The organism is Streptomyces sp. DF42 (genome assembly GCF_058267695.1).
In genome coordinates this window covers 1,423,482-1,538,824 of sequence record NZ_CM177859.1, presented here as the reverse complement: position 1 = coordinate 1,538,824, position 115,343 = coordinate 1,423,482, and the positions used below count along the sequence as shown (strand labels likewise).

The window sequence follows — 115,343 nt, the reverse complement described above, 5'->3', positions numbered from 1 at the left end:
CCAAGGCGACGGGTTCCGGGACGGGGAACCGGGACACCCGTACCAGCTCCGCGCTCGCCTGGGCTTCCTGTTCCAGAACTGCCAGCGCCTCGGCGGCATCGGCCAGACGCAGTGGGAAACGCGCTGAGAGGTCGTTCCCGATACGGAAGATGGCGTTGATCGTCCCGGTCGACGACAGGAGTTGGACCGCCTTGCCGCTCCACTGGGGGAACTGTTCTTGGATCAAGGCCGCAACGATTTCGGTGGTCACGTCCACTTGGTCATCGTGCATGGTCATCTCTCGCAGGCTCTTCCACTAGTCGCGGCCGCGGACGAACGCGACTGGCAGGTGCTCGTGGCCAGCACCGAGAACGACCGGTCCCGGGAGCTGGCCCTGGTCCGCTCACTCGGCCAACAGGTTGACGCTCTTGTCGGCTACATCAGTCATCCCGATGCGCGGCTCGAGCCGTACGTGGGCACCGTGCCGCTGGTTCTGGTCGATCGCGGGCTGGACTCGTCGATCCACGCGTTGGTCCACATCGACACCGCCGCCGGAATCCGGGCCGGGATGCAGCACCTCATCGACCGGGGTCACCGCCGGATCGGCATGATCGACTGCGAGTGCGTGAGCGCCCCGATGGTCCGGCGCCGCACCTTCCTCGAAGTCGTCGGCGACCATGCGCTGCCCGTCGACGAGGGCTGGGTTGTCATGGGTGAGCAGTCCCCGGCCGGGGGTGCCGCCGCGTTGAGACGCTGTACGCCGCGCGCCCGGACCTCACCGCCGTGGTCGCCTTCAACGACCCGGTTGCGATCGGCGCGCTCCGGGCCGCCCGCCGGCTCGGCGTCCAAGTACCGGACGACTGCGCACTGGTCGGCTATGACGGGCTGAGCGTCGTCGATCTGGTCGACCCGCCACTGACCACCCTCCACCTCGACAAGCGACGGCTGGGCGAACTGGCCATTCACCAAGTCGACCAACTCCTCGCAGGCGAACTGCCGCCCCCTATCGTCCTGACGCCAAGCTTGAATGTCCGCGGAACGACGTAACCCACCTTTCCGGGCCGCGGCGGGGTCGTGCAGACGCCGTGGGTGCCGTTAGCGCGACAGCCACCGGACATTGGCCGGCAGTACCGCGTCCGGTGTCCCCTGCCGGTCGAAACTCCACCCGGCCTGGGCGACAGAGCAGGCGTGTCATCTCGAATGCTTCGGTGTCCTTCGGCTCGATCCGCTCGTCCGCACGGACATCGACGACCACCGCAGAGCCGTCCGCGCGGCGCACGAAGTAGTCCGGAGCGTGGCGACGCTCCCGCTCGCCGTCAGGCCAGTGCAGCCAGAACGGCTGCGAGCCGATCCCCACCACGTGCGGATCGAAGTCCATCAGCGGCAGTCGGTCCCGCTCCAGCCACGACTCGAAGCCGACGTGCCGCCCGGCCGTCGCCGCCCAGTACGAGCCCGGGAAGTGACGCTCACCGCGCGACCAGCGGAACGTCCGTACCGGATCGACATCCTCGAACCGGCTCGTCACACAGTCCCGCAGCGGACCGACAAGGCCCGCCTACCGCGTCGACGTACGACAACTCGACGCACGGCCCCGCCTGATCCACTCCAGCCGGTAGAGCCGTCCAGCACCCCCAGCGCCCTCAACCGCGCGACCGGGTTCGCTGAGGCAGAAGCCCGAACGACTCGGTTCGTCGAGAAAACGACTCGATGGGATGAGACAGGACATGACGACTTCCGGTCGAGCCTTGCCATGCGAACTATTCCGATATATCGTTGACGCATCGCGACTGATCAACGATGGAATGGAGTGATTGCGATGCGTCCCCAAGGATTCGAACGTGGACACGGTGGACCCGGCTCTCGTGGCCGGGGTGGTTTCGAGGGTCGGCGTGGCGCCTTCGGCCCCTTCGGGCCGGGTGGCCCGGGCGGCGGTCACGGCCCCGGTTTCGGTTTCGGCGGACCCGGCTTCGGTCCGGGCCCCTGGGGCCCTCGAGGGCGTGGCGGACCACGCGGCAGGGCACGGAGGGGCGACGTACGGGCGTCGATCCTGGCCCTGCTGAAGGACCGGCCCATGCACGGTTACGAGATGATCCAGGAGATCGCCGAGCGCAGCGGCGGGGCGTGGAAGCCCAGCCCGGGTTCGGTGTACCCCACCCTCCAACTGCTGGAGGACGAGGGCCTGATCGCCAGCGCGAGCGAGGGCGGCAAGAAGCTGTTCTCACTCACCGAGTCCGGCCGTGTGGCGGCCGACGAGGGCCCGGACGCGCCCTGGGAGGAAGCCTCCCGCGGTATCGACTTCGAGGCGCTCGGTGAGATCCGGCAGGCCGGCTTCGGTCTGATGGAGGCCTTCGGCCAGGTCTGGAAGACCGGCAGCAAGGAGCAGCGAGACAAGGCGCTGACCGTCATCAACGAAGCCCGCAAGAAGCTGTATCTGATCCTCGCCGACGAGGACTGACGGCCTCCCCGCCGTGAGGAAGGCGCCCCGTGGAGTGATCCACGGGGCGCCTTCGTGTCTGCTGCCATGTCTGCGGTGTCCGCAGCGTCTGCGGGGTTCGCTCGGCCTCAGGCCACCAGCCCGGCCAGTTTCCGCAGCGACTCGTTCAGCGCGGCCGTCGCCGAGTCCTTGAGCTTTCCTGCCATGAGCGAGACGGCGGCGCCCGTGAACTCGCTGTCGATACGGACCGTCGTAGCGTCGCCATCGGGCGTCAGCGTGTAACGGTTGGCGACGCTCACGGCCATCGGACCCTTGCCCCGGGTACCGAACACCCGCCCCGGTTCCAGCTCCTCGATGGTCCACTCGACCTCGGCCGGGAAGCCCATGAGCTTCATGTTCTCCTGGAAGGTCCCGCCCACTTCGAGGCTGACGGGGCCGCCCTTGGGGAAGCTGGTGTGGGTCGCGTTCCACTCGCCGTACGCGGAGCAGTCCGTGAGCTGTGCCCACACCTTCTCGGCGGGGGCCCCGATGCGGGCCTCCGCGCTGACTTCGGCCATGCGACCACCCCTTCGTGTCGGGCTTCGGTGTCGCGGAAAGTAGCCGCAGCGGCCGCAACATTCAATACTGATGAACCGTCAGGAATTGTGGAGGGCGGTTCGGCCGGAAGGAATGCCGCGTTGCCGGAAGGAATCGGTGGAGACGCTTCAGCCGATCCGGCGTATCACCGCAGCGTCGAAGAGATCCCACGCGCGCGGGAAGGCGCTCTCGTCGTGGCAGTGCCAGGCGTCCCAGAACAGGTCGGCGGGCAGTGCGTCCTCCGGGGCGTACACCCGGTACACGTACTGCTTGCCGTCGACGGCCGGCAGGGACACCAGCCAGGACCTGCTCTCCATGCGCCTGGGGGGACGTGCGACGGGGGCGCCGTGGTTGCGCGTGAGGCGCGCGGCAAGGCGGCGCACGCCCCTGCGGGTAAAACGGCCTGATCTCATCCGTGAGGAGGAGATTCCAGCTCGCCGAGTCCACTCTGTGTGGGACGCCGAAATGCTCCCCCTCGGGGATGACCGGAGGCGAGGGGACTGATGGGGTTGGGGTTGTGCAACCCCGTATCCCTCCGCAGTCGTTCGGCGAGCAGGCCGTCGGTCCCCGCGCGGACAACGATGCCAGGCTCAGCGCCGAGCTGGCAGCGGTGGTGTCCGGTGCCCGCCGCCGGGCTGTGCGCGGCGGGGACCGCCAGATCGACACGGCCCATCTGCTGCACTCGCTCGTGGAGAACGACCCCGAGGTGCGGGGCGTCTTCGACGACGGGCCCGAGATCGCCCGGCTGCTCGGCTACCTGGTGCAGCGCAGCATCGGCTACGGCCTGCGCTGGCAGGGTTCCGTCGAGGACTCGGGCGCCGTACCCGTGGCGACGGAGTCCGAGACCTTCTCGCCGCTGGCCGCAGGTGCGATGGACCACGCCTGCGACCGCGCCGCCGCCCGTGGCCCCGAACCGGCCGGCGGAATCGACCTCCTCGCCGCGATCGTCGTCGATCCACAGGCGCGGGCCGTCGAGGTCCTCGACCGGGCCGGCATCGAGACGAGCGCCGTGCTGGCCCGCATCGAGGAACGACACCCGCAGTGGGGGCGGCCGAGCTGCTGAGCTGTGCGGCCGTCGGGTCATCGGGCCATCCGGCCATGGCCGAGCGCTCGAACCGCGGGCCGGCTGCTGGGCCGTCGCGGACCGCTGGGGCAGGGATGCTGCCGGGCTGCGGGGCTCGTCCAGTCAGTGAGACAGGTGTCATTGGGGGTGACGCTCCTGTCGTGGACTGTCATCATGTGCCGGTGCATACGTCTGAGAGTCGGCGGGGCGGCCGGAACGGCAGTGGCAGTGGCAGTGGCAGTGGCAGTGGCAGTGGCAAGGGCGTCGGGCTCGGCCTCGCCCTCGTGTCCGCGCTCGCCTTCGGCGGATCCGGTGTCGCCGCGAAGCCGCTGATCGAGGCGGGCCTCGACCCGCTCCACGTGGTGTGGCTGCGCGTGGCCGGTGCGGCCCTGGTGATGCTGCCGGTCGCGGTGCGCCATCGCGCCCTGCTGCGTCGCCGCCCGGCCCTGCTCGCCGGGTTCGGCCTGCTCGCCGTGGCCGGTGTGCAGGCCTGCTACTTCGCGGCGATCTCCCGGATACCCGTCGGGGTCGCGCTGCTCGTCGAGTACCTCGCGCCCGCCCTCGTCCTCGGCTGGGTCCGGTTCGTGCAGCGGCGTCCGGTGACGCGTGCCGCCGCGCTCGGCGTGCTCCTCGCGGTGGGCGGCCTCGCCTGCGTCGTCCAGGTCTGGTCGGGACTGAGCTTCGACGCCGTCGGACTGCTGCTCGCGCTCGGCGCCGCGGGCTGCCAGGTCGGCTACTTCGTCCTGTCCGACCAGGGCAGCGGCGCCGGCGACGACGCGCCCGACCCGCTCGGCGTCATCGCGTACGGCCTGCTGATCGGCGCCCTCGTCCTGACCGCCGTGGCCCGCCCCTGGACCATGGACTGGTCCGTGCTGACGGGCACCGCGCGGATGGACGGCACCCCGGTCGCCGCCCTCGTCCTGCTGGCCTGGATCGTCCTGGTCGCCACAGTCCTCGCGTACGTCACCGGTGTGCTGTCGGTGCGCAGGCTCTCGCCGCAGGTCGCGGGCGTCGTGGCCTGCCTCGAAGCGGTCGTCGCCACCGTCCTGGCCTGGGTGCTGCTCGGCGAGCACCTCTCGGCGCCGCAGATCGCCGGCGGCGCGGTCGTCCTGGTGGGCGCGTTCATCGCCCAGTCGTCGGCCCCCGCCAAGGCGTCTTCGGAGCCGGTGGCAAGCGGTGGCCCGGAAAGGCAGTTGTCCTCCCGCGAAACCGCCGCATAGGCTGCGCGATCATGCATGCCAACGCACTCGTTCTTCCGCCTCCGGCCGCCTGAGGCGGGCCCTCCGGAATCCACGCCCGACCTGGTCGGGTGGACGGTGCTGCCCGCAGAAGAAGTCCACGGCCCCGCTGACGCCGGGCCCTTCCGAACTTCTGCACTCTGCGGAGACCCTTCGTGTCGCATGCTGCTTCTGGCCTGCCCGTCGGGCGAGGCCTGCTCTTCCTGATCGTCGCCGGTGTCGCCTGGGGCACCGCGGGCGCGGCCGCCTCCCTGGTCTACCGGGCCGGTGACATGGGCTGTGCCGCCCTCTCCTTCTGGCGCTGCGCGGGCGGCCTCGTTCTGCTGCTCGCCGTCCGCCTCCTGCGCCCGCGCGTCCGCACCGTCGTACGCGAGCCGCTCGGCCGCAGGGCGCTGCGGGTCGGTGTCACCGGTGTCGGGCTCGCCGTGTTCCAGATGGCCTACTTCGCGGCCGTGTCCGCCACCGGGCTCGCCGTCGCCACCGTCGTCACGCTGGGCGCCGGCCCCGTGCTCATCGCGGTCGGTGCCCGTCTCACCATGGGCGAGCGGCTCGGCCGTGGCGGCGTGGCGGCCGTCGTCGGGGCGCCGGCCGGGCTCGGGGTGCTCGTGCTCGGCGGCGGGGGCGCGACCGTACGCCCGGCGGGTGTGCTGCTCGCCCTGCTGTCCGCGGCCGGGTACAGCGTGATGACCCTGCTCACGCGCTGGTGGCGCCGGTACGGCGCAGTGGACGCGTCCGACACCTCGGTGGGGGCGTTCGCGGTGACCAGCCTGTGCCTGTTGCCCTTCGCCCTGGCCGAGGGGCTCTTCCCGCATGCGGCCCACCCGGCCCGGGCCCTGTTGCTGCTCGCCTACATCGCCACCGTCCCCACAGCCCTCGCCTACGGCCTGTACTTCGCGGGCGCGGCCGTCGTCCGGTCGGCCACCGTGTCCGTGATCATGCTGCTGGAGCCGGTCGGTGCGGCGATCCTGGCGGTCGCCCTGCTCGGCGAACGGCTCACCGCCGCCACCGTGGCGGGCACAGTGCTGATGCTCGCCTCGGTCGCCGGGCCGGCCCTGGCGGAGGCGCGGGGCGCGGCGACGAAGGACCCGGTGCTCGTCTGAGGCCGGTGTGCGGGGTCCTTCGCCGGACCCCGCTCTCCGGTCCCACCGGGCCGTCGGCTACCGGGCTCGCCGCCGCAGGAGGTGTTCCCGGGCCACCGCGTCCCCGGCGCCGTCGCGCGCCTCGAGTCCGGCCACGACCCGGTCCTGCACGTCCCGCGGCCGGTGGTTGGCGTACTTGAACTTCGCCCGTACGTCGACCACTTCGAGCCGCAGGCCACGCAGGCCCGGTACGAGCCTGCCGAACGGCGCCTCGCCCACCGCGACCGTCGCCGATCCGCCGTCCGGCTGGAAATGGCCGACCTGACGGTTGAGCAGCTCCGCCTTCCTGGCCGGGTCGTCCACCACATGGGCCCGGCAACGGAGTTGGACCGCCGCGTAGAAACTCGTCGGCGTGCCGTGCTCGGGCGGGGCGTCCGGCGGGGCCTGCCAGGGGCCGGGGACGTACACGTAGTCGTCGACCACGCTCAGCACGACGTCCGGGTTCGCCTCCAGCGCGGGCCACAGGGGGTTGGGACGGGCGAGGTGGGTGAGGACTTCGCCGCGCTCGGCGTCGTACAGGAAGTGGAGGGGTTGGACGTACGGTGGCTCGCCCGGGAGGCCGTTGACGGCGAGCTGCCCGAAGTCGTGGACGGAGAGCCACTGTTGCCACTCGGCGTCGTCGCGAGCGGCGTCCCAGGGATGGATCAGCATCACCGCACCGCCAGATAGTCGGGCAGCTCGGTGCCGGGTGCCAGGTCGGCGTCGGGCACCGGGAGTTCGTAGCCCTTCCTCAGCGGGACGACGCCGGCCCAGTGCGGCAGGTCGAGGTCCTCGGGCTCGTCGTTCACACCGCCGGTGCGGAGCTTGGCGGAGATCTCGTTCAGGTCGAGCCGGATCACGGCGGTGGCGGCCAGCTCCTTCTTGTTCGCGGGCCGGGAGTCGGCCGCCCGGCCCGGCACGACATGGTCCACCAGCGAGTCCAGGGCCGCCCGCTTCTCCTCGGGGTCCGTCACGTCGTGTGCGATGCCGTGCACCACCACGGACCGGTAGTTGATCGAATGGTGGAAGGCCGACCGGGCGAGGATCAGTGCGTCGACGTGGGTGACCGTCAGGCACACCGGGAGCCCGGGGTCGGCCTGGCCGGTCATCCGCAGTGGCCGCGAGCCCGTCGAGCCGTGCACGTACAGCCGGTCGCCGACCCGCCCGTACAGCGTCGGCAGCACCACCGGCGCCCCGTCGCGGACGAAGCCCAGATGGCAGACGTAGCCCTCGTCGAGTATCGCGTGAACGAGGTCCTTGTCGTACGACGCCCGCTCCGCGGACCGGGTGGGGACGGTGCGCTCGGTCGGCGTGTAGGCGGTGGGCTGCGACGTCGGCTGTTGCTGGGGCCCCTGCATGGCGATCTCCCTTGCTCTGCGCGTTGCTGCTGTCCGCGTTGCGGTGCGTATTGCACTAGTGCATAATCTTCTTTGTGCTAGAAGGATATCGGATCGAAGGGCGACGCGCGGCGGAGATTGCGGCGAGCGTCGAGCGTGCGGTGGGGTCCGGCGAGCTGGAACCGGGACAACTGCTGCCGCCGATGCGGGAGTTGGCGGTCGAGCTGGCCGTGAACGCCAATACGGTCGCGTCCGCGTACCGGATCCTGCGGGAGCGCGGGGTCATCGAGACGGCCGGGCGCAGGGGTAGCCGGGTGCGGTCCAAGCCGGCCACCACGGGGCGTGACCACATCCGGATGGACGTGCTGGAAGGGGTACGGGACGTGGCGAACGGCAACCCCGATCCGGCGCTGCTGCCGTCGCTGGCGAAGGCCTTCGCGGCGGCGGGTGAGCAGGGTGACCTGGAGCCCGTGCTGTACGGAGACGCCCTCGTGGAGCCGGAGCTGGCGCGGATCGCGCGCGCGGCGCTGGACGCCGACGGGGTGCCGGAGGGTTCGCTGACCGTCGCTTCCGGCTCACTGGACGCCATCGAGCGTGTGCTCGCGGCGCATCTCAAGCCGGGGGACACCGTCGCCGTGGAGGACCCGGGGTGGGGCAGCCTGCTGGACCTCGTCCCGGCGGTCGGGCTGCGCACGGCGCCGGTGGGGGTGGACGACGAGGGGCCGCTCCCCTCCGACGTGCGGCGGGCCCTGGAGGCCGGTGCACGCGCCCTGATCGTCACGGACCGCGCGCAGAACCCGACCGGCGCCGCGGTGACCGCCACGCGTGCGCGTGCCCTGCGCGCCGTACTCCGTGAGCACCCGGAGACCCTCCTCGTCGAGGACGACCACGGCCACGGCATCGTCGACCTGCCCCTGCACCCCCTCGCCGGCGTCACCCGTCACTGGGCGTTCGTGCGCTCGGTCGCCAAGGCCTATGGCCCCGACCTGCGCCTCGCGGTCCTCACCGGCGACCCTGTCACCGTCGACCGGGTGGCCGGCCGGCACCGCCTCGGCCCCGGCTGGGTCAGCCGTATCACCCAGCGGGCCGTCGTACGGCTGTGGGCCGACGGCGTACTCGACACGTACACGGTGGCGGCGGCCTACCGCAGCCGCCGGGACCTGCTGATCGACGCGCTCGCGCAGCACGGCGTCGAGGCCCACGGCCGCAGCGGCCTGAACGTCTGGATCCCGGTGCCCGACGAAACCGGCGCCGTCGCCCGCCTGCTGCACGGAGGTTGGGCGGTGGCCCCGGGCGCCCGCTTCAGAATGAGTGCCCGGCCGGGCATCCGCATCACGGTCGCGACCCTCGCGCCGGAGGAGGCCGGCCCCTTGGCGGACGCGATCGCCGAGGCCTTGGTCCCACCGGCGACCCGGACTTACGTGTAGGCGGCAGCAGCGGCAGCGGATGGAGCAGCCGCCCAAGGGGTGCGGGGCTGAATCGAAGTGCGGCTTCGCGGCGTGGGGGTGCGACGGGCCGCCTCACATTCGGCAGGTGCGTACGGCCCTGGTGCCGGCCCGTGCTAAGGCCCCGTCGCCCGCCCTGTCAGGCGCCCCGCCGAGCCTGGGTGAGTGCCGCCCCGGCCAGCACCACCATCGCCCCGACCGGAGTCGACCACCGCAGCGACTCCCCGAGGATCGCCACCCCCGCCGCCGTGGCGATGACGGGAATGAAGTAGGTGACCATCTGCGCCGTCGTCGGCCCGACTTCGGCGACCAACCCGTACTGGATGAGGACGGCCAAGCCCGTCCCGAGCGCCCCCAGCGCCGCTGTCGCAAGCAGCGGCACCGGAGCGAAACGCACCGGGAACGACGTGAACAACGGCGTGACGAAAGCCAGTTGCGCCGTCGCCAGCAACAACTGCGCACCGGCCATGGACAGATGGGAGTGGGTACTTCCGGCCAGGGTCCGGCGGACGTAGATCCAGCCGATCGGATAGCTCAGCGACGCCAGCAGAGCCATCGCCGTGCCCCTGGCGTCCAGACCGCTGAATCCCTGCCACGCGCCGAGGACCGTCAGAACGCCGAGGAACCCGAGACCGAGACCCGCGACACGGACCCGCGTGGGCCGGTCCTCGGAGAGGGCGACCAGGGACAGGGCCATGCCCCACAGAGGCGAGGTCGCGTTGCAGATACCCGCCAGCGTGGAGGGAATGGTCAGCTCGGAGTAGGCGAACAGCGAGAAGGGCAGCGCGTTCAGCAGGAAGGCGGCGACCGCCAGGTGCCCCCACGTCCGTGCCCCGCGCGGCAGCCGCTCCCGCTTCACCGCCATCGCCGCCGCGAGCACCGCCGTACCGAACAGCAGCCGCCCCAGGGTGACCTGGAACGGTGCGTACCCCTCCGTGCCGACCTTGATCAGCAGGAAGCTGAAGCCCCAGATCGCGGAGAGGGCTCCGAAGCGCAGGCGCCAGTCGAGAGCGGGGCGGCGGGCAGGGGCGCGGACAGGAGTCCGGGGCGCGGTCGCGGTGGTCATGGCGATAACGATGCTCCACGCCACGTCGTAGCACAATCGAGTTTTCTCATCGACCATGTCGTAGCATTGCTTACATGTTGAACCTGGAGCGCCTGCGCACCCTCGACGCCCTCGCCCGGCACGGCTCCGTCAGCGGTGCCGCCGAGGGGCTGCACGTCACGACGTCGGCGGTCTCCCAGCAGATGTCCAAGCTGGAGCGCGAGGTCGGTCAGCAACTCCTTGCGAAGAACGGACGCGGGGTGCGGCTCACGGACGCGGGGAAGCTGCTCGCCGAGCACGCGGCGCGCATCCTGTCGCAGGTCGAGCTCGCCCAGTCCGACCTGGAGGCGCACCGCGGTGAAGTGGTGGGGGAGTTGCGGCTGGCCGCGTTCCCGACCGCGGCGCGCGGTCTGTTCCCGGCCGCGCTGTCCGGGCTGCGCTCGCTGCATCCGGGTCTGCGCGTCACCTCGCGGGAGATGGAGCCCGAGCCCGCCGTACTCGCCGTCATGCGCGGTGATCTGGACCTGGCCGTCGTCCTCGACTGGTACAACCGGCCGCTACCGGTGCCCGACGGGCTCGCCAAGGCCGTCATCCTCGACGACACCGCCGACGTGGCGATGTCCTCGGAGCACCCGTACGCGGACCGGGCCGAGGTGGACCTGGAGGACTTCGCCGAGGACGACTGGATCACCTGGGGCGAGAGCGAGTTCTGCCACGAGTGGCTGATCCACACGCTGCGCTCCAAGGGCATCGAGCCGCGCGTCGCCCACCGGGCCGAGGAGCACCCCACTCAGCTCGCCCTGGTCGGCGCGGGCCTCGGGGTGTGTGTGGCGCCGAGGCTGGGGCGCGGTCCGCTCCCGGAGGGCGTGCGGGCCGTGCCCGTGCGTCAGTCGGTGCGCCGGCAGATCTACGCCGTCTGGCGCGCGGACGCCGACCGCCGCCCGTCGATCCGGGCGGCGGCGGAGGCGTTGCAGGAAGCGGCGCGGCAGGTCGGCTGACCGGGCGGGCCTACGCCGGACCCAGCTTGCTGAAGTCCCAGGACACGATCTTCTCCGGGGTCAGCCGCACCCAGGCGTGCCGGCCGTCGTGCGGCATCTCCTCCAGGTTGAAGTTCTTCCGGGCGAACAGCGTCTCCGGGACGTCGAGTTCGGCACACAGCTCCCCGGTGCGGGGGAACTCGCCGACGAACTCCACCGATCCGGACAGCTCCACGCCGCGCAGCTCGTCGTACTCCTCGCCGGTGTCGACCACGACCGCGACCCGGGGATCGCGTCGCAGGTCGGTCCAGCGCCTGCTGCGCACGACGGAGTACAGCCACATCGATGTGCCGTCCCAGGCGAACCACAGGGTGCTCACGTGCGGAGCACCGCCCGCCGAGACGGTGGCGACCCGGCAGGTGCGCTGGGTGGCGAGGAACTCGTCCAGCTCGCCCGGCGTCATCATGATCTTCCGGCCCCGGCGCTGAGTGACGGTCATGCGGCCCCCTCTTCTCCCACGTCGTGTCAGAGGAACTCCAGTGATCCTCTGACATCACGTCAGAAAAGGATGGGACGTCTTCCGTCCGTACGCAATGGCCGTTACGCTCGCGCGCTCCGGACCGCCGCCCACGAGGGGGAACCGTGCCGTCGTACGAACAGCTCAGCGAACTCCTCGACCCGGCGGCCACCGTGCTGCTGACGGTCGAGTGCCAGCAGGGGGTGGTCGGCCCTAACAGCGCGTTGCCCGAACTGGCCCGGGAGGCACGCTCGTCGGGAGCCCTCCTCAACGTCGCCCGGCTGGTGGCGGCCGCGCACGAGAGCGGCATCCAGGTCGTCCACGCGATCGCCGAGCGCCGCCCGGACGGCCGCGGCGCGAACCGCAACGCCCGCCTCTTCCACGCCGCCGGACGGCTGCCCGTCCAGCAGCTGTCCGGCACCACGGCGGTGCGCGTCGCCGCCCCCATCGAGGTCACCGAAGAGGACTTCGTCGTACGACGACTGCACGGACTGTCCCCGATCCAGGGCACCGACGTCGACGCCCTGCTGCGCAACCTGGGCTGCCGCACGCTGGTCGTGACCGGTGTCTCGGCCAACGTCGCCATCCCGAACGCCGTCTTCGACGCCGTGAACCGCGGCTACACCGCCGTCGTGCCGTCCGACGCCGTCGCGGGAGTGCCGTCCGACTACACCTCCGCGATGATCCGCCACACCCTCGCACTGGTCGCCACGGTCGCGACCACGGACGAGGTGCTGGCCTGCCTCACCCGGCAGCGCCGGGTCAGGCGAGCGTGATCGAGTCCCCGGCCACGGTGATCTTCTTGGCCCCCAGCGGTTCGAGGGCGGGGCCGTGCTTCACACTGCCGTCGGTGACGGAGAAGCGGCTGCCGTGACAGGCACAGACCAGGATGTCGTCCTGGAGGTCCGTCATCGGGCACTGCCGGTGGGTGCAGACCGTCGTGAAGGCCTTGAACTCGCCCGCCTTCGGCTGCGAGACCACCACCTGATGGTCACTGAAGACCTTGCCGCCGCCCTCCGGTATGTCGGAGGTCTTGGCGAGGGCGGTGCCGCCGGAGCCGGACGAGGCATTGCCGCCCGCGTCGCCGCCGCTCGCGTTCGCGCCGGACTGCGTGTTCGAGGAGTCGGAGGAGCCGTCGTCCGATCCGCATGCGGTCAGCGCGACGGCGAGTCCCGCCGCGCCCACTGCCGCGATGACGGTACGGCGGGCAGGGCCCGCAACGGGGGGAAGTGATTCGCGGCTCATGCTGACGTTCCCTTCCAATCAAGATTCACAGATCTGTCAGGGGGTACGGGCTGCGTGCACCGGTTGTTCAGACGCAGTCGAGAGCTTGACCCCATCGCGCTCGGAGGTGGGTAAAACCGCGCTGTCGCTTTGCTGTCGATGTCGGCGCACCGCGCGCCCGGGGCCCGCCGCCGCCCCAGTAGCCTGGGGCGATGCTCAAGGAAGTGATCGCGACCCGCTACATCACGCCCCTGCGGGAGGGCGGATCGCTGCCGGGACTCGTCGAGGCCGACGACTTCGGGACGTACGTCATGAAGTTCACCGGCGCCGGACAGGGCCGCAAGACACTGGTCGCCGAGGTCGTCTGCGGTGAACTCGCCCGCCGGCTCGGCCTCCGGGTGCCGCGGCTCGTGACGATCCGCCTCGACGCCGTGCTGGGGCTCGGCGAGCCCGACCAGCAGGTGCAGGAGCTGCTGAGATCCAGCGGCGGCACCAATCTCGGCATGGACTTCCTCTCCGGTGCCCTCGGCTTCGACCCGCTCGCCTTCCGCGTGAGCCCCGAGGAGGCCGGGCGGATCGTCTGGTTCGACGCGCTGGTGAACAACGTCGACCGCTCCTGGCGCAACCCCAACCTGCTGATGCACCACGGCGAGGTGTGGCTCATCGACCACGGCGCCACGATGATCTGGCACCACAACTGGCCCGGCGCGGGGGCCTCCGCGGTCCGCCCCTACGACGCCTCCGACCACACCCTCGCCCGCTTCGCCCCCGATCTCGCGGGCGCCGCCGCCGACCTTGCACCCCGCGTCACCGAGGACCTGCTGGCCGAGGTCACCGCCGAGATCCCGGACGTCTGGCTGGCCGGCGAACCCGGCTTCGACTCACCGGACGACCTCAGACGGGCGTATGCGCGCCCCCTGCTCGCCAGGGCCGCCGCCGTCCACGAGCGAGTCACGGGAATCGAGGAGAGCAAGTGAGCGAGCGCCACATCCACATGGCCGGACATGTGGTCGAGCGCCACATCATCAGGGGCAGCGAGGCCAACGACCGGGATGTCTTCGAGTACGCCCTGCTGCGGGTCGTGCCTCGCGTCGAGCGCGGCGAGTGCATCAACGCCGGGGTGCTCCTGTACTGCCGCGCCCAGGCCTACGTCGGCGCCCGTACCCACCTGGACGAGGCGCGGCTGCTGGCCCTCGACCCGGGTGCGGACGTGGCCGGCATCCGGGCCGCCCTCGACGCCGTGGAGGGCGTGTGCGGCGGCGGGGACGCGGCGGGACAGGCCGCGGGCGACGACGCCGGACGGCGCTTCCGCTGGCTGATCGCGCCGCGCTCCACGGTCGTCCAGCCCGGTCCGGTGCACACTGGGCTCACGGCCGATCCGGCGGCCGAAACGGAGCGCCTGCTCGACCTGCTGGTGAGGTAATGGATCACACCGGCGCCGCGTGCCGTTGACACCGAGTGCCAGGCCTTCTAGCGTCACGTCTGCCGAAGGTACTAAGCGGTCGCTCACCCAGCGGGCGTAGAGTCGGGTCGACGTACTTTCCAGCCGCCGTACTTTCGAGCGGGCCTACTTTCTCGAGGGCGAGGAGAAGCAGACATGTCCACCACTGAGCAGCGGGTCGCCGTGGTCACCGGAGGGGCGCGCGGCATCGGTGCCGCCACCGCCGTACGACTGGCCGCGGAGGGCCACGCGGTCGCCGTGATCGACCTCGACGAGGCCGCCTGCAAGGACACCGTGGAGAAGATCACAGCGGCCGGCGGCAAGGCCCTCGCGGTCGGTGCCGACGTCTCCGACGAGGCACAGGTCGAGGCCGCCGTCGCGCGCGTCGCCGAGGAACTGGGCGCGCCGACCATCCTCGTCAACAACGCGGGCGTGCTGCGCGACAACCTGCTGTTCAAGATGAACGTCTCCGACTGGGACACGGTCATGAACGTGCACCTGCGCGGCGCCTTCCTGATGTGCAAGGCCGTTCAGAAGCACATGGTCGACGCCGGCTTCGGCCGTATCGTCAACCTGTCCTCGTCCTCGGCGCTCGGCAACCGCGGCCAGGTCAACTACTCGGCCGCCAAGGCCGGTCTGCAGGGCTTCACCAAGACCCTCGCCAAGGAGCTCGGCAAGTTCGGCATCACCGCCAACGCCGTCGCCCCGGGGTTCATCGCCACCGAGATGACCAAGGCCACCGCCGACCGCGTCGGCATGGGCTTCGAGGACTTCAAGGCCGCGGCCGCCACCCAGATCCCCGTGGCGCGGGTCGGCGAGCCGGACGACATCGCCAACGCGATCGCCTTCTTCGCGGGCGAGGCGGCCGGATTCGTCTCCGGCCAGGTCCTGTACGTCGCCGGCGGACCGCTCGACTAGGAGAACACGACCCCATGACTGAACTGCCCGAACTCTCCGGCAAGGTCGCCATCGTCACGGGCGCCAGCCGCGGCATCGGCTACGGCGTCGCCGAGGCGCTGATCGCCCGCGGCGACCGTGTGACCATCACCGGCCGCAACGAGGACGCCCTCAAGGAGGCCGTCGAGAAGCTCGGCGCCGAGCGCGTCATCGGCGTGGCCGGCAAGGCGCACGACCTGGGCCACCAGAGCGAGGTCGTCGAGCGCACGATGGAGGCCTTCGGCCGCGTCGACCACCTGGTCAACAACGCCGGTACGAACCCGGTGTTCGGCCCGATCGCCGACCTCGACCTGGACGTCGCGCGCAAGGTCTTCGAGACCAACGTGATCTCCGCGCTCGGCTTCGCGCAGAAGACCTGGCACGCCTGGCAGAAGGACAACGGCGGGACGATCGTGAACATCGCGTCCGTCGCGGGTCTCGCGCCCTCGCCCTTCATCGCCGCGTACGGCGTCAGCAAGGCCGCGCTGATCAACCTGACCCAGCAGCTCGCGCACGAGTTCGCGCCCAAGGTGCGGGTCAACGCGATCGCCCCGGCCGTGGTGAAGACCCAGTTCGCCAAGGCTCTCTACGAGGGCCGGGAGGAGGAGGCGGCCGCCGCCTACCCGCTGGCCCGGCTCGGCGTGCCCTCCGACATCGGCGGCGCCGCCGCGTTCCTCACCTCCGAGCAGTCCGCCTGGGTCACCGGCCAGACGATCGTCGTCGACGGCGGCATCTTCCTGAACGCCGGCGTCTCCTGACGCACCCGTTGCGAACGTAACGATCGGGCACCCAAGGGCGCCGTTTCCTTGACGGAAACGGCGCCCTCGTCGTCGTACGGGAAGGCCACGGCCCCATGACAACGTCGTCATAAACAAGCTGATCAAAGGCCCTGTACGAAGCGGGTTGAACCCTCGCGGCACTGCGGTATGGTCTGCCGACCCTTGGTGCGGCAGAGCGAGGAGCGAGCGCGTGTTCAACCGGAACCGAGGCCTGCGGCAATTGGCGGCCATCGCGTCCATATCGTCGCTGGTGGCCGGGTGCGGCATCCTGTCGTCGGACTCCTCCGACGACAAGGGGCCCATCGTCGTCGGCACGACCAGTGCGCCCAGCACGCTGGATCCCGCCGCGTCCTGGGACCAGTCCTGGGAGCTGTTCCGCAACATTTACCAGACGTTGCTCAGTTACCCCTCCGGAGCGACCACCCCGCAGCCGGACGCGGCGGACAACTGCCGCTTCTCGGGCAATTCGAACACGGTGTACACCTGTGAGCTGCGCTCGGGGCTGAAGTTCTCCGACGGGCACGCGCTCGACGCCAAGGCGGTCAAGCACTCCATCGACCGGATCCGCCGGATCAACGTCAACGGCGGGCCCGCCGGCCTGCTCGGCAGCCTCGACCGGGTGCAGGCGCTGGGAGAGAGGAAGGTCGTCTTCCATCTCAACAAGCCCGACGCGACCTTCCCGTTCGTGCTCGCGACGCCGGCCATGTCGATCGTCGACCCCGAGGAGTACCCGGCCGGCTCCCTGCGCAAGGACGACAAGGTCTACGGCTCCGGGCCGTACACACTCCATGCGTACGAGGACGGCAAGAAGGCCGAACTCGTCAAGAACGACAGCTACAAGGGATACGCCGAGCGCAAGAACGACGCGGTGACCATCCGCTACTTCCAGGACTCCGCCACCTTGGTCACCGCGCTGAAGGACAAGAAGCTCGACGTCGCCTTCCGCGGTATCAATGCGGACGACATCGTCGACCTCCAGAAGCACGACGCCGGCGGGAACCTCCAACTCATCGAAGGTGCCGGCACCGAGATCAACTACCTGGTGTTCAACCCCAAGGACTCCTGGGCCGCCAAGGCCGCGGTCCGCAGGGCCGTCGCCCAGGTCGTCGACCGCGGCGCGATCGCGCACAAGGTCTACCGGGACACGGTCGAGCCGCTGTACTCCATGGTCCCGAAGGGCCTGACCGGCCACACCACCGACTTCTTCGACGACTTCGGAAGCCCCAGCACCACCAAGGCCCGCAAGATCCTCACCGACGCCGGCATCACCCAGCGCGTCCCGCTCACCCTCTGGTACACCAGCGACCGCTACGGCTCCTCCACCAAGCTGGAGTTCGCGGAGATCAAGCGTCAGCTGGAAGACTCCGGGCTCTTCACGGTCACCCTCAAGAGCCGTCCCTGGAAGACGTATGTGACGGGTTACCAGAAGGGCGAGTACCCGGTGTTCGGGCGCGGCTGGTCCCCCGACTTCCCGGACCCCGACAACTTCATCGCGCCGTTCGTCGGCAACCAGAACGCGCTGGGCACGCCGTATCCGGCGCCCGAGATCACCGGGGTGCTGCTGCCCCGCTCCCGCGGCGAGAGCGACCGGGCCGACGTGGTCTCGGACTTCGAGCAGGCCCAGCAGATCCTCGTGAACGACGCACGGCTGCTGCCGCTGTGGCAGGGCAAGCAGTTCGTGGCCGCGAGCGACGAGATCTCCGGGACGGAGCGGGCACTGGACCCGTCGACGATCATGCTGATGTGGGAGCTGTACCGCAAGACCAGCTGGTAGCGCCGGGTTTGTGCGGTGGCCGGGCCGATTGTCAGTGCCCGCCTGTAGGTTCTGAGGCCTGGACGTGAGCACACCTCATCCAGCGCCACCGTTCACCGCACACCGTAAGGAAGTTGACGTGACCGACACCGCCATGCTGCCCGAGTCCTGGCGCGGGGTCCTGGGCGACGAGCTGCAGCAGCCCTACTTCAAGGAGCTGACGGAGTTCGTCGAGGAGGAGCGGGCCAAGGGTCCCGTGCATCCTCCGCGCGAGGAGGTCTTCGCCGCCCTGGACGCGACGCCCTTCGACCAGGTGAAGGTCCTGATCCTCGGCCAGGACCCGTACCACGGCGAGGGCCAGGGCCACGGACTGTGCTTCTCGGTGCGTCCCGGAGTGAAGACCCCGCCCTCCCTGCGCAACATCTACAAGGAGATGAACCAGGAACTGGGCACCCCGATCCCGGACAACGGCTATCTGATGCCGTGGGCCCAGCAGGGCGTCCTGCTGCTCAACGCGGTGCTCACGGTGCGCGGCGGCGACGCCAACTCGCACAAGGGCCGCGGCTGGGAGAAGTTCACCGACGCGGTGATCCGCGCGGTGGCCGGCCGGCCCGACCCGGCGGTCTTCGTGCTGTGGGGCAACTACGCGCAGAAGAAGCTCCCGCTGATCGACGAGAACCGCCACGCGGTGGTCAAGGGCGCGCACCCCTCGCCGCTGTCCGCGAAGAAGTTCTTCGGCTCCCGCCCGTTCACGCAGATCAACGAGGCGGTCGCGGCCCAGGGCCACCAGCCGATCGACTGGACGATCCCGAACCTGGGCTGATGTCCGTGGCTGCCGGCGCGGCAGTTCCCCAGGGCGCGGGGCTGTGTCGACATGCGGCTCCGCCGCGTCGGCGCGACCAGCCCCCACCGGCGCAGCCGATGACCGGCCCTCGGTACGACGGCGCAGCCTGACCAGGATTCAAGCCTCAGCCAATTAGCGTCGGGAACGGACAAACCGACGACGCCCCGGAGGGCAGCGTGGCCAAGGGACAGGAGCAGGCGGCACCGGATGCCGTGATGACGCGGATCGGGCAGGTCGTCATGCTGCACCACGCGGGCGACCGGGAGGAGGCCCGGCACCGTTACCTGGAGCTGTGGGCCGAGATCGGCGAGGACGGCGACCCGCTGCACCGCTGCACCCTGGCCCACTACATGGCCGATGCCCAGGACGACCCCGCCGACGAACTGGCCTGGGACCTCAGGGCGTTGACGGCCGCCGAGGAACTCACGGACGACCGGCTCGCCGGACACGGGAGCGTGCTCGCGGTGCGTGCCCTGTGTCCGTCCCTGCATCTGAACCTGGCGGCCGACTACGTGAAGCTCGGCCGCAGGGGAGCCGCCCGCACCCATCTGCGTCGTGCCCGCGACGCGGCAGGGGCGCTGGGCGACGACAGCTACGGGGACGGGGTGCGGGCGGCCATCGAGCGCCTGGAACTGCGGCTGGGGGAGAGCGGGCAGGACGGGGACGGATGGTGGGGGCCGCCGCGACAGCGGCTCTAGCCGCCCGCCTCGCCCCCGCCTCGCCCCGCCTCAACTCCCGTACGTCTGCTCGCAGATGACTGCCTCCGGACTGCCCGCCCGCCAGCCCCCGTACTGCCTGCCGAGGGCGCACACGTCCGTGCCCTTCGTGACCGACCCGCCCGCGTCCGGGGCCTCGACGCGCGGCTGCCGCTGGTGCCCGGACTCCGGATGTGCTGCCCGGGGACGGGAGTGCCGAGGCGGGCGAGGTGCCGGCGGCCGCAGGGCCGGCGCCGTGGCCGACGGGACGTGCCGTTCGGGTGCCTTGGGCTCGGCCCGCCGGGACGGGCCGATCATCTCCAGTGCCTCACGGGCCGGCGCCTGCACGATCTGTGGCTCCGCCGCATCGGCCGGGTGTGGAGCAGACGGCAGGGACGGCGTCGTCGGCGGGCCGGGCGCGGGTGGGCGCTGGACCGTCACACAGCCGGTGAGGGCCGAGACAGCCACAGTGACCAGGAGCGTTGCGGTGGTCGTCGTTCGATGCACCCGGCAACAATGTCGGTTCTGGCGGCCCGGCGGACAGCGGACGGGTGGAGGATGCCCCGCACGGGTGATCTCCCGCCCCGTACGGGGGCCGCGCACCCGGGCCGGGTGACGTCAGTCGCCCGTGGCACCGTCGATGCGCTCACGGATCAGGTCGGCGTGGCCGTTGTGCCGCGCGTACTCCTCGATCATGTGGGTGTGGATCCAGCGCAGGTTGAAGCGCTCGCCGGTGCGCCGGTGCTTGCCTTTGGACACGTCGTCCAGGGTGAGGCCGGCCGCGTTGCTCCGGGCGATCGCGATCTCGGCCTGCCAGGCGGCGTACGTCTGCTCCCAGGTGTCCGCCTCGGTGAGGTGGAACTCGCCGTCGGGGTCGTCCTCGTAGCTGAAGTAGAGCGGTGGCGCGTCCTCGTCCGCGAGGACCCTGCGGTACCAGGATCGCTCCACTTCCGTCATGTGCCTCACCAGCCCCATGAGCGACAGGTTGGAGGGCTCCACCGAAGGGGTCCGGAGCTGCTCGTCGGTCAGGCCTTCGCACTTCCAGGCCAGGGTCTGCCGGTGGTAGTCGAGCCAGCCGTCCAGCATGGTGCGTTCGTCGGCGGTGGTCGCGGGTTCGTTCCGTTCGGTCGTCATGACCGCATCCTTTCCCAGCCGCTCTGATCCGACCACGAGTTTTCAGCCTCCGAGCACGCCGCCCAGCAGTTCCCGCAGCCCCGACCGCACCTCCTCCAGGGTCGGCGTCCCGGCGCCGTCAGGGTCGCTCGCCTGAACATGACGGGCAACCGGGCGCTCATGGCCGTACGCGACACGGCGATCGCCCTTCTGCCCAAGCCGCACCCGCGCTGCCGCTCCGCTGCTTCGGCTCCAAAGCCGACCGGGGCCGCAGCGGCAGCCGTATGCTTCCGGCAGAACCCCGGCAGGCAAGCGCTAGGAGATCGCCCCGTGAAGGTCGGCTGCATCGGACTCGGCGACATCGCGCAGAAGGCCTACCTTCCGGTGGTCGGCGCTCTGGCCGGGGTCGAGCTGCATCTTCAGACCCGGACGCCCGCGACGCTCGACCGCGTCGGCGACGGCCTCCACCTCCCGGCCGACCACCGGCACACCACCCTGGACGCACTGCTCGCCGAGGGTCTGGACGCCGCCTTCGTGCACGCCCCCACCGCCGTGCACCCGGAGATCGTGACCCGCCTCCTGGAAGCGGGCGTGCCGACCTACGTCGACAAGCCGCTCGCCTACGAACTCGCCGACTCCGAGCGGCTGGTGACGCTCGCCGAGGAGCGCGAGGTCTCCCTTGCCGTCGGCTTCAACCGGCGCCACGCCCCCGGGTACGCGCAGTGCGCCGAGCACCCGCGCGAGCTGATCCTCCTGCAGAAGAACCGCATCGGGCTGCCGGAGGAACCGCGCTCGATGATCCTCGACGACTTCATCCACGTCGTGGACACACTGCGCTTCCTGGCGCCCGGCCCTGTCGACGACGTGACCGTGCACGCCCGCGTCGTGGACGGACTCCTGCACCACGTCGTGCTGACGCTGGCCGGCGACGGGTTCACCGCGCTGGGCGTGATGAACCGGCTCAGCGGTTCGGCGGAGGAGATCCTGGAGGTGTCCGGACAGGACACCAAGCGTCAGGTGGTCAACCTCGCCGAGGTGATCGACCACAAGGGCCAGCCGACCGTGCGGCGGCGCGGTGACTGGGTGCCCGTGGCACGGCAACGCGGCATCGAGCAGGCGGTGCTCGCCTTCCTCGACGCCGTACGCGCGGGCAAGGTGCTCAGCGCCCGGGACGCACTGGCGACTCACGAACTGTGCGAGCGGGTGGTACGTGCGGTTCAGGACCGGGCCGCCTGAGCCGGAAGGCTCGTACGCCTTCGCTCGCACACGACACGGCGAGGATCAGGAGGGCGCCGTGCACCGGCCAGTCGCCGTAGCGGACGTACGCGGTGGTGCCGTGCGCCAGCGGAATGTCGAACACCTCCGCGCTGCTGGAGCCCGTGCCGAGCCACGAGCCCAGGCGCTGTCCGCTCGCCCCGTACACGGCCGAGACCCCCGTCAGTGTTGCGTGCACCATGGGGCGGCCGGTCTCGGCGGCGCGCAGCGCGGCGAGCGAGGCGTGCTGCTCCGGGGCCCAGCTGTGCTGGAAACTGGAGGTCGACGACTGGGCTATGAGCACGTCGGCGCCGTCGTTTGCGAGATGGCGGCTCATGTCGGGGAACGCCGACTCGAAGCAGACCATCGGGCCGACGCGCAGCCCGTGCCCGACGTGCATCACGACCTGCTCCGTGCCGCGCTGGCGGTCCTCATCGGCCGCCTTGCCGACGGAGGTCGCCCAGCCGAGCGCCGAGCGGAAGGGCACGTACTCGCCGAACGGCACGAGCCGCATCTTGTCGTAGCGGTCGCCGGTCAGGCCGTCCGGGCCGACGAGCACCGAACTCTTGTATATGCCGGGCCTGTCGGAACGCCGGGCGTCCACGTTGACCAGGATGTCTGCCCCCGTCCCGCGTGACAGCGCCGCGATCCGCTTCGCGAGGTCGGGTCGGTCGCCGAGGTCGAAGCCGACGCTGCTCTCGCCCCAGACGACCAGGTCGACGTTCTGTCCGGCGAGTTGCCGGGTGAGCTGCTCCTCGCGGTCGAAGCGCTGGTCGGCGCTGTCCGTGCCGTCGACGACGCCGGGCTGTACGACGGCGATCCGCACCCGGCCGTCGACATCGGGGCGTGGGGACCACACCCAGGCCGCCGAGGTCGCGGCGGCGGTCGCGACGAGGCCCGCCACTGCCGGAACCCGCGACTCGCGGACGGACACCAGCACGGCGAAGGACACGTTGACGGCCACGACCAGGAAGCTGAGCAGCCACACCCCGCCGACCGACGCGAGCCGCAGTGCGGGCTGCACCTGCCACTGACTGGAGCCGAGGACGCCCCAGGGGCCGCCCAGCCCCTGCCAGGAGCGGACGAGCTCGACCGCCAGCCATGCCGACGGCAGCACGACGAGGGCGGCGACGACCCGCCCGGGCCCGGGTACCCCGCTCAGGAGGCGCCGCACGAGCCAGCCCCACGGGGCCCACAGTGCGCCCAGCAGCGCGGCGATGAGGAAGATGAACACATGGAGGCTCGGCAGCAGCCAGTGGTGCACGGCCACCAGGTAGCCGAACCCGCCGCACCAGCCGTCGTAGGCCGCCCGTTTCCCGGTGGGCGCGGCGCGGACCAGCACGATCCAGGGGATCAGGGCGACATAGGCGAACCACCACAGCGCCGGGGCGGGGAACGCGAACACGGGCAGGGCGCCCGCCAGTACGGCGATCACCGAGCGCCGCCACGGGGAGGCGAGCCACGGACCGAAGGTCTTCATACGGCACCTCCCTACCCAGTGGTGGCTCCAGTGTGCGTGCTTTCGATGACCGTGGACAGAGGGCCCCCGGTCAGTCGGCCGCGGAGGCGGCGTGCGGCTGGGGGAGGCGGCGCCATTTCTCCTGTACGACGACCTCGCTCAGCCGCCAGCCGTCGTGGGTCCGCAGCAGCGCGAAGGCGTAGCGGCCGCCGCACACGAAGTCGGGAGCGGCCGACTCCCCTCCGTCCGCCGCGAACCGCATCGGATTGATGTAATCCGCCCGCACGCGCGCGGTGTCGCCTGCGTCCTGATCCAGGATCCCGAACCGCACCCGGCGGTTGACGATCAGATGCTGTCGCATCGGGAACAGCAGCATGCTCTCGGCGAGCCAGGCGGCGACCTTGCCGGAGCTTCCCTCGATGCCACCGGCCGAGCGGTAGTCCACCCTCCCTCCGGGCGTGAACAGCCCTCGGTACGCCTCCCAGTCGCCGTCGTCCACGGCCGCCGCGTAGTCGGTGACCACCTCGTCGACAGCCAGCCGGTCCATCACGGTCGCGAGCTCCACACGCTGCGTCATCGGATCAGTGTTGGGCATGGCGAGTGCCGGGCCAAGGGGGTGCGCGGCATCAACCCGACTTCGCGTCAGCCCGACCTCGCCTCAACCCAACTTCCTTGCCCGCGCCCGCCGTTCGAAGCCCCCGCGCACGGACGCCGGGGCTGAGTCACGAACGGCTGAGGCGCGGACGGCTGAGTCACGAATGGTGAGTCACGAACGGTGGCGAGCGCTCAGCCGGCCGCACCCTGGAAGATCCGGTCCAGATGGTGGTGCAGCACCTCGGCGGCCGCCTCCGGGCTGCGCTGGCCGACGAGGACGCTCGTGCCGAGCCCCGCGGACATGGCGAGCAGGCTGACCGCCTCCAGCCGCGCGTCCGCACCGGGGTACAGGAGCCCCGCTTCGCCGGCCTGCCGCAGGAGCGAGGTCAGGGTCTGCTCGGCGGCATCGGGGTTTCTGATGAAGGGCTGGGCGGCAAGCGCCTCGTCCGTCACGGCCAGCACGGTGTACGAGGTGTAGAGGAAATGGAAGGTGCGGCTCTCCTCGTCGGCAGGCAACGCCGCCATCAGCAGCGCCTCCGCGACCGCGCGTGGGCCCGGCCTGTCCGCCGCCGCCGCGACCCGGGCCGCGACCCGCTCCCCGAACCTCTCCGCCAGCAGCTGAAGACCGAAGAGCAGCAGCTTCTCCTTGGTCTCGAAGTAGTACTGCACCAGCCGTAGCGACACATCCGCCTCGGCCGCCACGTCGCGCATCCCCGCGGCGTGCAGCCCGCGCCGCCCGGCGACCCGGATGAGCGCGTCCGCGATCTCGGTCCGTCGTTGTGCGTGATCCACACGCTTCGGCATGGTCCCTGCCTCGCCCTCGGTGCAACTGAGCAGCCCTGCAGCCGGGCCGCCTACGTCGACTGTCATGGTACATCCGTACCAAATAAATGGTACGGTCGTATCACGAACAGGTGATCGCTTCTGGAGGTGGCCATCCGTGCCCGAGACCACGACCCGAGACCGAGAGCGTGCCCGTCCCGATGTCGGGCGGTACGTGGACGACGAGCGGCGCGACCGCTACTTCGCCGCATGTGACGCCGTGTACGCCATGGGTGCGCAGGCGGTGGCCGAGACGGACGTGGAGACCGGCTTCGGCACCACACACGTCTACCGCTACGGCCCCACCGACCCGGCGGGCGAGTCCCGTACCCCGGTCGTCCTGCTGCACGGCGCCGGCAGCTGCTCAGCGATGTGGTACCCGAACACCGCCGCGCTCAGCGCCGAACGCCCCGTCTACGCGATCGACACCCCCGGCGACCCGGGCCGCAGCGTGCAGCGCGAGGCCATTCACCAGCCGGAACTTGCCGCGCAGTGGCTCGACGAGACGCTCGCCGGCCTCGGCCTCGACCGTGTCCACCTCGTCGGTTCCTCGTACGGCGGCTGGCTCGCCCTGAACCAGGCCCACCGCAGGCCCGAACGGCTCGCCTCGGTCACTCTGCTCGACCCCGGCGGCCTGGAGAAGGTCGGTCTGCGCTTCTTCGTCTGGATCTTCGTCAGCCTGTTCGCGACGTTCGCTCCGAAGGCGCTGCGCCCCCGACTGGCCCGTCTGCTGGAACAACCGGTCCTGATCGTGCCGGAGTTGCGGACGATGATCCGCCTGAGCGTCCGCGCCTACCGCATACGACGCCCGGCCCCACTCCCGCTCTCCGACGCCGAACTCTCCACCGTCCGCACCCCGCTCCACCTGATCCTCGGCAAACGAAGCCTTCTGGTGCACCCGCGGCGCCAGGTGGAGCGCGTACCGCGCCTCGTGCCCGGCGCCGGGGCCGAGATCATCTCGAACACGGGCCACGGACCGCAGATCGATCATGCGGACGAGGTCAATCGGCGGATGGTGGCCTTCATGGAGGGGATTGCCTGATGCCTGATGCCTGATGCCTGATGGCGGCCGGGCCTGGGGCTGGGGGCGTGGATTCCTTCATACGCGGGACGCATGCGAGGTGCCCCACGGCGAGCGTCGCGGGACCCTCGTCTTCAAGCCGTCTTCAAGCCGCCGTCAGGCCGCCTCGATGACGTCGTCCCGGATCGCGGCCGCCCACTCGACCACCAGGAGCTCGTACTCCGCGCGCTCCTGGGCCGACAGGGAGCCGCCAGCGCGCATCCACAGTGCACGGATCTGCTCGTTGACCTCGGCGGCAGAGCGCACGGAACCAGGCGATAAGGAATCCGGGGACATGCGCACAAGCCTAGGGGCAGGCACTGACACTGCGCTGCCGGACGGCTACCCAGGACCTATGTGATTGGTCACGGATTTTCGTGGCAACGCGCGTGCCCACAGCCGCTGTTCGGCCTGCGGCTGGGACCGGTCCGGGATCGGTCCCGTCGCCGCGGCCAGGTCGCTGCCCAGCGGCGTGAGCTGTCAGGTCGTCACGGAGGGCGGGCGGGTGGCGGTGGGTCAGCCCGCCGACTCCGCCGCGTGCGGGCTCAGCGCGCCCGCCGCGACCAGGACGATGATGACGATGCCGAGCGCGATGCGGTGCCAGACGAACGGCATACATCCAACGCCTCAACCAGGCCTTGTCCTCCGCGTTCGGCGGCGTGCCGGTGCGGCTGCTCATCGCCGGCACCGTGGAGGGGGCCAGCGGCTACCGCATGGCCGGCCCAGCGAAGCCGCTCTGACCCCAATGCCCTGAACCTGCTGCGCACGACCGCATCCCTGATAGGGGCGGCGCTGGGCAGTTGGCTGCCCAGGCCGGTAGCGGACAAGTTGGCGACGGGCGCTTTGCCGCGTCAGCATCCCCCCCGTCACGGGCTGGGGAGGAGCCCTCCGGGCCCCGGTGCGGGTCCATCGCTCATGTCCCCGGGGTGTACCAGCTGCCACCGACAACGCTTCTGAAGAGGCTCGACGATCCGCGATCACGGCTGAACTGGGCAGCGCCTCTGCCGGAACGGCGCTACGTCTGACTGGTGGTGAGACGTAGCAATCCGCCTCGGTTAGTTCTGGCCGACGACGTGTGATGAGTCGTTGGTGTGCTCGTGCAGCTCATCCAGCTCATCACGTTGATCATTGCGGGGAGACCATCGGTCACCGAGCCACCTGATGGTGCGTCAGCACTGCCAGGGCTCGCACCAACGCGGTCGCGTACCACGGATGGATTCGCCCCTCGGTCAGGAGAGAACTGGTTGCAGGGCGGTAGCCCCCGGAGCCGCTCTCCGATAACGTACCGACTAGACGGTACGAATGGGTATGCCTCACACACCGTCACGTGCTCGATGAACAGAAACGCTTCATCCGCCACAGGACGGCCACCCCCTCATGACGCAGAACACGGACCGCGACAGCCTGGCCCTCGCACGCCAGACCTGGAGAACCCTTGAGCCCTACCACGGGGCCGTCTACTTCTCGCCCGAATCCACAGGCCAGTACGCCGAGTTGGGCGTGGACGCCAGGACGGGGTACTTCGCGTCCCGCTCCGCCGCACTCGGCGACGCTCCGGCGGATCTGGTCATCGCCACGTTCTACAACTTCAATCCCCAACTGGTGCGCCGAGCCATCCCCGCGGCATGGGAGGCCGCCACGCCGCAGCAGTTCGCCGCCGCCCGGCTCGCCGGGATCGACGCCACGCTCCGCCGCGTCCTCGGCGCGGACATCTCCTCACCGGCGCTGGCCCGCGCAGCGGAACTGGCCCGTACCGCTGCTGAAGTAGCCGTGCGCCATCCGCAAGGCCGCCCCCTCTTCGCCGCGCACGCCGCACTGCCGTGGCCGAGCGCACCCCACCTCGTGCTCTGGCACGCGCAGACTCTGCTGCGGGAGTTCCGTGGCGACGGCCACGTGGCGGCACTACTGGCTGCCGGACTGAGCGGGCTCGAGGCTCTCGTCACGCACGCCGCCACAGGCGACATCGGCGCAGAGGTGCTGCGCGACTCGCGGGCATGGACGCCGGAGCAGTGGGGGCAGGCCGTACAGAACCTGCGTGAGCGCGGATGGCTCGACGATGGACCCCACCTGACCTTGACCGAGGACGGTACGCGGCGCAGGGCGGAGATCGAGCACACCACCGACAGACTGGCGGCCCTCCCTTACATCACGCTCGGCCCTTCCGCCTGCGCCGAACTTCGTTCACTAGTGAGGCCGTTCAGCCTTGCGGTGGCCAAGGAGCTCCTGCCCTGGGCAGTCGACCGCCTCAGCGAAGAGAGCGCATGAGAGAAGAGAGCGCATGAGAGAAGAGAGCGCATGAGAGAAGAGAGCGAGGTCGGGAATTCTCGGCAGCGGCCCATCTCGACGACCCTCGAACCAGCCGAGGTGCTTGCCCGGCAGCCAGTAGATGTCACAGCCTGGCACTCGAACATCCTGGCGTTCAACTCGGCCGCACCGGCGTGTGATTGTGTCGCCCACCGGTTCGGAGTCGCGGCCGATCGCCCGGCACGTGTTCGGCTGTATCCGTCGGACATGACGGACGCGGAGTGAGCCGTGGTGCGGCCGCTGTTGCCGGTGCCGGCCTGGATGCGGGGCCGGGGCGGGCAGCCCGAGGCGTATTGCTCCTCATCGCTGAGCTGAGCGAGCAGCACCGAGGCCGTCTCGCGGTCGTCGTCCGATTCCGGCCCGGCCCGGTCGCGATGACCTGGCCCGGCCAGAGGCGAGCACCTCGCGCAGCGACAACCGGAACCTGCGGCTCGGCCCGTCACGAACCAGCCCCGCCCCAGTTACCGGAAGACGGACAGGCGATGTTATTGTTGCCCCGCCAGTCGGTGGCCCGCTCGGCGTACGTGAACTGGTCAACGAAGTGGCCGCCGGTCGCGGCGGCGAGGGCGGCGGCGGCCTCGCGGACCGACGCCGGGTCGTCGACCAGGTGGCATCTGCCACCATGGAACTCGATCAGCCGCCGTTTCTCCCTGCTGGTCGTCGTCGGGATCACCGCGACGAACGGGACGCCGATCAGCGCGGCGAAGTACGCTTCGGACACGGCGGTCGAGCCGCTGGACGCCTCGATCACCGGGCGGTCGGGCCGCATGAGGCCGTTGCACAGCCCGTACAGGAAGAGGGAACGCGCCAGCCGGTGTTTGAGGCTGCCGGTGGGATGGGTTGACTCGTCCTTCAGGTAGAGGTCGACGTCCCAGGTCTCCGGCAATGGGAAGCGCAGCGGATGGGTGTCGGCGGACCGATTGGCGTCGGCCCGGACCTTGGACACCGCCTCGTGGAGCCAGTGGCGGTACGCCGGGTCCGACCGGTCCACGTCGATCGTCGGCGCCATGAGCGCGAGCGCGGAAGTCTCAGGCACAGTGCACCACCGTGGCCAGATCGCCGCGGCGGACCTCCAGCACGTGGCCCTCCGGGATGACGGACCAGATCGGCGGGTTCTGCGACCAGCCGGTGGAGGCGATGACCACCGCGTCGGCATCGGTGCGGTAGCTCAACGCGAAGTAGCCCTTCCCACGCCTTTGAATGACGTCGGAGCGCGGGTCGTGCGAGGTGTAGGCGTAGAGCGCGTCCGGCGTGAGCAGCAGGCAGTTGAGGCTGGCGAAACTCGTGGCCAGGGCCCGTACGTCCGCGGCGGCTGCCGCCATCGCCTTCGGGGGCTCCATGCCGTCGTTGATGTGCAGCCGGATCCCGAGGTAGAAGCGCTCGCTGTCGGTGTTGCCCTCGGCGGTGGTCAGCAGTTCGTCGCCGATCAACGGATCGAGGCAGTGGGCCGGGCTGAAGTCCCCGTTGTGCGCGAAGGCGATCCGGTGATCGCCGAAAGGGTGGGTGTTCTCCTGGACGACCGCGAACTGCGGGCTCGCCATCCGCAGGTGCAACAGAGCGGCGTCGGTGGTCAGTTCGCGGACCATACCCTCGAAGCGGTCACTCGTGTCGGCCCGCACGGGTTCCTTGACGGTCGCGATGGTGGCGTCCGGTGTGACGGACGCGATGCCCCAGCCGTCGCAGTGCTCGCCGGCCATGGCGAGGAACGGGAGGATGTCATCGGCGAGGGACTCTTTCAGCGGAACGGGCTCGCGGGCGACAACGCCCAGCAGTCGGCACATGGTGGGGCTCGTTTCTGTGTGGAGGGCTGGGAGAGCAGGCAGGCGGGGACCCAGGTGGAAGGCGCAGGCTGGGCTCGGCGGCATGACCGCTCGGGTACTCGGTGGCGCGGGCCGCGGTGGCGGCCACCGCGGGGACGCGTGGGTGCCCACTGGCACGGGTGGTGCCCCGGGGCTCCGGCCACGGCGCGTTCGGACGACGCCGCACGGCCTCGGCACACCGGCGACCGGCCGCCCGATCGGGTCCGCCCGCGCCGCGCGCCCCGCCCAGGTGCGCCTGCCGGTGGCCGGCCGAGGGGCTCCGGCGACCATTGGTGCGGGTCGCGCCGGCCCAGCGGGCCGGGGCCGGTGTGAGCCGCCGCCCCGGGACGCCGGTCGTCCGCGGGGCCGGTGGGCCGGGCTTTCAGGGCCCCGCCCGCTCAGCTTGGCTCGGTGCGGCGTCGCCCCGGTGCTCGCCCGACGCGCCGCTCCACCTGCCAGGCGGCACCTGCCAGGGCGCTGTTGAGTAGGACGTACACCAGCGCCACGACCAGATAGCCCTGGAGGACGGTGTGGTTGTACTCGCCCAGCACCTTCGCGGAGTTGAGCAGTTCGAGGAAGCTCACGACGTACCCGAGCGTGCTGTCCTTCAGCAGCCGCACCAACTGGCCGACCAGCGAGGGGGCCGTCTGGCGGACGGCCTGGGGCAGTACGACCAGACGCATGGCCTGCCAGTACCGCAGCCCGAGAGCGTACGCCGCCTCGGTCTGGCCACGGGGCAGCGCTCGTACTCCGGCGCGGGAGATCTCTGCAAAGACAGCCGCGTTGGTGAGGACGATCGGGCACACCAGCTGCCAGAACAGCGGCATCCGGACCCCGGTGCTCGGCAGGCCGAGCAGGAAGGCGTAGATCAGCAGCAGCAGCGGCACGGCCCGCATGACCTCGACGTACGCTGCGGCCGGCCATCGTACGAGACGGTTGAGGGACAGGCGGCCGAGCGCGAGCAGAGAGCCGAGCGGCAGCGCCAGGGCGGCGCTGACAAGGGTGACGCGGACGGTGGCCCACAGGCCGGTGAGGAGATAGCGGAGGACGGCGGGCTCGGCGAACAGCCGCCACTTCGCGGCGTCGAGCTGGCCGTGTGCGGCGAACTGGCGCCCGGCGGCCCACAGCAGGAGGACGAGAACGAGCAGGGACAGGGCGGTGGCGGCCCTGATCCGGGCCCGGCCCCGGGGACCGGGCGGGTCGAAGAGCGAGCCGCCGGCATCCGCGCGGGCGACCAGCCGGGCTGCCCACGAGCGGAGAGCCGGCCGGGCCGGTGGCCCGGGCGGGGCGCTGTTCCCCGTGGTCGCCTTCTCCGCGGCCGTGCCCCCCGTGGGGACGCTCTCCGTCCGGTCCATCGCGTCCGGCCCAGTGCCGTCCGCGCCGGGCTCCTGGCCGACCACGGCGGTACGGGCTTCGGCGGTGCGCCTCGTCGTACTCATCGCAGCACCACCAGCCGACGCTCTAGCCCGCCCGCCAGGCGGCCGATGACGAGGGTCAGGGTCACATAGCACAGCGCGGCGGCGCCGAAGGTGACCAGCGGCTGGGCATACTGCTGGTCGAGCAGTTGGGTCTGCCCGGTCAGCTCCTGGGTGACGCCGACGGCCGCCGCCAGCGAGGAGTTGAGGGTCACCGCGATCAGCAGCGACGCCAGCGGCTGGATCACGGACCGGGCCGCCTGCGGGAGTACGACCAGCCGCAGGGTCTGCCCGAAGGTGAGGCCGAGGGCACGGCCCGCCTCGATCTGGCCGACCGGCACCGCCCGTACACCCGACCTGATGACCTCGCAGAAGAACGCGGCCCAGTACAGGCTCATCGCCGTCACCGCGGTCCAGAACAGCGAGTAGACCAGGCCGATCTCCGGCAGCCCGAACACGAACAGCGTCAGCAGGACCAGTAGCGGGACGCTACGCAGCGTGGAGACGTACGCCCAGCCGAACACCCGCAGCGGGACCACCGGGCCGATCCGGCAGCAGGCCAGCAGCAGGCCGAGCACACCCGCGATGGCGAAGGTGCTGCAGCTCAGTTCGACCGAGGCCAGCAGCCCGTCGCCGAACACGCCGAGGTGGGAGGTGATGACGCCCATGGCGACTCAGCCGACGGCCGGCGGCGTCGGGGCGGGGCCCGGCACCTCGGTACCCACGGTGGCCTGCCACACCTTGGTCCAGGTGCCGTCGGCCTCGATCTTCTTCAGCCAGTTGTTGACGAAGACCTTGAAGTCGGGCTTGTCCAGCGGCAGTCCGATGCCGTATGGCTCCTTGCTGAAAGTGCCGGCCAGTACCTTGACGTCCGGGTTCGTCGAGGCGTTGCCGGCCAGCAGGCCCTGGTCGAGGACGTACGCGTCGGCGCGACCCTGCTGGAGGGCCTGCAGGCACTCGGTGTTGGTGTCGAACAACTGGACCTTGGCAGAGGGCGCGGCGTTCTTGATGACCGTGGCAGCGGTGGAGCCGGACTCGGTGACCACGGTCTTGCCCGCGAGGTCCTTCAGGGAGCTGATTCCGGTCTCGGTCTTCTTGACCTGGATGGCGAGGCCGTCCTCGTAGTACGGGCCTGCGAAGGCGACGACCTTCTCGCGCTCGGGAGTGATGGTGTAGGTGGCGAAGACGGCGTCCACGGAGTGGTTCTTGAGCAGCGCCTCGCGGGTGGCGGCGGTAACGTTGACCAGCTTCGTCGAGTCCTTGCCGACGATGTACTTGGCGAGCAGCCGGGACATGGCCGAGTCGAAACCGTCGACCTTGCCGGTGGTGGGGTTGAGCAGGGAGAACAGAGCGGCGGTCTGAGTGCCGCCTACGGTGAGGACGCCCGCGGCCTTGATCTTGGCAGCGGTGGAGCCGTTCGGCCGCAGCGAGACGGCGGCGGGCTGTTCGGCGGCCACCAACTGGTCGATGGGCGTGGTGCCGGAAGCAGCCGCGCCGGAGGTCTGGGCGGCGGGGGCGCCGGGCACGGCGGCGGAGCCGGACGAGCCGCCGGAGCAGCCGGCCAGGGCGAGGGACGTGACGGTGGCGAGGCATGCGAGGGTGGCGGCCCGGCCGCGCGGGCCGTTGGAGCCGGTTCTGGTACGGGGCATGGCTTCTCCTGGGCAAGAAGGATGACGCTCGGGCATAGAAATCGGAGAATTGCAGGGTGATATCAGTGACGACCAAGTGATGGCCAGTGACGGTCAGTGATGCAGGATCTTCGACAGGAAGTCGGCAGCACGCTCGGTCTGCGGGGACGCGAAGAAGTCGGCCGGGGTGGCGATTTCCACAATCCGGCCGCTGTCCATGAAGACCACGCGATCGGCGGCCTGCCGGGCGAAGGCCATCTCGTGGGTGACGACGACCATGGTCATGCCCTCGGCCGCCAACTCGACCAGAACGTCCAGCACTTCCTGGATCATCTCCGGATCGAGCGCCGAAGTGGGCTCGTCGAAGAGCAGCACCTTCGGGTCCATGGCCAGCGCCCGGGCGATCGCCACGCGCTGCTGCTGGCCGCCGGACAGCTGCGCCGGATAGGCGTCTGCCTTGTCGGCGAGCCCCACTCGGGCCAGCAGTCGGCGTCCGCGGTCCTCGGCCTCCGCACGGGACAGGCCGCGCACCCTGACTGGTCCCAGGACGATGTTCCGCAGGACGGTCAGGTGCGCGAAGAGGTTGAAGGACTGGAAGACCATGCCCGCGTCGGCGCGCAGCCGGGCGAGTGCGCGGCCCTCGGTCGGCAGCGGCACGCCGTCGATCGTGATCGTACCCGAACTGATGGTCTCGAGCCGGTTAATGCACCGGCACAGCGTTGACTTACCGGAACCTGACGGGCCGATGACCACGACGACCTCTCCGGCCGCGATGTCCATACTGACATCGTGGAGTACCGGGGTGTCGCCGAAATGCTTGTTGACGCCGGCTATGCGCACCAGCGGCGGCCGAGATTCACCGGAATGGGGACGCGAGCCCAAGCCGGGCTCGGCGAATGTACGCACGTCGACTCCTGTGAAGTGGGAGATCCGAGGTAATCCGTGGTGCGCTTCCCATTGGATCCAACGCCGGAGTGTGATGTCCAACGAAGATACTTTCGCCGACCCATTAAGATCCTTTATACTCCGAGGATGTTGGACATACGCCAGCTGGAGGTTTTGGCGGAGATGGCCCGCACCGGTTCCTACACAGCCGCCGCGGCGTCGCTCGGCTACACCCAGCCCGCAGTCAGCTACCAGATGCGACGGCTGCAGCAGTCGGTGGGCGCCCCGCTGGTGACCCGGGCCGGCCGAGGTCTGCGGCTGACCCAGACCGGGGAGGCCCTGGTACGGCACGCGGACACCATCTTCTCGGTACTCCGGGCCGCCGACCAGGACATCGCCGCCCTGGTCGCCCGCGGCGGGGGCCTGGTCCGTCTGGTGTCCTTCCAAAGCGGCTGCGTCGCCCTCCTGCCCGAGGTCGTCAGGAGGCTGCGGCAGCACCAGCCTGACGTACACATCACCGTCATCCAGGCCGAGCCGGTCGAGGCGCGCAGCCTGATCAGGTCAGGTGAGGCCGACCTCGGTCTGCTGTGCAACTGGGCCAACGAGGAAGTTCCCGAGGGCGAGTCGGTGATGCTGCGGGTGCCGCTGATGACCGACCGCCGCTGCGTCGTCATGCGCCACGACCACCCTCTGGCCGACCGACCCGCCATCGGCCTGGCGGAACTCGCCGATCACGACTGGGTGATGGAGTCCTTCCGGGACCGTTTCGAGGCGGCCTGCACGAATTTGGGCTTCCAGCCACGGATCAGCGCCACCATCGACGACACGCACACCATCCAGGCTCTCGTCGCCGCCGGCCTCGGCATCAGCATGATGAGCGAGGTGGCGCTCCGCGGCCACCTCCATCCGCAACTGGTCCACCGCCCCCTGAGCGACTGGCCACTGCGCCATACGTACGCCCTGCTCTGGCCCGACATGGCGGGCGTCCCGGCGGTCGCCGGCGTCCTGCGAGAGATCCGCCGCGCGGCCCGGCTCGCCCAGAACGACCTCTCGGACGCGTGGCTGCAGAAGGGCTGAAGCTCGTCGCCGATCAGACAAGAAGGCGGACGAAGCAACCGCGAGGAACAGGATGTGCGACGTCGCTCCGGCCAGACCGGCCGGGTCACGGGGCTCGGCCGGTTTCCTCCCGGCGTTTCGCCGTCAAGTAGATGGCTTTCCTCTGGGCCGTGACCCGTGGATGTACTGGTCGGCCCAGGCGCTGATGATGTGGGCGGCTCGCTGCGCTTGTCCTCGTGCGGTCAGGAGATGGTCTGCTCCTTCGAGCGCGACGAAGCTTTTCGGGTGTCGTGCCGGGCGCCATCGAGCAGGGCTCCCTCGCATGGATCGTCGCAGTCGGGCTCGCCCCGTCCCCGAAACAGCGCCAGGACCTGGCCGACACCAACGCGGCGGTCTTCTGCGGCTACATCCTCCCCAACGGCCTGCCCGAACGCCTTCAGTGGTTCGCCAACTGGTTCTACTGGTTCTGGGCGGTTGATGCCCACTCCGACGAAGGCCCAGCCAGCAGGCGCACCGCGGACTACGTCCGCCTGGCCGCCCCCCTCGCCCGCCTGATCGCCAGACCCCACCAGGCTCCCCAGCCGACCCCTCTGCTGGAGGCCGCCCGCCAGTGCGCCCTCGCCTTCGCCGAATACGGCACGCCGACCCAGTTCCGGCGCTGGTACGAGGAACAGCACAGCTGGCTGCTCGAAGTGATGCACCAGGTGGCCCTCTCCGAACAAGGCCGCATGCCGGACATCGACGAGTACCTCATGCACCGGCTGCCGGGCAGCGCCGCAGCCGTCGGCCTGGCCGCGGTGGAAATGGTCACCGGGCATTCGCTACCCGCCGGCCTGATCGACACACCACGGATCCGCGCGATGAGCGAGATGGCGGGATTCATCGTCTCCATCGACAACGACCTGCTCTCCTACCCACTGGAACAGCGCACCCCGGGCAACGACCAGAACATCATCAACGTGCTCACCCACCACGGTGATGCGGTGGGTCACCAGCAGCATCGCCCGGTCACGGGCGAGATCCCGTAGCCGCTGGAAGATCCGGGACTCGGCTCGGGGATCGAGGTTCGCGGTCGGCTCGTCGAGTACCAGGAGTCCGGCAGGACGGAAGAACGCCCTGGCCAGAGCGATTCGCTGCCATTGACCACCGCTGAGCTCTTCGCCGTTGAGCCACTCGCGGGCCAGGAGCGTGTCCAGGCCGGTGCCGAGTTCGTCGACGACCTCGTCGGCTCCGGCGGCCTCGCACGCCTCCCGTACCGCCGCGTCGCCGCGGGCCGTGGGCTGCCCCAGGTCCACGTTCTCGCGCACCGTCAACGGCCAGTGCGCGTAGTCCTATGGCACCAGGGCCACGTGCTGCCACAGGGCCTGCGGATCGGCCTCGCTGATAGGCACCCCGTCCCACAGCACCTGCCCGATCGGCGTGGGCAGAAGCAGCCCGCAGATCAGCTTGGACAAGGTCGACTTCCCCGAGCCGTTGAAACCGACGAGGGCGGTGACCTCGCCGCGGCGTACGGTGAGCGAGACATCGGACAGGGCGTCGTGGTCCTTGCCCGCGTAGCGGTGGGTGACCGACGGGCGGCGAGCGCCTGGTCCAGGTGCTCGGCGGTTCGCAGGTAACGGGAGACGTATTCGGAGTGGGGCGAGTAGAGGTGTAGGCCGAAGTCGTTGGTCACGCCGGCCGCCTTGGGCGTCGGCGGGAGCGAGCGCAGCAGGATGTCGAGTGCATCAGGACCGGTGACCGGAAGGTGGGCATGCAGGCCTTCGCTGGTGCGGGCGATCCGGGCGCTCAGTTCCAGCCGGGGAAGGTCGGCCATCACCGACGTCACGAAGCTGTCGGCGTCGAACTCGGGGCAGACCGCGTGGACTTCGCGGCCGATGCGGGCGATGCGCTCGGCGTTGAGGGCGGTCTCTTTCAGGGGAACCTTCACGGTCATGGGCAAACCCTAGGGCCGGCTACGGGGGGCATCCCTCGTTCTCGCCGTGGGCCAGTCAGCGGAGAGAACGCGAGGTCTTCGGCTATCGGATCGCGGCGCGGTACAGCAGCCGGTGGTGGTGGGAGCTGTCGCACGGCGAAGCGGTGTGCAAGGTGGCCTGGTTGTCCCAGATGACGAGGTCGTCCTGCTGCCACTGGTGAGCGTGGAGGTACGGGGGACTGGTCGTGTGCTCAAGGAGCTCGGCGATCAGGCGGGTGCTGTCGCCCGGGTCCATGCCGACGATGCCGCTGATGACCATGCTGCCGAGCAGCAGCGAGCGGGCCCCGGTGGCCGGATGCGTCAGGACGAGCGGGTGCTCGACGTCGGGCATGGCCGTGAGGCTGCCGGCCGCGATGGACGACTGCCCGCCGCTGGCCTGATTCTGCAGGTCACCGAGATGCCGGATCGAGTGCACGGCGCGTAGCCCCTCGATCCGCTGCTTGAGCTCGGCGTGCAGGTCCGCGTACGCACGGGTGCCGTCGGCGAACCGGGTCTGGCCGCCGGCCTGGGGGGTGATGACGGAGTACAGGAGGGTCGCCCGGGTCAGGTTCGGCTTGAAGCTGCCGTCGGCGTGCCACTCCTCTTCGTCGTCCCCGTCGTAGATGCCCACATGGGTGCCGTCCTCGACGATGTTGCTGATCGTGGTGATCCCGGGGAAGCCCGGGACGGCGTAGGTGCGGTCGACGTCGGTGTCCACCGTGCCGAACAGCGCGGCGGCCGCGAGAAGGTCGGCGTGGTTGAGGTGCTGGCCCGGGAAGATCAGCAGCCGGTGCCGGTGCAGGGCATCCGTCAGCTCCGCCGAGGAGACCCGGGCGGCAGTGGAGGCGAGGTCGACGCCGATCTCGGCGCCGAATCCATGGGCGAGCGGGCGGAGTGGAAGAGGCATCCGGGGTCCCTTCGGACGGTCACGATGGTGAGGGTCGGAACAGGGGGGACTGCTGGAAGCGGCTGATGTCCTTCACCCCGGACGCGGCCATGCACAGCCGCTCGATGCCGATGCCCAGTCCGACGCTGGCGGCCGGCACCCGGCCCGCGTCGACGGCCTCGCGGGCAAGGCGCTGCTCGTCGTCGTAGAGGTCAACTTCCTTGGCGCGCCGAGTGAACGCGGCTCCGTCGGGCTCGTCCTCGTAGCCGTGGACGACCTCGATGCCGTCGACGATGAGCTCGAACCGGTTGAGCTGGGCAACCGTGCCGGGCGTGAGGCGGGCGCACGGCTCGTCGCCGCCGAGCGGGTAGTCGACGAGGAACACGGTCGCGCCCGCGCCCTGCGTCTCCAGCTCGCGCTCGATGAACGTGCCGAGGGCGACCTTGAACGGCGTGTCGGCGCTCAGCCCGAGGCGGGAGGCCATCTTCAGCGGCAGATCCCCGGTCGGCTCGCGCCGCAGGTCGATGGCGAAGACGTCGCGGATGTAGTCGGCGAGGGAGATCTTCACCGGCTCGAACGGAAGGTGCGGCGCGACCAACTGCTCGGCCAGGTCCAGCAGGAAGGCGAAGTCCTCGTCCGAGGCGTACAGGTCGAGCATGGAGAACTCGCACCCGTGCAGGTCGTCCGGCCTCTCGGGCCTGAAGCAGGGGCCGATCTCGAAGATCCTCGGATGGAACTCCAGGTTCATCCTCAGCGCAGGCCCGATCATCGCCCGCAGGTAGCGGCCGCCGTCCAGGTCGACCGGTGCACGCCGCCCCGGCCCCAGATCGGCCCGGCGGGCGACCGGGGTGTGCAGCTCCAGAAACCCCTCGGCGCGCAGGGTGTCGCGCAGGCCGAAGAGCAGTTGCGACTTGAGGGCGATCGGGTCGTCAGGCACGCGGCACTCCGTGAGTAGGAGGAATACGAGGAGCAGGGGGCGCGATGACGCGAGTCAGGGCCGGTCGCTCGGCGACGCCGGCAGCGGCACGCTAGTCGGCCGCCGGACCGAGCAGAACCCCACCGGAGCACGGCCAACAGGCCCAAGACCAGTCCAGGTTGAGCGTCCGGTGCCTGGCGGGTGTTGCATGGCCAGGTCACCGCCGTCGGGCGTGCCACACCTGTGCGACACCCTCCTGCGCGCGGTGCAACGGGCACGCGACCGGTGCAACGTCTCAACTCGTTGCCGAGGCCGCGCACCGCTCCTAGCTTGATGTCCCGGCGCCCGGTCAACACCGCGGTCACCTTGGCCGTTTCTGGCGAAGGACGCGGTCCGTACCCGCGGGCCGGCCAGCTCCGCCAGCTCTCATGTGTGGGCGCAACCACGACCGAACGCCGTGCGTGCGGGATGCCCCGGGAACCTCCCGCGGCCCTCCGCGCGCTTGATTCCCTCCCGATCGTCTCGAATCCAGGGCGAGCTGTGCCCGAAGGAGGAGCCATGAACACTGGTCTGAAGGTCGGTGTCCGTCCCGACGCGAGCGTCCTCAAGGCCGGTGTCCGTCCCGACGCGCTCTCCCTGAAGTCCGGCCAGCGCCCGGACGCGGCGGTCTGACCGGCCCCATTACCGGCCGCCTCTTGGTGATCAATGGCCCGCGCGGGCGCTCCTGACGGTGCATCCGCCCGGCGCACGGCACCAGTAGGAGCCGGCGGGGAGGTCGACGTCGCCCCGTGGCGGCGCCGACCTCCCCGCACCACGACACCCACCCAACTTTCGGAGCAGCCAGGAGGTATCGGATGAGTAGCCGAGCGGTGCGCACGCCGGAGCTGTCGGCCTCACCGGGCCGTACGCGGCACTCGGGTGCCCGACCCCTGCGGACCGCAATCCCGGCAAGCCCTGGCGGCCCGGCACCTCTACGGTGATCTCCCGGATGGCCTCCACCGCATCGATGCGGGAGTCATCGCGGCCCGCTGCGCGGCCTTGACCTCCTCGGCCGAGACCTCCGAGGGGTGCATGACCCACTTCGCCGCGATACTCGCGGCCCGCGCCACCAGCCGCTCCTCCGGCGGAAGCGCCCAGCCGGGCCCTTCCAGAAGAGGCGCAGCAAAGTATGAACGGCGTCCCTGTGGTGTCCCGGTCGTGTCTCCTGGGAGGCGCCACCTGTCAGATCGCCGGTGCCTGCGACGGTGTTGTAGATGGTCCAGCTGGTGCCGATTTTGATCGGGGCGCCGAGGCTGGCGGTGGTGCCGGTGCCGGGCGGTTCAGTACGAACAGGCAATGGGGAAGTCCCCTAAGTGCACTTAAGTGCAGCATCGCATGCGTGTACCCGGTGGCCCTCGTACCATGAGGCGTCCAGAGATGGCATCGGTGTGACCAATGCAGGGTGCCGTCACGTTGGTTGGCAGGGTGAGATGATCTTCAGGTTGAGGGCATGGTGAGGGGGATCCTCAGTGGAGGGCACGTCGCTGTCGTACAAGGAGACCGGTACCCGGTCGAGGTGATCTCGCCTGTTTGCGGCGGTACTTCCGCTTCCCCGCTGTCCTGCCACGAGGTCGAGGAGCTGATGCTCCAGTGGGGCGTCATCATTTCCTGCGAGACCGTCCTGCGGTGATGCCGCAAGTTGGGTCAGGGCTATGCCGACGGGCTGCGCCGCAGGCGTCCTGGCTTGGTGACAAGTGGGATTCGGACGAGGTGTTCATCAGGATCAACAGGAAGCTGAAATACCTGTGGCGGGCCGTCGACCAGGAGGACAACGTCCTGGACATCCTCGTGCAGGCCCGCCGGGACAAGGCCGCGGCCAGACGGTTCTTCCCCAGGCTCGTGGAAAAGACACGTGCGGTGCCGCCCATCCCGAAGGCGTGCCCTCGGTGGAGCACCGATCCCACAAGGGGCCGAACAACCGGGCGGCGAACTCCCACCAGCCCACGAGGCGGCGCGAATGCGCGATGAAGGGCTTGCGAGCGTCTGCGGAGCGCAACGTTTCCTGTCCGCGCTCAGCGGCAACCCACCCCACTTCGGGGCCCGTCGGCACCTGATGACCACACTCGACCACCGTGCCGAGAGGACCCGTTCGCTTCGCCATCTGGGACCAGGCCGCAGATGCTGTCAGCCGACACACCACGGCTTGAACACAGGCTCGGAACCGGGCCGCCATACCCGATTACCCGACACACCTCAGACCGCCACGTACCCGACTACGTGACAGTGCCCGTCACCGCATTGCCCTTCAGACCGCCGGCCGGGCACAGCAAGGGCAGGAACCGAGAACGGCAATCGCTCTCCCCGAACGGGTGGAGAGCCAGTCAGGAGGGAGCAACGTGAGTTGCCCGCACGCCGAAGAATGCCCCCTTTTCCCGCTGCTTAGGGCGAGCTTGCGAGGTTGGCGTGAATACTACTGCGACAGCGCAGATCGATGGCTCGGCTGTGCGCGCTACAGGATGTCACTCACCGGCGAGCGCGTGCCGATCAGCCTGCTGCCCAACGGAGCCCGCGCGAGACACCTCGAAAGCCCGGCCAAGACGGACCGATCCGGCGCCCGGCAGCCCCCGCCGACACGGCCCGCTCCGGGGGCACCGCAGACCGCGTCGTGGCCCCAGCCGGCCCCGGCCCGGACACATGAGCAGTCACAGCCAGCGCCTGGAATCGCGACACCACGGGCCACGGCCCAGTTCGAGGAGCCGGCAGATGTCTGGCATCACCAGCCGTCACCGCCCCCGCAGGCTGCCCGCCCCTCGGACGGCCTCGCTCGACACACACGGAAAGCGCCCAGCTCGAAGCGCGGCTGGTGGACTCGCTTCGCCGACTGGATGAGAGGACCCGCATGAGTACCTACTGGCCTTGGTGGGCGGGCGCTGTCGGGCTCGCTCTGGTCACCATCAACCACACGCTCGTCGGTGACCGGTCTCTCGGGGTGTCGGGAGCGTGGGATCGCGTGCTGCACTGGCGTCGCGAACGCCGGCTGGAGCGGATGGACGAGGAGTTCACCGACGATGGGGCTCTCGCCGAGGCGCTTGCCGCGGCCACAGCGGAGCACTTCGGCACCGGCACCGGCGCGTCCACCGTGCCGCAGCAGATTCCGTACGGGAACTCGCAGCCACTCGAAGCAGAGGCCGAATCGGCAGTGAGTGAGCGCCCGGCAGCCACGAGCCTGCGCCCGGCCCCGCTGGTCACTGAGGCCGCCCTGCTGATGTCGATCTTCCTCGGGGGGCTCATCGCCGCGGTCACCTCCGGGCGGTTCCACCTCCGCTACGATATGGGCCCGGCTTTTCGGAACCTGGTCACCGCGGACTCGACCACCATGATCGTTGTGCTGTTCGTGGGAGGTGTGCTGGTCGGCTTCGGCACTCGGCTGGCCGGTGGGTGCAGCTCCGGCCACGGACTCAGCGGCTGCGGCCGGCTGCGCCCGGTCAGCATCGTCGCGACCGCCGTGTTCTTCGGCACCGCCGTCGCGGTGTCGTTCCTCCTGTGGAAGGTGATCTGATGCGCACCCGGGGCGCGATTCTGCTGGCCAACATCATCACCGGACTGGCCTTGGGTTACACCGTCACCAACATCGGCTTCGGAGACTACGCCGAGTTGAACCGCATGTTCACGTTCCAGGACCTGCGCATGTTCCTCTCCTTCGCGGGTGCTGTGGTGATCATCGTGTGCGCGTTCGCTCTGCTGCGGGTCCGCCGCACCCCGGGGCGCATCCACGCCGGCGTGATCCCCGGCGCTGTGTTGTTCGGTACGGGCTGGGCGATCTCAGGCGGGTGCCCGGCCATCCCGATCATCCAGGTCGCCAGCGGATACCTGCCCGCCCTGATCACCATCGTCGGCGTCATCGTCGGTATCCGGTTGTGCCGCTGGGCCAACGCCCGGTACTTCCACCTCGACCGCGGCTCCTGCGGGCTGTGACCGAGCACCCCTACGAACACGAGCCATGGAGCACTGCTCAAGACCTGTGGCGGCCGGCGAGCGGTGGTTCCCAACGGCTACCACCGGACCGGCCGCCGGGGTCACGGCGGCCGATCCGGTGGAGACTGTGCAAATTCTCAAGTTAGTTGGGCAAGGGCGTTAATCTCGCGATATCAAACGAAGAACCAGGGGAGATAATCGTGTGCCAACGTGCTGTCTGCCGGTCATGCCGAAAGTTGACCTACGAGGGTTGCGGGAGGCATGTGGAACAGGTGCTCATGGATGTGCCGACCGCTCAGCGGTGCATGTGTGAGCCTGCGGGAGGCGAGCGCGTGCGCACAGCGGAGGCGACGACTCGATCGGAATCGGCGCCAGCCCAATACGGCGGGTCGTCGTCGCGACGGTGGGTCCGGCTCATCGAGTGGATGAAAAGCCCGGCATGAGGTGATCGTCCGAGCACGCTGGCATTAGTCCCGTGAGTCCAAGGTGTTGGTTGTCGGGCCACGAGAACCCGGACTTCAGTACACCGGGGTGCCGAGCGACACCGAGCGTAGAGTCAGAACCGACACTCACGTCTCGCGACGAACGTCATCGGCGCTCTGCATGACAGCATCCGCGCAGTACCGGCACAACATCCTCAGTGGATTCCGCGCCGGGACGGGTCGTGTGGTCGGCAGGCCGGACTGGCGCTGAAAACGCCGACGCCGGTGCTGATCGGGGAGCCCCCTCGCTACCTTGTGTATGAGCTCGATGCGCCAACGCACCCGGAGCGCGGAGAGCTCGTGAAATGGCATCCTGTTCCGGTGTGATCGGTAGGGAGCCGGCCACGATGAACAACCACATAGCTCTGATGAATCTCAGGAGCGGGTCGTTTGGGCCGGACCGGGGCAGCTGAGCAGGCCAGTGCCCGGCATGATGGTGCTGTCAGGGCACTCGGGGGCTCGTGGCTTTACGAGGCCACACGAAGGAGGAAAGCGCGTGTCACGCCAGATACTTACGGTCAGCCCGGAGCGGCCGGACGGCTTTCGGACGATCAGTGAGGCTCTGGCCAGGGCGCGCAGCGGCGCTGTCGTCAGTGTGGCGCCCGGCACGTACGCGGAGAGCCTGACCATCAGCTTCCCGGTCACCATAGTGGCGGAACAGTCACGCGGCAGCGTGCAGATAGCACCGCGGCGCGGCAGCGCGCTGGTACTCAAGGCCGAAGCGGTCATGCTCACCGACCTGGTGTTCCGCGGGCGCGACGAGGAAGCGCCGGTGATCGACGTGCCGCGCGGACAGTTGGCCATGCACGGCTGCGAGATCACCGGCTCAGCCTGGACGGCGCTGCTGGCTCGGGTCGGCGGCTCGCTGGCCCTGCGGGACTGCCGGATCAGTAATCAGGGCGGCGCCGGAGTCGTGGTCACCTCCGCGGTGGAGAGTTCCGTCGAGTCTTGCACCATCGAACACCTCGGCACCACCGGAGTGGTCATAGGCGAACGCGGCCGGATAGCACTGAGAGGCTGCACGGTCCGCGACGCCCGCGGCAACGGCGTACTGGCCAATGGGGAGGCTCAGGGGTCGGTAGAGGAGTGCGACATCTCCTCGACCGACAAGCCCGCCGTCGCCCTGGAAGGCCACAGCACCATCCAGGTGCTGCGCACCGTGGTGCACGACACCAGTACGGGAGTTCAACTCGCCAGCCAGGCCAGGACAACACTCGAGGACGTGCGCGTCACCGGTACCACCGGCGTCGGCATCGTGGTCAGCGGGGGAAGTGACCCAGTGGTCCGCCGTTGCCGTACGGCACGCACCAAGAGTCACGGACTCCTGGTCACCGACCGCTCCCGGGGCACCTACGAAGACTGCTGGCTGGACACGGCGGAGGCTCCCGCTGTCCGGGTGAGCGGACACGCCTCCCCCGTCCTGGTCGGCCTGACCGTCAGGGACTGCGCGACGATCGCCGTGCTACTGGAGGAGGAGTCGGCCGCCGAACTGGACCGGCTCGATGTCACCGACGCCCTGGGAACCGGCGTTTCCATCCGCACGGGCGCCAACCCGCTCGTCAGGCGTGCGCGCATCAACGCGCCGCGCGGCCACGGCGTGGAGATCGTGAAGGACGGCCGGGGCCGGTTGGAGGACTGCACCGTCGAGCGGGCCGGCCGCTGCGGCATCAGGGTCGAGAACGACGGCAACGTCTACATCGGGGGCGGAGCGGTCCTCGCGCCCTCCGAGAACGGCTTGTCGATCGGCGCCGACGGCATCATGACGGTGCGGGATCTGGAGATCAGGGGGGCTGAGGAGTCTGGTGTCACCATCGAGGGTGGCGGCGAGATGACCGCCACCCGGTTGCGGGTGGCCGACAGCAGCGGGCAGGGCGTCCTGCTCGCCGACGGCGGACGCGGCTCGTTCAACTCCTGCGAGATCAGCGGCAGCACGGGCGACGGTCTTCGCATCGAGTCCACCGATCCGGTCTCCGTGGTGAACTGTACCGTCCGGGACAACGGCGGCAGAGGGCTCGTCCAGGCCCGGCCCGGTGAGCGGCTCGCCGTGGAGGGACTGACCAGCACCGCCAACGGAAAGCCGGACGCCTGGGGCTCCGGCGGTCCCGCCGGGAACGGCGCGGCCGACGAGAACGCACAGCTCACTCGGACGGATGGACCGCTGGCCGCCCTCGACGCCCTGATCGGCCTCGACAACGTCAAGGAGCAGGTGCGTACGCTGGTCAACCTCACCCGTCTGGCCCAGCACCGCGCCAAGCTCGGCATGCCCGCCCCGCCGATGGGCCGCCATCTGGTGTTCGCGGGTCCTCCCGGTACCGGCAAGACCACCGTGGCCCGGCTCTACGGGGCGATCCTGGCCGAACTCGGCGCACTGCGTTCGGGGCACCTGGTCGAGGTCTCGCGGGCCGATCTGGTGGCGCAGGTCATCGGCGGCACCGCCATCAAGGCCACCGAGGCCTTCAACCGGGCTCTCGGGGGTGTGCTGTTCATCGATGAGGCGTACACCCTGCTCTCCGACGGCCGTGGTTCCGGAGCCGACTTCGGCAGGGAAGCCGTCGACACACTCCTCAAGCTCATGGAGGACCACCGCGACGACGTCGTCGTCGTTGCCGCGGGCTACTCCGCCGAGATGGAGGCGTTCCTGGCGTCCAACCCCGGTCTGGCATCGCGTTTCTCCCGGACTGTGGAATTTGAGAACTACGCGGTACCCGAACTGGTGGCGATCGTCGAGACCATGTGCCTTGGGCACCAGTACGAGCTCAACGACATCACCAGGAAGGCACTCGCCGCACACTTCGAGCGCGTACCGAAGGACGCGACTTTCGGCAACGGCCGCGCCGCTCGCCAGGTGTTCGAGCAGATGGTGGACCGCCAGGCGTCCCGGCTGGCCATTCTCACGGAAATAACCGACCAGCACCTTCAGCTGCTGCTTCCCGAGGATATCGGAGAGGCCGCGGTTGGCGCGGTCGCCGACGAGGCCAATGGGCACGTCGAGGGTGACCCGTTGGCTCGCTTGGGCGACCTGGTGGGCCTGGCGGCCGTCAAGCGCGACGTCACCGACCTCGTCAACCTGCTGTCCGTCACCCGCCAGCGGGAGGCGGTGGGACTGCCCGCGCCGCGCATCAGCCACCACCTGGTCTTCACCGGCCCGCCCGGCACCGGAAAGACCACGGTGGCGCGGCTCTACGGCGAGCTGCTGGTCTCGCTGGGCGTGCTGCCGCGGGGGCAGTTGGTCGAGGTGTCCCGTGCCGACATGGTTGGCCGGTACGTAGGTCACACGGCGCAGCTCACCCGCGAAGTCTTCGAACGGGCCCTGGGCGGCGTGCTGTTCATCGACGAGGCCTACACCCTCACCCCCACCGGGTCGGGTTCCGGGGCGGACTTCGGGCAGGAGGCGGTGGACACCCTGCTGAAGCTCATGGAGGACCACCGGGACGAGGTGGTCGTCATCGTTGCCGGCTACACGGAGGAGATGGAGCGCTTCATGTCCTCCAACCCGGGCCTTTCCTCGCGCTTCTCCCGGCGGCTGGAGTTCGCCGACTACACCTCCGACGAACTGGTGACCATTGTGCGCCAGCACGCGGCCACCGCCGGCTACGAGTGCGGGCCGGGCACGGGCCAGGTGCTGCGCTCGCACTTCGAGTCGCTTCCGCGTGACCGGTCCTTCGGCAACGCCAGGCTCGCCCGGAAGGTCTTGGAAGGGATGATGACGCGACAGGCCGGCCGACTGAGCGCGATGACTGCCCCGGGGATGGAGGACCTGCGCCTGTTGCTTCCCAAGGATGTCGTGCAGACGAAGGTGGTGCCCATGTGACCCGAACCCCACAACGGCCCGTCCTTCCGCTCCGACCCGGTAACCGGTGTCGACGCAGCCACCACATGCCCCTTCTTGTTCCCTGGATGGACATCATGCGCCGCCCCAGGCTCCGCTACGCGTTGCTGGCTGTTGCTACCCTCCTTTCCGCGTCCACCGGCGTGATCGCGCCGGCAGCCGAGGCCGGTGTGGCGTCCACTGACGCCGTACGACTGCCCGTGATGCCGTCCCAGCTGGCAGCTTCGGCCGCCTGCACCGGCGGCTCCGCCACGGTGGTGAAGGCGATGCCCTGGGAGCAACAGAGTCTGCAGCTGACCAGGACACGACAGTTCAGTACCGGCGCCGGCGTGACGGTGGCCGTCGTCGACACCGGGGTCTCGATCAAGGCTCCCGCACTGACGGGCCGCGTCACCGCGGTGGGCGGGGCCGACGAGGACTGCGTGGGTCACGGAACATTCGTGGCCGGGCTGATCGCCGCAGCCCCCGTGGACGGCGTCGGCTTTTCCGGAGCGGCCGGGCAAGCGCACATCGTGGCCGTGCGGGGCACGGACCAGAGGGGGACAGCGACCGACAACACGGTCGCGAACGGAATCCGGGCGGCCGTGGACGCCGGGGCCCAGGTCATCGAAGTGTCCCCGGCTCTGACGCGGAGTTCCTCCACGCTCCACGACGCGGTCTCCTACGCCGCCCGCCACGGCGCCCTGATCGTGGCCGCCGCGGTGCCCGACGCACCCCGCGACGGCACCTCCTCCGCCCCTCCGCCTAAGGACTACTGGCCGGCGTCTGAACCCGGGGTCCTGTCCGTGGTCGACGTCGACGTGCAGGGCCGGCGCCCGCAGGCCGCGTACACGCCTCGGCATACCGACCTCGCCGCACCGGGTGATGGCGTGCTCGGTATCGGTCCCAGGGGCCGAGGCCACTTCATCGGTTCCGGACCGTCTTTCGCCGCGGGTTACGCCGCCGCGACAGCAGCCCTGGTCCGGTCCGCCAATCCCGGGCTATCCGCAGCCGAGACGGCCCGAAGGCTCATCACGACCGCATATCCCGCGGACATCCCCCGGCTCGACCCGTACGGCGCGCTCACCTCTGTGCCGGGGGCCCACCCCAGCCGGTCGGCGCAGGCTGAAGCTCACCGGCTCGTGCGTCTGGAGACGGACGAGGCCGGTACCCGCGCGACGCGACGCGCGCTGGTACTGACGGGTTTGGGCATCGGTCTTATCCTGGTGATCGCCTGGGTCGCCGTCGCCGCCCCGAAGGGCCGCGCCCGCCGATGGCGCCCGGCCGGGGACAAAGGATCGACGGCGGGCTGACGGGAGATAGCACCGGTCCCGAGAGCGAATCGACCAGCTTCACACAACCGCTGGGAGCCTTCCGCCCGGTGCGCCAATCCCGAGGCGCCCGCGCCCGGTGCAGCGTACGAAGAGGCAGAGCTTCAGGGCCAATGGCCCGAGACAGTCAACTCCCGGCGGCCTAGCTAGTGCTGCGTTCCTCAAAGGAAGTACACATAGCGGCGGCGTAATCGCCTGGTGGGTGGTGCGGGTCTGCCCCAGATCCACGGTCGGGCCCGGGCGTGGATCTGGGCTGTGGCCACTTCGGTGGCGTGGGTGATGTGGTCGCGGTCGCCGAAGGAGCGTCCGGCCAGGGCGGTCTTGCGGAAGATGCGCCACCAGCCTCTTGGAGGTTGAGCCAGCAGGCGCCGACCGGGATGAACACGTGCCTGATGCGGGGGTGGTCCTCGAGCCAGGTCCGGGTGGACAGGCTGTTGTGGCTGGACGGGTTGTCGGTGACGATCCAGATGTCCCCGGCGGGGTTGGCGTCCTCGACCAGCTGGAGGAACTGCTGGTAGAAGGCGCTGTTGCGGGAGCTGGCGGTCATCGTCAGCTCCTGGCCGTCGAGGACCCGTATGCCGCCGTAGACCCAGGTTTTCTCCGGCCGCGGGAGTAATCGATCTCGTTCTTGATGCGGTGTCCGTCCGGTGACATGCCCGGTGCCGGCGGGAAGGTGCGCGGGATCACCGGGCCGAGCGCGTCGGCACAGACGACCGTCGCGCCGGCGGGCGGGCTGGTGCAGAGCTCGACGATCCGCGTCCTTTTCCCTCGAAGTCCGCATCTCTTGAGCGCGTCCACGAGCGCGTGCGCCGCCAGCGCACACGCTCGGCCAGCAGGATCCGGCGCACCTGGGAGCGACTGACCTCGATGCCCAGGTCCCGGGCCGCTGCCGTCAGTGTGTCCAAGGTCCACTCCGAGGGCCCCGACTCGTCCGCGGCCCACATCTTGTTCGACGGCTGCACCTCCAGCCGACCCGGCGGGGTCTGCTTGACCATCGCGATGATCCGGGAGCGTTCGGCCTCGGTGATCCTTCGCTTGCGGCCCTGCCCGCCCAGATCCTCCAGGCCCTCAAGCCCCGAGCGGTTGAAGCGGTGCAGCCAGCGGCGCACCGTCTTCTGACTGCACCTGAGCTCGTCTGCGATCTGCGGGACCAGCCAGCCGTCCCAGCTCAGCTCGACCATCCGGCACCGCTCCACCAGAACCTTCGGCGCCTTCCTGGCAGCCGCCAGGCGGTGGACCACCACTTGCTCGCCCTCGTCACGGCCCGGCCGTGCCCTCAGCACCATGACTCAGCACCCGCCCCCGAGCACCCGCAACCACCCCGCTACCAGCAGCTATACCCACCGAAAGCGGAATCGAGCACGAGGAGCTGCCTTTCGTGGACGAGCCCCCGTACTTCCCCCGGCATCAGGGACTACACGGTACGAGGGGACCCTCACCCACGGCAGTACTTCGTGTGCGGCCGGATCCCGGGATCGGGGTCCGCCGCGGCTCAGTCGGTGATCAGATCGAACTCCTCCCACGTGCCGATGGACGTGCGATTGGCGATCAGCGGGCTGGCTCCGGCGTTGTCGGCCGTGACGATCTCGTTGTTGGCCAGGGCGCGGAGGCTGATGCTGCCGTCGGAGTTGTGGGTGAGTTTGAACGTCTCCCACCACCCCGCTGACGAGCGGTTGGCGATGAGCGGGGAGGTACCGGCGTTGTCCGCGGTGACGTACTGGTTGTTCGCATGGGCGCGCAGCGTGACGTTGCCGTTGCCGTCGTTGATCTCGTCGAACTCTTCCCAGGTGCCGATCGAGGTGCGGTTGGCGATGAGCGGGGAGGTACCGGCGTTGTCCGCGGTGACGTACTCGCCGTTGGCGTGTGCCCGCAAACTGATCACCCGACTGGGCGAGCTGGCCGGGGAGACCCACATTTGGTTCTGCTTGCCGGAGCAGCCCCAGACCTGCACCTGGGTGCCGGGGGTGCTGGACGAGCCGGTGTCGTCGAGGCACATGCCGGTCTGCGGGTTCATCAGTTCGCCGTTGGGCTGAGGCTGCCAGACCTGGTTGGATCCCCCCGTGCAGTCCCACAGTTGCACCAGGCTGCCGTTGGTGATCCCGCTGTCGTTCTTGATGTCCAGGCACTTGCCGTCGGCACGGACGGTGCCGTCGGGATTCTCGGTCCACTGCTGGCCGTTGGTGCCGTTACAGTCCCAGATCTGCACCTTGGTGCCGTTGGTGTTGTCGTCGTTCGCCAGGTCCAGGCACAGGCCCTGATAGCCGAGCAGTGGTGTGCTGGGGATTCCGGAACCGGAGCGGGTCACGGTCCAGGTGAAACTGGCGGTCGCGAACGCGCCGGTGCCGTCCTGTGCGGTGATGGTGACAGTGCTGGTGCCGGCGGTGGTGGGTGTACCGGTGATGGCACCGGTGGAGGCGGAGATCGAGGTTCCGGCGGGCAACCCGGTGGCCGAGTAGGACAGCGTCTGGCCGCTGGTGCTGTCGCTGGCGCTGGCGGGCAGGGTGACGGCGGTGCCGGCGATGCCCTCCTGCGGGCCGGGGTTGGTGAGGCTGACGGGCTGGCCAAGCTGACCGGAGCTGACCGTCAGCGTGCCGCTCAGGGGCAGACTCCGCTCGGAGTCGCCGACGGAGATGGTGTAGTTGCCGGTGTCCGTGGTCCACCCGGAGGTGCTGGTGTTCCAGTGCTGCAAGTTGCGCTGGGTGAGCTGGAAGGTGACGGTCTTGCTCTGGCCTTGGGCCAGGTCGACGCGAGTGAAGCCTTCGAGGTGCTTGGCCGGTTCCCCGGAAGCGGCCGGGTCGGTGACGTACAGCTGGGCTACGTCGGCGCCTTCACGGGAGCCGGTGTTCGTCACGGTGGCGGTGACCGTGGCCGCGCCGCCCTTGTTCAGGTTTCCAACCCGCAGGTTGCTGAACGAGAAGTTGGTGTAGGACAGGCCGTACCCGAAGGGGAACCTGGGCGTGATGCCCTGGGCGTCGTACCAGCGGTAGCCGACTTTGAGGCCTTCTGAGTACTGGACGGTGCCGTTGCTTCCGGGCCACTGCGCCGTGGTGTTCGCGGGTACGTCCCCGAGGCTCTTGGGGAAGGTGACCGGCAGGTGCCCGGAGGGGTTGACGTCGCCGAACAGCAGCTCAGCGATGGCGTTGCCGTCCTCCTGGCCGGGGTACCAGGCCTCCAGAACAGCCGCCGGCGGTGTAGCGGAGTCCAGCCAGGGCATGGCAACTGCCGAACCCGTGTTGAGCACCACGACGGTGTGCGGGTTCTTGGCGGCCACAGCCGAGATCAGCGCGTTGTCGGAATCCGAGAGGCTGATGTTCTGCAGATCGCCGCCTCCTCCGAAGCCCTCGCCCTCCCACAGGCTGACGAACACCACGGCGACTGACGATGAGGCGGCCAGGGACGCGGCCGCACTGGTGTCGGAGCCGTCTTTGTAGCTGACCTTGATCCCGGCGCCCGCACGATTGGTGATGCCCTGCAGGGGTGTGACGGTACCGCTGGATGTCACGTAGGCACTGCCGCCGCCGGTGGTCTGCGGGTAGTACGGCGAGGTTTGGGTCGGCTGAGCGGCACCGGTAGTGGCATCGGCGCCGATGACCGCAATCGAGGAGACTGCAGAGCCGAACGGCAGCGAACCATCATTCTTGAGTAGGACGCTGCCTTCCGCCGACAGCTGCTTGGCGGCGGTAACGTGTGCGGAGTTGGTGGCAGGCTGTTCGGGAGAACCGTCGGCCGGCCTGTCGAACAGCCCGAAGGCGAACATCTGCGTCAGCACCTGAGAGGTGAGCGTGTCCAGGGTTGCCTTGGACACCTGCCCGCCGGAGACCGCGGCGGCCAGGGCGCCGCCGTAGTAGCCGTCATCGCCCGGCATGTCCTGGTTCAGTCCCGCGTTGGCGGAGGCGGCGGTGGAGTGGGTTGCCCACCAGTCCGACGTCACGAAGCCCTTGAAGCCGAACTGCTGGCGCAGGGCCGTCTTGAGGATGGCCGGGTTCTCGCAGGCAGAGGTGCCGTTGATGGTGTTGTAGGAGCACATGACCGACGACGCGCCGCCTTGTTGTACGTCGGTTTGAAACGCCGGCAGGTAGATCTCCTGCAGCGTTCTGGGGTCGACGATGGCGTTGTCGGAGGGGGTGTTGCGGTTGGTCTCCTGGTTGTAGACGGCCAGGTGCTTGACCTGTGCCATCACGCCGGTGGACTGCACGCCCTGGATGTTGGCGGCGCCGAGGGCGCCGTTGAGGTAGGGGTCCTCGCCGGCCGTTTCGAAGGCCCGGCCCCAGCGTGGGTCCCGCATGATGTTGATGGTCGGGCCCAGGTGCACGGTGGTGCCCTTGGCGGCCTGCTCGGAACCGACCACTTGGCCGTAACGCTGCTCGGCGGTGGTGTCCCAAGTGGACGCAACCGCGACCGGGGCCGGCATCTGGGTGACACCGGTCAGATTGTCTCCGGGGCCGGCCGGGCCGTCCTCCAGATTCATCGCCGGGATGCACAGTGACCCGATCCCGGGCGTGAAGCCGACGTAGCTGGAGCCTTGGGCGCCGGTGAGCAGGGTCACCTCCTGCGTCGCGCTCATCTTGGACAGCAGTTGACTGACCCGCTGGGAGATCGGGGCACTGGAGCCGACCCACGGACACGCCGCCGAAGCGGCAGACGTGGAAGCAGCGGCCGGAGAGGCCGTCAGCGAGGCCGACGCGGTCACGAGCGCAACCAGCATGGCCCCCATCCGACCAGATGGAGGCCATGACCTAATAAAAGATGGTATATGCATGACAGATTCTCATTTCTGGGACATATCTGCCGGCGCTGCAGGTTGACGGGCTGACGGCAGTGCAATGAGTTGTGAGAGGGCGTTACATAGGTTCATTCCGAAAAGCGGCTATTATTGCTGCCCCGGTTTAGTGCGCTTCGGGTTCTATATGAACTTTGCGGCCAGGCGGCACCCCGATGCCGCCGTCCGTTTCACTCGCTTCTGTTGCTGGGGCCCGTTTGACCTCTTCGGGTAGATGCGATTCCATCTCAGCTTCCGCGCCGCGAAGGAGGAATCGTGGCCTCCGTCAACTGGCGGAAGGAGATGTTCAACGCACGCAGAAGGCCCAGCGTTTGGTGCCGGTTCCCCGGCCACTGGTTCTGCCTCTCAGCTTGAATGTATTCAGAGGAATCCATTCCGATGGATTGGGCCAGCCTCTGCACGCTGAACTGTCGGGCGAGCCGATACTCTGCCAGAGTACGAGGCTCCTCGATGCCCATCAATTCGGTGGCCCGGCACCACAGCACATCCGCCAGGGCGAAAAGTTCCGTTTCGGTGGGACGGTGGGCACCGCCCTCCCAGGCTATTATCCATTCGGTAGAAACGGGAGATCGGAGCACGGTCATTTGCTGGGCCACCTGCTGGTGCGACATGCCCAGTTTCTGCCGTGCTGACAGGGCACTGTCTCCGGAGAACGGCGGTCGATTCACTGCTTGCTTCCTTGCTCCCTTGCTTATGTGGACATGCGTTCGTGACCAATGCGACCTCGGGCCGCGCTCCTGGTCGCGGCTCTCGTCGCACCGGGGATCCTGCGTCAAGGCTGTGCGCGGCCCTGTGACCTCGATGGAGGGGGTTGGAGCTCAATGCGGGTAGCCTCACGTTGGCGCGGCCATCACGACCTTGCCACCGAGCACTCCGAGCCGTGGCCCGATCGACTCGGCGAGGCCGGTGCCCCGGTCTGGCCGCGGCTGCCAGGAAGGGCTCGGCAATCTCCGTCGAAATGCGGCGAGTTCGATGAATCCGTACCCGAAGGCGTTCACATCGACTCGTAGGTGCGGGAAGTCCTCCACCGCGTCGCTGCAATCTGTATGCCCCGGCAGAGCTGCCGTGGCGCCCCGGGCCGCGTGGCATCCGCCGCTGCCCCACAACGACCACCGGGGCAGCATCTTCGCGCTCCTACTGTCCCCCGGGCATCGAGCGCTGTGCCTTCATAACGTGCTCCGCACCATCGCTGGAGCGCTGTACTGCTCGCCGTAACTATCAGCACGAGCGATCAGGTCGGCGGCGGCAACGAAGACCGCTGCGAGCGCTGCCACGCACACCGGACGCGCCTCCGGCGGGAGCATGGGCGCCCGGAGCCACTGGTACCGGTCTCCGGACATGGGAACAGGACCGGGCGCGACAACGAAGGAGTTCTCGCTGAGGTACTCGTAGGGCGGCGGTGTGTCGGTTTCCCGGGAGAGGGCTGCTGCGAATTGTTCGCCCCGGCATGTGTCGAGGAAGAAACCCACTCGTTGCGATTCGTGATCCATCATGACGGGACCGATCGGCGCCTCTCGACGCGCCAGTTGATCGAAGGCCTCCAGGCCGATACGCCAACTGATCATCACCACGTCGAAGAGGCGCCCTGTCGGCAGCAGGTAGAGTCGGCGCGGATTGTCGGCCCACGTCGCGCGGCACGTCTCAGGGTCGTCGGCAGCAGCGGACAGCCACTCGATTCCCCTCCTGGTCATCCACTCCATGTCAGTCACCTCGGTCAGCGCGGTTCGGTGGCCCCTCCGGCTTCCGCACCAACAGACTCGTGCCGCAACCTCTGACTGGGCAGTTGGCGAGAGACGCCTGGCCTCCGGGGAATTCGGCCTCCCAGGGTCGGGGGTGAGATCCCGGGGAGGCCGACCGGCCGCCTCCCGGACGGGGGGATGAGCCTGGGGGCGACCGAACGAACAAAACCATATGGCGCCCAAGACGATCTTCTGAGCAATCAGTCAACTGATGGGCCGAATGGGCAGACTAGATGTCCCCCCGGGGCATGACTGTACGAGTCCACGCCCGGGGCGACGTACAAGAGCATCGCTGCCGACCTGGGCGTCAACCGGGCGACGCTGCGCTCGTGGGTGCTGCGGGACCGTGAACGCCGCGGTGTCACCGCCGCAGCTACGAAGTCGGCCGCCCGACCTCGGGAGGCCGTTGCGTCCGCTGATTCGGACGAGCGGGTGCGGCAGCTGGAGGCCATGGGTGGCCGAGCTCGAGGCGAGTGAGCGCAAGCTCGCCACCGTGCGGGACATCCTCCGCAAGGCGGCCAAGTATTTCGCCGGGGGGACGAACTGGTGATCAGCCGCTTCCAGTTCGTTGACGACCACCGGGACACCTACGAGATGAAGCGGCTCTGCCAGGTCCTGGACGTGAACCGGTCCAGCTACTACAAGTGGCTCGCCGGCGCCGAGGCCCGGGCCACCCGGCAGCGACAGGACCGGGTCCTGGCCGAGGAGATCCGTGCGGTCCAGTTCTGTCCGGGGAGGTTGTGGACGGGTGAGCTAGGTCTCGGTTGAGGGATCTTGAACAGGTGAGGGCCTTCCGGTTCGGTGTGGATTGCGACGTCTACACCAACAGAAAGGCCCTCGTGCCCCACCGTAATGCACCCCTGACCGAGACCGGACGCCTGCGCCTGGCCCGCTGCGTCGTGGACGACGGCTGGCCCCTGCGGCGGGCCGCGGAACGCTTCCAGGTCTCGCCGACCACTGCCCAGCGGTGGGCCGACCGCTACCGCCGGCTCGGCGGGGCAGGCATGGCCGACCGCTCCAGCCGTCCGCGCACCAGCCCGCACCGCACCCCGTCACGCACCGAGCGCCGCATCATCAAGGTCCGCTTGCTGCGCCGGTGGGGACCGGCCCGCATCGCGCACCTGCTGCACCTGGTGCCCTCCACCGTGCACCGCGTCCTTGCCCGCTACGACCTGGCCCGCCTGCCCCACCTGGACCGGGCCACGGGCCGCGTCGTGCGCCGCTACGAACGACAGCGGCCCGGCGAACTGGTCCACGTCGACATCAAGAAGCTGGGCAACATCCCCGACGGCGGCGGACACAGGATCCACGGCAGAGCCAAGGGCGGCCGCAACAGCTCCGCCCACCGCGACCCCGCCCGCCCCCGCACCGTCCACGGCCGCCCCAACCTCGGCTACAGCTACCTGCACACCGCCGTCGATGACCACTCCCGCCTCGCCTACAGCGAGTTCCACGCGGACGAGAAGAAGGAAACCGCCACTGCCTTCTGGCAGCGGGCCCACACCTTCGCATGCGGGTTGTGTAAGGGGACGTGACAGCGAAATACGCAGCTACGTCGGTAATCCCACCGAGGTGCGGTGACTGGTGGAGGCGCAGGGTGAAGGAGAGGAACCGGTAGAGCAGGAAGTGATCATCATGTACGCAACGTACGGCGGTCTCACCGAACAGTCCGGTGGCGCCACCAGATACCAGCCTGGCGCTGTAGCAACCGGCATTGGGGATGGACGGGGAACGCCGGTACGGGGGTCACTGATCACGCCGTGCCGGCGTGAGGCGATCGATGACGTCATGTGGCCACTTGCTCACGATCCGCACGCGCCCGGTATCGCACGTGAGATCGCCGCCGCACTTCTCGACGACCGGAAGGTGGACGAGGAGGCCGCCGAGGCCGCGCTGCGGGTGGTGTCCGAGCTGATCGCCAACGCCGTCGAACACGCACAACCTCCGCTCACCGTGCGCCTGAACCGCGAGCCCGACCGCCAGCAGCTGCGCGTGGAGGTCGCCGACGGCGGACCGGCCTCAGCGGAAGGCGCATGGGCAACCACCGGCGAGGCCGACGGACCTTCGGTCGCCGGGCCCTCAATTCGTCGCTGTCCGCTCCCCAGATTCCCCACTTTGTTGACCGTCGGACCAAGTGAGGCGACCAGCATCCCTGGTCATCTTCAACCGTCCTCATCAACCATCGTCAACCTCGTGAATGGTTAATGCTATGGCGCCTGTTACCTCGATCCCTATCGCTCATGGCCGCTTGCCACTGGTCGGACACGCGCACCAACTGCTGCGTGACCCGTTGACGTTCATATCCACCCTTCCCGTTCACGGTGATTTGGTCCGGATCTCGCTGGGTCCCATGACCTTGGTTGTGGTGTGCGATCCGGAGTTGATCAAACACGTGTTGCGCCACGACCGTATCTTCGATAAGGGCGGACCGATTTTCGACCGAGGCAGAGAAGTGGGAGGCAACGGTCTGGTCACCTGCCCGTACTCTGCTCACCGCCGCCAGCGTCGGCTACTGCAGCCTGCGTTTAATCGCGATCGTCTGCCCGGATACGCGGATATGATGACTGAGCAGATAACCACGGTCGTTAACTCCTGGAGCGATGGGCAGGTTTTTGACGTAGTCCGCGAGATGCACAAGCTCTCGTCAGCCATCCTCGCCGAGACGCTGTTCTCCTCGAGAACATCCAATCTTCCTCTGCATCAGATAGTCGACGACCTGGATACCATCTTCAGCAATATATTTTGGCGAACGGTGATGCCGAATCCGATTCGACGACTCGGCAATCGGTCCTTCCGTCGCGCTAAAATTCGCTTGCGTGGAAATCTCGGCACAGTTATAGCCGAGCGTCGCAGCCAAGCCTCCGACCGCGAGGACCTTCTCACGTCCATGTTGACCGTCGGCGACAGCGAGAGCGACGATCAAGGTCTGACTGATTCAGAAATCTACGACCAAGTCGCAACATTCTACATAGCAGGCACCGAAACCAGCGCCAATGCGCTGACGTGGGCCTTGTACATGCTTGACCGCAATCCTGATGTTGCTCGTCAGCTGCATACTGAGATTGACACGGTATTGGCAGGCCGACCCGCTCGCTATACCGATCTGCCCCAGCTTAAATATGCTCGCCAGATTATCACAGAAACCCTGAGGATACGGCCGCCTGTCTGGCTCTTCACCCGCACTGTCACTGAGGACACCGAACTCGGCGGATACCAGCTGCCCGCCGGCACCGCTGTCATTTACAGCCCATACCTCCTGCATCATCGCCCGGACGTCCATCCCGCTCCCGAGTCCTTCGATCCGAGCCGATGGGAGGAGAAAACGCAATATGGTGCGTCACAACCCAGGACGATGATCCCCTTCGGCGAAGGGGCCCGCAAATGTATCGGGGACAACTTCGCCATCATTGAAGTGACGCTGGCTCTGGCCACAATCGCCGGCCGCTGGGATTTGAGCACTCTCCCCCGCCAGGATCCACGCCCGGCCCGATCCTTTCCGGTTCTCCACCCCCGCAAACTGCACATGCGCGTCAGCAGCCGAAGTGACCTCCAGGGAAACCGATGAACCTAAGGATCCTATCGTGACCATCCATGGCACACCGGAATCGACTTCGGATGCAGCAGGCAAAGTTCATGCGCGAGACACACGTACCTCACAAGCCGTCCGACCGCGCACGAACACCGCGTTGTTCGGCTCAGATCTTTTCTCCGGAGGGGAGGGCCTCGCGGATCGGCTTCAGGCCGATGTTGACCGGATTCCTGAACTTCGCCAGCAGTGGGGCCCGGATATGGGGGCCAGACTCCTAGACCCGCAGTGTCCGATTGGCACCTATGACACACCGGCTAGAGGAATCGCCTTGGCGGAAAACTCCGCCGAAGCCCACGCGCGCCGAATAACGTTGCCGGATACTGTCCGGCTGGCTACCGACGCTCCGGAACGGCTGGCTCTCACCAGTGTCCACGAGCCTATCCTCACAGTGTTCAAGCGGTTTTTCGCTGTACCGTCCACCGATTACTGGCGAGGTGTGGCCGAGCAGTTGTACGGCTTTGGCTGGTCTTTGGTCGACCAGACCAAAGTCTGTCAGGAATGTGTTCACGGCGCAGGTGTAGCATGCACGTTTGGGGCGCCCTTTGATTACTATCACTTCGCCGACAGGCTCTCAATTATAGCCAAAGATAGCCGACAGGCCATGGTGGACTACATCAATCATGCGCTGCGACATGGTCCCCGGACGCGGGAATGCGCCGTAATGGACAGCTGGCTGGCGTGCCTGCAGGCGCTCTACTTGGATGTGCTGCATCCGAAGGCCACGCATATCAACATGGGTGACGATGAGCAGCGCAGTATTCGTTACCGCATCCTCAACTCGGCAGCCCGCCCTCTGTCTCTACTCACAGCGCTGGAACGACCCAATTCCGCCATTAACGAACATCTGGTAGAGGCGGTCGGGTTCGCCTGTATGGTCATGCATGATGCATGCGATCGTCGCCATGACAACCTCGCCAACGAGAGCTATAACTTCTTCACCCTGTTGGCAGGGTATAATCAGGCCGAATGCGTGAGGCCAGTGCGTCGGTTCTGTGTCGACCTGTGGGCGTGGTCTATAGACCAGGGCATGAAGTGGCCGCTTCTCCTGTCGGGCCGGATGTTGATATGGAACGTCTATGTGACGCGGTATCAATCCTCGATGCTGCTGGATTATCTCGGCGCGCCTGAGACCTCAGCCTCCGCTGGGCTCGCCCCGTACGCGGACGTCATTCTCAATCGGATGAGTCCCGCTCCCCGCGCCGATTTTCCAGAGAACTACTCGATCCGTGACACCTGCCGGAATAAAGCAGCTTACGATCGGCTTCTCAACCAGTGTCTGGAGCATTTCGCGCAGTGTGTCGGATGCCGCGGCTACGACCAGGCAAGTTGGCAGGAGCGCACCGCACACCTGGAGGCGGGATACTGGCGCAAGGCCGCCGATGACTGCACATGCGTAGACCGAATGGCTGTCTACACCATTCTCGCGCTGTCCGACCGGGTGTGGTGGGCAGCCGACCCGGCCGCCCGCTACACGGGTCCGACCGCCGAGTGGGATCCCTACCTTGTTTGATCTATTTTGTCGTTCCTAAATGGAGCGTTGATTATTAGACAAAGTGACGGGCTGCCGCCGATAACCGGCGTGTGCGCGAGAACGGTGGACGTCACCTGAGACCGCGTTTGAGATCTCGGTCGATCGCGGACAAGGGGATGTTCTAGCCTCTGCTGGTGAGCGATGCGCGAGTCCTCTTCCTCGGCGAGTTCAAGGAGCTTAAGCACGGAAGCCCGGATGGGTCCTCGCTGCGGGCAGCGGTGAGGGCCGAGCCTTCCGAGGGTGTTGTCACGTTAGTGGGGGCGTAAGTGTCTGATGTCCAGCGAGGAGGCCGCTCTCGCGTGCGGGGTATCCGCCCGACTGGGGCCGCGTTGGTTCCGAAAAGCTGGCGGAATGCCGTCGATCAGCCTGGACGAGCCCACGGGCCGCTACCGGTATGACCGGCGCCGAGGGCGCTCGTATGTTTGCCTATGCGCACCACATTCTGGAGGTAGCTGTGACCACAGCTGACGAAAGTCCGATCGCGTATCCCTTCAACTGCCCCCGCGGACTCCGGCTTGCCGAGGAATACGAGCAGGTCAGGGGCCAATCGGGCCTGCTGCGCGTCCGGTTGCCGTACGGTGAGCCCGCTTTCCTGGTGACCCGATACGAGGACGCCCGGCTGGTGCTCAGCGACCGACGCTTCAGCCGGGCCGTCGCCATTGACCGCGACGAGCCACGACAATCCGAAGGCCGCGTGATAAGCGGCATCCTGAACATCCTGACCATGGACCCGCCGGACCATACCCGTCTGAGGTCCCTGGTGGCCAAGGCGTTCACCGTCCGCCAGGTAGAGAAACTCCGGCCCGGGGTACGGCGGTTGTGCGGTGAATTGCTGGACGACATGGAGGCATCCGGTCAACCGGCCGACCTCGTTGGCGACTACGCGCTGCCGCTGCCGATCTCGGTGATCTGCCGACTGCTGGGCGTGCCCACCGAGGACCGGGCCAGGTTCGGGGTCTGGAGCGACGCCGCCTTGTCGACCAGCTCACTCACCGCCGTCGAGTTCGACGCTAACATGGAGGAACTGCGTTCATACATAAGAGAGTTGATTGCCGCTCACCGGCAGGATCCGCGCGACGACCTCATGACGGCGCTCATCAACGCGCGCGACGAGGGAGACCGGCTCTCCGAACCTGAGCTGGTCGACCTGTGCATCGGCATCCTCGTTGCGGGCTACGAGACCACCGTGGTCCAGCTCCCCAATTTCGTGCTCACTCTGCTGGAAAACCCGACCCAGCTGGCCGCCCTGCGAGCCGATCCGGCCCTACTGCCGGGAGCCGTCGAGGAGCTGCTGCGGTTTGTCCCGGTCAGTATTGGAGCCGAGAGGGCTCGTTACGCCACCGAGGATGTGATGGTGGGCGGCACGCCGGTCGCCGCAGGGACCCCGGTGCTCGTCGCGCTCGGTGCCGCCAACCACGACCCGCTGCGCTTCTCCGCCCCCGGTACCCTTGACATCACCCGGCAGCACAACCAGCACGTCGGGTTTGGGCACGGCATCCACCACTGCCTGGGCGCACCGCTCGGCCGCCTGGAACTCCAGGAGGCGCTCGGCGCCCTCATCTACCGTTTCCCACGGTTGCATACGGTCGGCGACATCGTATGGAGGACCACCAAGCTGCTACGTGGGCCGCGTGTCATGCCAGTGGGGTGGTGACCGCGATGACCTGGCAGGCGTCGTGGCCCTGATGCCCGGGTTCGACATAATTCGGCGGGCCAGACCCAATACCAGGACTCTGCTGGCGATCTTGTGAGGGGTGCTGACGCCGGGTCGGTTGTGCGGTTCGCTGGAGTGAGCGGGGTGGTGTCTCGGGGAGGGGCCCGGGGATGTCGTTGCGGCCGAGGAGCTACCAGCGGATTCCGACGAAGACGGTGTTGACGGCGTGGGCCGCGTGTCCGAAGGGGACGCCGACGATGCTGATGCGGGACCGACTGGATGTGGTGTTCGAGGACGAGGACTTCGCGGACCTGTATCCGCGTGACGGCCGGCCGGGGTTATCGCCGGGGCAGTTGGCGCTGGTCAGCGTGCTGCAGTTCGCTGAGAACCTGTCCGACCGCGCTGCCGCGAACGCGGTCCGCACGAGGATCGACCAAGCTGCGCTGGCGCGACGGACACGCACTGCCGCCGGCGTCGCTGCGGTTCGACTCTCCGTACGACACCGACGCGCACTACTGCGTCAAACGGGACACCGCCTGGTCGGGGTACCGCACCCACTTCACCGAGACCTGCACCGAGGAACTGCCAGAAGTCGTGGTGCACGTGGCCACGACGATCGCACCGGTGCAGGACGGCGAGCTCACCGACCAGATCCACGACGACCTCGCCGGCATCGGCCTGACCTCGGGCGAGCATGTCGTCGATGCCGCCTACGTGACCGCGCAGCGGATCGAACGCGCCCAACGCGTCCACCAGATCACGCTGCTCGGCCCGCTGGCGCCCGACCACAGCCACCAGGCCAAGGCCCACAACGGCTTCGACAAGTCCGCGTTCGCCGTCGACTAGGACCACCACCAGGTCGTCTGTCCCCGCGGGCAGAGCAGTCGGACGTGGAAACCGCTGCGGATCTCCGGCCACGACTACATCCAGGTCTGCTTCGACGAGGCGGCCTGCCGCGCCTGCACGGACCGGCCCCGGTGCACCAACTCCGAGGTCCGTCCACGCTCACTCGCCCTACTGCCCACCCGCGAACTGCACGAAATTCAGCAGGCCAACCGACTCGACCAGCGAACCGACAACTGGCATCAGCGCTACGCGATCCCGGGCCGGCATCGAGGCCCCCCACTCCCAGAACATCCGTTCCTGCGGCCTCCGCCAAGCCCGCTACCGAGGTCTACGGAAGACCCACGTCCAGCATGTCCTGACCGCCCTGGCCTGCAACGTCACCCGGATCGCCGACTGGATCACCACCCCGACCCGCACTTCACGGCCGCCGAGCCGATTCCACGCCCTTTGCACCTCAACCGGCTGACCCTCACAAGATCGCCAGCAGAGTCATACCAGTGACTTAGTACTGCAACGGTGCTTGCTGCGACTGGCCGCCAGTTGGGTCGTTGGTCTGGTTATGGGTGGGGACCTTGCTGATGTCAGGTTGTGGGCGGGTGAGCTCGAAGCGGTGCATGAGTGGTTCGTGCACCGGTTCAGCCGGGAGGAGCCGCGTGAGTCGGCGCTGGCCTATATGCGCGGGCTGGTCGCGCCGCTGGAGGGGAAGAACGGCTGGACGCTGGCGGAGGAGGCCGGTCACGCGGGTCCCGATCGCATCCACCGGCTGCTGAACCGGATCGAGTGGGACGCCGACGAGGTCCTGGACGACGTACGCGACTACGTCGTGGAACACCTCGGTGATCGGGATGCGGTGCTGATCGTCGATGACACCGGCTTCCTGAAGAAGGGTGTCCGTTCGGCCGGGGTCCAGCGGCAGTACTCCGGCACCGCGGGACGCACCGAGAACTCCCAGATCGGGGTCCTCCTCGCCTACGCGACGGGCCGCGGACGCACGCTGATCGACCGGCGGTTGTATCTGCCCACGTCGTGGACGGATGACCGTGAGCGATGCCGGCGGGCGGCCATCGACGACAGTGTCGCCTTCGAGACGAAGGTGGCGATGGCCAAGGTGATGGTCCGCAAGGCCATCGCCGACCGGATCCCGTTCGGCTGGGTGACGGCGGACGCTGCTTACGGCTTCAGCAAGGGCTGGCGGTTCGAGTTGGAGCAGGCCGATGTCTTCCATGTCATGGCCACCACTCGGCACGACACCGTCGTCACCCGCTGGTCGATCGACCACCCCGTCCACGATCTGTTCCCCGCTCTGCCCCGGCAGAAGTGGAAGCGCCGTTCCTGTGGCGTGGAGCAGCATCGGATTGCCCCAGGTCGCCGGACGCAGTCCCGGGTCAGGGACAGCGGTACGTTCTTCCCGAGGGTGGTGCGAACCACCTGGGCACAGGCCGACGGGCTGAGCGGTTTCAGCGTGAACGTCGCGGCCGATGCATGGCCGAAGGAGTCGGCGAAAGCGGGGGCCGACGGCCCGAGGTCGTGCTGCCAGCGTTCCGTGATCACCAGCGGTACGGGGAGCTGATCAAGTCGGCGGGCCACCCGGGTGAGCCAACGGTGCGACAGCGGGTCTGCGAGGTGAACGTCGTCGACGGTGAGAAGGACTGGACTTGTTGCAGCCGTCGACCGCAGAAGCCGCCACAATTGCGAAGGCAGATCGGTGCCGTGCATCGAGCCGTCCCAGTGCGCGCTGGGGTGCATCAGCGGATGACCTGGCCGCTCGTGGAGTGCGCCGTCGAAGAGCTGGAGTACGGCACCGAAGGGGACGTTCGACTCCTGCTCGGAACACCGCGCGCTGAGACGGTCGTTCCGCGGAGCCTCGCGTCCCAGGCCGCGGCCTCCAGCAGTGCGGTACGGCCAGTTCGGGTTCTGCCTCTAATCACCCCCCTGCCCCCGGCTCCCGTCTCGGCCCGGGCGGCCGCCTTGCGCAACCGAGCAAGGAACTCCCCGCGTTCCCACAGGCCGTCGGGATGCCCGGAGCGCAGGAAAGCGCGGCGCGGGCGTGCGCCTGTGGTCATCTCGATTTTCCTGGCAGTACTTCGTTGCGGGAAGTTGATCTCGGTGCGCTGGGCATGCTGCTCGGGGTCCAACGGGGCGGCTGATGATTTCGCGGCGAGCTGGTCGCGTCGGTGTCCCGCCCTGGGTCGCTCTCTCCACCCGTTGCAGAACTGGCTGCCGTTCCTGCGTACCCGGTTCGGCTTCCGCTGCCTCGGGTGTCACGATTTCGATGCGGAAGTCTCCGTAGCCAACTGCTCGCCCAGCTCGACGGCGGACGAGGTGTCGGCGGCACGCACCGCGACATGCCCGATACGGTCGGGAGGCGAGAGCCGCCCGCCGGTGTTCGCGGGCTCTCCTGTTGCGGGGAGCGGACGCGGTCGTGCCGGGGCGCGCAGGTCGAACCAGACGGTCTTGCCGGCCGCGGTGCGCTGGGTTCCCCAGCGGTCGGAGAGCTGGTCGAGCAGGTGCAGTCCGCGTCCGTGTTCCTCGTCGGTGTGGGCGCGGTGTTGCCGCGGCCGGGTGGGGCAGGCGTCGGCGACGGCGCAGCGCAGCGTGCGGTGCCCGGCAGTGCGGGAGATGCTCAGGCGGATCGGGCCTTGGGTGTGCGTGAGTGCGTTCGTGACCAGCTCGCTGACCAGGAGTTCGGCGGTGTCGGTGTGCTCGTGCAGGTGCCATACGGCGAGCTGGTCGCGGGTCAGCTCCCTGGCCCGGGCGGCGGCCCGCGTGGCGCGCTCGAGTGGCCAGGAGACCGTCTCGCGGGCGGGTCCGCTCCGGCGGCCGGCCAGGCGCAGGGCGGCCAGCGCGGCTGCCTTGGTCCGACGCCGCAGCAGGCGGTTCAGCGGGGCGGGTGCGGCGGGACGGCCGGGGGCGGTGGGAGTCATGGCAGTCCCTGCTCGAGGTGCGGGGCCACAACGCGGGGCGATGGCGTGGTTGGGCGCGTTCCGCGACGGACACGGCGGCTGGTGTACAAACATGGTTGAACCCTCGATCTCCACCGAAAACCAGTGGTACACATATCGGATCTCTCGAGCGTCGAGAAGGGGACCCGGAAAATACCTATAACGGCACCTACTTCTCCGTATCCGGCTGCGAACAGGGCGGCGGGAGCGTTTGCCCGCTGCGGCCGGCACCACCTGCGCAGGCCCGCCGAAGTCCTGCGCGGCCGCGAAGGCCCTGGACGCCGGGCGGCGCCGGGCCGATGACGTCGCCGATCTTGATGCCTGGCCTGGTGCCGGGCCCGTGGAATAGGCTTCGGCCATGAATAGCGGCTCTCGGACTGTGGGGATCCTGCCGGATGAACTGACGAGCTTCGTCGGTCGGCGGCGTGAGGCGTCCCAGGCCAAGGACCTGCTGTCGTGTGGCCGGCTGGTCACGCTGACAGGTCCGGGCGGGATCGGCAAGACGCGGCTGGCGCTCAGGGTCGCCGCGCAGGTGCGCCGCGCCTTCCCGGGCGGGGTGTGGCTGGTGGAGTTGGCCCAGCTCACGGACGGCACGCTGCTGGGCCAGACGGTCGTGGACGCGCTGGGGCTGCGCGAGTACTCGCCCCGTCCGCCGCTGGAGATCCTGCGCGACCACCTGGCGGGCCGGCAGGTGCTGCTGGTCCTGGACAACTGCGAGCACCTAATCGATCCGTGCAGCGCGCTGGTCGGCGCGCTGCTGGAAGCCAGCCCGGGTTTGAAGGTCGTGGCCACGAGCCGTCAGGGGCTGGGGGTACGGGGCGAAACCACCCTGCCCGTGCCACCCCTGTCACTGCCCGGCCCCGAGGACCCGCCGCAGGGGTGCGAGGCGGTGAGCCTGTTCACCCAGCGCGCGGAGTCAGCGCGTCCGGATTTCGTGCTGACCGCGGACAAGATCCAGGTGATCGGCGAGATCTGCCACCGGCTGGACGGGATTCCCCTGGCCATCGAATTGGCGGCGGCGCGAGCACGGGCGATGTCGGCCCATGAGATCCGGCATCGGCTCGATGACCGGTTCGGGCTGCTGACCAGCGGATACCGAACCGCCGCACGCCGGCAGCAGACTCTGCGCGCCACGATCGACTGGAGCTTTGACCTGTGCTCCGAGCAGGAGCGGCAACTGTGGACGTGCCTGTCTGTCTTCCGCGACGGCTTCGACCTGGAGGCGGCCGAGGGGGTGTGCTCCGGCGATGGTATCGGGGGCCCGGAGATCCTCGACTTGGTGACCGGGCTGGTGGACAAGTCGATCCTGACGTGCGAGGAACGCGGCACGAGTACGCGCTACCGGCAGTTCGAGACGCTGCGCCTGTACGGGAGGGAGAAGCTGGCCGACGGGGGCCAGGAGCAACTCTGGCGGGGCCGGCACCTCGAATGGTTCCGGCGCTTGGTGCTGGAAGGCGAGAACGACTGGTCCGACGCCCGCCAACAGCCGTGGGTGGCGCGGCTGGAGGCCGACCATGCGAATGTCCGCGCCGCCCTGGAATACAGCCTGAACGACTCCGGTCACAGCAGGACGGCGCTGGCGATGGCCGGCGCACTGGGGCTGTACTGGAACTTCGCCAGCGCCCTCACCGAAGGCAGGAGATGGCTCGGCCGGGCTCTCGCGCTGGACACCCAGGACAGCCCCGAGCGGGCCAAAGCGCTGCGGGTCGCCGGCTGGTTCACCAACCAGCAGGAGGACACCGCTCAGGCCGTTGCCCTGCTGGCGGAAGGAAGAGCCCTTGCCGAGCGGCTCGGCGATCAGTGCGAGGTGGCCCGGACTCTCATGTGGACCGCCATGTGCACCATGAGCCAAGGCGACCTGCCCGGCGGCATAGCCGTGGCCACCGAGGCACTGCAGCGCCATCGAGCACTCGGCGACCGCGTCGGCACCGCACTTTCGCTACAAGTGCTCGCCCGGGCAGCCTCTCTGTCCGGCGACCCGCGATCCGTCGAACTCGGGGAAGAGGCGATCGCCCTGTGGGAGGACATCGGCAACACCTGGGGGAGGGCCTACCCCCTGTGGATCGTCGGCTTCGAGATGGTCCGCCAGGGAAACCTACCCCGCGCCACTGCGCTGCTGCACGAATGCCTCCGCCTCGGGCGCGCCTTCAACGATCGGCTCAGCTGCGCCTTCAGCCTCGAGGCGCTGGCCTGGATCGCGGGCGAGGAAGGCGGGCACGAGCGGGCGGCCCGGCTGCTCGGTGCGGCGCGACTCCACTGGGATGTCCTGGAGACCTCTCCGCATTTCCTGGCGCCCCGGGAGCTCGCCGCCCGCGACCGGTGCGTGGAGCGGGCTCGCCAGGCACTGGGGCAGGCCGCGTTCCAGGCGGCCGTCACAATCGGCGAGGACTTCTCCTGGGAGGATGCCTACGTCTATGCCCTGGGCGAGAAAGCGCCGGCCCGAGCCCCGGCCAGGATCAGGACCGGGCCTGCGGCGGGCGGGGCGCTCACACCGACGCGCCGGGAGCGCGAGGTAGCGGCCCTGATCGCGCAGGGCCTGAGCAATAAGGAGATCGCCGCCAAACTGGTGATCTCCCGACGGACCGCCGAAACCCACGTCGAGCACATCCTCACCAAGCTCGGCTTCACCTCCCGCGCCCAGATCGCCACCTGGGCCACCCAGCAACCCGAATGACCCGCCCGTACGGCAGTCCTGCCCGGTGAGCATCCCCGACAATGCGGCGTCCGGGAGGCCGTTACATGATCGTTGGTCCTGCTGAAGAACACCTCCGAGGCACTCTCCTGAAGCCGGATTGATATCACTCGATCGCGGAAGGGGTCACTTTTTCATCGACCATGAGGGGGCAAGGGTCACGGCCCTACTGAAGAGTCCTCAAATAGGCTGCCGACCTGGGCCGGAGCGGCTCCCTCGAACATGGCGCCGAGGCCCTGGAGCAAGGGCCCAATCATGCCGCAGGCCGCCGTGACCGGCTGGTCGTGGTGCCGTCCCTCGGGGCCGGGGCGTCCCGGCTCACCAGTCATGGCCGCCACCAGGTCGCCGCGCTACTGCGGCAGGCCCCCGCGACCAGCAGCCGGAGCCGTCCCCACCGGACAGGACCGCGCCAGGTAAGCGGCCGGATCGCCGCGTTCGTCGACGAACTCGTGGCTGCCGGCGTGCTCATCGACACCGACTGCCCGCGCCGGATCCGCAGGTGGTGGCGCCGATGACGGTCATGGTCCCCGCTGCCCCGCCCCGTGCGCAGTGGCCGTGGGGTTCCTCACGTACGGCCCGCGGGACGCGGAGCCGAAGGTGAATGCGTAGCGGTCTAGGTATTCTCCCCCATTTGCTGCACCGAAACCAACCGACATGCTTGCCACTGATCGACCACTGCCCTGCGTAGCGCTTGGATGCCTGCGGGTACGTGGGCCCGACACGCCCCTCCGACAAGGATGTGGATCTATGACGCTTTCCCTTCCTCTGCCTATAGCTGCCCCTGCCGACGCCTTGAGGCCGCGCGCGTGCACCGCCGCGGCGCATCGCCGGCTCATCCGGGGCGCTGCACGTGGCGGTCTTACCAACGTCGTAGCGGGTGCGGGATAGCGGTTCTTGGTCCCGGGCGGTCGTCCGGGACCAGCGCCGCGTGGTTGGGGAACACCGGCCGGGCAGAGCAGGTGGGCTCGGATGTTCCTGAACCCTCGGCGGACCCGGGCCGGGGTGAGGCGTCCGGGCTTGGCCGGCTTCTCCCAGGGCCGACGGAGGTCGGCGGCCAGCGGCCGGGCGAGGCGGAGCTGGGTGTGGGCGACGACCACGAGCCAGGTCCACCGGTCCGCAGCCTCGGGAGTACGGACCTTCGGGGTGGTCCAGCCGAGGATCTGCCTTCCGACCCTGAAGGTGTGCTCGAGATCGAATCTCCTGAGGAACACCTGCCACCACAGATCCACGTCTGCCGGGGCGGCGCCGGTCTTGGAGGACCACAGCCAGACCGGTGGTGCTTCCCGTTCTTTGGAGAGGTGCTCGACCTTCAACCGGACCAAGGTGCCCTCGATGACGGGGAGTTCACCGTCGTGCTCCAACCAGGCCGAACGGTGGGTCAGCCTCGGGTGGACCCGGTCCCACGCCTGGGCTTCGGCCTTGCCGTAGACCGCCGCCCTGTGGGTCCGGCCCGCAGTGCTTCCGCAGACCGGTCAGACCGACGGGCCCGGCGTAGCTGATGCGGGTGAGCCGCTCATATTGCGACTTAATACTTTCCATGACGAACTCGGTTGGAGGAGCCGTGAAGTCGGTGCGTGCGGCGGTGCAAGCGGCGGACCCGGTCACCAAGGCCGGTCTGGCGGCGTGCTTGGGGAGCGGTCAGCAGGTCACCATAACGGCCATGGAGGAGGCCGAGGCCGTGGTGGTCGCGGTCAGCTCGGTCGACGCCTCGGCGCTGGATCTGCTGCGGGTTCTGCCCGCACCAGCGCAGGCCCGTTTCGTGCTGGTCGCGGACGGCGGCTGGTACGTCGACCCGACCGCTGTGGCAGAGCATCGGGTGCGGGCGGTGCTGTGGCGAGCCGAGACGGATGGCACAGCGCTGGTACAGACGGTGCGCGCCGTGGCGGTCGGGCAGGCGTGTCTGCCCCCAGTAATCCAGGGCCGACTGCTGGATCAGCTCGAATACGTCCAGCGCGAGGTCCTCAGCCCCAAGGGTCTGACCGCCTCCGGGCTCAGCTGCCGGGAGATCGACGTCCTGCGTCTGGTCTCGGAGGGAATGACCCTGTCCGAGATCGCCGTCAAGCTGAGCTACGCCGAGCGCACCATCAAGAACATCGTGTCCGCTGTCATGATCCGCCTCGGCGTGCGTAACCGGGTGCAGGCGGTGTCGTACGCCATCCGTGCCGGGCTCATATGATTGGCGGCCTCGGCTCCGCCACCGCCGCAGGGCTTGCGCAAGGTGGGGACACAGGCGGATCCAGGGCGAACCGGCCCGACTCGAGCACCTGATCGCAGCCTCCACGGTATGGGAGATCCTCCACGCAGCGGGCATCGATCCAACCCCGCGCCGTACCGGGCCAACCTGGCGGGAGCTCCTCACCAACCAGGCCCAGGGCATCACCGCCGTCGACTTCTTCCACCTCGACACTGAAGTCTTCTCAGCAACCTGACGGCTGCGTAGCGTGATGTCGTGCCGGTCTGCGGGGCGGTGACTTGACGTCAGACAGAGGTGAAGCCATAGGAACGGGTCGCCAAGATCACGTTCAGTACGACCAGGGGCTTCACGTGTCGTCCAGTATCACCTATGCCGCCGTGCGCGATGTCCGCAGGGCGACCGCCGAGCACCTCGCGAAGCTGCTGCGTGGGCACCGCGAGCGGCTCGGGACCCGCAGGGGCACCCGCGCACTGGGCGTCTTCAGGCAGGCGGTGCTCGTGCTGCGCTGGTTCGTCGACGGCACCCGGCTGGCCCAACTCGCCCGGGATAAGGGCATCTCGGTCCCGACCGCCTATCGCTATCTCCACGAGGGCCTGACCGTGCCGGCCGACCACACGCCCGATCTGTCCACTGCGCTGGAGCGCGCGGCGGCGGCCGGGTACACCCACCTCAACCTGGACGGCACCGTCATCCGCATCGACCTCGTGGCGGCCGCCGGCCCCCAACGGCGCGGACCTGTGGTGGTCCGGCAAGCACAAGCACCACGGCGGGGACGCACAGGTCATCGCGGCCCCGGACGGCTGGCCGATCTGGGTCTCCCCGGTTCGCCCGGGCCGCGAGCACGACACCACCTGCGCCCGCGCCCACGGCCTGGTCGACGCACAACCGGCTCGCCGCCACGCTGGGCATCCCCACCCTGACCGACCTCGGCTACGAGAACGCAGGAGACGGCTTCCGCCACCCGGTCAAGAAGCCCCAAGGCGATGAACTCGCCGACTGTGACAAGGCGTTCAACGCCGTGATCCGGGGCGTCCATGCGGTCGCTGAACGTGCCTCAACGCCTGTACATCGCCGGCGTCACCTCAAACCCAACCCGTGAGTGGACGGTGCAGCAAGCGCGGAACCTTGCCGCAGACCTCGGCACGCGCATGGAGTCCCTGCACTTCCTGCTGCGTGACCGCGACGGCAAGCACGGCCAGTCCTTCGACGCCGTCTTCGAGGCCGAGGAGATGGAGATCATCAAGAGTGCGCCGCGAACACCTCGGACGAACGCCCAATGCGAGCGGGTGATCGGCAGCATCCGGCGCGAAGCCCTCGACCACGTCTTACCCTGAACGGGGCCTACGCCCGGCACGTCTTGCCCGCCTACGAGCGGCACTACAACTACCAACGCCCCCACCGGGCCCGCAACCAACGCCCCCACCGGGCCCGCAACCAACGACCTCCGGGCGCCGACCAGCAGCCCATCACCGTGCACGGCCCTCGAAGGCGATCTGGAACGCGTTCAGGGGTGCTTTCCAACGCATGTGTCCGCGTACTCTCCGATGCGGCCGGGTCGGTACGTTTGAACGTGGCCAGTGGTCAGGCCACGTTGGTGTCCCGTTCGATGGCCTTGAGGCGGTAGCTGGGGCCGTTGATCGCGACGACGTCCGCGGGAAGTTCCCCGACTCGCCCGCGCTGTTCGCCGACGAATCGGATGGTCACCTGCACCAGGGAACTGTCCGCAACCGCCTGCGCTATCTGATGAAGCTGGAGGGTCGTCCGGTCGCCGACCGGTTCAGCCCGCATGCCTTGCGGAGGGCTTGCGCGACCCACAACTACGAGCGTGGAGCGACCTGGTGGCCATCCAGCAGCTCCTTGGTCACTGGACTGTCAGTTCGACCATGAGATACGTACGGCCCTCGGCCACGTTCATCGAGGACGCCTACCGACGCGCCGTGACCAGCACGCTCGGCGAGCTCACCGGAGAGGAACCCACGCCGTGAACATCAAGTGGAAGCTGCGGATGGCCGCTGCCCGGCGCGAGGTCTGGAGCGGCGCCCAACTGCGGCGGCTCCTGGCCGAGAAGGCCGGCCTGGAACTGTCCTCCGCATCGGTGTCGGCCCTGTTCACCAAGGAAGCCTCGCAGGTGAAGATGTCCACGTGTCCACGCCCGCTGCCCGTTCGCAGGTCGGACCGCCAAGCTATGCGCCACTGATGCCGTTCCGTCTCGTTGAAGAACTCCCGTTGATAGCAATGCGTCAACAACGCAGAACGCTCACGGTGACGCTCGTCGAAGACAGAGAAGAGAGGGGCTCAGGCCCCATGGACAACTCCGGGGACCGGGAAGGCACACCTGGCGATCGGGCTCGCGGTCCGCGCCTGCAGGAACGGTGCATCGCCGCCTGTCCGGGACGGGAGGCGATGCACCACCGCAGTCGGGCAACGGGGTTTCCCGTCAGGCCGCTGCTCTATGGACAGGGTCTCATTGCACGCCCTGCCCCTCCCCGCCCGGCTCTCCCATCAGCGCGGTCTGCATGAGGACGGCCTTGCGGCGGGCGATGTACTGTGCCCGGCCGGGCGGCAGGTTGCGCGGCTTGATGTTGCCGAACACGTATCCCTCCGAGGGTGGGCAGGACATCAGCAGCCCCGGCGTGTTGACCTCGTCCAGACGCCTGAGCAACTGGTCGTTCAGGCCCCGCCCGGCACCGGTCGCGGACCGCGTCACCACCATGTGCAGCCCCACCTCGTGCCCCAGGGCGAGATACTCGAAGAACGGCTCGAAGGGATGGCCGATGGCGAGGCCGCCGCCGACCATGTCGTAGTCATCGACGAGCACGAACAGCCTGGGCCCGGTCCACCAGTCGGCGAGGCGCATCCGGGACGGAGTGATGTCCGGCCCGGGCACCCTGGTCTTGATGGCTCGGGCCGAGCCGTCCAACAGGTCCCGCAGGGCGTCGAGCGCCACCGCGTGCCCGATCCGGTACTCCTCCGGTACCGCCTCGACCAGTGTCCGGCGGTAGTCCACCACCAGGATGCGGGCCTCACTGGGGCTGTAGCGGGCGGTGACCGCCGAGGCGACCATCCGCAGCAGATTGGTCTTGCCGCTCTCCGTGTCGCCGACGCCGATCAGGTGAGGTGTACGGCTGAAGTCGTGCCACACCGGCGACAGGGTGTCCTCGTCGAGACCCAGCGCAATCCGCAGCCCGTCCGCCAGCTCCGGTTCCGGCAGTTCCGAGACGGGCAGGCGGTGCGGCAGCGTCCGTACGGAGGGCGCGGAAGGACCGGACCAGCACCCGGCGATCCTCTCCACCAGCGCGGCCACCCCCTCGGTGAGGTCATCGGCGTTCTCCCGGCCGTCGATGCGCGGCAACCCCGCCAGGAAGTGGAACTTGCCGTCCGTCGTCAGACCGCGGCCCGGACTGCGCGGTACGGTTTTCGCCTTGCGGATGTCGACCACCGAGTCCATGGCGTCGCCCAGCCGCAGCTCCAGCCGGGTGGCCACCTGGTCGCGCACCTGGCTGGACAGCTCCATCCAGCGCGCCGTGGCAACGGCCAGGTGGACACCGAAGTTCAGGCCCCGGGCCGCGATCTGGTTGATCGTGGGGATCAGCGCGTCGAAGTCCTGACGCAGCGTGGCCCACCCGTCCACGACCAGGAACACGTCACCGTGGGGTTCGTCTACGAACTCGCCGGCCGCGCGGCGCTTGCGGTAGGTCGCCATCGAGTCGATGTTGTGGGCCAGGAACAACTGCTCACGCTGGTTGAGCAGGGTGTTCACCTCAGCCACCGTACGGTTGATCCGCTCGCTGTCGAGCCGGTTCGCCACGCCTCCGACGTGGGGCAGCCCGGCCAGTGAGGCCAGCGTTCCGCCGCCCAGGTCCAGGCAGTAGAACTGCACCTCGCGGGGGGTGTGAGTGAGCGCGAGAGCGGTGATCAGAGTGCGCAGCACCGTCGACTTGCCGCTCTGCGAGCCGCCTGCGACCGCCACGTGGCCGCCGCTGCCGGAGAGGTCCACCACCAACGGGTCGCGGCGCTGCTCGAACGGTTTGTCCACCACACCGACCGGCACCTTCAACTGGCCGAGTCCCGGCCAGCCGGCGGAGACCAGCCCCCGCTGCGGGTCCTCGGTCAGGCCGGGCAGCAACCCGTCGAGGGTGGGCGGCAGGTCGAGAGGCGGCAGCCACACCTGAAGGGCCGACGGCCCGGCGTCACGCAGGCGCTCCACGGCCACCGACAGCAAAGAGGCCGCGTTCTCCTCCTCTTCCGCCTCCGGCTCGGGTTCGGGCTGCTGGGCCGGTGCGCGTGGCACCACGTAGTCCGCCGTCCACGGCACCACCTGGCTGGCGACCCGCGCCTGGACCACCGCTCCCCGGCGCGACCGGTACGCCCCCGACACGTACGCCGCTCGGAACCGGGTGAGCTCCTCCACCCCGCTCTTCAGGAAACCAGCGCCCGGCTGCGAAGGCAGCTGGTAGGCGTCCGGAACCCCCAGCACCCCGCGGCTCTCCATGGCCGAGAAGGTGCGCAGGCCGATGCGGTACGACAGATGGCTCTCCAGCTGGTGCATGCGCCCCTCGTCCAGGCGTTGCGAGGCCAGCAGCAGGTGCACGCCCAGGGACCGGCCGAGTCGGCCGATCATCACGAACAGCTCCATGAAATCCCGGTGCGCGGCCAGCAGTTCGCTGAACTCGTCGACCACGATGAACAGGCTCGGCAGGGGCGCCAGTGGTGTTCCCGCGACACGCGCCTTCTCGTACTCGAGCGCGGAGGCGTAGTTGCCGGCCGCCCTCAGCAACTCCTGACGCCGTATCAGCTCCCCCTGGAGGGCGTCCCGCATCCGCTCCACCAGGGCCGCCTCGTCCGCCAGGTTGGTGATCACCGCGGAGACGTGCGGCAGTTCGTCCAGGCCGAGGAACGTCGCCCCGCCCTTGAAGTCCACCAGGACGAAGTTCAGCGTCTCGGAGGAGTTGGTCAGCGCGAGGGCCACCACCAGGGTGCGGAGCAACTCGCTCTTGCCCGAGCCGGTCGAGCCGATCAGCATGCCGTGCGGGCCCATGCCGCCCTGCGCCGACTCCTTGATGTCCAGCTCGACCGGGGCCCCGTCGGCACCCACTGCGACCGGAACCCGCAGCCGGGCGGTGCCCGTGCTGCGCCGCCACAGCGTCGCCGGCTCGTGACTGTGCAGGTCGGAGATGCCCAGCAGGGTCGTCAACCGCACGTCCGCGGACAGCGGCTCGGCGGCGTCGGCGGTCAGACTCATCCGGTACGGCGCGAGCATCCTGGCCAGCGCCCCGGCGCCGACCAGGCCGATCGGGTCGAGGCGGCCCAGCGAGGTCGACTGTTCCTTGCGGTTGCGGTCCGTGCGCACCAGCCGCACGCTGTCCGGCCGTACGTCCAGCCGCAGCGTGGTGCGTCCCGGACGCCACCCCAGGGCCTCCGACAGATCGAGTACGACCACGTTGCGGAAGCCCGTCCCGTCGAGCCGGTGTCCGGCCGGCACCTGGCCCCCGTCCACCACGACCACGGTGAACGGTTCCTCACGGCCGGGCAGCGCGTCGGGGTCGAACCCCGGCCGCTCGGTGAACTCCGCGCCGAGCAGATCCAGAAGGCCGTTGAGTTCGGACGCCACCATACGGGAGGGCCCGGCGCCGTCCCGCTCATGCGGGTGCAGGTTGTGTGGCAGCCACTTGACCCAGTCCCACTCGGCCCGGCGTTCGTCGCTCACGCACAGCGCGATCCACAGGTCCTCCGGGGCGTGGAACACCGCCAGCTGGCACAGGACGGCCCGCACCAGACCGCGGACCGCCACCTCGTCGCCACGCAGCAGCACCCGGGCCCAGGACCGAAGGTACAGTGCGATCGGCTGATCGGGCACCGTGCTGTAGGCCCGCATGAACCGGCGCAGCGCGTGCGCGCACATGGGGTCGAGGTCCTCCACGGGCTTGGCGGACACCGGAGACAACTCCATCGCCAGCTGCTGGTCCCCGACGGCCACCCGCACCTCGGCGAAGTCGTCGTCCTTGGGGCGCCGCTCCCACAACCGTGTCGTCCGCACCATCGAACGCAGCGTCCGAGGTGCGGGATGGCGCCAGGCGAGTGCCAGCTGCTGCTCGACGACGGTCCGGTGGACCTTCCGGCGGGTCTGCGACAGGTAGCGCAGATAGTCCCGGCGCTCGCCGTGCAGGCGCTGCTTACGCTCGCCGCTCTTGCGCATCACCTGGCCGACAATCATGACCACCGTCCCGAGGACCATCACGCCCATGGCCACATAGGTCAGCGCACCTCCGCTCGAGCCGGGCCGCATGAACGCCAGCATCATGGAGCCGGACATCAAACCCATCGGCAGATAGGTCCATACCGCCGACTTGTCCGGCACCGTTTCCGGAAGGGTTGGTGGTTCCTGGAGGGCCAATTCGCCCTCCGGCAATTCTGGACCGCGTCTGCGGGCAGGGCGGCGGAATAGGACGACACTCAAGAGACGGGCTCCTAACGGTGGCGCACGACTCACGAGCCGGGCCAAGAGGGGAAACCCCCCGGGCGTTCACGAACTCTCAGGGGTTTCAGTAGTCTGCATCCGTTCAACTCCCAAACCTAGCTCGTGGCTGAAATTCTCGGGAAGCGTGGCCTCTCCAATGACTGACAACTCAGTGGCTGCCCTGTGCCACCTCACCGTCCGTGCCCCTGCCAAAGCCATCGATCTGGCAGTACCCGCCGATGTTCCGGTCGCCGACCTCCTACCGACCCTGCTGCGCTACTCCGGCGAGGAACTGGAGGAGAACGGCCTGGACCACGGAGGCTGGGTGCTCCAACGCCTGGGCCAGAGCCCCCTGGACGACGAAGACACGCTGGAGTCGCTCGACCTGAAGGACGGCGAGGTGCTCTACCTGCGCCCGCACGCCGACGCGCTGCCCGAGATACGGATCGACGACCTCGTCGACGGAATCGCCAACGTCACACGCGAACGGCTGCACGGCTGGAGTCCGCAGGCCGGCAGTCGGCTGCTCCGCGGCGCCGTGGCGGTCTGCGTGCTGACCGCGATGGGGACGCTGGCCTGGCCGGGAGGCCCGCTCCTCGCCCGCACGGTGATGGCTGCCGTCGCCGGACTGCTGCTGCTGGCCGGGGCCGCCTCGGCCAGCAGAGCCGTGGGGGACGAGGCAGCCGGCGCGACCCTGGGCTTCCTCGCCGTGCCCTGCATGGCACTGGCCGGCTGGCTGCTGCCCGCCGGCGCGATCTCCGGCCCGGACGCTCATCACGTCCTCGGCGCCCGGCTGCTGGCCGCGGGCGCGGCAGCCGCCGGCGGAGCCGCGCTGGCGGTGGCCGCGGCGGCCGTGTACACCCCGCTGTTCGTCGCCACCGCGACTGTCGCGATCGCCTCCGCCGCCGGAGGGGCCCTGATGAGCGTCTTCGGTGTACGGATGGACGGCGCCGGCGCCGCTGTGGCCGCTGTGGCCGTCGTCTTCGGCGGCTTCGTACCGGCCCTGTCCTTCAAGCTCGCCGGAATGCGGATGCCCCCGTTGCCCACCAGCCCCCAGCAGTTGCAGGAGGGCATCGACCCGTACAACGGCAGCGACGTCGCGACCGGGACCGAACTGGCCGGCAGTTGGATGACGGCCCTGTACGCGGCGACCGGAGCCGTCTGCGCAGGCTGCCTGGTGGCCCTCGTGCGACTGCCCGGCCTTCCCGAGACGCTGACCGCGGGCGCTCTGTCGCTGCTCCTGCTCCTGCACGGACGTGGCATGGTCAACGTGTGGCAGCGCCTGGCCCTCGTGGTCCCGGGCCTGTGGGGAGCGACCCTGCTGGCCGTCGGCACCGCGGCCCGGCTGGCCCCTGCCGACCGTCCGGCGCTCGTCGCCGGACTGCTGGCGCTGGCCGCCGCGCTGGCCATTGCCTCTTGGACGGTGCCCGGCCGACGGGTGCTGCCGTACTGGGGCCGCGCAGCCGAACTGCTGCACTCGCTGCTGGCGATCGGCCTGCTGCCTCTGACGCTGTGGGTGCTCGGCGTCTTCGGCGCCCTCCGGGCGATCAACGGCTGACCGGCTGACCTGCACAGAGAACGGGAAGGGAACACACTCCCATGCAGTCCAAACGTGACCAGGTCCAGGCCCATGCCTTCGCCATGGGCAGGCTCACCTCCGGCATGCTGCTCGCCGACCCCGATGCTCCGGAGAGCCCGCTGGCCCGTACCACCCGGGGCGCGGTCTTCGGTGTCGTCGTCGCGGTGATCATCTCGGCGGGCGCGGTGGTGTACGGGCTCATCTCGCCCGGAGGCAACACCTCGTGGCGAACCTCGGACACCCTGATCGTCAACAGGGACACCGGAGGCCGTTACCTGTACATCGACGGCCGCCTCAGGCCGGTGCGCAACTACGCCTCCGCCCTGCTGATCGGCGGGACGAAGCTGAAGACCACCGATGTGGGCAGCGCCTCCCTGCGCGGCACGCCCGTCGGGACCCCGGTCGGCATCACCGGCGCCCCGGACTCCATACCGGCGGCGGGAGACCTGGACGGCGGCGCCTGGCGTGTCTGCTCCAGCCTCGCCTCCGCGGGGACCGCGACCACCACGCTCGTGGTCGGAGCCCCAGTCGACGGTCAGGCGGTGGCCGACGACCAGGCGCTCGTCGTGACCGGACCGGACAAGAAGACGTACATCGACTGGCGGGGCAGCCGCCTGCGGCTCGACAAGGCCTCCGGCGCGGCCGTGTCCCTCGGCTACGACTCCGTGACACCGCGCCCGGTGTCCGCCGCGTTCCTGAACGCCCTGGCCCCCGGTCCGGACCTCGCTCCGCCCGCCACGCCGGGCCGGGGCACCGCCGGCCCGTCGCTGGGCGGCGTGCGCGGCACGGTGGGCCGGGTGTACGTGGTGCGGGTGCCTGGCTCCGCACCGAAGTACTACCTACTGCGGAAGGAGGGCCTGGTGCCGCTCACGGCCACCGGGGCGGCCCTCATCCTGGGGGACCCCTCCACCCGCGACAGCGCCTACGGAGGTCACTCGCCCGAGGCCGAGTCGCTGAGCGCTGACGTCCTCGGGGAACACCTGGCATCCGGGGCCCGGAGCTGGTCTGCTTCCACCGCCGGCTTGCCGGATTCCCCGCCCCAGGCGTCCTCCGTACCCGACGATCAGGCGGCCTGTGCCCGTGTGGAGTCCGTGGCCGGGCTGGTCCGCATCAGCACCGTACTGGTGTCACGTGATGCCCTGACCCCGGTGACCCAGGCGGAGCCCGGGGCGTCCGCGGCGGCGTGCCTGCCGGTGGACGCCGTCGTGGTCCGGCCGGGCCGCGGCGCGCTGGTGCGGGCGTTGAGTGCCGGCGGCACGACGCTGGGGGACACGACGTACTTCGTGGCCGAGAACGGCGTGAAGTTCCGGGTCCCCTCCATCGACGCGCTGAAGGACCTGGGATACGCGGACTCGGATGTGGTGGCGCTGCCGTCGCCGTTGCTGTCCATGCTGCCGTCGGGACCGGACCTGGCCCCCGGAGTGGCCGCGGGCGGTGGCAGCGCCACGATCACGCCTCCGGCCTGCGGAAACACCTCCGGAAAGTCGGGCCGGTCCCCCGTCGCCGGCCGGGAGGGCCCCGGGAACCTGACCGGGTCTGCGTCGCCGGCCGCCGGGTGACGGGGGCAGGAGGCGGGGCGCGGTGTACGAAGGGGCAGAGTTCGAGGGGCCGATAGCTCAGAAGTTCCTCAGCCGTGAGTGTTTCAAGTCGATTGGGCCCTAGTCTTCTGCCGATCCTCCGAGCGACCCACTGGCCACGCAGTAGGCACGACGGCTGGCGACGACAGTGGGTCAGCGTCCGCCGGGCGACCCACCGATCAGGCGACGGTGGTGAAGCGCCCGCCGGGTACCCCACCAACCAAGGAGCAGGGCTATGGCAGGCGATGGACAGCGGTCAAGCGCACAGGCGACCCGGAACGGTGTCAATGCGCTGGACTCCGCTCTGACCGGCATCAGGAGGTCCCGTCAGGAGGTGGACAGCATCCGCGGCGATGTCGGCCGGGGCTACCAGGGCAGCGATGGCGGCCAGTTCGGACAGCTGCTCGTCAAGTGGGACGAGCAGTGCGATGTCATTCAGCGCAACCTAAGCGACATGATCGACAAGCTCAACACGAGCCTCAGGGAGCACCAGCAGACGCAGACGGCCGCGGGCGATGCCATCGCCCAGGCCTCCAGCGCCTCGCAAAACGCGACCTACCAGACGCTCACCCCCGGGGCCTGATCCCGCCTGGCCTCGTACTTCGCAGGTCACTCGATCGTGAGGATCAACCGGCCACGACCGGTCGCCACCGTGAGATCCGACGCGACTGAGCCGACGCGGCCGAGATCAGCCAACGATCTTGAGTGGACTCGTTCCTGACCGATGACCTGCGAAGCACCGGCCCACTTCCCTCCCGTATCCGACGAGCGAGACGAGACCTGTGATGAGTGACCTTACCGACGGCAACATCTTCGTTGCCTACTCCAGCATGCAGAACGGCGCCGACGACATGGTCAGCCAGACCAAGGCGATCGCCACCACCCTGTTGAACATGGAGGCGGAACTCGCTGAGCTGCAGAAAACCTGGTACGGCTCCGACGCCGAGGTCTACAACCAGAAGCAGCAAGCCTGGAACCAGGCGGTCCACAACATGGAGCAGCTGCTCACCTCCCACGCCGTCCTGCTGACGGACATCTCCGGCAACTACAAGTACAGCGAGAACTCGCTGTCCCAGATGTGGTCCGAGGTCACGATCGGCCGCTGAGCGGCGGACCGGGCCCTTCGCTCCGCTGTGCGCCGTCCGACAGACCGCCGGACGGCGCACAACGGACCACCAGACAAGTGGTGGCAGATCTTGCGCCTCGACGACCAGGAGCCCGAAGCCATGAAGCTCCGTCGGGAGGCGAACAACAGACGCTCGCTGTGCTGCTGACGGAGATCTCCGGCAACTACAAGTACAGCCTGAACTCGCTGTCCCAGATGTGGTCCGAGGTCACGCTCGGCCGCTGAGCGGCGGACCGGGCCCTTCGTTCCGCCATGTGTCGTCCGGTAAGCGCCCTACGGCGCACGGCAGATTCAGGAGATAAACGGTGGCAGATCTGACCCACCTCGACGCCAACGGCCTGCAGGCCTTCATCGACGGCGACTTGGCCGACCACATCGACGCTCTGAAGCGCATTCGTAAGGACGACGCCAACGTCAAATCCCTCCACAGTGCCGTCGCGGGCTATGACAGCAGCGATGACGAAGTGGGCCTCAACAAGTTCCTGGCCATCGGTGGCCTGAACACGGACGCCGAGCCGCAGGGCAAGGCCCTGATCGATGCGGTCGCCAGCGGGGCGAAGGGGATCGACGACTTCTTCCTCGCGCAGCAGTCTCTGTTCAAGAACATGGACAGTGACCTGAGGGAGACCATCAAGACCCTGTTGAAGACGCAGCAGGAGAGCTTGGCCGGCGTCAAAGCACAGGAACTCCTCGACGTCTTTTCGAACCTCGACAGTGCTTCGAGTGCGGGTGCGGGTGCGGGTGCGGGTGCTGGTGCCGGTGCTGTTTCGGGTGCCGGTACCGGTGCCAGTGCTGTTTCGGGTGCCGGTGCCGGTGCCGGCACCGGTGCTGGTTCGGGTACCGCCACGACTTCGTGACACCGCGGGTACGCGGACTCGGATGTGGCGGCGCTGCCCTCGCCGTTGCTGTCCATGCCGCCGTCGGGACCGGACCTGGCCCTCGGAGTGGCCGCGGGCGGTGGCGGCGCCACGATCACGCCTCCGGCCTGCGGAAAAACCTCCGGAGGGTCGGGCCGGTCCCCGTCGCCCGCGGGGAGGGCCCCGGGAACCTGACCGGGTCTGGGTCGCCGGCCGCCGGATGACGGGGGCAGGAGGCGCGGCGCGGTGTACGAAGGGGCAGAGTTCGAGGGGCCGATAGCTCAGAAGTTCCTCAGCCGTGAGTGTTTCAAGTCGATTGGGCCCTAGCCTTCTGCCGATCCTCCGAGTGGCCGCCGAACAAGGAGCAGCTCTGTGGCAGGCGATGGACAGCGGTCTGGCGCACAGGCGACCCGTAACGGCATGCATGCCCTGGACTCCGCTCCGACCGGCATCACGAAGTTCCGTCAGGACCTGGACCGTGGCGCGGCCGGTGGCGCCTGCGTGGCGAGGCTGGGGCCTTCGGTGTTCCGTAGCCGTGCCCCGCAGGTCGACAGCCAGTTAGGGCCGCTCCATGTCCTAGCCCGGCGTAAGACCTCCTCTCCATCCCCTTCCTACCCCGCGGAGCGTACCCCTGATGTCTGATGAAACCGACTCTTGGGCCCTGGCGGTAAAACAGTTCACCGGATACCCGGTGCCCAGCAGGGGGACGCTTTTCAATTCGAACTCGAGCTCGGACCCGAATAATTCACCGCTCTTCCATGTCGATATCCAGGACATGCACGTGGGGCCGGTAAATCCCAATGAGATCGGCCTGCAGGGTATTTCGGGTGACGACTATGATCTCGTGGTCTATACCACACCCAATGGGGATGGTCAGTACGTACCCAAAAACAAGCACGAAGACATAAAGATGGTGCAGGTAAAGATCCATTTCGATATGGTGCCCAGGGACGGCAACGGCGTGGCCTTGGGGTTGGTTGATGACCTCGGATCCTGGACGGATGGGGACATCCCCCTCGCACAGTACATCGCGGGAAGCGCGGCAGCGCTCCAGACATTGAGAACAGAGCACACCACGGCCGATTTCCCCGTAACCAACGGACTCGGTGTGGCGAGGGCGGACATCGTCGACCTCAACTCGTTCGAGCGCATGGCCCAGGCGTTCGATCGGGCGAAGAAGTTCCTCGAAGACCGTGCCGATACGTTGAATCAGTGGGAGAAGTCCCTGGGCGACGAGCAGGCCTCGTGGAAGGGGCAGGCGGCCGAGGTGTTCAGGTCGCTGATCCTCCAGTTGCACAAGAACTACGAAGGCTACGTGGACCAGCTCGGAGGCAGGGGCTACAAGGGCGGAGCTGCCACGGTCGACGGTTACACGTCCAGCTCCAAGTTCGGCAACGCGGTGGTGGATGCCGAGAATGCTCTGCTTCAGGGCGCGGGGGACCTGTCGAGTACGTGGGACGTCTGGGCCTCCAACGGCTACCACCTCCCGCACCGGTTCTTGCTGGACGAGCTCGATCAAGTGCAACGGTGGTTGTCCGAGAACAACATCGCGCAGATCCTCAAAAATGAGTCCATGGTGGAAGAACATGCGGGTCCGGGTACGAGCGTCCTAAGAATCTATGATGGCCGCCGGACCAGTTACAGCACCACTGGCGCCTTCCGGCAGACCCATCCCGACTACGGAGACCTCTCGAAACCGGAGAACTGGAAGAAGATCGGCGACGCAGCGATCAAGCGGTGGACGGAAAACGCTGCCGCCAGACTGGACCGGAGCGCCCAGGCGACGCTGAGCACCCTCAACAACCGTTGGCTTGGGGACTCCGAGATCTTGGCCGAGCCGCTGACTGTCACTGACACCAGCTCTCTGTCGCAGTCGGCGGAGCAGGGAGCTGCAAACGACGCCACCGAGAGCCTTAACCAGGCACTCTCCAACATGACTGACGGCATCAACTCCCTGAACAGCAACATGGGCGACGGCATGACCGCCCTGAACAGCAACATGAGCGACGGCATGAACGCTCTGAACAGCGGTCTGACCGACACGAGCAGCGGTTTGAGTGACGGCGCGACCGCTCTCAACAGCGGCCTCACCGGCACGAGCAGCGGTCTGAACAGCGCTGGCGCCGGGCTGGGAGGAGACCTCCAGAACCTCAACGCCGACACCGGAGCCGTCCAGACCGCAGGTTCCGATGGGGCGGGCACCACTACTCAGCCGGATGGTTCGGTCACTTCGTCGCAGCTGAACCCGTCGGTGGGTTCGCTGACCACGCCGGGCGGGATGACGAGTAGCGGCACTGTCGATCCGGGGTCGGCGGTGACGAATGCGGACGGTAGTACGTCGTTGTTGAACCCGGATGGTTCGGTGACCACGACGTTCCCGAACGGGACCGTCCAGACCACAGGTTCCGGTGGGGCGGGCACCACTACTCAGCCGGATGGTTCGGTCACTTCGTCGCAGCTGAATCCGTCGGTGGGTTCGCTGACCATGCCGAGCGGCGGTACGACGTCGTTGAACCCTGATGGGTCGCTGGCCACCACTTTTCCCGATGGCGGCTTCAGCCTCCTCAACCCGGCCACCGGGAAACTGACCACCACGTCCCCGGACGGCAGGACGAAGAGCAGTACCGTCGATCCGGGTATGGCGGTGACGAATGCGGACGGCAGTACGTCGTTGTTGAACCCGGATGGTTCGGTGACCACGAAGTTCCCGGACGGGAGCGTGCAGACCATTGGTTCCGGTGGTGCGGTCACCACCACTCAGCCGGATGGCTCGGTCGTCTCGTCGCAGCTGAATCCGTCGGTGGGTTCGCTCACCACGCCGAGTGGCGGTACGACGTCGTTGGACCCTGGTGGGTCGCTGACGACGCACTTCGCTGACGGGTCGACGCAGACGGTGGATCCGGTCACCGGTGCGGTCACGACGACGTCGCCGGGCGGGGTGACGAGCAGCGGCTCTGTCGATCCGGGTATGGCGGTGACGAATGCGGACGGCAGTACGTCGTTGTTGAACCCGGATGGTTCGGTGACCACGAAGTTCCCGGACGGGACCGTGCAGACCATTGGTTCCGGTGGTGCGGTCACCACCACTCAGCCGGATGGCTCGGTCGTCTCGTCGCAGCTGAATCCGTCGGTGGGTTCGCTCACCACGCCGAGTGGCGGTACGACGTCGTTGGACCCTGGTGGGTCGCTGACGACGCACTTCGCTGACGGGTCGACGCAGACGGTGGATCCGGTCACCGGTGCGGTCACGACGACGTCGCCGGGCGGGGTGACGAGCAGCGGCTCTGTCGATCCGGGTATGGCGGTGACGAATGCGGACGGCAGTACGTCGTTGTTGAACCCGGATGGTTCGGTGACCACGAAGTTCCCGGACGGGACCGTGCAGACCATTGGTTCCGGTGGTGCGGTCACCACCACTCAGCCGGACGGCTCGGTCACCACCACGCACCTCAACGGCACACCCGGCGGCAGCAGCACCGTCGATAGCGCGTCACTGCCTGCCGACGGCAGGTCCCCCTTCAGCCTGTCCGATCTCTCCAGCGTTCCAGCCCACACCTCCGGCGGATCTGCAGCCTCACTCCTGTCCTCGGACAACAGTGGCCTGAACAGCGCCGGCGGCAACTCCTTCGAGGAGTACGACAGCACCCCGTACACCGGAGGCGTGCTTGGCGCACCCACCAGCGGCTCGACCGCCTCCACGGCGAATGCGGCCGGCGGCGGAGTGCCGTTGAACCCCATGGCGTTGGGCGGTATGGGTGGCATGGGGGGCATGGGTGCCATGGGTGGCATGGGCGGCATGGGTGGCATGGGCGGAGGCCAGGGATCGAACAACGAACGCGTCCGCAATGTGCTGAGTGACAGCGACGGCGCCAGCCTGCGCAGGTCGAAGTCGCGGTCGCGTGCCGCGGGGGCCGACGAGGAAGAGGACGTGGTCTTCACCCGGGCCGGACGGCCCGTCACCACGTCATCTCCTTACGGTGCGACGGGCACTCCTCATGGTCAAGGCGGCCAGGCCACCGAATCGGGCGCCCGCGAACGGGCCAACTGGACACAGGAGGAAGAGGACGTGTGGGGCACGGATGAAGGAGGCGCTCCGGCGGTGATCGGACGATGAACAACGGAAAGGACAGCGGCGACGACGCGGCTCAGGAGCCGGTGGCGCCGGCAGCGTCCATCGAGGAAAGGCTGGCCCAAGCCATGGCCGAACTCGAAGCCACCCAGGAAGCAGTCGCGAAGGCCGAGACGGAACTGCGCGACGCCTCGTTCACCGTGCGCTCCAGGGACCGGGCGGTGGAGGTCACGGTGGGCCATCAGGGGGAGTTGACAGCACTGAGGTTCCTGGAAGGCAAATACCGGAACATGTCGGCGGGCGAACTCGCCGGCAGTGTGCTGGAGGCGGCGGAAAGGGCCCGGACACAGATGTCCCGGCACGTGATGGAGACGTTCCAGCCCTTCACCCAGCCGAGCGCCGCGGCGCCCGAACTGACCGGGATGGACATCGACTGGGCTGCGATTTTCGGGCCCTCCGTCCAGGAGGAGCCGCAGGCCGTGGCCGGCCGCCACACCAGGAGCCGGCTGCGCGACGAGATCAGCGAGGACACGGAGGACGAGCACGATGTCTGATGCCAACACCTACATCGCGAACGCGGACGAGGTCCGCGGAACGGCGGCCCTCCTCAACCAGATCGAGAAGGCAGCGCGTCAGATGCTGGATGACTTCCGCGCCGGCGTGAGCGAAACGGCCGGCTGGGAGGGACAGAACGACAGTTACGCCAAGTCGGTTAAGAAGGATGTGGCTAAGCAGGACAGTGCGGCGACGACTGCCACGGCGTCGGTGGCGGACGCGGTCGCCGGTATCACCAACGGCACTGTCGCGAATGCGGACAACATCACGCGCACGCAGGCAGGGAACCTCGATGCGATTCGTCAGGCCGGCGCTGCCTCCGGCGATACGGGACATCGCCACTGAACACGCTGGGTGGTCGTCGGAGTCGGATTGAGCCACTCAACGTGAGGGCGGCCGGGGCGAATGCCCCGGCCGTGAAGCGCACGCAGGGGGCGCCGTCGTCTGTACCGTCTGCGAGCTGCTGCGCCGCAACGAGGATGACCTCACCCACGGCCAATACGCCCTGGCGAAAGACGAGTTGACGCAGACGGGACTTACGGATGGCAGATCTGAACCGGCTGGCGGGCCAAGGAACCGCTGCGTGACCTGCTCCACCTCGCTGTCATGCACACTCGCACTCATCCAGACCGCTCCGCGATCTCCGTCACCCACCACCGCTTGCACGCTCACGGCACCGACCACGCCCACCTGCCCGAACTCGGCACCCTCGCCGAGACCGTGACCAGTGGCGGGAACGGCACCGAGGTGTACCTCACTCCTGGCATCACCAGCGCCGCCGGTGCAGGTAAAAACTGAGTGATCAAGCTCGGAGGGCGCAATGCGTTCGGCTTCCACAACCGCGAGAACCAGCACCTGCGGTCACGTTGTGCAACCACTCGTGCGAACTCCCCGCCGCCTCGGCCACCACAAAATTTGAAAACCCGCGAAATGAATACGAAGAGGTTGACTTTTTTATGGCCATCCACGCCTCTCCGGCGATGAACAACATGCTTTTCGTTCTCATCGGTGAGCGTTTGTTGCAGGCGAATGAGGATCTGGCTGGTGCCAGTCATGCGCCGTACCGGCGGTTGGCGAGGAATCTGGAGGAGTTGTCCGATCTCATCGAGCAGTCTGTTGCGGGTGCTGCGAGGTCGTTGCCGGCTCAGGTCGGGCGGGATTATGTCCGTGCGATGGGTACGTTCGTGGACGGCGGGGGGGCTGGTTTCCTGAGGCAGTTCGCGGCGGATCTGGACGGGATTGCCGATGACCGGGTGAGGGCTTCGTATCAGATCCTGGAGTCCAAGTGGCAGATCATTGCTGAGGTGATCCGGCTTCTGGTCGAGTTGGCTGTTGCTTTTGCGTTGTCCATGTTCAGTGGTGGGGCGGCTTTGGGTCGGGCGGCTGTGGCGAGGGCCCGTAGTCGTGCGGCGATCTTGGTGATTATGGCTGCGCTTGAGCGGCATGCGCTGCCGACGGTGAGTGAGGCGTTCGAGGAGGCTTTCGAGACGTTCGCGGTGCGTCTGGGCGTGATCGCTTTCACGTCTGGCGCGTTCAGTCCGAAGGGTTTCGACTGGAAGCAGATCGCGCAGGACGGGCTGGTCGGCGCGATCATGGGGGCTGTCCACTTGCCTTTGGCTGGTGTGTTGCAGGGTGCCACTGACGCGGCGAAGAAGGCTTTCAGGCGTGCGGCACCGGTGAAGGATTTCGCCGGTGATGTGGTTGCGAAGACCGCTACCAGGGCGGAGGCGGCGGGTGTCAACCGGTTGCCTGGTGGTGGGGATGGTGTGGGGTTGGAGGGGCATGCGCATGCGCATGCGCATGCGCATCCGGGAGTGGCGAGCAGTTCTCTTGCTGAGGGCGGTTCGGAGGCGTTGGCGGAGTTCGTGGGGAATGGGCTTTTCTATGGTGGGTGGTCGACTTCCTGGTCGACGTTCACCGGCGCGTCTCTCAGTGGTGTGAGTTCGCATGGGCTGCACTCGGGTGCGGTGGCGTCGGGTACGTGGATCAACAGTAATTTCGTGGTCAAGACCCCGCCTGTCATGGATGGTGTGATGAACACCGAGCCGGGCCCGGACATCGCGGAGGGGCAGGACGGCCGTGGTGCGGCTGGTGGTGTCGTGGGTGGTGTCCACGATGGCGGGGTTGGTGATGGTGGGGCCGGTTCGGAGTCGCTGACGGGGACTGTGTCCGTGGGTGTTTCGGGCGTGGGGGGTGCTGAGGCGGGAGTCGGTCCGGGCGAGGTTTTGGAGCAGCGGATCGATGGTGCTGCTTTCCCGGTTCCTGTGGTGGGCGGGTCCGGTGTGCGGGGGGCTGTTACGGGGTCTGTTGAGGGGGCGGCATCGCGTTCTGGTGGCGGTGACGGTTTGTCGGGTGTGGCTGGTGTGGCTGGTGTGGGTTCGGCGAGTGGTGTGGCGGGTGCCGGTGGTGGGCAGGCGCGTGCTGTTGCCGGGCGGGGTGAGGGCGTTGTTGACGGAGTGGGCCCTGGTGTGGTGGGGGCTGAGGGTGCGGGTGACGGTGTTGCCGCGGGTGTGGTGGGGGTTCCGGCCGCCGGGGGGCTTCCGGTAACGGCTGTTGAGGGTCTTCCGGTGACGGCTGTTGGGGGTCTTCCGGTTCCGGCTGCTGGGCCTGTTGCGGGGGCTGCGGTGTCTGGTGCCGGTGTGGTCGGGGCTGAGGTGCCGCGCTCTGGTGCGGTCGTTTCGCAGGCTGCGCCGGCGGTTGGTCCTGTGTCGGTGTCGGGGCTGGTGGGGGCCGCTTCTGGGGATGCGGCTGTGGGTGTGGGCCGTGTGTACGACGGTGATGGTGTGGTTGTCGGTGAGTCGGCGGTGGGTCTTGCGGGGGCGGTGGCGGGGGCCCCGGTGGGTTTTGTGACGTCCGCGGGGGCGGTTTCCGGCTCTGTGGGTGGGGTGGAGCGGTCCGCGGGCGGGGCGGGGTCTGTGGGTGTCGGTGGTGGGGGCCGGTCTGGGGTGCGGCTTGATGGTTCGGGGGCCGGTGGTGGGACTGCCGTGCCTGCTGATTCTTCCGTGCCTGCTGATTCTTCCGTGCCTGTTGATTCTTCCGGTCGGTCGGTCCGGGGCGAGGTTGCTGCGGTCGCGCCCGCGGTTGTGGAATCTGCGGTGGATTCTGCGGTGGTGCCTGGGGGCCCGGGGAGTGCGGGTGGGCGGTTGCCGGGTGTGCCGTTTGCTGCGGGGGAGGTGAGGAGTGAGCGGTGGAGTCCGTTCGGTGCTGCTGGTGGTGTGGGCCCGCAGGCGTTCGTGTTCACCTCGGCCGTTCCTGGGATGCGTAAGGTGGAGCGGTTTCTCGACGGTCAGTTCGTCGAGTTCGACGCACCGTTTGAGGTGCGGCAGCCTGACGCTTCGGGGGAGCGGGTCCAGGTCGGGTACGCGTGGGCCTTGCATCGTGGGGAGACGCCGGAGCAGGACACGATCGAGCTGACGCGGCGGGTGCATGTGGTGCGGCTGGAGGGCGTGGGCGCGGAGCAGGTCACGGCGTTTAAAGGTGACGTGTCGCGGGGGTTGGAGGAGCTGGTGCGCAACAGCGGTGACCCCCGGCTTCCCGTCCTGCAGCACGACCAGGTCACCGGCCGGCGACAGCTCGATCCGCTGCTGCGGCTGGGGGTGGAGTGGGTCGACTCCCCCAAGAAGGCGGACACCGTGGTGCAGCTCCATGGCGGCTCGCCGGGCGAGGGCCAGATGCGGCAGAGGAACTGGTACATCGGTGCGGGTCCCGCCGGCGCCGTCCACGAACTCCTCCATGGCTACGGTCCGCTGGACGACGAGTCCGACGATCGGGTGCTGCTCACTCCGGGTGGGCGGGCCGAGCAGGTGCTCGGTGAGGGTGAGTCCAGTGTGATGGACGATCCCCGTCCGGTCGCCGAGGGTGAGCAGCGGGTCGTCGTCGTGACGTCCGATCATCTCCGGCAGATCGCCGATGTCCTCACTCCCTACTTCGGTCGTGTGGCGCCCGGCGGTGAGTATCTTCGGAAGGCGGGTTTGTTCGGCGACGAGTCACGCGCGGCCGATGTGGACCCGGCCATGGACCACCGTGCGGAACCCGCGGAACAGGCGCAGGACGAGGCCGGGCACAACCGGCCGTCCGACCCCGGCGCCCTGGGGTCGGACGGCCAAACGCAGGCGCGGCGCCAGGACGCCGACCCGGGACACTCCGAGCCGCCGGTCGTGCCGCCCGTGTCCGGCGTGGCGCCTGCGGTGAACCACGACACGGCGCCCAGGCAGGTGTCATTTGAGTCGGAGTCCACTCTGGAACCCATCGAGGATCCCCGTGAAGGAGGGTTCCACCCGGGAGAGGTGGACTTGCTCGAGTCGGTCTCCGGCGGGGACTCCAGCCAGGTGCCGTTCGCCCCGGCGGCCCCCGCCGCGGTCATCGGCAGCGATCGCGGCATTCTGGATACCTGGACCCTGCAGAAAAAGATGCAATTCCTGAAGGACGTTCTGGGGTCGAACCGGGCCGTGGCCAAGGATGTCGTTGTCACGGAACAGGCGGTGAGCTACTACCGATCGGGCGTGATCCGTGAACTGAGAACGAGCACCGCCGCCCGGGTCGATGCGGCATTGCTCCGGGCCATGCTGAGACACCTGGGGAACGAGCTGGGGTGGTCGGATCAGCGGGTGGGCAGCGAGATCGGGGCCGACCCGGGTGAGGTGAGCAGCTACCGCGACGGTGAGAAGCTGCCGCGCGGGGTCGCCGTCGAGCTCGAGAGGGTGTTCCTCGAGCACTATGTCCCGCATACCTGGACCCTGCAGAAAAAGATGCAATTCCTGAAGGACGTTCTGGGGTCGAACAAGGCCGTGGCCAAGGATGTCCGTGTCTCGCGCCAGGCGGTGAGCGACTACCTATCGGGCGCGATCCGTGAAGCGAAAAGGCACAACGCCGCCCTGGTCGATGCGGCAGTCCTCCGGGCCATGCTGAGACACCTGGGGAACGAGCTGGGGTGGTCGGATCAGCGGGTGGGCAGCGAGATCGGGGCCGACCCGGGTGAGGTGAGCAGCTACCGCGACGGTGAGAAGCTGCCGCGCGGGGTCGCCGTCGAGCTCGAGAGGGTGTTCTTCGAGCACTATGTCCCGCCCGGAGGCGCCGCCCATGTCTTGACGGGTGACACGCAGGGTGATGGCCGGGCCCGGGCGCCGCTCGCCCCGGCGGGAGCCGGGGGAGCCGGGGGGCCGAGGTCGGTGTCCGGCACTGCCGGCGGCGCGGCCTTGGACCCGGAGGCATTGGACCGGGCCGAGTGGGACTCCAGCGGGGAAGGCCTCGACGTACCGTTCGCGGACCAGTTGGACTTCTGGTTCGCGCCGGGCTCCGATTGGGCACCCAGCCGGGAAGACCTCGGCGCGGGCGGGTCGGATGTGGAGATGGAGGAGGTTGCGCCGTCGGATGAGGATCTCCCCGACTTGGGCCTCGACGCGCTATTCGACGAGGTCAGGCCGGAGGCCACCGGCCCCGGGGGCGTGGAGGCCGGCGCCGGGTCCGGCGATACCGCGCCGATCGGCACCGGTGGCAGCGCCCGGAGCGAGACGGTCAGGGGGGCGGGCATGGTGGCCGGGGAGGCGCAGCCTGAGCCGGTCCCCCTTCTGGAGCCCATCCAGGATCCCCGTGAAGGAGGGTTTTACCCGGGCGAGTTGGACTTCTTGCTCGAGTCGGACTCCGATCTGGACTCCAGGGGAAAGCGGCCGCTGGCGCAGGAGACACAGCTTCCGGCAGTAGAGCAGGGGGGTAAGCGGCAGCGGCGGCTGGGCGTGCCGGGTGCCGATCCGGACTCCGTTACGGAACCCACCGGGGAAGGCTCGGCCTACCTGGATTCGTTGTTGGAGTCGGACTCCGATATGGAACCCACCGGGGAAGGCTCGGCCTACCTGGATTCGTTGTTGGAGTCGGACTCCGATACGGAGCCAACTGACTCCGATCGGGTCTCCATCCAGGCAGACCTCGGCGCGGACGGGTCGTTGTCGGGGAGCGCGGTGGCCGATCCCGCCGCGGACGGCACCCGGTTTGTCGACGCCGGTGTGGAGTCCGGGGACGGGGCTGTGCCGAACCTGGCGGAGCCTGCCAGCGAGGCGGAGCTGGCGATGCCGGACCTCGACGTCCCGCACGAGCTGATCCGTGACGCGGTCGCCGAGCCCCGCGACGCCGGGCCCCGCGCGGTTAGCGGGCCGGAGGAGCAGGAGCGCCTGCGGGAGCGCCTGGCCTCCCTGAGGAAGGATCTGCGGCTGAAGACCGACATAGCCGTGCGCGATGCACTCACGGTCGACCCGTCGACGGTGAGGAAGTGGAGGAAGGGGGCTGATATCGGATCCGAGTTCGCCCGCCGGATCAACGAGCTGTACGAGCTGGTGGAGGAGGCGAAGGGGCGGCCTGGGTTCGACCCCAAGGCGCTCCTCGCGGAGTGGCAGAAGCCGCCGAAGAACAGTGCGCCGGTGGGCCCCGGACCGGATGACGCTGCCGAGGGCCCGGCCAGCGAGAGCCTGCTCCCCAAGACCCTCCTGATGCTCATAAAGCGCAAGCTGGGCGATCGCGATTACGATCGCGTGGCCGCGAGGCTCAGCGGCGGAGGGGAGCCCGTCGCTGCGGCGTTGGTGCATAGCTGGACAAGGGTCGGGCTAAATCGCCGGGTGACCCCGAACCTGGAACAGATCAGCCGGATCCGGGCTGTGGCCGTCGAAAGGGTCGGCTCCGACGGGCTCGAGGCTTACCAGAAGACCCTGAGGCAGCTGGAAGCCCTGACGCGTGCGCATGGGCAAGAGCGGGTGGCCACGCTGGGCGGCGTCACCGAGGCGGAGGTGAGCAGCTGGGGGGGGCGAGGCACTCACCTGGTGGATGAGGGGCATGCGGATTGGATCGACGCGGAGTGGCGGCGGTTGCCGGTCGAGGCGCGCGGGGAAGCCCCGGCGGGAGCCGAGGGAGCCGAGGGAGCCGGGGGAGCCGGGGGAGCCGGGGGAGCCGGGGGGCCGAGGTCGGTGTCCGGCACTGCCGGCGGCGCCGCCTTGGACCCGGAGGCATCGGACCGGGCCGAGTGGGACTCCAGCGGGGAAGGCCTCGACGTACCGTTCGCGGACCAGTTGGACTTCTGGTCCGCGCCGGGCTCCGATTGGGCACCCAGCCGGGAAGACCTCGGCGCGGGCGGGTCGGATGTGGAGATGGAGGAGGTTGCGCCGTCGGATGAGGATCTCCCCGACTTGGGCCTCGACGCGCTATTCGACGAGGTCAGGCCGGAGGCCACCGGCCCCGGGGGCGTGGAGGCCGGCGCCGGGTCCGGCGATACCGCGCCGATCGGCACCGGTGGCAGCGCCCGGAGCGAGACGGTCAGGGGGGCGGGCATGGTGGCCGGGGAGGCGCAGCCTGAGCCGGTCCCCCTTCTGGAGCCCATCCAGGATCCCCGTGAAGGAGGGTTTTACCCGGGCGAGTTGGACTTCTTGCTCGAGTCGGACTCCGATCGGGACTCCAGGGGAAAGCGGCCGCTGCCGCAGGAGACACAGCTTCCGGCAGTAGAGCAGGGGGGTAAGCGGCAGCGGCGGGAGGGCGTGCCGGGTGCCGATCCGGACGCCGTTACGGAACCCACCGGGGAAGGCTCGGCCTACCTGGATTCGTTGTTGGAGTCGGACTCCGACATGGAACCCACCGGGGAAGGCTCGGCCTACCTGGATTCGTTGTTGGAGTCGGACTCCGATATGGAACCCACCGGGGAAGGCTCGGCCTACCTGGATTCGTTGTTGGAGTCGGACTCCGATACGGAGCCAACTGACTCCGATCGGGTCTCCATCCAGGCAGACCTCGGCGCGGACGGGTCGTTGTCGGGGAGCGCGGTGGTCGATCCCGCCGCGGACGGCACCCGGTTTGTCGACGTCGGTGTGGAGTCCGGGGACGGGCCCGTGCCGCACCCGGTGGAGCTGCCCGCGGAGCCTGCCAGCGAGCCGGGGCCGGATGAGCCGAACCTGATCGGCGAGTTCTTGAGTGAGGTGAACTGGGCCGAGCTGGGGTCCATAGGGGACTCCGGCGTGGAGCGGGCGGGGTCGCCGGCTGAGCGGTCCGGCGGGTTGCCGGGTGTGCCGTTTGCTGCGGGGGAGGTGAGGAGTGAGCGGTGGAGTCCGTACGGTGGCGGTGGTGTGGGGTCGCAGGAGGCGTTCGTGTTCACCTCGGCCGGTCCTGGGACGCGTAAGGTGGAGCGGTTTCTCGACGGTCAGTTCGTCGAGTTCGACGCACCGTTTGAGGTGCGGCAGCCTGACGCTTCGGGGGAGCGGATCCAGGTCGGGTACGCGTGGGCCTGGCTTCGTGGGGAGACGCCGGAGCAGGACACGATCGAGCTGACGCGGCGGGTGCATGTGGTGCGGCTGGAGGGCGTGGGCGAGGAGCAGGTCACGGCGTTTAAAGGTGACGTGTCGCGGGGGTTGGAGGAGCTGGTGCGCAACAGCGGTGACCCCCGGCTTCCCGTCCTGCAGCACGACCAGGTCACCGGCCGGCGACAGCTCGATCCGCTGCTGCGGCTGGGGGTGGAGTGGGTCGACTCCCCCAAGAAGGCGGACACCGTGGTGCAGCTCCATGGCGGCTCGCCGGGCGAGGGCCAGATGCGGCAGAGGAACTGGTACATCGGTGCGGGTCCCGCCGGCGCCGTCCACGAACTCCTCCATGGCTACGGTCCGCTGGACGACGAGTCCGACGATCGGGTGCTGCTCACTCCGGGTGGGCGGGCCGAGCAGGTGCTCGGTGAGGGTGAGTCCAGTGTGATGGACGATCCCCGTCCGGTCGCCGAGGGTGAGCAGCGGGTCGTCGTCGTGACGTCCGATCATCTCCGGCAGATCGCCGATGTCCTCACTCCCTACTTCGGTCGTGTGGCGCCCGGCGGTGAGTATCTTCGTAAGGCGGGTTTGTTCGGCGACGAGTCACGCGCGGCCGATGTGGACCCGGCCATGGACCACCGTGCGGAACCCGCGGAACAGGCGCAGGACGAGGCCGGGCACAACCGGCCGTCCGACCCCGGCGACCTGGGGTCGGACGGCCAAACGCAGGCGCGGCACCAGGACGCCGACCCGGGACACTCCGAGCCGCCGGTCGTGCCGCCCGTGTCCGGCGTGGCGCCTGCGGTGAACCACGACACGGCGCCCAGGCAGGTGTCATTTGAGTCGGAGTCCACTCTGGAACCCATCGAGGATCCCCGTGAAGGAGGGTTCCACCCGGGAGAGGTGGACTTGCTCGAGTCGGTCTCCGGCGGGGACTCCAGCCAGGTTCCGACTGCCGCCGATGAGGAGGAGGCCGGCGGCTGGAGTGTGCGGGGTGACGTTGACGGCGGGCAGCGATCGAGCCTGGGCGGGCCGCGGGGCCGGCTGCTCGGGGTTCCGGCCGATGGCTACTGCCTGATCTACTCGCTGGTGGCGAGTGACCCGCAGCAGGTCCTGGATACGCTCTCAGGGCAGGACGGTGACGCTTCCGTCACGCACGCGTGGCTGGGCGATCCGACCGCGGTCCGGCGGGAGTTGGACAAGCGGGCGGAGTTGGTCTCGGGTGGCGGTGTCCCTGAACGGAGCGTGGCGGATGCCACCATCGAGGCTGTGCGGAACACGGTCGAGAAGTACCTGACCGGCAGCCGGGGCGGTCTGCCCCCGCAGGTCGTCGGCCAGTTCCGGCGGAGCGTGGTCCAGGACTACCGGGGGCGCCTGGAGAGCATGGACCGCGATCAGCTCATGGCGGAGGCGCGGCGGCTCGGCGTCGACGGCCTCACCCACCCGGAGGCGATCAACCCGGCGGATCTGCGCACCTACTACATCGAGGCCCGCACCCGGGAGCTCGTCGGCACGGGGATGACTTCGCAGGAGGCCCGGGGTGTCGCGGAGGCCGAGGTCGCGGTGCGGAGCGGGGCCGACGCCACGGGCGGCGTGTTCGTCCTGTCCGACGATGCCCTCAGTTCCCGGGGGCAGTTCGGCTACCTCCAGGCACGCGGCGGGCTGCCCGCGCTCGACACGCTTTCGCCCGAAGGGCTGCGTGATGTGCTGGCGACCGCGTACTCGCAGAGCACGGCGCCGCTGGACGACCAGGAGTTCGCGACCGTTCGGCACGCGGTGCGGAACTGGAACGCCATGTGGGCCAGCGACCAGGGAGAGGTCTTCCTGCCGCTGATGGCCCACGCTTTCGGACGGCAGGTGAACGTGCTGCGCATCGGCGGGGCGGGCGGCCAGGGGTCCGCGCGGCTGGTGGAGACGGTCGGCCCGCAGGGCGCCCTGGGGATCGAGTTCTTCTACAACACCACCCACTACAGCGGCAGCGACGCCGAGGCGGCCCTGTTCGGCGAGGTGGAGCCGCTGAAGAAGCCGCTGGGGATGGAGCCGGAGAAGGCGGTCCGGATGGGCTTGAAGGCTTGGTCGGAATACAGGGCGGCCTACGGCGACCCGCTGTTGATCAGGCGCTTCGAGGCGCAGCGGCACCGGTTGCAGAACGGCGAGTTCGAGACCCGCGTGGTGGTCCGCATATTCCTCGACGTCAAGCATCCCAAAGACGACTATCCCATCACCTCGGATGAGGTGGATCAGCTGAAGGAACGCGCCCAGGAAGCTGTCCACAAGTGGTACAACCGTGGCTACCGGCTTCCCAACGGGGACCTGCTCCGGGTCGACCTGGAATTCGTGTCAGATCCCAAAGCCCCTCGCCACCACGACGTCAATCTGCACGCCAAGTCCGAGCGGGAGGACCACGAGAACTGGTCGCTCGACCTCGCCCTTGAGCCCGAAGTGTTGGCCCACGAGGTGGGGCACCTGTTGGGTCTGGATGACGAGTACCGCGAGGGCGTCGACTTCGGCTTGCGCGCGGTCTATCTGGGCGCTTCTTTGATGGGCGGCCCCAGAGCCGTGGACGGTAGGGGGCGCCCGGATGTGGACTACGACCATCGCAGCTACGACCCGGACAGCGTCCCGGGCCAGTGGCGGCTCAAACCCCGCCATCTGCGCCGGATCGGAGCGGACGCCGAGGGCGCCCTGGGCACCGCCCGCCTCGGGGTCGACGGCGAGCTGGTCTTCTCCACCGATGAAACGCTCCAGCCCCGAGCGGATGGGCTGCCGACCCGCCCCCACATCCCCCTGGACGTCCGGGAGGCCGCGCTGTACGGGGATCCCCGCAGGGGGGTCGGTGGGCACCTGGCGCCCCGGGGGATGTCGGATCGCCTGCGGCCGGAACGGCGGGGGCCGAACAACGCCAACGGGACGTACCCCGCCGAGTACGTCACGGCCGACGGCCTGACCCCGCGGCCGGCGCTGAACGACCGGGTGCGACACGTCGCGGGCGACCTGGCGGTGCCCGCGAGGCGGGATCAGATTCAGATGATGCTCCCCGACCACTGGGACGAGGACGACGCCGTCTACAACGGTGAGCAGGCGTACCTGGATGCCCTGCGCAACGGCAAGGTCCGCCCGGTCAGGGGGAAGCCCGGCTACTCCACCTGGGAGGGCGTGTACGCCGGGGTGCGGTTTACAGGGGAGCTGAGCCCCGACGGCTCGATCACGGGATTCCGGCCTTCCGACGACCAGTCCGGTCTGAAAGCCCCCGACTACGCGCCGCTGCCCCTACCGGCCCGCCGGGAGACCTCGCTCCGCGCGCCCACTGGCAGCACGGTGACCTTGTTTGACAGGTTGCTGACCACGACGTTCAAAAACGGGAGCAGTCAGACCTTCGGGTCCCACGGGTGGGTGACATTCCCCTACGGGCCGGAGCGCATGGTCAGCCCGGGTACGGAGGTGGCCTATCCGGACGGCAGTACGACGATCCTGAACCCGGATGGGACATTCACCATGAGGTTCCCGGACGACGGGGGCAGCATGGAGATCGATCCGTCGACCTGGCTGGTCAGCATCATTCAGCCGAACCGTCCGCCCAGCGAGCTGTTGTTGCTCCCACCGGAACGCTGGGAGAACTTCCTCCCCACGCCTACTGACGGCACGATCACCTTGAACCCTGACAGGTCGCTGACCATGAGGTTCGGCGGCGGGAGCAGCCGGATCTTCTATCCCGGCGGGAGGGTGGTGACGACGTCCCCGGACGGGATGACGAGCAGTGACTTTCTCGCCCCGGGTAAGAAGATAGCCAATGCGGACCGCAGTACGACGATCCGGAACGCGGATGGGACATTCACCGTGAGGTTCCCGGACGACGGGGGCAGCATGGAGATCGATCCGTCGACCAGGATGGCCGTCGCCACTGAGCCGAACCGTCCGCCCAGCGCGGTGTTGTTGGGCCCACCGGCCCGCCGGGCGCCCTCGCCGGCCCGCCGGGCGCCCTCGCTCATCACGCTCAGTGGCGGCACGGTGACCGTGAACCCTGGCAGGTTGCTGGCCATGACGTTCCCCAACGGGATCAGTCAGACCGTCGGGTCCGACGGGGCGGTGACGAGGAGGTTCCCGGGCGGGAGGACGCGCAGCGCGAAGCTCAACCCGCTTCAGATGGTGACCAATCCCGACGGCGGTAGCACGATCCGGAACGCGGATGGGACATTCACCGTGAGGTTCCCGGACGACGGGGGCAGCACGGAGATCAATCTGTCGACCAGGCTGGCCGTCACCACTGAGCCGGACGGTTCGGTCAGCGCGCTGGTGTTGGTCCCGGGCTTCGGCCAGCGGGTCGAGGACATGGCCAGGTACGGCGAGCGCCGCACCCGGAGCGGCGCCTACCACGCGCAGGCGCACGAGAAGGACTTGCGGAGGAACCACGGCCTGCGGATCAAGCGCGGCAAGAGGCACGACAACGGCACGTGGCAGGCCACCATCAGGTTCCTCGACCCGGCGGTGCCCCCCTCGGACCCGCGGGCAGAAGACAGGACCCACTGGCGTCTGCACCAGGACGGGTCCGAGCACACCATGTTCCCCAAGGCGTGGACACCCCACGAGGTGCTGAACGCCGTGGAGCAGGCGTACATCGCGGCCACCGCCGCGGGTACGTTCAGGCTGCTGGAGGACGGCACCTATCACTGGGTCGGCGAGGCCAGGGGGATCCGCATCGAGGGCCTGGTCCGGGACGGCGAGCATGTCGCGTACCGGCCCACGCAGGTGCAGCCCCACCGCCGATGGCCCCAGGGGAAGTGGATCGGCGAGACGCCTGTCGTGCCGGTAACGTTCGCCCGCGAGGGGCAGAACTTCCGCGACGGGGGGGACTTCGGTTTCGATGTCCAGCGCGTGCTGTTCCCCAACGGACAGTGGGGCCTTGACCTCACGGCCCAGATCCACCTGGCCACCGAGCCCGGTACCGACCCCGACCTGGATGCCTTCTGGACACGCATGCAGGCGGAGGTGGCCAGCGCCTACGGCGGCATCGCGCGTGCGGACGGGGCACCGCCGGTCCGCGTCTCGTTGGTCCGCGTCGAGAATTCCCAGGCGGCGCCCCGCGTGGTCGAGGTCGGACCGGAGAGCATCGAAGAGATCCGGGACGGCCTGCTGCAACTCTTGGGCGTACGGCCGGACGTCGGCGAGTTCACGTTCTTTGCCCAGCACTTTGCCCAGCTGCCGGACGGGGCGGCGCCGGCCGCCGACGACTGGCTGCCGCCCGGCGGCACCGACCCGGAGCAGGGGCGGGCGGCCATCGACCACGCCCTCGACCTGGCAGACCCGTTCAGCCGGCCCACCACGCTCCGCGAACCCGACCCGACGGATCCCGGCACGTGGAATACAGATTCCGACACGTGGAATACCCCTTCCTCGTGGGAACGCTTTGTGAAGGATGCCCGGGCTACCTGGGCGAGGATCGTTGAGGCGTTCGGTTCGTGGCCCTCAGCGGCCCGGTACTGGCTCGATCGCTTTGTGGAGTCTGTCCGGAACTTCCTGCGTGGGCCGGGCCCGAGCCGCACTCCTAGGCCAGGTGAGCCGGAGCAGGAGCGGTCTGGTGGGCGGTTGGTGACCGGGTCGGCCGATGGGGAGGAGACCGACGCCCGGACCGCGCAGGGTGACGTCGACGCCGCACAGCGACCGACCCCCGGGAGGCAGGTCCGTGCCCGTGGGTCGAAGGAGGAGGCCGGCGGCTGGAGTGTGCGGGGTGACGTTGACGGCGGGCGGCGATCGAGCCTGGGCGGGCCGCGGGGCCGGCTGCTCGGGGTTCCGGCTGATGGCTACTGCTTGATCTACTCGCTGGTGGCGAGTGACCCGCAGCAGGTCCTGGATACGCTCTCAGGGCAGGACGGTGACGCTTCCGTCACGCACGCGTGGCTGGGCGATCCGACCGCGGTCCGGCGGGAGTTGGACAAGCGGGCGGAGTTGGTCTCGGGTGGCGGTGTCCCTGAACGGAGCGTGGCGGATGCCACCATCGAGGCTGTGCGGAACACGGTCGAGAAGTACCTGACCGGCAGCCGGGGCGGTCTGCCCCCGCAGGTCGTCGGCCAGTTCCGGCGGAGCGTGGTCCAGGACTACCGGGGGCGCCTGGAGAGCATGGACCGCGATCAGCTCATGGCGGAGGCGCGGCGGCTCGGCGTCGACGGCCTCACCCACCCGGAGGCGATCAACCCGGCGGATCTGCGCACCTACTACATCGAGGCCCGCACCCGGGAGCTCGTCGGCACGGGGATGACTTCGCAGGAGGCCCGGGGTGTCGCGGAGGCCGAGGTCGCGGTGCGGAGCGGGGCCGACGCCACGGGCGGCGTGTTCGTCCTGTCCGACGATGCCCTCAGTTCCCGGGCGCAGTTCGGCTACCTCCAGGCACGCGGCGGGCTGCCCGCGCTCGACACGCTTTCGCCCGAGGGGCTGCGTGATGTGCTGGCGACCGCGTACTCGCAGAGCACGGCGCCGCTGGACGACCAGGAGTTCGCGACCGTTCGGCATGCGGTGCGGAACTGGAACGCCATGTGGGCCAGCGACCAGGGAGAGGTCTTCCTGCCGCTGATGGCCCATGCTTTCGGACGGCAGGTGAACGTGCTGCGCATCGGCGGGGCGGGCGGTCAGGGGTCCGCGCGGCTGGTGGCGACGGTCGGCCCGCAGGGCGCCCCGGGGATCGAGTTCTTCTACAACACCACCCACTACAGCGGCAGCGACGCCGAGGCGGCCCTGTTCGGCGACGAGTCACGCGACGCCGGTGTGGACCCGGCCATGGACCACCGTGCGGAACTCGTGGAACAGGCGCAGGACGAGGCCGGGGACGGAGACTGGGCCGGGGGGCTCGAGGCAGCGGACTTCGCCCAGTCCGTGGGACCGGAGGGGGTGTTCGACGAGGCTTCGGCGGGCGAGGAGGAAACGGACGGACAGCCTCCGGCCAAGAGACAGCGGCGGGACGATGCGGAGGGCGAGCGGTCCGGCGAGCAGGAGTTCGGCGAGCACGAGGTGAACCTCTCGGCAGCGGAGTTCGGGCTGCCTTCCAGCCCGGATCCCCGGGCGGTGTCGCCCAGCGAGCGGTCCGGCACGGCCGAGGAGGAGTGGGCGAACGGGTGGGGCTGGTCGGGCTTGTCGCCTTCGGGGACGGAGGACGGGGCGGTGGACCGGGAGCCCGCGGCCGGGGGAGTCGGGGGGCCGAGGTCGGTGTCCGGGGCTGCCGGTGGCGCCGGGGGGGGTCTCGGCAAGCGGCGGCGATCGCCGGATGAGCCGGACCTGATCGGTGAGTTCGCGGATGGGCTGGTCGGGGTCGAAGACTCCGGCGTGGAGTTGGCGGGGTCGCAGGCTGAGTGGTCCGGCGTGGATGGGGCTGGGGCCGCTTTGGCCGCCGGTGCCGTCGGTGGCTTGGGGGGGCCGGCGTTCGGTGGTGACCGGGCAGAGCTCGGATCTGGGGGGGACGACGGTGTCCGTGGCCAGGACGCGGGGGTGAGTGGCGTCGGTGTGGAGTCCGGGGACGGGGCCCTGCCGAACCTGGCGGAGCTACTGGTGGAGCTGCAGCCGGAGCCTGCCGGCGAGGCGGAGCCGGCGGGGTCTGACCTCGACGTCCCGCACATGCCTGTCCGTGCCGCGGTCGACGAGCACCGCGACGCCGAGCCCCGCGCGGTTAGCGGGCCGGCGGAGCAGAAGCGCCTGCGGGAGCTCCTGGACGACCTGCAGTATGAGCTGGAGGTGTCCGACAGTGCCATGTCCCTGGCACTCGGGGCCCGCCACAGGGGGAGGGTGTGGGCCTGGAAGAATAATAGGGAGATTGTTATCGGAGACGTGTTCGCCAGCCGGATCATCGGGATGCACGCGCTGATGGTGAAGGCGAAGGCGGAGGCGAAGGGGCTGCCGTTCGACCGCAAGGCGTTCCTCACGGAGATGCGGTCGAAGTACAGTGCGCGGGTGGGCGGTGGTGGCATGCTGTGGTCCGGACCGGATGACGCTGCCGAGGGCCCGGCCAGCGAGATCCCGTACTACAAGATCCTCCTGAAGCTCCTGCAGCGCAAGCTGGGCGGTCGCGGGTACGGTCGCGTGGCCGCGAGGCTCGGCGCCGTTGAAGGGAAGCGCGTCGATGCGGCGGTGGTGCGTGACTGGGCAGGGGTCAGGGTAGAGGTCAGGCCAAAGGTCAGGCCAAAGGTCAGGGTAAAGGCCCCGGCCCCGGAATGGATCGATCGGATCCGCGATGTGGCCGTCGAACACGTCGGCCCCGACAAGCTCAAGGCTTACCAGAAGACCCTGAGGCAGCTGGAAGACCTGTCGGAGGTGCTGCGGTCGGACGTGGAGGCGGACAAGCTGCTCGGCTTCCCCAAGCTGAAGGTGTCCCGCTTGCGGCGAGGCCGTCACCTGTTGGATGAGCCTGGGGTGCTTGCCGGCGAGATCGACAAGAAGTGGCGGCAGTTGCCGGTCGAGGCGCGCGGGGAAGCCCCGGCGGGAGCCGAGGGAGCCGGGGGAGCCGGGGGAGCCGGGGGGCCGAGGTCGGTGTCCGGGGCTGCCGGTGGCGCCGCGGGGGTTCTCGGCCGGCGGCGATCGCCGGATGAGCCGGACCAGATCGATGAGGTCGCGCATGGGCTGGTCGGGGTCGAAGACTCCGGCGCGGAGTTGGCGGGGTCGCAGGCTGAGTGGTCCGGCGTTGATGGGGCCGCTTTGGCCGCCGGTGCCGTCGATGGCTTGGGGGGGCCGGCGTTCGGTGGTGGCCGGGCAGAGCCCGGATCTGGGCGGGACGACGGTGTCCGCGGCCAGGACGCGGGGGTGAGTGGCGTCGGTGTGGAGTCCGGGGACGGGGCCCTGCCGAACCTGGCGGAGCTACTGGTGGAGCTGCAGCCGGAGCCTGCCAGCGAGGCGGAGCCGGCGAGGCCTGACCTCGACGTCCTGCACAGCTGGATCCGTGCCACGGTCGACGAGCACCGCGACGCCGAGCCCCGCGCGGTTAGCGGGCCGGCGGAGCAGAAGGAGCGCCTGCGGGAGCGCCTGGCCTCCCTGAAGAAGGACCTTCGGCTGAAGACCGACAAAGCCGTGAGCGATGCATTCACGGTCGACAAGTCGTCGGTGTCGAAGTGGAGGACGGCTGGTATCGGATCCAAGTCCACCCGCAAGATCAACGAGCTGTACGCGCTGGTGGAGGAGGCGAAGGTGCGGTTCGGGTTCGTCCCCGAGGCGCTCCTCGCGGATTGGAAGGGGCTGCCGGGGAACAGCGCGCGGGTGGGCGGGTATGGCAGGGTGCGGTCCGGACCGGATGACGCTGCCGCGGGCCGGGCCAGCGAGATCCCGTCCTACAAGATCCTCCTGAGGCTCCTGCATCGCAAGCTGGGCGGTCGCGGGTACGATCCCGTGGCCGCGAAGCTCAGCGACGGAGAGAAGCGCGTCGATGCGGCGGTGGTGCGTGACTGGGCAGGGGGCAGGGTAAAGGTCGGGGTAAAGGTCAGGGTAAAGGTCAGGGTGACCCCGGACCCGGAATGGATCGACCGGATCCGCCATGTGGCCGTCGAAAAGGTCCACCCCGACAAGCTCAAGGCTTACCAGAAGACCCTGAGGCAGCTGGAAGACCTGTCGGATGCGCTGCGGTCGGACGCGGCCGTGGACAAGCTGCTCAAATTCCCCAAGCTGAAGGTGTCCCGCTTGCGGCGAGGCGCTCTCCTGTTGGATGAGCCTGGGGTGCTTGCCGACAGTATCGACGCGGAGTGGCGGCGGTTGCCGGTCGAGGCGCGCGGGGAAGCCCCGGCGGGAGCCGAGGGAGCCGAGGGAGCCGGGGGAGCCGGGGGGCCGAGGTCGGTGTCCGGGGCTGCCGGTGGCGCCGCGGGGGTTCTCGGCCGGCGGCGATCGCCGGATGAGCCGGACCAGATCGATGAGGTCGCGGATGGGCTGGTCGGGGTCGAAGACTCCGGCGTGGAGTTGGCGGGGTCGCAGGCTGAGTGGTCCGGCGTGGATGGGGCCGCTTCGGCCGCCGGTGCCGTCGATGGCTTGGGGGGGCCGGCGTTCGGTGGTGGCCGGGCAGAGCCCGGATCTGGGCGGGACGACGGTGTCCGCGGCCAGGACGGGGGGGTGAGTGGCGCCGGTGTGGAGTCCGGGGACGGGGCCCTGCCGAACCTGGCGGAGCTGCTGCCGGAGCCTGCCAGCGAGGCGGAGCCGGCGAGGCCTGACCTCGACGTCCCGCACATGCTGCCGTTTGCTGCGGGGGAGGTGAGGAGTGAGCGGTGGAGTCCGTTCGGTGCCGCTGGTGGTGTGGGCCCGCAGGCGTTCGTGTTCACCTCGGCCGGTCCTGGGACGCTTAAGGTGGAGCGGTTTCTCGACGGTAAGTTCGTCGAGTTCGACGCACCGTTTGAGGTGCGGCAGCCTGACGCTTCGGGGGAGCGGATCCAGGTCGGGTACGCGTGGGCCTGGCTTCGTGGGGAGACGCCGGAGCAGGACACGATCGAGCTGACGCGGCGGGTGCATGTGGTGCGGCTGGAGGGCGTGGGCGCGGAGCAGGTCACGGCGTTTAAAGGTGACGTGTCGCGGGGGTTGGAGGAGCTGGTGCGCAACAGCGGTGACCCCCGGCTTCCCGTCCTGCAGCACGACCAGGTCACCGGCCGGCGACAGCTCGATCCGCTGCTGCGGCTGGGGGTGGAGTGGGTCGACTCCCCCAAGAAGGCGGACACCGTGGTGCAGCTCCATGGCGGCTCGCCGGGCGAGGGCCAGATGCGGCAGAGGAACTGGTACATCGGTGCGGGTCCCGCCGGCGCCGTCCACGAAGTCCTCCATGGCTACGGTCTGCGGGACGACGAGCCCGACAAGGAGCGGGTGCTGCTCACTCCGGGTGGGCGGGTCGAGCAGGAGCTCGGCCCGGATGAGTACAGTGCGGTGGCCGATCCCAGTGAGGCCGCGGGTAGGCGGATCGTCCTGACGTCGGATCATCTCGGGCAGATCGCCGAGGTCTTCATTCCCTACTTCGGTCGTGTGGCGCCCGGCGGTGAGTATCTTCGTAAGGCGGGTTTGTTCGGCGACGAGTCACGCGCGGCCGATGTGGACCCGGCCATGGACCACCGTGCGGAACTCGTGGAACCGGCGCAGGACGAGGCTGGGGACGGAGACTGGGCCGGGCGGCACGAGGCAGCGGACTTCGACCAGTCCCCGGCCGTGGCGCCCCAAGAGGGCGAGACTGCGGCCGTCCAGCAGCCAGGGCCCGCAGAGGAGCCCCCGGTGGGCTACCCCCGGGTGGACGAGATGGTGCACGAGACGGATCGCCCCTTCGTGGAACAGGCGCTTGTCGCAGGAGAGCGGGTGTGGCTGTTCAGCGACGCTGACCCGGAAGAGGTCTTCGCGAACGGCGTTCGCGCCAAGGATCCCTCCAGCCGCAGCCAACTGTGGCTCTGGGCATTGGACAATTCGGCGCCTACCCAGTTCATCGCAACCACCCGCAATTTCAACCGGTTCCGCGATAAGCGATACCGCTGCGAAATCCACTCCTGGCTGAACTCCGAGCCCAGGGGCGTAAACCTCAATATGGTCATCCTGAAACAGAAGGCGAGCTCACATCTCCCCGCGACGTTGAGGATCACTCACGACGTATCAGAGGTCACTTTCGCCGGCTCCCTTGGTCCGCAGGCCTTCTACAGCGTCTATGACCGTCTCGAGGACCGTACCGGGTATTGGGATCCGGTGACCCGCACGGTCGACTGGCATCAGGGGCAGCTCCAGTCGCGGCGCGATCCGGGCGCCGTCGGCCGGTCGGCCGATGCCGCGGCGGAGCGGCAGGACGACCGACCCGCTTCTGTGTCTTCCGAGGCGGTTGCATTGGCGGCCCCGGAGGCCCGGTCCGGGCGGGACGGCAGCGAGGGCGGACATGTGCCGGGTGAGTCGGTTCGCCTGGGCGACTCCGAAGCCGAGGCGCCGGCTGCCGGTCCAGGGACCGGGGACGCTGCTGCGGACCTCGCTCGCGAGAGGGCCGGTGAGGAGTCCGGAGAAGTCGACCGGGCTGACGCACCCACGGCATCCGACGCGTCACAGGCACCGGCGGACGACGAGGTGTCGTCGCGAACGGTCGGGCCGATGCCTTTGGTCAGTACTGCAAGCAGCGCACCAAAGGACGAGATGTCCCCCGGGGCGGATGTCGGGGAAACGCAGCCGCATGGGGTAAGGGATACCGTCGACCTGGAGTCCGGTGAGGCGGACTCCGTGCAGCAGTCCCCGCAGCGGTCCGACGCGTCCGGCGTGTCCGAGGAAGGTTCCGAGGGCGACCCGGATGAGTCGGAGTCGTCGTCCGGCGCCGCCTGGAGGCGGTCGAGAACCGAGTCGCGGGCGTCGTCGTTCGAGGCGGAGTCGGATCAAAGCGACCTTCACGGTTCGGACTTCTCGTTGCCGTTGGGTGATGGCTCTGAGTCCGGTGATATTGAGGGGCCGGATACGGCGTTCTACGGCGCCGGCGCCGCGGCTGACGCATCCCGGTCGGCGTCGGCCGAAGTGGTTTCCCCCGTCGCCTCGTCCGCCGGTGCCACCAGCGGTGGGTCTGCTCGGCCCGGTGAGGTGACCGAGCGCTCTTCTGGGCAGTCCGAGGACCAGGATCACGCGGCGTCAGAGGAGGGCGCCGGGTCCGCCCCTGAGGTTGGTGAGCGGCCGTCGACACAGTCGTCCACGGTGGGTACGGCAGACGTGGGCGCCGAAGTGATCGAGGAGCGGGCTGGCCAGGACTACCGCGGGGAACCGGCCGATGAGGATGGGTCCAGCCGCCCAGGTTCCGATGAGTCGATCCGGCCCTCGTTTGACTCGTCCTGGGAGCGGAACGAGACGGCCGGTGGGCAGCCGGCTGCAGCTGTGGAAGAGCCGGCGCCTTCCGTGGGCGAGCGTTTCATGGGCTCCGTCCGTGCCATCTTGGAGATGGCCGGTTCGATGGGTGTCCTTTCGTCGACCCCGTTGGCGGTGACGTCTACCCCGGAAACCGGCTCCACGGTGGAGGACCGGGAATCCGAGGAAGAAACCGGGGATCCGGCACCCGCGGTGGACTACGACATTGAACGCCGGCCTGTGGCGGAGTCGGAGGAAGCGGGACGGGCCGCCCCCGTGCGTGGCGCGTCGCGTGCGCGGGACACCGGATCCGGGCAGGTTGCCGGGGCCGAGTCCGCCGGCACGGGGCAGGACGACGTCTCCGCCCGGATCGAGCCGACGGCCGATGAGCGTCGGTCGCCGGGCGTCGGCCGTTCCCTGCCGAGACGGTTCTCCCCGGCCGTGGCGCCCCAAGAGGGCGAGACTGCGGCCGTCCAGCAGCCAGGGCCCGCAGAGGAGCCCCCGGTGGGCTACCCCCGGGTGGACGAGATGGTGCACGAGACGGATCGCCCCTTCGTGGAACAGGCGCTTGTCGCAGGAGAGCGGGTGTGGCTGTTCAGCGACGCTGACCCGGAAGAGGTCTTCGCGAACGGCGTTCGCGCCAAGGATCCCTCCAGCCGCAGCCAACTGTGGCTCTATGCATTGGACAATTCGAGGCCTACCCAGTTCATCGCAACCACCCGCAATTTCAACCGGTTCCGCGATAAGCGATACCGCTGCGAAATCCACTCCTGGCTGAACTCCGAGCCCAGGGGCGTAAACCTCAATATGGTCATCCTGAAACAGAAGGCGAGCTCACATCTCCCCGCGACGTTGAGGATCACTCACGACGTATCAGAGGTCACTTTCGCCGGCTCCCTTGGTCCGCAGGCCTTCTACAGCGTCTATGACCGTCTCGAGGACCGTACCGGGTATTGGGATCCGGTGACCCGCACGGTCGACTGGCATCAGGGGCAGCTCCAGTCGCGGCGCGATCCGGGCGCCGTCGGCCGGTCGGCCGATGCCGCGGCGGAGCGGCAGGACGACCGACCCGCTTCTGTGTCTTCCGAGGCGGTTGCATTGGCGGCCCCGGAGGCCCGGTCCGGGCGGGACGGCAGCGAGGGCGGACATGTGCCGGGTGAGTCGGTTCGCCTGGGCGACTCCGAAGCCGAGGCGCCGGCTGCCGGTCCAGGGACCGGGGACGCTGCTGCGGACCTCGCTCGCGAGAGGGCCGGTGAGGAGTCCGAAGAAGCCGACCGGGCTGACGCACCCACGGCATCCGACGCGTCACAGGCACCGGCGGACGACGAGGTGTCGTCGCGAACGGTCGGGCCGATGCCTTTGGTCAGTACTGCAAGCAGCGCACCAAAGGACGAGATGTCCCCCGGGGCGGACGGGCAGCCCGGCCACAACCAGCGGGGGCTCGATGTGGCGCCTGCGGCGGGACACCGCACAATGCTCGAGATGGTGCACGAGACGGATCGCCCCTTCCTGATGCTTGTCGAACCAGAGCGGGTGTGGCGGTTCGGCAACGCTGACCCGGAAGGGGTCTTCGCGAACGGCGTTCGCGCCCTGGATCCCTCCAGCCGCACCAAGCTGTGGTACTGGGCAATGACCACTTCGGCCAGGACCCAGTTCATCGGAACCACCGACAATTTCGACCTGTGGTTTCGGAACAAGCGATACCGCTGGGAAATCCACCCCAGGCTGAACTCCGAGCCCAGGGGCATACACCTCGAGTACACCCTCATGAGGCAGAGGGCGAGCTCACATCCCCGCGAAAAGTTGAGGAACACTTACGACGAATCAGAGATCACTTTCACCGGCTCCATTGATCCGCAGGCCCTCTACAGCGTCTATGACAGTCTCGAGGACCGTACCGGGTATTGGAATCGGGTGACCGGCAAGGTCGACTGGTATCCGGGGCAGCTCCAGTCGCCGGACAATCCGGGCGCCGTCGGCCGGGATTCCGATGGAGATCTCGGTGAGGACGCGGAAACCGACACCGCCGAAGCGGCGTGGAGAGCTGACGCACCCACGGCAGCCGACACGTCACAGGCACTCGCGGATGACGAGGTGTCGTCGGGAACGGTCGGGCCGATGCCTTTGGTCAGTTCGGCCAGCAGCGCGCCGGGGGGCGAGATGTCTGCCGGGGCGGACGTCGGCGAAACGCAGCCGCATGGGGTAAGGGATACCGTCGACCTGGAGTCCGGTGAGGCGGACTCCGTGCAGCAGTCCCCGCAGCGGTCCGACGCGTCCGGCGTGTCCGAGGAAGGTTCCGAGGGCGACTGGGTTGAGTCGGAGTCGTCGTCCGGCGGGTCCGTCGACGGGGGGCGGTCGGGAACCGAGTCGCGGGCGTCGTCGTTCGAGGGGGAGTCGGATCAAAGCGACCTTCACGGTTCGGACTTCTCGTTGCCGTTGGATTCGGGTGTGTCGTCGAGGCCTTCGTATGATCTGCGTGAGTCCATGGGAGTGTTGCGGGGGTCCCCTGAAGGATCCAGCGGATCGCCGGAACCGTCCAGCGACACGGAACCTGCCGAGGTCGTCTATTCGATCTCCGGCCTCGTCCCCGCCTCCCTGACCCCGCCTGGTGAGCGGCCCGCGACCGAGTCCGCCGACGTGGTGCCCGCCAAGGACCACGCCCCGGTGGGCCCGGACGAACGCCGGCCTGCGGTGGAGCCGGAGGAAGCGGGACGGGCCGCCCCCGAGCGTGGTGCGTCGCCTGCCCAGGACACCGGATCCGGGCAGGTTGCCGGGTCCGAGTCCGCCGGCACGGGGCAGGACGACGTCTCCGCCCGGATCGAGCCGGCGGCCGATGAGCGTCCGTCGCCGGGCGTCGGACGTTCCCTGTCGACGCCTTTCTACTCGCCTGGTTCCGCCGGGTCCGAGTCCGGCGTGGCTGCAGGGTCAGGGGTTGGGCAGGAGTCGTCGGGCTCGGAGCGGGCAGGCGGGGGGGCGCGGGAAGAGCAAAAGCAGGTCCTCGCGGACGTGGATCCCTCCTTGTGGGATCACCTGCGCGGCTATGTGCGGGGCCTCCGGGAGCAGATCATCGCGCTGCGCGGGACGCTGGCCGCCTGGGCGGGGCGCATTTGGCAGTCCGTCGTGGACTGGCTCCGTACGGGGGTCCGGAACCCGGCGACCGAGTCGGTCGAGTGGGCTTCTGGTGAGTTGTGGGGTTCGGGTGTGGTGAGTACCGATCGCTGGATTCCGTTCCGTCAGGCGTTCGAGTTCACCCCCGCTGATCCTGGGATGCGTAAGGTGGAGCGGGTTGTCGACGGTGAGCTCGTCGAGTTCGACGCACCGTGGGAGGTGCGTCGGCCGCCGGCTTCCGGGGAGCGGACCCAGGTCGGTTATTCCTGGGCGTGGTATCGCGGTGGTACGCCCGCGCAGGACACAATTCATCTGATCCCCCGGGTCCATCTGGTTTCGGAGGGCGTGAGTGCGGACCAGATGACGGCTCTGCGGGGCAATCTGCGGCGAGCTTTGGAAGATCTGGTCAATAAGCGGGACCACCCGCTGCCGGTGGAGGTCGACCAGGTCACGGGCCAGCAGTTGCCCGGTCCGCTGCTGCGGGTGGACGTACGGTTCGTCGATTCGCCGGGCGGGCGGGACGCGGTGGTCCAGGTCCGTGACGGCGTGCCGGGTCCTGGTCGGCCCATGGTCCAGAACACCTGGTTCACCGGTGTGCATCCTGCCGCGCATGTGCATGAGCTCTTCCACTGGCTTGGTGCGCGTGACGATGCGGCGGACCCGCGTGACGATGCGGCGGGCCAGCGGGTTCTGCTCACGCCCGGGGGCCGTGGCGAGCAGGATGTTGCGGAGGGCGATTCCAGTCTGATGGGCGCGTTCACCGACCCAACGCAGGTCTTCGTCGTCACCTCCGACCACCTCCAGCAGATCGCCGACGTCCTGACCCCCTACCTCCACCACAACACTGTCAGCGACCCGCCCGCGCGGACGGCGCCCGCCTCCGAAGCCGGGGACGGCGCGACGGCCCCCGGGCAGGATGCTGCTGACGCGCCGCCCCCCGTGGACGAGCCGATGGTGCGCCCTGCCGAGGACGCGCACCTGGTGCGGGATCCCATGGAAACCGGCCCCATCGTGGAGGACCAGGAATCCGAGGAAGACGCCGGGGATTTGGCACCCGCGGTGGACTACAACATGCTTTGGGACCCGCGTGATTATGTGGTCGAGGCGTTTGGAGAGCGGCTGTTCAGGTTCTCCGATATCTCGGCGGAGAAGATCTTCAAGAACGGATTTTCCGCTTATTCTTCCGAGCGGACGGTAACCCTGTGGCATTATGCGAAGTACAACGATCAGGCCCCGTTCGTCTCCACAACGCGTAACATCAACCTATGGTTCGGGGGAAGGCGCAATCGTTTCGAAATCGATTCGTCTCGTAATCCTGACCCTGCAGGTGTTGACCTCAATGCCACCCTCGATGCGGAACGCATGGGAGGATTCCTCGCCGGTCACCAGGTGGTGCCTTTTCGGCACGAGCAGGAGGTCACCTTCACGAACGCCATCGCTCCGATGGCTGTCGTGAGTGTCTATGACAGGGACAGAGATCGTACGGGTTTCTGGGATCCGACGCGCCGGCGCGTCGTCTGGCTGGCGGGGAATCGCCACTCTCCGACCCCTATGAATCTTTCCCTCCTTGACCCGGACGATCGCTCCTGTGTGGTATCCGGCATCGTCGGCGAACGGCTGTGGCGTTCCTCCGGCGAGTCTCCGGAGTTGGTCTTCCGAAACGGATTCCAGTCCGGTGGCGCCGACGAGGCCCCTCGTCTGCTGGACTGGGTGATTGAGGGCGGATCCGCGCCTTTCGTCTCGACCACCCGGCATCCCGCACCCAGCGAGGGCGCGCGCTACCTCTACCAGATCGCCTCGGAGCGGAACGCCGAATCCGTCGGTGTCGACGTCGGAGAAACGCTCCGCAGGCAGCAGCGGGCCGGCCTCATCCCGGACACATGGGTCCACCCCCGGCCCAAGGAACAAGAGGTTGTCTTCCTCGGCTCCATCGCTCCGGAAGCCGTCCTCAGCGTCTTCGACACGATTGAAAACCGTACCGGCCAGTGGAACCCGGACACGCAAAGCATCGAATGGGCTGAAGGGCAACTCCAGGAGGTCGATGCTGGACGAGTACAGGAACTGCTGGCGAGCATGCTGGGTTCGCTCCGGACCATCTGGGACACGGTCCGTTCCTGGGGCGGGGCGGCTCTTTCCTGGTTCGCGGGCTTGCTGAGGTCCGTGAGGAACTACTTCCAAGGGTTGATCCCCCCGGGCCTCGGAGCGGGGAGGTCCGTTGCCGCGGACGCAGGCGACGACCCGGAAGGATCCAACGGATCGCCAGAATCGTCCTACAACACGGACCCTACCGGGGTAGACGTCACCGCCAACGGGGTCGACGGGTTCCACGAGCAACTGCCCTTGACAAGCTCGGAGTCCGCATCCGCTGAGCCCGCGGACGAGGCCATGGAGTGGGCCGACCCGGATACGGCGCCTGCAGTCGATTACCGGGTGGCCGTCGGCGATGCCCGATCCGGGGCGGAGCGCGCGGGCTCGACGGCGGAGGCAGTGCCTGCGCGGGGCGGGCCACAAGCCCCCGCGGCCGCTGAGCCGACGCCGCCCCCCGTGGACGAGCCGATGGTGCGGGATCCCATGGAAACCGGCTCCACGGTGGAGGACCGGGAATCCGAGGAAGAAACCGGGGATCTGGCACCCGCGGTGGACTACGACATTGAACGCCGGCCTGTGGCGGAGCCGGAGGAAGCGGGAAGCTCCGCCCCCGTGCGTGGTGCGTCGCGTGCGCGGGACACCGGATCCGGGCAGGTTGCCGGGTCCGAGTCCGCCGGCACGGGGCAGGACGACGTCTCCGCCCGGATCGAGCCGGCGGCCGATGAGCGTTGGTCGCCGGGCGTCGGCCGTTCCCTGCCGAGGCGGTTCTCCCCGGCCGTGGCGTCCCAAGAGGGCGAGACTGCGGCCGTCCAGCAGCCACAGCCCGCAGAGGAACCCCCGGTGGGCCACCCCCGGGTGGACGAGATGGTGCACGAGACGGATCGCCCCTTCCTGGAACAGGCGCTTGTCACAGGAGAGCGGATGGGGCGGTTCCATGAGGCGGACTCCGCGCAGCAGTCCCCGTCCCGGTCCGACGCGTCCGGCGTGTCCGGGGAGGGTTCCGAGGGCGGCTGGGATGAGTCGCAGTTGTCGTACCTGGAGGGCATTGGGTCCGCGTCCGAGACGGCCGCGGTGTCACCGGTCGGGCCGGAGGGGGAGGGCGCGTTCGAGCAGTCGGCGCCGGTATCTGTCGTCAGTGGGTCGGGGTCGGTCGGTCTTGTGCCGTCTGCTGTTGCGGAAGGTGCTCCGGCTGGGGAGTTGGCCGGGGGGGATGCGGTGCGTGGGGTCGGTTCCGGCGGTGCTGGGGGTGAGTCGGGCGGTGGTGAGGCAGTGTCAGGTTCGGGGGAGGGGACGGGGCATCGGCGTGATGTCGCGGATGGTACGGTGCCGTCCCGGAGACTCGATGAGCTGCTCGACTCTGCGGCCGTGCTTGACACTCATGTGCAGCTCGAGCATGTGAGAGGGCTGCCGTGTTCAGAGGCGGCCGCGGCTACTTGGCTTCTGGCGCCCGACGCGTGGCGTCCTCTGCGCAATACGCTCCGTCGCGAGGACCTTGCGGAGTTGCTGCGTAGGCATTCGGAGCTCTTCCCGGTGGAGGTGCGGGAGGAGTGGGCCCTGCTGTCCGGCCGGGAGGGGGGCGGCCGGGAGGGGGGCGGTCTGCTGCCCGGGTAGTCGTCTTCCGTGTGCGTCGGGGTGCTGGGGGCGGGGTCACACGTGGCGTGTCCGTGTCGGCTGCCGGGCGGTTGTGACACCACTTCAGTGCATCATCTTTTGACCGTTGGAAAGGACATCATGAGCTCATCGGAGGCTCAGGGATCTCGGCAGGCGCTTCCCCAGGCGGTGGCGTCGGAGGTGGGCACGGTGGTGCCCCGTACTGGTCAGGCTGTGGGTTCGCCGGAGGGGGAGGCGGCTGCTGCGGTCGGTGGAACGGGTCGGGTTCCGTCGGCCGGCGGGGGTGTGGTCTCGTCGGTTTCCGGGTCGGAGTCCGTCTTCCCGCTCGCCGCGGAGGCGGGGGCGGGGGAGGTGGAGGTGGCGGGAGTGGCTGCCACCATTTCTGAAGCGGGGGAGGCGGGGGCGGATGGTTCGGCTGTTGATGTGGGGGAGGCGGAGGCGGGAGAGGCGCCTGAGGGGTTGGCCGAGGTCGCGCCGGCCGTTCCGCCGGGGAGGCCGCACAAGAGTCTGCTGGCCGGGGCGGCCATCGTGGGGGCGGTGTTGATGACCGTGCCGTTCCTGGTGGGTGGGGACGGTGAGGATGTTCATGCGGGTCCGGTCGGTGCGACGCCTGGCACGGTGCTGGGTTCTCCGGGGGACGGAAGTGGCTTTGGTGCCATCCAATCGGCGTCGCCGACCGATGGTGGCAGTCCCGGGGCGAGTCATCCGGTCGGGCATTCCGCGGGATCACACGGTGCCGGGGGCCCGGGAGCGCACTCGTCGGCTTCCGGGAAGACACCGACCCCCCGGCCGACGCCGGGCAGGACTTCGTCCGCCGTCACCGGAGCGACGTCGTCCGGTGGTTCCTCGGCGGCCGCGGGCGTGTCCATCTGGAACCGTGCCTCGGGCCGTTGCATCGATGTCACGGATGCCGGGGGCGATGGTACGCCGCTGCAGATCTGGGACTGCAACGGATTCGCGCGGCAGAGCTGGCGCTTCATGAGTGACGGGACGGTGCGTGCGCTGGGGATGTGCATGGACGTCGCCCGGGGCGGTACCAGCGACGGTGCGGTGGTCCAGCTGGCCACCTGCAGTCATAATCCCGCCCAGCAGTTCCGGCTGAACTCCGCGCATGACCTGGTCAACCCGCAGGCGAACAAGTGCGTCGACGTGAAGGACCGGAAGACCGGTAACGGCAC

The 115,343-nt window shown here is 68.9% G+C and carries 78 protein-coding genes and 11 pseudogenes (2 of these 89 cut by a window edge); 55 read left to right on the top strand and 34 right to left on the bottom strand.

Features of this window, described 5'->3' with window-relative positions:
* Nucleotides 1-277: the beginning of an aminoglycoside phosphotransferase family protein gene (locus ACYUED_RS06965; protein ID WP_491291423.1), read on the bottom strand. 620 nt of this gene lie to the left of the window's left edge; only the first 277 of its 897 coding nucleotides appear in the window; its start codon is at nt 275-277; the stop codon falls past the left edge of the window.
* Between the two features lie 105 nt (nt 278-382).
* Nucleotides 383-658, bottom strand: coding sequence for a hypothetical protein (locus ACYUED_RS06960; RefSeq protein ID WP_491291422.1), 276 nt, complete (start codon nt 656-658; stop codon nt 383-385).
* 104 nt (nt 659-762) lie between these two features.
* Between ACYUED_RS06960 and ACYUED_RS06955 the strand changes: the two genes are divergently transcribed.
* Nucleotides 763-1,026, top strand: a complete 264-nt coding sequence (locus tag ACYUED_RS06955) for a substrate-binding domain-containing protein (RefSeq protein WP_491291421.1) — start codon at nt 763-765, stop codon at nt 1,024-1,026.
* Here ACYUED_RS06955 and ACYUED_RS06950 read toward each other — a convergent pair.
* A complete protein-coding gene (locus tag ACYUED_RS06950) occupies nt 983-1,504 on the bottom strand; it encodes a TnsA-like heteromeric transposase endonuclease subunit (RefSeq protein ID WP_491291420.1) in 522 nt (173 codons plus the stop codon). The two genes, ACYUED_RS06955 and ACYUED_RS06950, sit on opposite strands and share 44 nt — an antisense overlap.
* A 291-nt stretch (nt 1,505-1,795) precedes the next feature.
* Here ACYUED_RS06950 and ACYUED_RS06945 point away from each other — a divergent pair, with 291 nt between their 5' ends.
* Nucleotides 1,796-2,434 carry a PadR family transcriptional regulator gene (locus tag ACYUED_RS06945; protein WP_491291419.1) on the top strand — a complete coding sequence of 213 codons (639 nt, stop codon included), beginning with the start codon at nt 1,796-1,798 and terminating at the stop codon, nt 2,432-2,434.
* Nucleotides 2,435-2,541: 107 nt separating this feature from the next.
* On the opposite strand, the gene ACYUED_RS06940 is transcribed toward ACYUED_RS06945, so the two are convergent.
* Nucleotides 2,542-2,970: a type II toxin-antitoxin system Rv0910 family toxin gene (locus tag ACYUED_RS06940; protein ID WP_491291418.1), complete on the bottom strand. Its 429-nt coding sequence runs from the start codon at nt 2,968-2,970 to the stop codon at nt 2,542-2,544.
* Nucleotides 2,971-3,117: 147 nt separating this feature from the next.
* Entirely contained in the window at nt 3,118-3,306 is a 189-nt protein-coding gene (locus tag ACYUED_RS06935; RefSeq protein ID WP_266531343.1) for a hypothetical protein, read from the bottom strand.
* A 200-nt stretch (nt 3,307-3,506) separates the two neighbouring features.
* Between ACYUED_RS06935 and ACYUED_RS06930 the strand changes: the two genes are divergently transcribed.
* From ACYUED_RS06930 to ACYUED_RS06920, 3 genes are all read left to right on the top strand, one after another.
* Nucleotides 3,507-4,052 carry a peptidase gene (locus ACYUED_RS06930; RefSeq protein WP_491291417.1) on the top strand — a complete coding sequence of 182 codons (546 nt, stop codon included), beginning with the start codon at nt 3,507-3,509 and terminating at the stop codon, nt 4,050-4,052.
* 176 nt (nt 4,053-4,228) lie between these two features.
* Entirely contained in the window at nt 4,229-5,272 is a 1,044-nt protein-coding gene (locus ACYUED_RS06925; RefSeq protein ID WP_491291416.1) for an EamA family transporter, read from the top strand.
* Between the two features lie 173 nt (nt 5,273-5,445).
* Entirely contained in the window at nt 5,446-6,390 is a 945-nt protein-coding gene (locus ACYUED_RS06920; RefSeq protein WP_491291415.1) for a DMT family transporter, read from the top strand.
* Between the two features lie 57 nt (nt 6,391-6,447).
* Here ACYUED_RS06920 and ACYUED_RS06915 read toward each other — a convergent pair whose 3' ends face one another.
* Nucleotides 6,448-7,080, bottom strand: coding sequence for an FMN-binding negative transcriptional regulator (locus tag ACYUED_RS06915; protein WP_491291414.1), 633 nt, complete (start codon nt 7,078-7,080; stop codon nt 6,448-6,450).
* Nucleotides 7,080-7,766, bottom strand: a complete 687-nt coding sequence (locus tag ACYUED_RS06910; RefSeq protein WP_491291413.1) for a pyridoxamine 5'-phosphate oxidase family protein — start codon at nt 7,764-7,766, stop codon at nt 7,080-7,082. Before ACYUED_RS06910 ends, ACYUED_RS06915 begins: the two co-directional genes overlap by 1 nt.
* A gap of 74 nt (nt 7,767-7,840) precedes the next feature.
* Here ACYUED_RS06910 and ACYUED_RS06905 point away from each other — a divergent pair, with 74 nt between their 5' ends.
* The gene (locus ACYUED_RS06905; protein ID WP_491291412.1) at nt 7,841-9,172 is read left to right on the top strand and encodes an aminotransferase class I/II-fold pyridoxal phosphate-dependent enzyme; all 1,332 of its coding nucleotides are present in this window, start codon (nt 7,841-7,843) and stop codon (nt 9,170-9,172) included.
* A gap of 157 nt (nt 9,173-9,329) precedes the next feature.
* On the opposite strand, the gene ACYUED_RS06900 is transcribed toward ACYUED_RS06905, so the two are convergent.
* A complete protein-coding gene (locus ACYUED_RS06900; protein ID WP_491291411.1) occupies nt 9,330-10,256 on the bottom strand; it encodes a DMT family transporter in 927 nt (308 codons plus the stop codon).
* A gap of 74 nt (nt 10,257-10,330) precedes the next feature.
* Here ACYUED_RS06900 and ACYUED_RS06895 point away from each other — a divergent pair, with 74 nt between their 5' ends.
* Nucleotides 10,331-11,233, top strand: a complete 903-nt coding sequence (locus tag ACYUED_RS06895; RefSeq protein WP_491291410.1) for a LysR family transcriptional regulator — start codon at nt 10,331-10,333, stop codon at nt 11,231-11,233.
* Between the two features lie 10 nt (nt 11,234-11,243).
* On the opposite strand, the gene ACYUED_RS06890 is transcribed toward ACYUED_RS06895, so the two are convergent.
* Nucleotides 11,244-11,711, bottom strand: a complete 468-nt coding sequence (locus ACYUED_RS06890) for a pyridoxamine 5'-phosphate oxidase family protein (protein WP_491291409.1) — start codon at nt 11,709-11,711, stop codon at nt 11,244-11,246.
* Between the two features lie 143 nt (nt 11,712-11,854).
* On the opposite strand from ACYUED_RS06890, the gene ACYUED_RS06885 reads away from it, so the two are divergent.
* Nucleotides 11,855-12,505, top strand: a complete 651-nt coding sequence (locus ACYUED_RS06885; protein ID WP_491291408.1) for a cysteine hydrolase family protein — start codon at nt 11,855-11,857, stop codon at nt 12,503-12,505.
* On the opposite strand, the gene ACYUED_RS06880 is transcribed toward ACYUED_RS06885, so the two are convergent.
* On the bottom strand, nt 12,492-12,974 hold the full coding sequence (locus ACYUED_RS06880) for a Rieske (2Fe-2S) protein (protein WP_491291407.1): 483 nt from the start codon (nt 12,972-12,974) through the stop codon (nt 12,492-12,494). The two genes, ACYUED_RS06885 and ACYUED_RS06880, sit on opposite strands and share 14 nt — an antisense overlap.
* A gap of 191 nt (nt 12,975-13,165) precedes the next feature.
* Between ACYUED_RS06880 and ACYUED_RS06875 the strand changes: the two genes are divergently transcribed.
* From ACYUED_RS06875 to ACYUED_RS06845, 7 genes are all read left to right on the top strand, one after another.
* Nucleotides 13,166-13,930, top strand: a complete 765-nt coding sequence (locus ACYUED_RS06875) for a HipA family kinase (protein WP_491291406.1) — start codon at nt 13,166-13,168, stop codon at nt 13,928-13,930.
* Between the two features lie 17 nt (nt 13,931-13,947).
* On the top strand, nt 13,948-14,376 hold the full coding sequence (locus ACYUED_RS06870; protein ID WP_266683371.1) for a DUF3037 domain-containing protein: 429 nt from the start codon (nt 13,948-13,950) through the stop codon (nt 14,374-14,376).
* 174 nt (nt 14,377-14,550) lie between these two features.
* Nucleotides 14,551-15,312, top strand: coding sequence for a 3-oxoacyl-ACP reductase FabG (fabG, locus tag ACYUED_RS06865; protein WP_266531370.1), 762 nt, complete (start codon nt 14,551-14,553; stop codon nt 15,310-15,312).
* A 14-nt stretch (nt 15,313-15,326) separates the two neighbouring features.
* The gene (locus ACYUED_RS06860; protein ID WP_491291405.1) at nt 15,327-16,088 is read left to right on the top strand and encodes an SDR family oxidoreductase; all 762 of its coding nucleotides are present in this window, start codon (nt 15,327-15,329) and stop codon (nt 16,086-16,088) included.
* 211 nt (nt 16,089-16,299) lie between these two features.
* Nucleotides 16,300-17,883, top strand: coding sequence for an ABC transporter substrate-binding protein (locus ACYUED_RS06855; protein ID WP_491291404.1), 1,584 nt, complete (start codon nt 16,300-16,302; stop codon nt 17,881-17,883).
* A gap of 118 nt (nt 17,884-18,001) precedes the next feature.
* Nucleotides 18,002-18,685: a uracil-DNA glycosylase gene (ung, locus tag ACYUED_RS06850; RefSeq protein ID WP_491291403.1), complete on the top strand. Its 684-nt coding sequence runs from the start codon at nt 18,002-18,004 to the stop codon at nt 18,683-18,685.
* Between the two features lie 197 nt (nt 18,686-18,882).
* On the top strand, nt 18,883-19,404 hold the full coding sequence (locus ACYUED_RS06845) for a hypothetical protein (RefSeq protein WP_491291402.1): 522 nt from the start codon (nt 18,883-18,885) through the stop codon (nt 19,402-19,404).
* A gap of 30 nt (nt 19,405-19,434) precedes the next feature.
* Here the strand turns inward: ACYUED_RS06845 and ACYUED_RS06840 are convergent, their stop codons facing one another.
* Both ACYUED_RS06840 and ACYUED_RS06835 read right to left on the bottom strand, forming a co-directional pair.
* Nucleotides 19,435-19,908: a hypothetical protein gene (locus tag ACYUED_RS06840; RefSeq protein ID WP_491291401.1), complete on the bottom strand. Its 474-nt coding sequence runs from the start codon at nt 19,906-19,908 to the stop codon at nt 19,435-19,437.
* A gap of 111 nt (nt 19,909-20,019) precedes the next feature.
* Nucleotides 20,020-20,535, bottom strand: a complete 516-nt coding sequence (locus ACYUED_RS06835; RefSeq protein WP_491291400.1) for a DinB family protein — start codon at nt 20,533-20,535, stop codon at nt 20,020-20,022.
* A gap of 309 nt (nt 20,536-20,844) precedes the next feature.
* Between ACYUED_RS06835 and ACYUED_RS06830 the strand changes: the two genes are divergently transcribed.
* Nucleotides 20,845-21,750 (top strand): Gfo/Idh/MocA family protein, encoded by a 906-nt coding sequence (locus ACYUED_RS06830; protein WP_491291399.1) that lies wholly within the window; start codon nt 20,845-20,847, stop codon nt 21,748-21,750.
* Here ACYUED_RS06830 and lnt read toward each other — a convergent pair.
* The 3 genes from lnt to ACYUED_RS06815 form a co-directional block, all read right to left on the bottom strand.
* Complete coding sequence (gene lnt / locus ACYUED_RS06825; RefSeq protein WP_491291398.1) at nt 21,674-23,248, bottom strand: apolipoprotein N-acyltransferase; 1,575 nt, start codon at nt 23,246-23,248, stop codon at nt 21,674-21,676. The genes ACYUED_RS06830 and lnt overlap by 77 nt on opposite strands.
* 70 nt (nt 23,249-23,318) lie before the next feature.
* Nucleotides 23,319-23,804 carry a nuclear transport factor 2 family protein gene (locus ACYUED_RS06820; RefSeq protein ID WP_491291397.1) on the bottom strand — a complete coding sequence of 162 codons (486 nt, stop codon included), beginning with the start codon at nt 23,802-23,804 and terminating at the stop codon, nt 23,319-23,321.
* Between the two features lie 209 nt (nt 23,805-24,013).
* Nucleotides 24,014-24,625, bottom strand: a complete 612-nt coding sequence (locus ACYUED_RS06815) for a TetR/AcrR family transcriptional regulator (protein WP_491294166.1) — start codon at nt 24,623-24,625, stop codon at nt 24,014-24,016.
* A gap of 136 nt (nt 24,626-24,761) precedes the next feature.
* On the opposite strand from ACYUED_RS06815, the gene ACYUED_RS06810 reads away from it, so the two are divergent.
* Nucleotides 24,762-25,685, top strand: coding sequence for an alpha/beta fold hydrolase (locus tag ACYUED_RS06810; protein WP_491291396.1), 924 nt, complete (start codon nt 24,762-24,764; stop codon nt 25,683-25,685).
* A gap of 135 nt (nt 25,686-25,820) precedes the next feature.
* Here ACYUED_RS06810 and ACYUED_RS06805 read toward each other — a convergent pair whose 3' ends face one another.
* Complete coding sequence (locus tag ACYUED_RS06805) at nt 25,821-26,000, bottom strand: hypothetical protein (RefSeq protein ID WP_491291395.1); 180 nt, start codon at nt 25,998-26,000, stop codon at nt 25,821-25,823.
* 219 nt (nt 26,001-26,219) lie between these two features.
* Nucleotides 26,220-26,318: pseudogene (locus ACYUED_RS06800) on the bottom strand (undecaprenyl-diphosphatase); the annotation flags it as partial.
* Between the two features lie 762 nt (nt 26,319-27,080).
* Between ACYUED_RS06800 and ACYUED_RS06795 the strand changes: the two are divergent.
* Nucleotides 27,081-27,968 (top strand): SCO6745 family protein, encoded by an 888-nt coding sequence (locus tag ACYUED_RS06795; RefSeq protein ID WP_491291394.1) that lies wholly within the window; start codon nt 27,081-27,083, stop codon nt 27,966-27,968.
* A 517-nt stretch (nt 27,969-28,485) separates the two neighbouring features.
* Here the strand turns inward: ACYUED_RS06795 and ACYUED_RS06790 are convergent.
* The 6 genes and pseudogenes from ACYUED_RS06790 to ACYUED_RS06765 all read right to left on the bottom strand — a co-directional run.
* Nucleotides 28,486-29,016: pseudogene (locus tag ACYUED_RS06790) on the bottom strand (pyridoxal-phosphate dependent enzyme); the annotation flags it as partial.
* Between the two features lie 19 nt (nt 29,017-29,035).
* A complete protein-coding gene (locus ACYUED_RS06785) occupies nt 29,036-29,788 on the bottom strand; it encodes a class II glutamine amidotransferase (protein ID WP_491291393.1) in 753 nt (250 codons plus the stop codon).
* A 416-nt stretch (nt 29,789-30,204) separates the two neighbouring features.
* A complete protein-coding gene (locus ACYUED_RS06780; RefSeq protein WP_491291392.1) occupies nt 30,205-31,245 on the bottom strand; it encodes an amino acid ABC transporter permease in 1,041 nt (346 codons plus the stop codon).
* The gene (locus tag ACYUED_RS06775; RefSeq protein WP_491291391.1) at nt 31,242-31,889 is read right to left on the bottom strand and encodes an amino acid ABC transporter permease; all 648 of its coding nucleotides are present in this window, start codon (nt 31,887-31,889) and stop codon (nt 31,242-31,244) included. Before ACYUED_RS06775 ends, ACYUED_RS06780 begins: the two co-directional genes overlap by 4 nt.
* A gap of 6 nt (nt 31,890-31,895) precedes the next feature.
* On the bottom strand, nt 31,896-32,870 hold the full coding sequence (locus ACYUED_RS06770) for a glutamate ABC transporter substrate-binding protein (RefSeq protein WP_491291390.1): 975 nt from the start codon (nt 32,868-32,870) through the stop codon (nt 31,896-31,898).
* Between the two features lie 93 nt (nt 32,871-32,963).
* Nucleotides 32,964-33,731, bottom strand: a complete 768-nt coding sequence (locus tag ACYUED_RS06765; RefSeq protein ID WP_491294164.1) for an amino acid ABC transporter ATP-binding protein — start codon at nt 33,729-33,731, stop codon at nt 32,964-32,966.
* A 150-nt stretch (nt 33,732-33,881) separates the two neighbouring features.
* Between ACYUED_RS06765 and ACYUED_RS06760 the strand changes: the two genes are divergently transcribed.
* Nucleotides 33,882-34,811, top strand: coding sequence for a LysR family transcriptional regulator (locus ACYUED_RS06760; RefSeq protein ID WP_491291389.1), 930 nt, complete (start codon nt 33,882-33,884; stop codon nt 34,809-34,811).
* Between the two features lie 215 nt (nt 34,812-35,026).
* Complete coding sequence (locus tag ACYUED_RS06755; protein WP_491291388.1) at nt 35,027-35,818, top strand: terpene synthase family protein; 792 nt, start codon at nt 35,027-35,029, stop codon at nt 35,816-35,818.
* On the opposite strand, the pseudogene ACYUED_RS06750 reads toward ACYUED_RS06755, so the two are convergent.
* The 3 genes and pseudogenes from ACYUED_RS06750 to ACYUED_RS06740 form a co-directional block, all read right to left on the bottom strand.
* Nucleotides 35,708-36,361, bottom strand: a pseudogene (locus tag ACYUED_RS06750) (ATP-binding cassette domain-containing protein); the annotation flags it as partial. The gene ACYUED_RS06755 and the pseudogene ACYUED_RS06750 sit on opposite strands and share 111 nt — an antisense overlap.
* 444 nt (nt 36,362-36,805) lie before the next feature.
* The gene (locus ACYUED_RS06745; protein WP_491291387.1) at nt 36,806-37,648 is read right to left on the bottom strand and encodes a TauD/TfdA dioxygenase family protein; all 843 of its coding nucleotides are present in this window, start codon (nt 37,646-37,648) and stop codon (nt 36,806-36,808) included.
* A gap of 19 nt (nt 37,649-37,667) precedes the next feature.
* Nucleotides 37,668-38,564: an amino acid--tRNA ligase-related protein gene (locus ACYUED_RS06740; RefSeq protein WP_491291386.1), complete on the bottom strand. Its 897-nt coding sequence runs from the start codon at nt 38,562-38,564 to the stop codon at nt 37,668-37,670.
* A gap of 1,468 nt (nt 38,565-40,032) precedes the next feature.
* Here ACYUED_RS06740 and ACYUED_RS06735 point away from each other — a divergent pair.
* The 6 genes and pseudogenes from ACYUED_RS06735 to ACYUED_RS06710 all read left to right on the top strand — a co-directional run bounded on the left by ACYUED_RS06735 (nt 40,033) and on the right by ACYUED_RS06710 (nt 48,100).
* Nucleotides 40,033-40,729, top strand: a pseudogene (locus tag ACYUED_RS06735) (IS6 family transposase).
* Between the two features lie 692 nt (nt 40,730-41,421).
* Nucleotides 41,422-42,081, top strand: a complete 660-nt coding sequence (locus tag ACYUED_RS06730; protein WP_491291385.1) for a YeeE/YedE family protein — start codon at nt 41,422-41,424, stop codon at nt 42,079-42,081.
* Entirely contained in the window at nt 42,081-42,497 is a 417-nt protein-coding gene (locus tag ACYUED_RS06725) for a YeeE/YedE thiosulfate transporter family protein (RefSeq protein ID WP_361319534.1), read from the top strand. The genes ACYUED_RS06730 and ACYUED_RS06725 overlap by 1 nt, the downstream gene beginning before the upstream one ends.
* A gap of 200 nt (nt 42,498-42,697) precedes the next feature.
* Entirely contained in the window at nt 42,698-42,940 is a 243-nt protein-coding gene (locus ACYUED_RS06720; RefSeq protein WP_491291384.1) for a DUF8730 family Cys-rich protein, read from the top strand.
* A gap of 535 nt (nt 42,941-43,475) precedes the next feature.
* The gene (locus ACYUED_RS06715; RefSeq protein WP_491291383.1) at nt 43,476-46,790 is read left to right on the top strand and encodes a right-handed parallel beta-helix repeat-containing protein; all 3,315 of its coding nucleotides are present in this window, start codon (nt 43,476-43,478) and stop codon (nt 46,788-46,790) included.
* Nucleotides 46,791-46,855: 65 nt separating this feature from the next.
* The gene (locus tag ACYUED_RS06710; protein ID WP_491291382.1) at nt 46,856-48,100 is read left to right on the top strand and encodes a S8 family serine peptidase; all 1,245 of its coding nucleotides are present in this window, start codon (nt 46,856-46,858) and stop codon (nt 48,098-48,100) included.
* 701 nt (nt 48,101-48,801) lie between these two features.
* Here ACYUED_RS06710 and ACYUED_RS06705 read toward each other — a convergent pair.
* The 4 genes from ACYUED_RS06705 to ACYUED_RS06690 form a co-directional block, all read right to left on the bottom strand.
* Nucleotides 48,802-49,404, bottom strand: a complete 603-nt coding sequence (locus tag ACYUED_RS06705) for a helix-turn-helix domain-containing protein (RefSeq protein ID WP_491291381.1) — start codon at nt 49,402-49,404, stop codon at nt 48,802-48,804.
* Nucleotides 49,405-49,610: 206 nt separating this feature from the next.
* Nucleotides 49,611-52,877 carry a glycoside hydrolase family 3 C-terminal domain-containing protein gene (locus ACYUED_RS06700; RefSeq protein WP_491291380.1) on the bottom strand — a complete coding sequence of 1,089 codons (3,267 nt, stop codon included), beginning with the start codon at nt 52,875-52,877 and terminating at the stop codon, nt 49,611-49,613.
* Nucleotides 52,878-53,125: 248 nt separating this feature from the next.
* A complete protein-coding gene (locus ACYUED_RS06695; protein ID WP_491291379.1) occupies nt 53,126-53,509 on the bottom strand; it encodes an XRE family transcriptional regulator in 384 nt (127 codons plus the stop codon).
* A gap of 555 nt (nt 53,510-54,064) precedes the next feature.
* On the bottom strand, nt 54,065-54,598 hold the full coding sequence (locus ACYUED_RS06690; RefSeq protein ID WP_491291297.1) for a bifunctional DNA primase/polymerase: 534 nt from the start codon (nt 54,596-54,598) through the stop codon (nt 54,065-54,067).
* Nucleotides 54,599-54,889: 291 nt separating this feature from the next.
* Here ACYUED_RS06690 and ACYUED_RS06685 point away from each other — a divergent pair, with 291 nt between their 5' ends.
* From ACYUED_RS06685 to ACYUED_RS06630, 12 genes and pseudogenes are all read left to right on the top strand, one after another.
* A complete protein-coding gene (locus tag ACYUED_RS06685) occupies nt 54,890-55,114 on the top strand; it encodes a transposase (RefSeq protein ID WP_491294163.1) in 225 nt (74 codons plus the stop codon).
* A 19-nt stretch (nt 55,115-55,133) separates the two neighbouring features.
* Nucleotides 55,134-55,292: pseudogene (locus ACYUED_RS06680) on the top strand (IS3-like element IS3502 family transposase); the annotation flags it as partial.
* 184 nt (nt 55,293-55,476) lie between these two features.
* Nucleotides 55,477-56,145 (top strand): annotated as a pseudogene (locus tag ACYUED_RS06675) (helix-turn-helix domain-containing protein); the annotation flags it as partial.
* Between the two features lie 76 nt (nt 56,146-56,221).
* Nucleotides 56,222-56,842 (top strand): ATP-binding protein, encoded by a 621-nt coding sequence (locus tag ACYUED_RS06670; RefSeq protein WP_491291378.1) that lies wholly within the window; start codon nt 56,222-56,224, stop codon nt 56,840-56,842.
* Between the two features lie 4 nt (nt 56,843-56,846).
* A complete protein-coding gene (locus ACYUED_RS06665) occupies nt 56,847-58,202 on the top strand; it encodes a cytochrome P450 (RefSeq protein WP_491291377.1) in 1,356 nt (451 codons plus the stop codon).
* A 16-nt stretch (nt 58,203-58,218) separates the two neighbouring features.
* Nucleotides 58,219-59,736 carry a hypothetical protein gene (locus ACYUED_RS06660; protein ID WP_491291376.1) on the top strand — a complete coding sequence of 506 codons (1,518 nt, stop codon included), beginning with the start codon at nt 58,219-58,221 and terminating at the stop codon, nt 59,734-59,736.
* A 475-nt stretch (nt 59,737-60,211) separates the two neighbouring features.
* Nucleotides 60,212-61,411 carry a cytochrome P450 gene (locus ACYUED_RS06655; RefSeq protein ID WP_491294161.1) on the top strand — a complete coding sequence of 400 codons (1,200 nt, stop codon included), beginning with the start codon at nt 60,212-60,214 and terminating at the stop codon, nt 61,409-61,411.
* Nucleotides 61,412-61,581: 170 nt separating this feature from the next.
* Nucleotides 61,582-61,785, top strand: a pseudogene (locus tag ACYUED_RS06650) (IS1182 family transposase); the annotation flags it as partial.
* Nucleotides 61,733-62,257 carry a hypothetical protein gene (locus ACYUED_RS06645; RefSeq protein WP_491291375.1) on the top strand — a complete coding sequence of 175 codons (525 nt, stop codon included), beginning with the start codon at nt 61,733-61,735 and terminating at the stop codon, nt 62,255-62,257. The pseudogene ACYUED_RS06650 and the gene ACYUED_RS06645, both read left to right, overlap by 53 nt.
* A gap of 27 nt (nt 62,258-62,284) precedes the next feature.
* Nucleotides 62,285-62,497 (top strand): annotated as a pseudogene (locus ACYUED_RS06640) (transposase); the annotation flags it as partial.
* Nucleotides 62,496-62,723 (top strand): transposase, encoded by a 228-nt coding sequence (locus ACYUED_RS06635; protein ID WP_491294160.1) that lies wholly within the window; start codon nt 62,496-62,498, stop codon nt 62,721-62,723. The pseudogene ACYUED_RS06640 and the gene ACYUED_RS06635, both read left to right, overlap by 2 nt.
* Before the next feature lie 93 nt (nt 62,724-62,816).
* Nucleotides 62,817-63,698: pseudogene (locus ACYUED_RS06630) on the top strand (IS701 family transposase); the annotation flags it as partial.
* 820 nt (nt 63,699-64,518) lie between these two features.
* Here the strand turns inward: ACYUED_RS06630 and ACYUED_RS06625 are convergent.
* Complete coding sequence (locus tag ACYUED_RS06625) at nt 64,519-65,181, bottom strand: ATP-binding protein (protein ID WP_491291374.1); 663 nt, start codon at nt 65,179-65,181, stop codon at nt 64,519-64,521.
* Nucleotides 65,182-65,557: 376 nt separating this feature from the next.
* On the opposite strand from ACYUED_RS06625, the gene ACYUED_RS06620 reads away from it, so the two are divergent.
* Both ACYUED_RS06620 and ACYUED_RS06615 read left to right on the top strand, forming a co-directional pair.
* On the top strand, nt 65,558-67,873 hold the full coding sequence (locus tag ACYUED_RS06620; protein WP_491291373.1) for a LuxR C-terminal-related transcriptional regulator: 2,316 nt from the start codon (nt 65,558-65,560) through the stop codon (nt 67,871-67,873).
* Between the two features lie 302 nt (nt 67,874-68,175).
* Nucleotides 68,176-68,406 (top strand): hypothetical protein, encoded by a 231-nt coding sequence (locus tag ACYUED_RS06615; protein ID WP_491291372.1) that lies wholly within the window; start codon nt 68,176-68,178, stop codon nt 68,404-68,406.
* Between the two features lie 340 nt (nt 68,407-68,746).
* Here ACYUED_RS06615 and ACYUED_RS06610 read toward each other — a convergent pair.
* Nucleotides 68,747-69,318, bottom strand: a pseudogene (locus ACYUED_RS06610) (NF041680 family putative transposase); the annotation flags it as partial.
* A 110-nt stretch (nt 69,319-69,428) separates the two neighbouring features.
* Between ACYUED_RS06610 and ACYUED_RS06605 the strand changes: the two are divergent.
* The 3 genes and pseudogenes from ACYUED_RS06605 (at nt 69,429) to ACYUED_RS06595 (ending at nt 71,419) form a co-directional block, all read left to right on the top strand.
* The gene (locus ACYUED_RS06605; RefSeq protein ID WP_491291371.1) at nt 69,429-70,067 is read left to right on the top strand and encodes a helix-turn-helix transcriptional regulator; all 639 of its coding nucleotides are present in this window, start codon (nt 69,429-69,431) and stop codon (nt 70,065-70,067) included.
* A 368-nt stretch (nt 70,068-70,435) separates the two neighbouring features.
* Nucleotides 70,436-71,145: pseudogene (locus ACYUED_RS06600) on the top strand (transposase family protein); the annotation flags it as partial.
* Complete coding sequence (locus ACYUED_RS06595; RefSeq protein WP_491294863.1) at nt 71,120-71,419, top strand: hypothetical protein; 300 nt, start codon at nt 71,120-71,122, stop codon at nt 71,417-71,419. The pseudogene ACYUED_RS06600 and the gene ACYUED_RS06595, both read left to right, overlap by 26 nt.
* Before the next feature lie 247 nt (nt 71,420-71,666).
* Here ACYUED_RS06595 and ACYUED_RS06590 read toward each other — a convergent pair whose 3' ends face one another.
* The gene (locus ACYUED_RS06590; RefSeq protein WP_491291370.1) at nt 71,667-71,789 is read right to left on the bottom strand and encodes a hypothetical protein; all 123 of its coding nucleotides are present in this window, start codon (nt 71,787-71,789) and stop codon (nt 71,667-71,669) included.
* Between the two features lie 277 nt (nt 71,790-72,066).
* On the opposite strand from ACYUED_RS06590, the gene ACYUED_RS06585 reads away from it, so the two are divergent.
* Nucleotides 72,067-72,282, top strand: a complete 216-nt coding sequence (locus tag ACYUED_RS06585; RefSeq protein WP_491291369.1) for a hypothetical protein — start codon at nt 72,067-72,069, stop codon at nt 72,280-72,282.
* A gap of 267 nt (nt 72,283-72,549) precedes the next feature.
* On the opposite strand, the gene eccCa is transcribed toward ACYUED_RS06585, so the two are convergent.
* Nucleotides 72,550-76,542: a type VII secretion protein EccCa gene (eccCa, locus tag ACYUED_RS06580; RefSeq protein ID WP_491291368.1), complete on the bottom strand. Its 3,993-nt coding sequence runs from the start codon at nt 76,540-76,542 to the stop codon at nt 72,550-72,552.
* A gap of 157 nt (nt 76,543-76,699) precedes the next feature.
* Between eccCa and eccD the strand changes: the two genes are divergently transcribed.
* The 11 genes from eccD to ACYUED_RS06525 form a co-directional block, all read left to right on the top strand.
* Nucleotides 76,700-78,100: a type VII secretion integral membrane protein EccD gene (gene eccD, locus ACYUED_RS06575; protein WP_491291367.1), complete on the top strand. Its 1,401-nt coding sequence runs from the start codon at nt 76,700-76,702 to the stop codon at nt 78,098-78,100.
* Nucleotides 78,101-78,141: 41 nt separating this feature from the next.
* The gene (gene eccB, locus ACYUED_RS06570) at nt 78,142-79,680 is read left to right on the top strand and encodes a type VII secretion protein EccB (protein ID WP_491291366.1); all 1,539 of its coding nucleotides are present in this window, start codon (nt 78,142-78,144) and stop codon (nt 79,678-79,680) included.
* Between the two features lie 253 nt (nt 79,681-79,933).
* Nucleotides 79,934-80,281 carry a hypothetical protein gene (locus ACYUED_RS06565; RefSeq protein WP_491291365.1) on the top strand — a complete coding sequence of 116 codons (348 nt, stop codon included), beginning with the start codon at nt 79,934-79,936 and terminating at the stop codon, nt 80,279-80,281.
* 202 nt (nt 80,282-80,483) lie between these two features.
* A complete protein-coding gene (locus tag ACYUED_RS06560) occupies nt 80,484-80,804 on the top strand; it encodes a WXG100 family type VII secretion target (RefSeq protein WP_491291364.1) in 321 nt (106 codons plus the stop codon).
* A 325-nt stretch (nt 80,805-81,129) separates the two neighbouring features.
* Nucleotides 81,130-81,681 carry a type VII secretion system-associated protein gene (locus ACYUED_RS06555; protein ID WP_491291363.1) on the top strand — a complete coding sequence of 184 codons (552 nt, stop codon included), beginning with the start codon at nt 81,130-81,132 and terminating at the stop codon, nt 81,679-81,681.
* A 634-nt stretch (nt 81,682-82,315) separates the two neighbouring features.
* Nucleotides 82,316-85,795, top strand: coding sequence for an AAWKG family protein (locus ACYUED_RS06550; RefSeq protein WP_491291362.1), 3,480 nt, complete (start codon nt 82,316-82,318; stop codon nt 85,793-85,795).
* A complete protein-coding gene (locus ACYUED_RS06545) occupies nt 85,792-86,304 on the top strand; it encodes a YbaB/EbfC family nucleoid-associated protein (protein ID WP_491291361.1) in 513 nt (170 codons plus the stop codon). Before ACYUED_RS06550 ends, ACYUED_RS06545 begins: the two co-directional genes overlap by 4 nt.
* Nucleotides 86,297-86,650, top strand: a complete 354-nt coding sequence (locus tag ACYUED_RS06540) for a hypothetical protein (RefSeq protein ID WP_491291360.1) — start codon at nt 86,297-86,299, stop codon at nt 86,648-86,650. The genes ACYUED_RS06545 and ACYUED_RS06540 overlap by 8 nt, the downstream gene beginning before the upstream one ends.
* A gap of 261 nt (nt 86,651-86,911) precedes the next feature.
* Nucleotides 86,912-87,103 (top strand): hypothetical protein, encoded by a 192-nt coding sequence (locus ACYUED_RS06535; protein WP_491291359.1) that lies wholly within the window; start codon nt 86,912-86,914, stop codon nt 87,101-87,103.
* A gap of 158 nt (nt 87,104-87,261) precedes the next feature.
* Nucleotides 87,262-114,165, top strand: a complete 26,904-nt coding sequence (locus ACYUED_RS06530) for a scabin-related ADP-ribosyltransferase (protein ID WP_491291358.1) — start codon at nt 87,262-87,264, stop codon at nt 114,163-114,165.
* 120 nt (nt 114,166-114,285) lie between these two features.
* Nucleotides 114,286-115,343: the 5' portion of a ricin-type beta-trefoil lectin domain protein gene (locus tag ACYUED_RS06525; protein WP_491294158.1), read on the top strand. Its footprint extends 58 nt past the window's final position; 1,058 of the gene's 1,116 nt are visible here — the first part of the coding sequence; it begins with the start codon at nt 114,286-114,288; the stop codon falls past the right edge of the window.

Bases quoted from the DNA above. Each gene is read 5' to 3' on its own strand.
- ACYUED_RS06705 (WP_491291381.1), bottom strand. From the start codon at position 49,404: ATGGTGCTGAGGGCACGGCCGGGCCGTGACGAGGGCGAGCAAGTGGTG.
- fabG (WP_266531370.1), top strand. From the start codon at position 14,551: ATGTCCACCACTGAGCAGCGGGTCGCCGTGGTCACCGGAGGGGCGCGC.
- lnt (WP_491291398.1), bottom strand. From the start codon at position 23,248: ATGAAGACCTTCGGTCCGTGGCTCGCCTCCCCGTGGCGGCGCTCGGTG.
- ACYUED_RS06805 (WP_491291395.1), bottom strand. From the start codon at position 26,000: ATGTCCCCGGATTCCTTATCGCCTGGTTCCGTGCGCTCTGCCGCCGAG.
- ACYUED_RS06535 (WP_491291359.1), top strand. From the start codon at position 86,912: ATGCACACTCGCACTCATCCAGACCGCTCCGCGATCTCCGTCACCCAC.
- ACYUED_RS06560 (WP_491291364.1), top strand. From the start codon at position 80,484: ATGAGTGACCTTACCGACGGCAACATCTTCGTTGCCTACTCCAGCATG.
- ACYUED_RS06945 (WP_491291419.1), top strand. From the start codon at position 1,796: ATGCGTCCCCAAGGATTCGAACGTGGACACGGTGGACCCGGCTCTCGT.
- ACYUED_RS06700 (WP_491291380.1), bottom strand. From the start codon at position 52,877: ATGCATATACCATCTTTTATTAGGTCATGGCCTCCATCTGGTCGGATG.
- ACYUED_RS06540 (WP_491291360.1), top strand. From the start codon at position 86,297: ATGTCTGATGCCAACACCTACATCGCGAACGCGGACGAGGTCCGCGGA.
- ACYUED_RS06870 (WP_266683371.1), top strand. From the start codon at position 13,948: ATGGCCGGACATGTGGTCGAGCGCCACATCATCAGGGGCAGCGAGGCC.
- ACYUED_RS06690 (WP_491291297.1), bottom strand. From the start codon at position 54,598: ATGGAGTGGATGACCAGGAGGGGAATCGAGTGGCTGTCCGCTGCTGCC.
- ACYUED_RS06760 (WP_491291389.1), top strand. From the start codon at position 33,882: ATGTTGGACATACGCCAGCTGGAGGTTTTGGCGGAGATGGCCCGCACC.
- ACYUED_RS06910 (WP_491291413.1), bottom strand. From the start codon at position 7,766: ATGCAGGGGCCCCAGCAACAGCCGACGTCGCAGCCCACCGCCTACACG.
- ACYUED_RS06860 (WP_491291405.1), top strand. From the start codon at position 15,327: ATGACTGAACTGCCCGAACTCTCCGGCAAGGTCGCCATCGTCACGGGC.
- ACYUED_RS06620 (WP_491291373.1), top strand. From the start codon at position 65,558: ATGAATAGCGGCTCTCGGACTGTGGGGATCCTGCCGGATGAACTGACG.
- ACYUED_RS06565 (WP_491291365.1), top strand. From the start codon at position 79,934: ATGGCAGGCGATGGACAGCGGTCAAGCGCACAGGCGACCCGGAACGGT.
- ACYUED_RS06595 (WP_491294863.1), top strand. From the start codon at position 71,120: ATGCGGTCGCTGAACGTGCCTCAACGCCTGTACATCGCCGGCGTCACC.
- ACYUED_RS06665 (WP_491291377.1), top strand. From the start codon at position 56,847: ATGGCGCCTGTTACCTCGATCCCTATCGCTCATGGCCGCTTGCCACTG.
- ACYUED_RS06545 (WP_491291361.1), top strand. From the start codon at position 85,792: ATGAACAACGGAAAGGACAGCGGCGACGACGCGGCTCAGGAGCCGGTG.
- ACYUED_RS06550 (WP_491291362.1), top strand. From the start codon at position 82,316: ATGTCTGATGAAACCGACTCTTGGGCCCTGGCGGTAAAACAGTTCACC.
- ACYUED_RS06725 (WP_361319534.1), top strand. From the start codon at position 42,081: ATGCGCACCCGGGGCGCGATTCTGCTGGCCAACATCATCACCGGACTG.
- ACYUED_RS06900 (WP_491291411.1), bottom strand. From the start codon at position 10,256: ATGACCACCGCGACCGCGCCCCGGACTCCTGTCCGCGCCCCTGCCCGC.
- ACYUED_RS06795 (WP_491291394.1), top strand. From the start codon at position 27,081: ATGACGCAGAACACGGACCGCGACAGCCTGGCCCTCGCACGCCAGACC.
- ACYUED_RS06770 (WP_491291390.1), bottom strand. From the start codon at position 32,870: ATGCCCCGTACCAGAACCGGCTCCAACGGCCCGCGCGGCCGGGCCGCC.
- eccB (WP_491291366.1), top strand. From the start codon at position 78,142: ATGCAGTCCAAACGTGACCAGGTCCAGGCCCATGCCTTCGCCATGGGC.
- ACYUED_RS06785 (WP_491291393.1), bottom strand. From the start codon at position 29,788: ATGTGCCGACTGCTGGGCGTTGTCGCCCGCGAGCCCGTTCCGCTGAAA.
- ACYUED_RS06940 (WP_491291418.1), bottom strand. From the start codon at position 2,970: ATGGCCGAAGTCAGCGCGGAGGCCCGCATCGGGGCCCCCGCCGAGAAG.
- ACYUED_RS06815 (WP_491294166.1), bottom strand. From the start codon at position 24,625: ATGCCGAAGCGTGTGGATCACGCACAACGACGGACCGAGATCGCGGAC.
- ACYUED_RS06775 (WP_491291391.1), bottom strand. From the start codon at position 31,889: ATGGGCGTCATCACCTCCCACCTCGGCGTGTTCGGCGACGGGCTGCTG.
- ACYUED_RS06960 (WP_491291422.1), bottom strand. From the start codon at position 658: ATGGTCGCCGACGACTTCGAGGAAGGTGCGGCGCCGGACCATCGGGGC.
- ACYUED_RS06780 (WP_491291392.1), bottom strand. From the start codon at position 31,245: ATGAGTACGACGAGGCGCACCGCCGAAGCCCGTACCGCCGTGGTCGGC.
- ACYUED_RS06710 (WP_491291382.1), top strand. From the start codon at position 46,856: ATGCCCCTTCTTGTTCCCTGGATGGACATCATGCGCCGCCCCAGGCTC.
- ACYUED_RS06820 (WP_491291397.1), bottom strand. From the start codon at position 23,804: ATGACGCAGCGTGTGGAGCTCGCGACCGTGATGGACCGGCTGGCTGTC.
- ACYUED_RS06835 (WP_491291400.1), bottom strand. From the start codon at position 20,535: ATGACGACCGAACGGAACGAACCCGCGACCACCGCCGACGAACGCACC.
- ACYUED_RS06745 (WP_491291387.1), bottom strand. From the start codon at position 37,648: ATGCCTCTTCCACTCCGCCCGCTCGCCCATGGATTCGGCGCCGAGATC.
- ACYUED_RS06895 (WP_491291410.1), top strand. From the start codon at position 10,331: ATGTTGAACCTGGAGCGCCTGCGCACCCTCGACGCCCTCGCCCGGCAC.
- ACYUED_RS06695 (WP_491291379.1), bottom strand. From the start codon at position 53,509: ATGTCGCACCAGCAGGTGGCCCAGCAAATGACCGTGCTCCGATCTCCC.
- ACYUED_RS06605 (WP_491291371.1), top strand. From the start codon at position 69,429: ATGACGAACTCGGTTGGAGGAGCCGTGAAGTCGGTGCGTGCGGCGGTG.
- ACYUED_RS06880 (WP_491291407.1), bottom strand. From the start codon at position 12,974: ATGAGCCGCGAATCACTTCCCCCCGTTGCGGGCCCTGCCCGCCGTACC.
- eccD (WP_491291367.1), top strand. From the start codon at position 76,700: ATGACTGACAACTCAGTGGCTGCCCTGTGCCACCTCACCGTCCGTGCC.
- ACYUED_RS06890 (WP_491291409.1), bottom strand. From the start codon at position 11,711: ATGACCGTCACTCAGCGCCGGGGCCGGAAGATCATGATGACGCCGGGC.
- ACYUED_RS06935 (WP_266531343.1), bottom strand. From the start codon at position 3,306: ATGGAGAGCAGGTCCTGGCTGGTGTCCCTGCCGGCCGTCGACGGCAAG.
- ACYUED_RS06530 (WP_491291358.1), top strand. From the start codon at position 87,262: ATGGCCATCCACGCCTCTCCGGCGATGAACAACATGCTTTTCGTTCTC.
- ACYUED_RS06915 (WP_491291414.1), bottom strand. From the start codon at position 7,080: ATGCTGATCCATCCCTGGGACGCCGCTCGCGACGACGCCGAGTGGCAA.
- ACYUED_RS06875 (WP_491291406.1), top strand. From the start codon at position 13,166: ATGCTCAAGGAAGTGATCGCGACCCGCTACATCACGCCCCTGCGGGAG.
- ACYUED_RS06730 (WP_491291385.1), top strand. From the start codon at position 41,422: ATGAGTACCTACTGGCCTTGGTGGGCGGGCGCTGTCGGGCTCGCTCTG.
- ACYUED_RS06625 (WP_491291374.1), bottom strand. From the start codon at position 65,181: ATGACTCCCACCGCCCCCGGCCGTCCCGCCGCACCCGCCCCGCTGAAC.